The following is a 105,722-nucleotide window of genomic DNA, read 5'->3' on the forward strand; positions in this document are numbered from 1 at the left end:
TTAGGCTCTTTAATAGCTATAAGCCTCCACCCGGGAAATGCACGTACCCTGTCTACGCCCCGGTGAATGTCCATAGAATGACATTCACCGGGTGCATGTCCATAGGGTGCTATACGTTGGCGAAGCGGAAGTGCATCACATCGCCTTCCTGCACGATGTACTCCTTGCCTTCCAGGCGCCACTTGCCGGCCTCCTTGGCGCCCGGCTCACCCTTGAACTGGATGTAGTCGCCGTAGCCGATCACCTCGGCGCGAATGAAGCCCTTCTCGAAATCGGTGTGGATCACGCCGGCCGCCTGCGGGCCGGTGGCGCCCACCTTCACGGTCCAGGCGCGCACTTCCTGCACGCCGGCGGTGAAGTAGGTCTGCAGGCCCAGCAGCGAATAGGCGGCGCGGATTACGCGATCCAGGCCGGCCTCTTCCTGGCCCAGGTCGGCGAGGAAGGCCGCCTTGTCGGCATCGTCCAGCTGCGCGATCTCGGCCTCGATCGCGGCGCAGACCGGCACCACCTCGGAGCCCTCCTTGGCCGCGTATTCCTGCACGCGCTTGAGGTACTCGTTGCCGTTCTGCAGGCCGGCCTCGTCGACGTTGGCGATGTACAGCGCCGGCTTGGCAGTGATGAAGGAGAACTCGCGCAGCTGCACCTTCTCCTCTGGCTCCAGCGCCAGCGAGCGCACCGGGTTGCCGTCGTTGAGGTGGGCCTGCACGCGCTTGAGCAGCTCGTGCTTGGCCACCGCCTCCTTGATGCCGGCCTTGGCGGTCTTGGCGATGCGGTCCACCGCCTTGGTCACGCTGTCCAGGTCCGCCAGCGCCAATTCAGTGTTGATGATCTCGATGTCGCGGATCGGGTCCGGCTTGCCGGCCACGTGGATCACGTCGTCGTTGTCGAAGCAGCGCGTCACGTGCGCAATGGCGTCGGTCTCGCGGATGTGGCCGAGGAACTGGTTGCCCAGGCCTTCACCCTTGCTGGCGCCGGCCACCAGGCCCGCGATATCCACGAACTCCACCGTGGTCGGCACGATGCGCTGCGGCTTGACGATGGCCGACAGCGCCTCGAGGCGCTGGTCCGGCACCGGCACGATGCCCACGTTGGGATCGATCGTGCAGAAGGGATAGTTTTCCGCCGCGATGCCCGCCTTGGTCAGCGCGTTGAACAGGGTCGACTTGCCGACGTTGGGGAGACCGACGATGCCGCACTTGATGCCCATGGTGATCCTTTGCTTCGCTTATTTCGTGGCGGTGTGGAGCTGGGTCAGCGCCCGCTCCCAACCCTTGGTGAACCAGGTCTCGAGCGCATCCGCGGCGAGGCTGATCCCGTTGAGAATGGCGTCCTCGTCCGCCTTGGAAGGGCGGTTGAGCACGTAGTTGTGCACTAGGCTCTTGTCGCCCGGATGACCGATGCCCACGCGCAGGCGCTGGTAGCCCTCGCCGAACACCTTGTGCAGGTCGCGCAGGCCATTGTGGCCGCCGTGACCGCCGCCGGACTTGAGCTTCATCGTGCCCACGGGCAGGTCCAGTTCGTCGTGCGCGGCCAGCAGGTCGGCCGGTGCGATCTTGTAGAACTGCGCCAGCGCCTGAGCCGCCTGTCCGCTGCGGTTCATGTAGGTAGAGGGCTTGAGCAGCAGCATGTCCTGCCCGGCGATCTTCACCCGCGCCAGCTCGCCATGGAACTTCGGCTCCACCCGGAACGTGCCGCCGTAGCGGCGCGCCAACTCGTCGGCGAACCAGAAGCCGGCGTTATGGCGCGTGCGCGCGTAGTCCGGCCCGGGATTGCCGAGACCGATGACAGCGCGTAGGGCGGGGGAGGACATGGCGGTTCAATAAAAAACCCGTCCGGCCAATGCGGACGGACGGGTCTGTTCAGTGCAGACGAACTTACTTCTTCTTCGGAGCAGCCTTCGGAGCGGCGGCAGCGGCCTTGGCGTCCGGAGCCTTCTGGTTCGCAGCCGGGACCTCGGCGGAAGCAGGGGCGGCAGTTTCTTCTTCCTTGGCGGCGCGCGGCAGGTGGATCACGACCACGCTCTGGTCGTTGCCATGCTTCAGTTCGGCCAGCGACACGCCTTCCGGCAGCTTGATCTGCGACAGGTGCACCGCATCGTTCAGTTCCAGGCCCGAGAGGTCGATCTCCAGGTACTCCGGCAGGTCCTTCGGCAGGCACTCGACGTCCACCTGGTTGAGGTGGTGCTCGACGATACCGCCGCCGATCTTCACGCCCGGGGCCACATCGGCGCCCTTGAAGTGCAGCGGCACGGCGCGACGCAGGATCTGGTCGGCCAGGATGCGCTGGAAGTCGATGTGCAGCAGGGTCTCGTCGACCGGGTGACGCTGCAGGTCCTTGAGCACCACCTGCTGCGACTGGCCGTCGAGCGTCAGGGTCAGGATATGCGAGTAGAAGGCTTCGACCTTCAGGGCCTTCCACATCTCGTTGTGCGAGACGGAAACGCTGAGGGCCTTGTCCTTGCCACCGTAGATGACGGCGGGCACCTTGCCCAGGCGACGCAGGCGGCGGCTCGCACCTTTGCCTTCGTCTGCACGGGTTTCGGCGATGACGGTGAAATTCTGTTTCATGGAAATCTCTCGGAAAATCAATGGGCTTCCGCCCGCGACCAGACGGAAGGGGGCAAATTGTACTGGAACCGGCCCCGCGCCGCGAGTTCAGGCCTGCCCGGCGGGCTGCAGGCGGGCCAGCTTCTCCGGATTGCGGGTCACATAAATCGCCACGATGCGCCCGTCCTGGATGTCCAGCGCATAGGTCTGGTTCAGGCGCCCGGACATGTAGAGCAGGATGCCCGGCATGCCGTTGATGCTGGCCAGCCGCAGGTTCAGCGGGCCGGAGATCAGGCGCCGCGCGATCTTGGGCTTGCGCACCAGCCCGGTCAGGAAGCGCGCGATGCGCTCCGGCCCCACCACCGGCTTGAGCGCCGCCGGCACCTTGCCGCCGCCGTCGGAGTAGAACACCGCGTCGTCCGCCAGGATTCGCTTGAGTCCCTCCAGGTCGCCACTGCCCAGGGCCATGACGAAAGCCTGCGTCAGCCGCGCCGATTCTTCCTCGGAAGGTCGGAAGCGCGGCCGCTCGCGCCGTACCTGGCTGCGGGCGCGCGATGCCAACTGCCGGCAGGCGTCCTCGCTGCGGCGCAGGGTGCGCGCCACCTCGGGGTAGTCGAGGTCGAAGACGTCATGCATCAGGAAGGCCGCGCGTTCCAGCGGCGACAGCCGCTCCAGCGTCAGCAGCAGCGCCACCGACAGGTCGTCGGCGTACTCGCCGGCCGCGTCCGGCGCCAGCGTCGCGTCATCCAGCAGCGGCTCCGGCAACCAGGGGCCCACGTATTCCTCGCGCTGCATGCGCGCGGACTTCAGCTGGTCCAGGCACAGCCGCGTCACCGTGCGGCCCAGGAAGGCCCGCGGCTGTTCCACCACGGAGCGGTCCGTGGCATGCCAGCGCAGGTAGGCGTCCTGCACCACGTCCTCCGCTTCCGCGCGCGAGCCCAGCATGCGGTAGGCCAGCCCCAGCAGGGAGCCGCGGTGGGGCTCGAAGCTGGCGGCGGGATCGGGCTGCAGGCTGGCGGACACGGCGGCCTCAGGCGGTCTGCGGCACGGCCTGCGCCTGGCCGCCGATTTCCACGCGCACGCAGGTCTTGCCGTAGCCCAGCGCGTACTTCAGCGTCGGGAACATGCGTGCCGCCACCAGCGAGAAGCCGATGGAAACCAGCGCCTGCCGGCCCCAGCGCTGCAGGACCTGCTCGCGCAGCGAATCGGCCTCCGGGGCATGTGCCAGAGAGGCCTCGGCGAAGCGGTAGACCAGGCGGACGTCGTCCGGCAACTGCTCCGGCCGGCGCCCGACAATGGCGCGCAGCGTCGCCGCCGGTACGCCGGCCTCCTCGGCCATGCGCACCACCAACTGCGTGCAGGGTCCGCAGTCCTCGCTCATGGTGCCCACGAGCTTGGCGGCGAACCAGGCGTCCATGGGCAGGTCGCGGCGATACCGCCCCAGCGGCATGACCTTATTGAAGGCCATCAGGGCCCTCAGGTCGGTTTCGAGCAGATCGCGGGCATAGGACATGTCGTAATCGTACGCGCGCTCGAACTTCGAGATCTGGCGGTTGATGAGGCTCTTGATCATGTCAGCTTCTCCTCAGCCGTGGCGGCCGGCCGTGGCCGCCTGGCGCGGCCAGGACAGGGCCAGCGCCGCCAGGGCCGGGGCCAGCACCAGCAGCGCGTCATTGATCAGGTGATCCACCGCCACGCGGCCCTGCAGGGCGTCGAAGACGTGCACCAGCGCATGCAACAGCAGGAAGCTGCTGCCGGCGATCGCCGCCGGCCAGGCCTGCGCCCAGCGCGCCGTGGCCAGCAGGCCGCCAGCGGCCACGATGTAGGCCGCGCCGATGTCGCGGACGAAGTGGGGGTTGAAGGGGCCGGTGGCGCTGACGCCGGGCACTGCCGGGTACCAGGCGGCCGGCGCCAGCAGCATGTACAGCCCGTTGGCCAACAGGCCCAGGCCGAGGGCGGACAGGATCAGGCTTCGCATTGCTCGTTTGCTCCGATGTGAAGGGGGTTCACGGACAAGACGAGGCAGCCCATGCGGTTGTGACATGCGGCATGACTTATAGGAGCCAGCTTGCTGGCGACTTGAAGCGGCGAGTCGCCAGCAAGCTGGCTCCTGCAAAGGGGGATGATCTTGGCCCGGAAAAAACAAAAGCCCCTCGCGAGGAGGGGCTTTCGGAGGCCTTCGACTCAGGCCTTTAGTCCACGTACAGCGAGCTCACCGACTCTTCCGCGCTGATGCGGCGGATGGTCTCGGCCAGCAGGCCGCCGATCGACAGCTGGCGGATCTTCGGGCAGCCCTTGGCGGCTTCGGAGAGGGGGATGGTGTCGGTCACCACCAGCTCGTCGAGCACCGACTTGCTGATGTTGCTGATCGCCGGGCCCGAGAGCACCGGGTGGGTGATGTAGGCCACCACCTTGATCGCGCCGGCTTCCTTCAGGGCCTCGGCGGCCTTGCACAGAGTGCCCGCGGTATCGGCGAGGTCGTCCACCAGCACGCAGGTGCGGCCGCTGACGTCGCCGATGATGTTCATCACGCGCGACTCGTTCGGCTTGGGGCGGCGCTTGTCGATGATCGCCAGGTCCGCGTCGTCGAGGCGCTTGGCCACGGCGCGCGCGCGGACCACGCCGCCGACGTCCGGGGCCACCACGATCAGGTTCTCGTACTTCTGGCGCCAGATTTCGCCTAGCAGCACGGGGCTGGCGTAGACGTTGTCCACGGCGACGTCGAAGAAGCCCTGGATCTGGTCGGCGTGCAGGTCCACGGTCAGCACGCGGTTGGCACCGCATTCGCCGATCATGTCGGCAATGACCTTGGCGGAGATCGGCACGCGCGTCGAGCGCGGGCGGCGGTCCTGGCGGGCGTAGCCGAAGTAGGGGATCACCGCCGTGATGCGGCCGGCCGAGGCGCGCTTGAGCGCGTCCAGCATCAGCAGCAGTTCCATCACGTTGTCATTGGTCGGAGCGCAGGTCGGCTGGATCACGAAGACGTCCTTGCCGCGGACATTCTCCTGGATCTCGATCTGGATCTCGCCGTCGGAGAACTGCGAGATCACCGCCTGCCCCAGCGGCTGCTTCAGGTAATTGGCAATGTCCTGCGAAAGCTTGGGATTCGCATTACCCGAGAACAGCATCAGCTTGGAGTCGGCCATGTAAACGTTCGCCTCTGCGGTGGCGCTGTCGGAATAGGAGTTCATGCAGCGCCCCGTCGATCCTGGCTATAGGAAGAAAGGAAGAAAGTTGGATGGGGCGGATGGATTCGAACCATCGAATGGCAGGATCAAAACCTGCTGCCTTACCACTTGGCGACGCCCCAGCGTCACAGGCCGCGCATTATACCGGTGAGCGGTGATCGATTCAGCCCACGCGCAACAAAACTCTTCCATTGCGCCGGAACCTGCTTCTGGGCGGCGCTGGCGAGCGCGCGTTCGGTGAAGCTGAGGAAGACCGAGGCGCCGGTCCCGGACATCTGGGCCGGGCCGTGGCCGCGCGCCCAGTCCAGGGCAGCCTTGACCTGCGGGTAGCGGGCGGCGGTGACCGGCTCGCAGACGTTGCCGGTGCGGCCGGCCAGGTAGTCGTCCAGGGTCACGCGGGGGCAATCCCGCTTCAGCTCGGGCGCCTGGAAGATTTCCTGGGTGCTGACCGACACGTCCGGCACCACCACCAGGTACCAGGGTTCGGGCATTTCGACCGGCGCGAGGCGCTCGCCCACGCCCTCGGCCCAGCTGGCCAGGCCGCGCACGAAGACCGGCACGTCGGCGCCCAGCTGCAGGCCGATATCGGCCAGCTCGGCGGTGGTGAAGCCGGTGTTCCACAGGCGGTTCAGCGCCACCAGGGTGGTGGCGGCGTTGCTGGAGCCGCCACCCAGCCCCCCGCCGATCGGCAGGTGCTTCTCGATCCGGATGTCCGCGCCCAGGCCGGCGCCGCTGAGCTTGCCCAGCAACCGGGCGGCGCGCACCGCCAGGTCCTGCTCCGGGTCGATGCCCGGCAGGATGTTCTGGCGGACCACCTTGCCGTCGCCGCGGGGGACGAAGAACAGGCTGTCGCCGTGATCCAGGAACTGGAACAGGGTCTGCAGCTCGTGATAGCCGTCCTTGCGGCGGCCGGTGACATGCAGGAACAGGTTCAGCTTGGCCGGGGCCGGCCAGGGGAATTCGTTGGTGAAGGGGGCAAAAGTCATGGGTCTTGATTATATGTGGGGCGGGAGGTCCGTCTCCGGCCGTCACGCCTATTGTATGGCGGCAGCGGCCGGCGCCGCCTCGGCACCTGGTAGCCCATCCCAGCGGTCGGCCACCAGTTTGATCGTCACCTCTGGGCTGGCCAGCTGGAAGCGGCGCGGCAGCGTCACCGGGCCGGCCGGCTGGTACTCGTCGTATTCCAGGCGCCAGCCATCCTGCTCCAGCACCGCGATCTCACCCTCGCCATCCAGCTCGATCCGGGCCGGCAGGGCGGGGGCGGGCAGTCCCAGCGCCCAGTAGCGCAGACCGGCGATCGGCAAGGTCCAGCCCAGCTTGCGCTTCAGCCAGGCCTCCGGGTCGGCTGTCACCTGGATGCCCTCGCGGCTGCGCACCTCCACCATCGTGGGACTGCCGGCGATGCTCAGTGCGCCCACGCCAAAGGGCCCCGCCACGCGCAGGTCGAAGCTGTCGTCCGGGTTCTGCTGCCAGCGCAGGTCGCCTTTCATGCCCAGGCTGCCGCTGCTGGCCACGCGGGCCTGCAGGTTGAATCGGTCGATCCGCTCGAGCGCCAGCTTGCGTTCCTGCCAGCGCGCCTCGGAGGGTTGCTGCGGCATGTCCGGACCCGTGAACAGGGCGCAGCCTGCCAGCAGGCTGGCGGCGGCCACGCCGCACCATGCGAGCCTCATCGGGTGAGCCGCTGCACCGTCTCTTTCAGCACGCGGTGGGCCGGGTCGTCGGCGAGGGCCTTGTCCCAGATTTCACGGGCGCGCTCCTTCTGACCCAGGACCCACAGCACCTCGCCCAGGTGGGCGGCGACTTCGGGGTCCGGAAACTTATCGTAGGCCTGTTGCAGCCAGGTGAGCGCCTCCTGGTGGCGCCCGCGCTTGTATTCCGCCCAGCCCAGGCTGTCGATGATCGCGGCGTCGTCCGGCTCCAGCTCGTGGGCGCGGCGGATCATCTCGGTGGCCTCGTCCAGGCGCTGGGTGTGGACCAGCAGCATGTAGCCCAGGCCATTGAGCGCGCGCGCGTCGTCCGGGTCCTGCGCCAGTAGGCTGCGCAGGTCCTTTTCCGCCAGCGGCAGCTGGCCCAGGCGCTCATGCACCAGCGAACGGCTGTAGATCAGGTCGCCGTCATCCGGGTAGTCGCTCACCGCTTCGTCGAGCAGCTTCAGGGCTTCTTCGTTGGCATTGGCCTCGAGCAGGATCTCGGCCTCGGCGCGGTAGAAGCGCGGGCCCAGCGGCGGCAGCTGGTCGCGAGCCTGCGCCAGCAGCGAGCGCGCCGCAGGCAGCTGGCCATTCTCGGCCATCACCGAGGCGCGGCGCATCAGCGCCTCCACGGCCGGCATGCCGTTGGTGACCTTGGCGTAGTAGTCCAGCGCCTTGTCCCAGTTCTTGCGCGATTCTTCCATGCGGCCCAGCTGCAGCGCGGCTTCTTGCACGCGCTCGCCCTGCATCAGCGGCTGCAGGTACTTCTCGGCCTCTGCGTACTGCTGGTCGCTGACAGCCAGTACCCCCAGCGCAAAGCGGGCCTCGTCCATCTTCGGGTTGGCGGCCAGCGCCTTCTGCAGCTGGCTGCGCGCCGCATCGCGTTGGTCGGCCTCCAGCAGCAGTCGGGAATAGGCATAGCGGATGGTGGGGCCCTTGGGCCCGCCGGCCAGCTTGTCGATCAGCGCCCCGGACTCGTCCAGCTTCTTCTGGCGCACCAGCACGCCGGCCAGCAGCAGCGTCTCCTCTTCGGCGCCTTTGGACAGCTCCACTGCCTTGCGGGCCGAGGTCTCGGCCAGCGGCAGATCCTCGTAGCGCAGGGCCACCAGGGCCAGCGCATGCTGGGCGCCGGCTCGCTTGGGTTCCTTCTCGGTGAGCTGGCGCATGATCTCCAGCGAGATTGGGCCGTGCTCGTTGCCGGACTGTGCCAGCAGCAGGGCTACATGGCGGTAGCCGTCGTCCCGTCCGCCGGCGTGGCCGTCCACGATGGCCTGGGCCTGGCGCTGCACCTCGGCCTTGTCGCCGGCCTCCAGTGCCAGCCGGGCGATCACCTCGCGGGCCTCCAGGGCACTCGGTTCCACCACCAGCCAGCGCTGGGCAGCCTGCATGGCCAGGCCCATGTCCTTGGCCAGCAGGGCCAGCTGGGTGGCGCGTTGGGCCAGGTCCGGGTCAGGGGTGATGGCCAGGGCCTTGAGGAATTCCTGGGCTGCCACGCCCGGCTGCTGCCGATTGGCCGCCATCTCGCCGGCCATCACGTGGAATTGCACATTGGCCTGCTGGGAGTCGAAGGGCGCGGCTTGCGCCGGCGCCCTGGGGCGTTCCGCCGCCAAAGCCTGTGCGGAGACCAGCAGGAGGGCCGAAAGGCCCAGGAGTTGCATCGGGAAAGTTCTGGAAATCACGGGAAAAACCGGCGCGGGCGATGGATCACAGACATTATCACTCCGCCGGGGTTCAGTCCGTGATCCGTGCCCGTCCGTCCTGCCGGGGGGCGGTGTCCAGGCAGCGGAGTCGCGAAACCGTTAAAATTGCGGAATCGTTTTCGGTAGCCCCATGGCCTTAATCACACTGGGTCTCAGCCACCATCTCGCGCCGGTCGAGGCGCGCGAGCGCCTGGCCTTTGCAGAAGCCGACCTGCCGGCGGCCCTGACGCGCCTGCGCGCCCTGCCGGGCGTGAACGAGGCCGCCATCCTGTCCACCTGCAACCGCACCGAGATCATGGCGGTGGCGGAGCTGAGCGAGGAGTCGCGCCTGCTGGAGTGGTGGCGCCGGGAGCGCCAGGCCCCCGAGGGCTACATCGAGAAGTACCTCTACTCTCACCGCGACCTGGGCAGCGTCACCCACAGCTTGCGGGTAGCCTCGGGCCTGGATTCCATGGTGCTGGGCGAGCCCCAGATCCTGGGACAGATGAAGCAGACCTTCGCCCTGGCCAGCGAGATCAACTCCCTGGGCCCGGTGCTCGGCCGCCTGTTCCAGCACACCTTCGCGGTCGCCAAGCTGGTGCGCAACCAGACCCAGGTCGGCGCCCACCCGGTGTCGGTGGCCTACGCCGCCGTGCAGATGGCGCGCCGCATCTTCGCCGACCTCTCCGGCCAGACCGTGCTGCTGATCGGCGCCGGCGAGATGACCCAGCTGCTGGCGCGGCACCTGCAGCAGCACGGCGTCGGCCGCATCGTGGTGGCCAACCGCAGCCTGGAGCGCGCCGAGAAGCTGGCCCGAGAGGTCCATGGCTACGCCATCAGCCTCAACGATCTGCCGGGCTACCTGGCGGACGCCGACCTGATCGTCTCCTGCACCGCCGCCCGCGGCACCATCCTGCACAAGGAAGTGATGCAGCGCGCGGTCAAGAGCCGCCGCCGCAAGCCGGTGTTCATGATCGACCTGGCCGTTCCGCGCGACATCGACCCGCGCATCGCCGACCTCGAGGACATCTACCTCTACACCGTGGACGACCTACGCGCCGTGGTGACGGAGAACCTCAAGCTGCGCGAAGAGGCCGCCAAGCAGGCCGAGGTGCTGATCCAGTCCCAGGCCCTGGAGTTCGGCCGCTGGCTCGAGACCCGCGACGCCGGCGCCACCATCCAGCAGATTCGCGCCCGCGCCCGCGGCGTGCGCGACGAGGTGCTGGACAAGGCCCGGCGCAAGCTCGCCTCCGGCGAGAAGCCGGAAGACGTGATGGCCTTCCTCGCCGACACCCTGGCCAACAAGCTGCTGCATGCCCCGTCCAGCGCGCTCAAGCGCGCCGACGCCGTCGAACAGGCGCTGCTGCTGAACGCCGCGCGCAAGCTGTTCGATCTCCCCGACGACCAGGCCTAGCGGCCCTGCGGCCGTGCCGGCATCCGCCGGACGGCAGCCCATTCCCGTCACCCTCGAAAATGAAAGCATCCCTACTGACCAAGCTGGAAGGCCTTGCCGAGCGCCGTGAAGAAATTGCCGGTGAGCTGTCGGACCCGGATGTCATCGGCAACGTCGACAAGTTCCGTCGCCTGTCGCAGGAATATGCCCAGCTCGGCCCGCTGGCGGAGGCCTATGCCGGCTACCGCGACACCGGCAAGGAGATCGAGGGCCTGCTCGACATGCGCAACGAGTCCGACCGCGAGCTGCGCGAGATGGCCGAGCTGGAACTGCCGGCCGCGCAGGAGCGCCTGGCCGCCCTGGAGAAGACCCTGCAGGGCTACCTGGTGCCGAAGGACCCCTTGGACAACAACAACGTCTTCCTGGAAATCCGCGCCGGCACCGGCGGCGACGAGGCCGCGATCTTCGCCGGCGACCTGTTCCGCATGTACTCGCGCTGGGCCGAAGGGCGCGGCTGGACCGTGGAGGTGCTGTCGCTGAGCGAAGGCGAGCATGGTGGCTTCAAGGAAATCATCTCGCGCATCGACGGCTTCGGCGCCTACTCGCAGATGAAGTTCGAGTCCGGCGCACACCGCGTGCAGCGCGTGCCCGAGACCGAAGCGCAGGGACGCATCCATACGTCCGCCGCCACCGTCGCGGTGCTGCCGGAGATCGAGGAAAGCCAGATCACCATCAACCCGGCCGACTTGAAGATCGACACCTTCCGCTCCGGCGGCGCCGGCGGCCAGCACGTCAACAAGACCGAGTCGGCCATCCGCATCACCCATATCCCGACCGGCGTGGTGGTGGAGTGCCAGGAAGAGCGTTCGCAGCACAAGAACCGCGCCAAGGCCATGGCGTGGCTGTCGGCACGGCTGATCGACGCCGAGCGCTCCAAGCAGTCCGCCGAGATGGCGGCGGAGCGCAAGAAGCTGGTCGGCAGCGGTGACCGCTCCGAGCGCATCCGCACCTACAACTTCCCGCAGGGCCGCGTCACCGACCACCGCATCAACCTGACGCTCTACCAGCTCGAGCGCGTGATCCAGGGCGACCTGGACCCGGTGATCCAGCCGCTGCTGGCGGAGCACCAGGCCGAGCTGCTGGCCGAGATCGGCGAGTGACCCTGACCGAGGCGCTGGCCTGGGCGACCCAGCGTATCGACGCCGCCAGCGACAGCCCGCGCCAGGACGCCGAGATCCTGCTGGCCCACCAGCTGGGCCTGAGCCGCGGCCAGCTGTTCACGCGCCTGCGCGAGACACTGCGCTTGTCGGATGCCGAAGCCTTCGAGGAACTGGTGGCGCGCCGGGTGAACCAGCAGCCGGTAGCCTATCTCACCGGCGAGAAGGGCTTCTGGACGCTGACCTTGAAGGTCAGCCCGGCCGTGCTGGTGCCGCGCCCGGAGACGGAGCTTCTGGTGGAGTGGGGGCTGGAAATTCTGGGTGAGCAAAAGAGTCGTATTGCCGACTTGGGCACCGGCAGCGGCGCCATCGCCCTGGCCCTGGCCAGCGAGCGGCCCGAAGCGGAGGTGATCGCCACCGACGCCTCGCCTGCAGCCCTGGCCGTGGCTCGCGCCAACGCCGCCGACCTGGGCCTGGAGCGCGTGCAGTTCCGCCAGGGCCACTGGAGCGAGCCCTTGCAGGGCGAAGTCTTCGACCTGATCGTTTCGAATCCTCCTTACATCCGCGCCGGCGACGAGCACCTGCCGGCCTTGCGCCACGAGCCGCTGTCCGCGCTCACCGACGGTGCCGACGGCCTGCAGTGCCTGCGCGAGATCGTGGCCACCGCGCCGGCGTTGCTGCGCCCGGGTGGCTGGCTGCTGCTGGAACACGGCTATGATCAGGGCGAGGCCGTGCGCGGGCTGCTGCGGCAGGCCGGCATGGCCGATATCGCCACCCGCCGCGACCTGGGCGGCCAGGAACGCGCCACTGGAGCCCGCCAGCCTTGAGCAACTTCGCCCGCTATGCGCGGCAGGTGATCCTGCCGGAGGTCGGCGTCAACGGCCAGCAGCTGCTGCGCGACTCCAGCACGCTGGTCGTGGGCCTGGGTGGTCTCGGCTCCATTGCCGCCTCCTATCTGGCCGGCGCCGGCCTTGGCCGCCTGGTGCTGGCGGACCGTGATCGCGTGGAGGCCAGCAACCTGCAGCGCCAGCTGCTCTACCGCCAGGCGGACATCGGCCGCGCCAAGACCGAGGCCGCCCGTGCCCAACTGGCGGCGCTGAACCCCGAGGTGGAGATCGAGCTGGCCGACGCCGAGTCCTGGCCAGCGGCGGTGCCCACCGTGGACGTGGTGCTGGACTGCACCGACAACTTTCCCGCGCGTTTCGCCATCAACCGCGCCTGCGTCGCCGCGCGCAAACCCCTGGTGTCCGGTGCCGCCATCCGCATGGAGGGCCAGCTCGCCGTGTTCGACCTGCGCCGCGGCGGCCCCTGCTACGCCTGCCTCTATCCGGACAGCGGCGAAGCCGCCGAGACCTGCGAGGAGGCCGGCATCCTCGGTCCCGTGGTGGGCTCCATCGGGGCCATGCAGGCCCTGGCGGCGCTGCAACTGCTGCTGGGAATCGGCGAGGCCGGGCGTCTGCAGGTATGGGACGCGCGCCAGATGAGGTGGCGTTCGCATAAGATGACGCGCGATCCCAACTGCCCTGTGTGTGGAGCACAACAAGATGGTCACTGAAGCTGCCCTGATCCTGCCGCGCCGCCTGGCCCTGCGCATCCTCGCCGCCGCCCAGAACGCCGCGCCGAACCGCACCGCCGGCGTGGTCGGCTGCGACAGCGATGGCCCCGTGGCCTTCATGCAGCTGCGCAACGGCGCGCCGCAGCCCGAGACCCAGGTGGTACACGCCAGCGGCGACATCCAGGCCGCGCGCTTCGCGCTGGACGGCCGCGGCCTGGGTCTCTGGGCCTACGTCATCTCGCACCCCGCCCAGGCCGCCGAGCCCAAGGCCGAGGATTTCCGCGCCAGCCCGTATGCGGATGCCGTGCACCTGGTGATCTCCTTGTCCACCAAGGGCGTGCTGGAAATGCGGGCCTGGCAGCGCGTGGGCACCGAGCCGCGCGAGCGCGTGCTGAAGATCCGGGACTGAATAGCCTTTTGCAGGAGCCAGCTTGCTGGCGACACGAAACTGCGTGTCGCCAGCAAGCTGGCTCCTACCGGTACAACCATAAAAATACTGGAGGAGACCCCCGATGTCCGAGCAGAAAATCATCACCGAGAAGCGCGGCCACGTGCTGCTGATCGGCTTCAACCGTCCGCAGAAGTACAACGCCTTTGACCTCGAGATGTTCATGCAACTGGCCGACGCCTACGGCCAGCTCAATGCCGACCCCGAGCTGCGTGTCGGCCTGGTGCATGGCAACGGCAAGCACTTCCACGCCGGTCTGGAACTGCCCACCTGGGGCAACACCTTCTCCGCCGGCAAGTGGCTGGACTTCGCGCCGCACCAGTGCGATCCCTGCGGTCTGACGCCGGATCGTCGCCTCAACAAGCCGATCGTGATGGCCATCCACGGCATCTGCTTCACCTCGGGCATCGAGCTGGCGCTGGCCGCCGACATCCGCGTCGTCGGCGACGACGCGCGCTTCGGCCAGATCGAGATCAAGCGCGGCATCTACCCGGTGTTCGGCGCCACCGTGCGCATGGTGCAGGAGTTCGGTTGGGGCAATGCCCAGCGCTACCTGCTCACCGGCGACGAATTCAACGCCGCCGAGGCCCACCGCATCGGCCTGGCCCAGGAAGTGGTGCCCGCCGGCCAGCAGTTCGACCGCGCCCTGGAGATCGCGCAGCGCGTCGCCAAGCAGGCGCCGCTGGGCGTCTACGCCAGCCTCAAGTCCTCGCGCATCACCATGGAAAAGGGCTTCGCCCAGGCCGTGGCCGCGCTGATGCCGGACCTGCAGCCGATCATGGCCAGCGAGGACGCGAAGGAAGGCGTGCAGTCCTTCGTCGAGCGGCGTGAGGCGAACTTCAAGGGGCGCTGAAGCTCCTTTTGTGCTCTGTATGGCTCCCTCTCCCCGCCAGGCGGGGAGAGGGTCGGGGTGAGGGGCAGCGCTCTGTGATTGGATGACTGCCCCCAAATCAGATCACACGCCTCTCAAGGCCCCACCAACAAATAAACCTGCTGCGTCCGATCCCGCTGCATCCGCTGCGCATTGCGCGTACTCGCAAACACGATCGCGCCACCATCCGTTGCCGGCCAGGTGTTCACACCGCGCGAGTTGACCAGTTTCGCCTCCTGCCATGTGCCCGATACCAGGCGCGCCGTCATCACGCGCCAGCGCCAGTCGGCCGAGCGCGAGTCGTACCAGGCGGCGCGTACGCTGCCGTCGGCGGCGGCCCCCAGTTCCGGGTACTGGCTCATCGCCGGGCCTGCCGCGATGGGCGAGGGCTCACCGAAGGTCTTCAGCTCTTCATCGGAAATCGCCGACAGCACTTCGGTGTTCACGCCCGAGGAGCGCAGCTCCTTGCTGTCCCAGGCCAGCACGATGCGACCCTGGCCGTCGAAGGCGATGGCCGGGTGGCGGTCGGCGCGGTCGTCGGCGCCCACGCTGAGCGATGCGGTCCAGTCGCCGCCCACAGGGCGGGTGGCCACCTGGATCTGCCAGTTGTCCGGGTCCGTACCTTCGCCGCGGCCGGTCTCGCCGGTCCATAGCGGATCGGGGTCGGTGCGGTTGTCCTGCCAGCTCACGGCCAGCAGGCCGTCGCCGCGGGCGGCAACGCGCGGGCGCACCGAGGCGGGGTAGCGTGCCGAGCGGCTATCCACCAGCAATGCGGCGCGCACGGTCTTGCCCTCGCGCGTCAGGTTGCGCGGCTCCTCGTCCAGGCCGACCAGCTGGGCCCAGATATCGAAGGGCTGCTGCGCGCGGATTTCCTGCCAGGCCACCAGCGGCCGGCCCTGGGCATCGAGTGCGAGGTCCGGGCGTTCGGCACGTCCCTCGATGGCACGCAGGGTCTGCGTCGGTTGCCAGGTGGCGCCGCCGTCGCTGGAGTGGCGCAGGCGGATCGCCGGACGGCGCGGCCGCTGGCCGGCCATCTCATCCTGCCAGGCCACCCAGACGTCCCGGCCGCGGGCCGCCACGCGCGGGAAGCGCGCGCTGTTGGAGTCCAGCGCCAGGCTGACCGGCTCGCTCCAGCGATTGCCGCTGCGGCTGCGGTAGACCACGCGCGTGGCGGCACGCTCGTGCAGCTCTGCCACCAGGTGGGTGGTGCCCTCGCTGATCGCCAGGTCCGGGAAACCGCCGAACTGGCCTTGCGCGCCCAGTGCCAGCAGGGCGCCGTCGTCGCTGCCGCTGTCGGCCGGCAGCGGGATCTCGGGCTCCGCCTCCACCGGTGCGGTGGAGATGAAGATGGGGGAGGTGGTGGCACGCAGGGCGTTGGGAATCTCAGCCAGGAACGGGATCAGCCCACCGGGCAGGATCTCGGTGAGGTTGATGCCGGCCGGGATGCCGGCGCCGCGCGCCTCCAGGCGGTACCAGCTCGGTTCCGCACCGACCTCGATCTCCACCAGGTGTTGCTCGTCGAACAGGCCGGGGCGGAAGGTCTGCAGCGGCCCGGCGCTGCGGCCCGGCGAGCGGTACAGCATGACCTGCGTGCCCAGGGCGTTGCGGATGCCGATGCGCAGCGTGCCCTTGCGCCCGGCGGGGGCAATGACCTCATCACCTGAAATGGCCTCGAACACGCCGTCGTCCTGCAGGTCGGCTTCCAGGGTCAGTTCCGGCGACAGCGCCGACTCGGTGATGCGCGTGCGGCCGCCCCACAGGCCCTGCAGCAGGGCGCGCTCGCTGCGGTCGGCGGCGAACACGGAGGTGATCGGCTGGCCGGGGCCGGCCAGCAGCCACAGCTCGCGGAAGTGGTTGTCGCTGCCGCCGTTGATGCCGAAGCGGAAGCCGGCGTTCCAGCGGTTCTCACCGTAGTCGATCTCGATGTCCGGGCTGCTGGCGCGGTTCCAGGCCTCGATCGAATCCACGCCCTGCGCGCTGCCTCGGGCATTGGGCTGGCCGTCCTTGAACACGCCGTCGTCCGGGTGAGCGGTGACCCAGACTGCGCCCTGGCTGTGGGCGTCCCAGATGCTCCACTGCAGCGGCACGAAGTCCGGCTGGCCCTCGGGCTGCGCGCCCTGGACGATGGTGTCGGTGGCGCCGTGCACGGTGGCATGCGGGCTGCCGTTGGCTTCCTCGCCGGGGATCAGCAGCAGGTCGGCGGACTCCCAAGTGGGGTCGTAGTGCTGGTCGTAGGTGCGGTGATCGGTCAGCGGCAGGAATTCCAGGCCCATGCGCACGGCCTGGGCGATCTGGTCGGCGATGGAGACGTTGCCCGGTCCCTTGTCGTCCCCCAGCTGGCGCAGCAGGCTGCCGTCGGAGGAATGGTCGTCGTGCACGTGCATGTCGCCGGCCAGCCACAAGCCTTCCGGCGCCGTGGGCGGCTGTTCCGGCTCGGGCGGATTCGGCGGGTTGGCGGCGCTTTGCGGATCGCTGCGGCTGCAGCCGCCCAGAAGCAGGCCAAGGCCCAGGAACAGGGCCATTGTGGTGCGGTTCATTTTGTTTTCCCCGGTCCGTACTCTTGAGGTTTAGCCCCGATTTGTCGGGCAGCGGTCGGACTTCGCGAGAATTCTAGGTCGCATGGCCGGGGGCGGGCTGTAGGAGAATCGCAGGGTATCCGGCAATTTCCGGAGCCCTCGGCAGAGTGTAGAAGGGCCGGATGACAGCCAGAATGCAGCCTTGTCGCCCGCCAGCGACTACAATTGGCGGCTCAACAGAGAAATCGAACCCAATGCGCCTTTCCAAGTTCCCCCTGCACACCGCCAAGGAAACCCCGGCCGATGCCGAGGTCGTCTCGCACCAGCTGATGCTGCGTGCCGGCTATATCCGCAAGCTCGGTGCCGGCCTCTACAGCTGGATGCCGCTGGGCCTGCGCACCCTGAGCAAGATCAGCCAGATCGTGCGCGAGGAAATGAACGCGGCGGGCGCGCTGGAACTGCTGATGCCGGCGGTGCAGCCGGCCGAGTTGTGGCAGGAGTCCGGCCGCTGGGACGTGATGGGCGCCGAGATGCTGCGCTTCAAGGACCGCCATAAGAATGACTTCTGCTACGGCCCCACGCACGAGGAAGTGATCTGCCACCACGTCAAGCAGGACTTCCGCAGCTACAAGCAGCTGCCGATCAACTTCTACCAGATCCAGACCAAGTTCCGTGACGAGCGCCGCCCGCGCTTCGGCGTGATGCGCGCGCGCGAGTTCCTGATGAAGGACGCCTATTCCTTCCACCTGGATGCGGCGGACCTGGGTCGCGAGTACTACAACATGCGCGAGGCCTACACGCGCATCTTCACGCGCGTCGGTGCCGACTTCCGCGTGGTGAAGGCCGACAGCGGCAACATCGGCGGCGCGCTGTCCGAGGAGTTCCACATCCTGGCCGGCTCCGGCGAGGACCTGCTGGCGGTGGCGGAGGGTGGCACCTACGCCGCCAACGTCGAAGCCGCCGAGACGCGCCCCTCCGGCCAGCCGCGCGCAGCGGCCTCTGCCGCGCTGGAGAAGGTCTCCACGCCGGGCCAGAAAACCTGCGAGCAGGTATCCAAGTTCATGAACGTGCCGCTGACCGGCAAGGTCAAGCTGCTGGTGGTCAAGGCCGCCGATGGTGGCCTGATCGGCATCGCGCTGCGCGGTGACCATGAGCTGAACGAGATCAAGGCCGCCAAGCACCCCAAGATCGCCAGCCCCTTCGAGATGGCCAAGCCGGAAGACGTGCAGAAGGCCTTCGGCTGCGAAGTCGGCTACCTCGGCCCGGTCGGCTGCCCGATCCCGGTGATCGCCGACCACGCCGCCGTGGAGTTCGCCGACTTCGTCTGCGGCGCCAACGACAACGACCACCACTACAAGGGCGCCAACTGGGGCCGCGACTGCGCCGAGCCAGAGACCGCCGACCTGCGCCAGGTCTGCGAGGGTGATCCGAGCCCGGACGGCAAGGGGACGATCAAGTTCTATCGCGGCATCGAGGGCGGCCACATCTTCCAGCTCGGCCAGAAGTACACCAAGGCCATGAGCCTGTCGGTGCTCGACGCCCAGGGCCAGGCGGTGACGCCGGAAATGGGCTGCTACGGCATCGGCGTGTCGCGCATGGCGGCGGCGGTGATCGAGCAGTCGCACGACGCCAACGGCATCATCTGGCCGGACGCCATCGCACCGTTCCGCGTGCTGATCTGCCCGATCGGCATGGACAAGTCGGCGGCGGTGAAGGACGCGGCGGAGTCGCTCTACACCGCGCTGACGCAGGCGGGCATCGAGGTGGCGCTGGATGACCGAGGCCAGCGTCCGGGCGCGATGTTCGCCGATGCCGACCTGATCGGCATCCCGCACCGCGTGGTGATTGGCGACAAGGGCCTGGCGAACGCCCAGTTCGAGTACAAGCAACGCCGTGCCGCCAGTGCCGAGATGATTCCCGCTACCGCCGAGGCGGTGCTGGAGAAGCTGCGCTGAAAGTTCGCCCGGTGATCCCCGGCAGGGGATCACCGGGCGCAGTGGTTTGCTCTACCATGTCGCTGTTCCAGGTTTGCTCTACCCGTCATGCTCAAGCGCCTCCTCATTGGCTTGCTGATGCTGGTCCTGCTGCTGCTGGCCTCCGCCTGGCTGCTGCTCGGCGGAAGCCAGGCAAGGCTGGACGGCGAGGACGTGCTCCCTGGCTTGGTGGCCCCGGTGCATGTCGAGCACGACCTGATGGGTATCCCCACCGTGCAGGCTTCCAATCGCCAGGACCTGGCCCGCGCTACAGGCTACCTGCATGCGCAGGCGCGCTTCTTCCAGATGGACCTGACGCGCCGTGCCGCGGCCGGCGAACTGTCCGCGCTGGTCGGCCCCGCGGCGCTGACGCGCGACCGGGCCTCGCGCATCCACCGCCTGCGTGCCGTGGCGCAGCAGGTGGTAAAGGGCAGCAGCCCGCAGGAGCAGGCGCTGCTGTCTGCCTACGCCGATGGCGTCAATGCCGGCCTTGCGGCGCTGTCCATACGGCCCTTCGAATACCTGCTGCTGGCCGAAGCCCCGCGCCCCTGGCTACCTGAGGACAGCATCCTCTGCGTGTTGGCGATGTGGCTGATGCTGACTGACGAGGCCGCCGAGCGCGACGGCATGCTCCACGCCATGCAGCAGGCCCTGCCGGCACCGCTCTACGCCTTCATCACGCAGCCGGGCACCGCCTGGGATGCACCGCTGCAGGGCGCGGAAGCGGCGCCGGAACTGCCGGTGCCGGGCCCGGAGGTCTATGACCTGCGCGCGCTGAAGAAAACCAAGTTCCGCCGCGACGACTACCTGTGGTCGGCCAGCGAGAGCGAGTCGGCCATCGGCAGCAACGCCTGGGCCGTGGCCGGGGTCCACACCGCTGACGGCGGCGCCCTGGTGGCGGACGACATGCACCTGAACCTGGGTGTGCCCAACACCTGGTACCGCATGCGCCTGCAGTTACAGGGCGAGCAGGACCTGGACGTCACCGGCGTCAGCCTGCCCGGGGTGCCGTTCATCGTCGCCGGCAGCAATCGCCACATCGCTTGGGGCCTGACCAACAGCTACGGCGACTGGAGCGACCTGGTGCAACTGCAGGCGGCACCGCGCGACCGCAGCCGCTACCTGACCGCGGAAGGCTACCGGCCCTTCGACCTGTTCGCCGAGAACATCGTGGTCCGAGGCGACCACGACGTCACCTTCAACATCCGCAACACCATCTGGGGTCCGGTGGTGGGCAAGGATGCCGCCGGGCGCGACCTGGCGGTGCGCTGGCTGGGCGCACAACCCGGTGCCACCAACCTGCGCCTGGCCTGGCTGGAGCAGGCGCAGACGGTGGAAGAGGCCATCGCCGTGGTCAACGGCGCCGGTATCCCGCCGCAGAATTTCGTGGTGGCGGACCGCAGCGGTGCGATCGCCTGGACCATTGCCGGGCGCCTGCCGCAGCGTCTGCCGCTGCCCCCGGAAGCGCCACCGGTGGGGGGGCATGAACAGGGCGGCTGGGACGGCTGGCTGCCCGCCGCTGACTACCCGCAACTGGTCAACCCGCCGGCCGGCCGCCTCTGGACCGCGAACCAGCGCCTGGTGGATGGCGAGGCCCTGCAGCGCATCGGTGACGGCGGCTACGATCTCGGCGCGCGCGCCCTGCAAATCCGCGGCACGCTGCTGGCATTGCCGGAGGCCACGCCGGGCGACATGCTGCAGATCCAGCTGGATGATCGCGCGATGTTCCTGTCGCGTTGGCAGGTCCTGCTGCTGCGCGCACTGGATGGCCTGGAGCAGGCCGGCCAGGGCGATGCCGAAGCCCATGCGCTCGTCCGGGACTGGGGCGGTCGTGCCGCGCCGGGATCGGTGGGCTATCGCATGGTCCGCCAGTTCCACGACACCGTCAGCCAGCGGGCCTTCGATGCGCTGACCGCGGCGGTGCGCAAGGCCGACCCTTCCTTCAAGCGCATCTACCTGCGCCAGTTCGAGCGCCCCTTGCTCCAGATCATCGAAGCCGATGCCACGCACTTGCTCGATCCGCAATACGCCAGCGCCAACGCCTTCCTGCAGGCGGTGGCCGCCGAGGTCATCGCGAGCCGCGCCAGCTGGGGCGAGCGCAACACCAGCAGCATCCGTCACCCGCTGTCTCAGGCATTGCCCTGGCTGTCCTCGCTGCTGGACATGCCGCGCCGGCCGCTGCCGGGTGACGTCGACCTGCCGCGCGTGCAGTCCCCCGGCTTCGGCGCTTCCGAGCGCTTCGCCGTCTCGCCGGGGCGCGAAGAGCAGGGCTATTTCCACATGCCGGGCGGCCAGTCGGGCCATCCGCTGTCGCCGTTCTACCGTGCCGGTCACGAAGCCTGGGAGCGCGGCGAGCCGATGCCGTTCCTTCCGGGCGGTCCGGTGCACAATCTCGTGCTGAGTCCCCGAGCTTCCGAGCCCTGATGAGTGAGATCCTGATCCTGTATTACTCGCGACACGGCTCGGTGGCCAGGATGGCGCGCCAGATCGCCCGGGGTGTCGAGTCGGTGAGCGGCGCCACCGCGCGCCTGCGTACCGTGCCGCCGGTGTCCGCGGACTGCGAGAAGACCGGCCCGGACGTTCCGGACAGCGGCGCGCCCTACGTGGAGGCTCGCGATCTGAAGGAATGCTCCGGCCTGATCCTCGGCAGCCCCACCCGCTTCGGCAACATGGCGGCACCGCTGAAGTACTTCCTCGACGGCACCTCCGGCCTGTGGCTGTCCGGCGCGCTGGCCGGCAAGCCGGCCGCGGTGTTCACCTCTACCGGCAGCCTTCACGGTGGCCAGGAGACCACGCTGCTGTCGATGGCGCTGCCGCTGCTGCATCACGGCATGCTGCTGGTCGGCTTGCCGTACACGGAGCCTGCGCTCAACACCACGCAGTCCGGCGGCACGCCCTACGGCGCCTCCCACCATGCCGGCACCGGCGCACAGCCGCGCGCGCTGTCGCGTGAAGAAGAAACCCTATGCCAGGCACTCGGCCGCCGCGTGGCCGGTGTCGCCCTGAAACTGCAGTGAAGGACCTCATGCGCCCATTCACCCTTTGTGCCGCGCTGCTGGCGGCGCTCCTGCTGAGCGCCTGCGTCAGCAAGGCCTTCGACAAGGAGTACTACGCTCCCGTCGGCGTGCCGCTGTCGCGGCTGGTGTTCCTGTCGCTGGATCGCGGCTCCTACAGCGTCGAGTTCCTCGAAGAGAAGAAGTGGAAGCTGATGAAGCGCCGCGCCAACGAGCGCCGCGCCGGTGCGGGCGCCTTCTTCAATGACATGAGCGAGGCCGACACCGAGATCGCCGGAGGGCAGCCGGTCACGCTGCGCCTGAACTACCAGGGACCTGCCTCGGGCGACCTGCCCGCGCTGAGCTGCATGCCTCAGATCACGATCTGCGCCGTGCCGGGTGCACGCTACGAGCTGCAGCTGGATACCAGCAGCGGCCGCTGCGAGCCGATCCTGAGCAAGCAGTACGTCAGCGGCAGCGGCGCGCTGCGCCGCGAGACCCTGGACCTCGCCGAGGTCGCCCGCTGCCCGGATGCCGCGGAGGCCAAGCCGTGAAGCTCAGCGTCCCGATGCACGCCCTGGCCGCCGCCTGCCATCTCGCCCTGATCGCCGGGGTGCTGCACTTCGGCGATGGCCGCCTGGCCCTGCTGTTCGGCCTGCTGCTGTTCCTGCCGCTGCCCGGCCTGCTGCGCGGCAACGCGCGCACCCACGCCTGGAGCAGCATGATGATCTCGTTCTACTGCGCGGCCTTTGCGTCCAACGCCTACTCGTCGGCGGGAGATGCGCGCACGCTGTGGTTCGCGTTCGCCACGCTGGCGGCACTGGAGTTCACCGCCAACATGCTGTTCGTGCGCTTCCTCGCTCGGGAACGCCGGATAGCAGCTGCCTGATCCGAAGCCCGGCCTCTGCTTTCCTCCCGCTCCCCGCTTGCGGGGAGCGGGAGGGCGAAGGCATGGATGCCCGAGGTAGGGCAACGCAGGAGCAGTTGCCGAGAGGGCTTCTGTAGAAGTGCAATGGAATCACCCAACCGTTCGCCCTGAGGCCGTCGAAGGGTGAACGCGATTTGTTCCCAAGCCCCGAAAGAAAAACGGAACTCCGTTATGAGTTCCCCCCAAGAGCGCGCAGACTATTCCCATCGAGCCAGGCTCCACGTTGGAATCCCAACGATCGAAGCCGCCGCAGTCCGGGAACGATCTCACCCACCCGGCCCCCGCCGCCCGCTCCCCAGCTTCCCCGCAGTGGAACGATTGCCGGGCTAACCCAGTAGCGCTCTCGGACCATCCGCGGACGAGTCCCGGGTCCACCTGCTGTCGATGCTCATCAACAACACGGTATTGCTGCCCACCGGGCCCCTTCACCAGGGGAGCCCGCGTAGCGCAACGGGCGCGTCTGGACGAGGTGCCTGCGGTGACAGCGGCTGGCCGCAAGGCCAGGTCTGGCACGTGGCGCGCCGTCTCTCCGGAGGTGGCTCGGCGGAGCAGGTTTTTCAAAGGGAAAAACGATCAGGAATTCCAAGTCGCGCGATCATCGGATCGCGCGAAAAAATGGATGCTTCAGGCGTCCAGAACCGATTGCACGAACGGCAGCGTCAACCGCCGCTTCGCCGCCAATGCCTCGCGGTCCAGGCGCTCCAGGGCTTCCAGCAGGCTGGGGATGTCACGCGAGCGGTGGTTGAGCAGCCAGCGCGCCACTTCCTCCGGCATCTCCAGGCCGCGTGCCTTCGCGCGCTCGCGCAGCAGTTCGCGGCGGTCGTCGTCGCTCAGCGGCTTGAGGCCGAACCGGCTGCAGGCGCCCAGGCGGGTGCGCAGGTCGGGCAGGGCCAGTTCCAGGCGTTCCGGCGGTGCGTCGGCGGCAAAGACGTAGCCGGCGCCATGGGCACGAAGCTGATCGATCAGCCGCAACAGGGCGATGCACCAGTCGCGCTGCGGGGTGACGCGCTCCAGGTCGTCGATGCAGACCGCGGGTGCGGTCTCCAGGCCTTCCAGCAGGGAAGGGCCGTGCTCTTCCAGTTCCGCCAGCGGCAGGTAGGCGGCGCGGTGCCGACGCGCGGCAGCCTGCAGCAGGTGGCTGCGGCCGCTGCCGGGCGGGCCATAGAGCAGCACGGGTACGGCCAGCGCCTGCAGGGCCTGCACGGCTTCACCGTTGGGGCCGGAGTAATAGCTCTCGAAGCTGGCCGATTCGCGCAATTGCACGGCCAGCGGCAGTTGCGCGCCGATCATGGCAGCGGGCTGGTCGGCTCGTCAGAGGCCGGCGGCAGGTCGGTAAGGATGAGGGTCGGTTGCGATGCTCCAGCACGATACAGCGGGCTCGTCAGCCACTGCTGCTTGGTGTGCCGCATCATCACCGCCAGCACGGCCGCCACCGGCAGTGCCAGCAGCACGCCGACGAAGCCGAACAGCTGGCCGCCAGCCATCACCGCGAAGATCACGGTAACCGGATGCAGGCCGATGCGGTCGCCCACCAGCCAGGGCGTCAGCACGTTGCCCTCCAGGAACTGACCGACGCCGAAGATCACGACGACCCAGATCAGCGAGGACGGATCCTGGGTCTGCACCAGCATCGCGATCACCGCGATCAGCAGGCCGACGATGCTGCCGAGGTAGGGGATGAAGCTGATCAGGCCGATGATGATGCCGACCACCAGGGCGAGCTCCAGGCCGGCCAGCCACAGCGCTACGGCATAGAACACGGCCTGCGCCGCCATCACCGACAGCTGGCCGCGGATGAAGGCGCCCAGGACGTCGTCGGCTTCGCCGGCCATCTGGCCGAGGCGCGGCAGGTAGCGCGGCGGGATCACGCTGCGAATCCAGGCGATCAGGTCGTCCCAGTCGCGCAGCAGGTAGAAGCTCACCACCGGGATCAGCAGCAGGTTGGCGACGGTGATCACCAGCAGCTTGCCGGACTGGGAGACGCGCTCCCAGGCGGCTTGCGCGAAGCCGCCGGCCTCGGTCCAGTGCTCGGTGATGATGGCCTTCAGGCCTTCGGCATCCAGTTGCACGCCGGCGGGCAGGGCCACGCCGAGCCGCGGCAAGGCCTGGTTCTGCAGCCAGACCAGCCAGTCGGGGATGTTGCGCAGCAGGGCCAGGAACTGGTGATAGATCATCGGCGCCAGCAGCAGCAGGGCCAGCAGCCCGATCAGGGTCAGCACCGTGAACACCACGCAGACCGCGGCGGTGCGCGACAGGCGCAGGCGCTGCAGGCGGTCGACGATGGGGTCGCCGATGTAGGCCAGGCCGGCACCCACCACGAAGGGCATCAGGATGGGGCTCAGCATCACCAGCAGCAGCAGCAGGCCGGCGCCGACCAGCAGCCAGGGCCAGTGCTCGCGCAACTGGAAGCGAACGTAGCCCTCCGCTGTCTCGGCCGCCGGTCCGGTGCTCATGGCGCGGCAGTAGGGGCGAGGCGGTAAAGCAGGGCGCCGTCGGCGTCGGCCAGCCGCTGCAGCAGGGGGCTGCCGGCGGCCAGGGACGCGGCTCCCCCCTCGACGCGAGCACGCAGCAATAGGCGGCCGTTGTCGGCGCCCAGCACGGCGATGCCGCGCACTCCCGGCAGGCTGCGCACGGCGGCCAGGGCGCGGTTGTAGTCGCCGATGCTATGCAGGTCGCCGATGCTCAGGGGTACGTCGTCGGTCGCCGCCACGACCTGCCCCCAGACCGGCAGCCCGGCATTGCGCAAAGCGGAATCCACGCCGCGGGGGTCGAAACCGGCCACCAGCATCAGTTGGCCGCTGGCCGGGTCACGCTCGTAGCTGAAGCGCTGCAGCATCCGCGGCGCCCGCGCCAGCGTGGGCTGCAGCCGGGGCTGGCCGGCCAGGGGCTGGCCACTGGCGCGTTCCAGCACCTGGGTCAGGGCCTCGCCCAGCGCCGCCGTGCGGGTAGCCTCGGACTGGTCGGCCACGGCCACGCGGCCGAGGTAGCCTTCGGCGGGCGCCTGGGCCAGGGCCAGCGTGGGCAGCAGCATCAAAACGAGCAGAAACAGGCGCATGGGGCTATAGCAGGAGGCCATAAGGGGAGCCGTGAAGGTAGAATAGCAGTCGTTCCCGCACTCTTCCGAGAATTCCAAGGCTTTATGGCTGCCAAGACCCCGCTGACCTACCGCGACGCCGGTGTGGACATCGACGCCGGCGACGCGCTGGTGGATGACATCAAGAAAATCGTCAAATCCACCCATCGCCCCGAGGTGCTGGGCGGCGTCGGCGGTTTCGGCGCCCTGGTGTCGATCCCCAAGAAGTACAAGAACCCCGTGCTGGTCAGCGGCACCGACGGCGTCGGCACCAAGCTCAAGCTTGGCATCGAGACCGGCCGCGTGCAGGGCCTGGGCCAGGATCTGGTCGGCATGTGCGTCAACGACGTGCTGGTCAACGGCGCCGAGCCGCTGTTCTTCCTGGACTACTACGCCACCGGCAAGCTCGACAACCGTGTCGCGGCGCAGGTCATCAAGGGCATCGCCCAGGGCTGCAAGCTGGCCGGCTGCGCCCTGGTGGGTGGCGAGACCGCCGAGATGCCGGGCCTCTACAACGGCGGCGACTTCGACCTGGCCGGCTTCACCGTGGCCGTGGTCGAGAAGAAGAAGATCATCGACGGCAGCAAGATCAAGCCCGGCGACGTGCTGATCGGGCTGCCGTCCTCTGGCCCGCATTCCAACGGCTACTCGCTGGTGCGCAAGATCCTGTCGGTGAGCAAGGCCAAGCTGGCCCAGCCGCTGGGCAAGGGCACGCTGGAGGACGCGCTGATGGCGCCCACCAGCATCTACGTCAAGCCGGTGCTCAAGCTGCTGGCCTCCGGCATCGACGTGCGCGGAATGTCGCACATCACCGGCGGCGGCATCGTCGGCAACCTGCCGCGCTGCTTCCCCAAGAAGACCGCGGCCGTGGTCGACACCCAGAGCTGGACCCGCCCGGAAGTGTTCGACTGGCTGCAGGTCCAGGGCAAGGTCGAGCAGGAAGAGATGTGGCGCGTGTTCAACTGCGGCGTCGGCTTCGTGCTGGTGGTACCGCGCCTGCAGGCCGACAAGGCGCTGGCGCAGCTGCGCAAGGACCGCCTCAAGCCCTTCCTGATGGGCGAGATCGTCCGCGGCAACCAGGACGTGCGCTTCGCGTGAAGCGCGTCGTCGTCCTGATCTCGGGCGGCGGGCGCAACCTCCAGGCATTGCTGGATGCCGGCACCGACGGGCGCCTCGGCGCCCGGATCGTTGCCGTCATCAGTAACCGGGCCGATGCCTATGGCCTGGAGCGGGCGCGCGCCGCCGGCGTGCCGGCCCAGGTGCTGCCGCACGCGGATTTTCCCAGCCGCGAGGCCTTCGACGCCGCCCTGGCGGAACTCATCGAGAGCCACCACCCGGACATCGTGGTGATGGCCGGCTTCATGCGCGTGGTGGGCGCCGCCTTCGTGCGGCGCTTCCTGGGGCGCATGATCAACATCCATCCCTCGCTGTTGCCGCGTCATCCAGGCCTGAAGACCCACCAGAAGGTGGTGGAGGCCGGCGACCGGGAACACGGTGCCACGGTGCATTTCGTGACCGAGGAGCTGGATGGCGGTCCGGCGATCATTCAGGGCCAATTCAGTGTCACGGCTCAAGATACGCCGGAGACCCTGGCCGAGCGTGTCATGCAGGACATCGAACTGAAGATCTATCCTCAGGCGGTGGCCTGGATGGCTCGCGACACGCTCGAACTGCGCGACGGCCGGGTTTGGTCCGACGGCAGGCCCCTGGCCGCGCCGCGGAGGCTCGACGACCTGGAGACGGAGTTCCGATGAACAAGCTGCTGACGGGGCTGGTATTGCTGGCTGCCGCGCTGTCCGCGCAGGCGGCTCCCACGGCGTTCGCGCCACGCTCGGACCTGTACGACGTCTCCTGGGGCTCCATCGGCCTGGGCGAGGGCACCATCGCGCTGTCGCCGCTGCAGGGCGGCTGCTACCGCTACGAGTCGGTGACCAATCCCATGGCGATCGTGCGCTGGACCTACGGCTCGCCCAAGGAAACCAGCGAGTTCTGCGTGGTGGACGGTCGGATCGTACCCAAGCGCTTCGTCTATGCCAACGACAAGCGCGCCAAGGACGGTTTCACGTTGGACTTCGACTGGGCGGCGCATCAGGTCAAGACCATCAAGGGTGGCGAGGTCAGTATGCGCGAGCTGCCGGACGGCACCTACGACCGCTTCGTGATCCAGTTGGCCGTGCGCCAGTGGGTGATACAGCATGCCGGCCAGGACAAGCCGCCGCCGCTGGAAGTGAAGGTGGTGGACCACCGCCGCATCAAGGCCTACCGCTTCGTGCTGTCCGGCAAGGAAAAGCTGCAGACGCCGGCCGGCACCTTCGACACCCTGCTGGTGGAGCGTGTGGACGAGAAGCCCGGCGACTCCCTGCGCTTCTGGGTCTCCCCGGACCGCGGCTACATCCCGGTGAAGGTCCAGCAGATCGACGACGGCGAGCTCAAGCTGCAGATGCTGCTGAAAAAGTAAGGCTTCCGGCACCCGGCAAGTCCAAAGGTCTAGAATGGGCGGACCAGCCGGACGCAAGAGGGGCACATCATGAAAGCGAGCATCGCCATCCTGGGAGCGGCCCTGCTGCTCGGCGCCTGCAGCAAGCCGGAAGAGCCCGTGGCCGATCGCGAGCCCCAGGGCCGCGAGGAAACCCGCGGCATCCGCAACACCGAGGCGATCGGCTATTCCGGTAATGCCATCGCCGACAAGGTGGGTGGCGCGCTCGACGCCAACGACGCCCGCAAGGCCCAGCTGGACCGGCAGATCGACCAGTAGGCGACGCTGGAGGGGCTAGGCCGCCAGGCGACCTTCCTCGCGCAGCTTGTCCAGGTGCCCTTCGATGTTCATGCGCGCCAGCGGCCATAGCGCCTTGTCGACGCCGGCGTAGACGATCGGCAGCATCTCTTCCGCGCTGCGGCCCTGGCCATGCAGCTCCAGGATCTGCAGCTCGCGCGCTTCGCGGTGCTTCAGCGTTTCCGCCAGGCGGTAGACCGTGCCCAGCGCCGTACCGTGCGAGGGCACGATGACCTTGGGGTCCAGCGCGATGATGCGGCGCAGCGACTCGAAATAGCGGCCCATGTGGCCCTCGGGCTTGGCGATCACCACCGTGCCCAGGCCCTGGATCAGGTCGCCCACCAGGCACCAGGCGCGGTTGTCCGGCATCAGCGCCAACTGGCCCTGGTCGTGGCCCGGCACCTCCAGCACGCGCACCGGCTGGCCCAGCCAGCGGCACAGCACGTCGCCGTCGCGGTACAGGTTGACCGTCGGCAGCCCCTCGAAGAAGCGTCCCTCGGTACGGTCCCAGATGCGGCCGCGGGTATCGTCCGACATGCCGATGGGAATCTGCAGGCGTCGCGCCATCACGTCCGCGCGTTCGCGGTGGTCGTGATGATGATGGGTCAGGAAGATTTCGTGCACGCCATAACGCTGCGTCATCGCCAGCAGCTTTTCCATCTCCTCGTCGTCGGCCGGGGAGGGATCCACCAGTACGCGGTGCGACTGCATGTCACCGAGGATGAAGGCATTGGTGTGCTGCGCCGGCGGGATCGTGTGCGAGCGCACCCAGACATGGCGCACGCCGCAGACCTGCTCCACCATCGGCAGTTCGTCGTCGCCGCGGAACTCGAAATGCAGGCGTGGCACCGTGGTGGCGCCGATGTCGGCCGCCAGGGCTTTGAGGGTTTCCAGCGAGGGCGGGGCGATCAGCATCTCGCCTGCTTCGTAGCGCTTGATGAGGTCCACCGGTGGCGCCCAGTAGGCCTCCGCCACTTCGTTGCTGTCGATGGTGAGCGAGGGCCGCTCGCGCAGCTCCACGCGATAGAAATGGGTGTTGAAGCGCACCGGGAACACCGGCGGCGTCAGCGCCGTGCCCAGCAGGCTGGCGCCAGCGACCTGGCCGGCATTGCAGGCCGCGGTCATGTCCCAGCCGAGCTCCTCGAGCAGCTCGCGCGCCAGCGCCTCGGCCTGGCGCGGCTCGACACCGGCCAGCGAGCGGCAGGTGGGCGGGTGCTCGCCGTCGGTCTTGTCGATCTTGCCGCCAGGGAAGGCATTGAAGCCGGGGAAGGCCGGCAGCCAGGGCTGGCGGCGCATGATCAGCACCTCGCCGTCATGGACCAGCACGCCGGTCACCGCATCGAGGATCCGCGACATCAGGGCTGCACCGCGTCGATGTGCTTGATCACCACCGTATCGCCGCCGTAGCTGACGCTGACGACGTGCTTGCTCCCCTTCCAGGTTTCGGTGGAGACGGAAATCCCGCCAAGACCGCCGCCGGAAACCTCGTCGGGCTTGCCGAGGATGGAGTGGACGTCGGCACGGCTCATGCCGGCTTCGACGCGCTCGTAGTTCTCGGGGGTGACCCGGGAGCAGCCCGCGAGCAGCAGGGCGGCCAGGGCCAGGGTGGCAAGGGGGCGGCGGGACATCGCATCTCCGGCGAAAAAGGCGTTCAGAGACAAGCAGATTACAACAGTTGCCCGAACCGGACGTTTTTCACTTCCACTGCCGCCTGACGGGTGCATAATCGGGAAAAGCCCTGGGAGGGGAATATGTCGCAGCAGCTGGCTTCCAAGCGGGTCCGCGATTACATGGCGCGCAACCTGGTGACCTTCACGCCGGACACCGAGGTGCTCAGTGCGATCCACCAGATCGTCAAGCACCGCATCTCCGGCGCCCCCGTGGTGGATCGCGACGGCAAGCTGGTCGGCATGCTGTCGGAGAAGGACTGCCTCAAGATGGCCCTGGTGGCCGGACACGAGGGCGTCCCCGCCGGCCTGGTGGACGACTTCATGTCCCGCGACCCGTCCACGGTCGACGCCGACGACAGCCTGCTGGATATCGCCAGCCGCTTTGTCGATGCGCCGTTCAAGCGCTTCCCGGTGAAGGAGAACGACCAGCTGGTCGGGCAAATCTCCCGCTCCGACGTACTGCGCGCGATCGACGAGCTTTATTGAGGCGCCGGGGCGGCGAAGCGCGGCGACCATGATCGCCACCCTTCGCGGCCAACGCCCGCTCCTACAAAAGCACTAGGCCGTCGCGGTCGGAGCGTAGAGCTGGTGGCTGTGGTGGGTCTTGGGCTCCCACAGCTCGATGTCGCGCTCGATCTCCGCCGCTTCGATCACCTGGCCGGCAGGGCCGGTGGTGGTATCGACGAAGGCGGCTTCCAGCACGCGCACCAGGCCGCGCACGTTGCCATGCCAGCGGCAGGCGCGGATGCGCTCCCAGGCCGCGCCGCTGATGCCGCTCGGCGCCTTCCAGCTGGTGCACTTGGAGCCCAGCTTGGCCAGCACCGTGCCCATGATCGCGATCATGTCCTCCTCGCGGGCGGACAGTTCCGGCACCTGCAGCACCGCTGCGCCCATGCGCGTGAATTCATCCAGGTTCACGGCGTTCTGCAGGTAGGTCCAGCTGCGGTTGGTGGCGAACAGCACCGCACATTCGATCTGACGCTTGGCGGTGGCGCCGTAGGGCAGGTACTGGCCGTTGTCCAGGGCCTCCATCAGCACCTCCATCACCGGGCCGGAGATGTCGTGGCTCTCGTCGATGAAGGTGACGCCGTCGCGCGCCTGGGTGAAGGCGCCGGTGCGCGCGGATGCGCCGGGGAAGGCGCCGGCCACGTGGCCGCAGAGCAGCGACTTGATGGCGGCCTTGTCGCGGGTATTCTCGGCCAGCAGGTTCACGGACACGAAGCTGCCCTGGCCGCGTACCAGATAGTAGTAGTAGGCCATCGAGGTCTTGCCGGAGCCGGGGCCTCCGAGCAGGCAGGCGCGGCCGACGCCGTTCTGCGCGAAGCCGCGGATGCGGTGCACCAGCTGGTGCGTCTCGGGGCTGATGACGAACAGGTTGCGCATCGGGCTGTTCTCGACCTCGGTGGAGGTCGGCGTGCGAATGACGTTCTCACTCTCGGTATGCTGCAGACGGTGCGGCAGGCGCTGGGCCACGCCGGCCACGTTCTCCTCCAGCATCAGGCGGATGCCGCCCAGGCGGTTCTGGGCGGCGCGCCGGTCCAGCCACTGGCCCAGGGCCACCAGGCGGTCGCCGGTGATGGCGATCACCAGCGTCACGCGGTTGCCGGCATTGCGCTGCGCCAGCACCAGGTCGGCCAGGGGATCCAGGTCCGCCGGGTTGGGGAACAGGCTCAGCAGGAATTCACTCTCCGGAGCGGCGCTGGCCGACGACGAGGCCGGCTGGATCTCGCAGCGCCGGCCCTCCGGCACGCAGGCGTGCAGGCTGTCCAGCTCTTCCGGCCGGTGCAGCAGGTCTTGTGGTGCGAACACGGTCAGGAAAGCCGGGGGAATGCGGTCCAGGGTGGGGATCGCGGAGGGCTTCTTCTTGATGTTGAACATGGCGCGCTCGCAAGGTGGGGCCGGTGGGGTATCACACTACCGCAAGGCTAGGCCGTCAGGGATGTCCCGGTCACCTGCCCGCCGATGAAAAGGGACGGCGCGCGGATCAACGGCGAAAGGAATGCGCGCAGACCGGGGAGGGTGGGATGCCTTCGGCCGCATTCCGCGCGATACTTCCGGCTCACCATCCATGCGAATCCCATGAGCGCGCTCAAGGCAATCAGCCAACACGGCCAGTCGGTCTGGCTCGACTATATCCGCCGCGACCTGCTGCTGTCCGGCGGCCTGCGGAAACTGATCGACGAGGACGGCCTGCTGGGCCTGACCTCCAACCCGGCGATCTTCGAGAAGGCCATTGGCGGTAGCGCCGACTACGATCCGGCCCTCAAGTCCCTGGTGGCCGGCGGCCTGCGCGATCCCGCGGGGCTGTTCGAGCAACTGGCGATCCAGGACATCCAGCAGGCGGCGGACATCTTCCGCCCTGTCTGGGAGGCCAGCAGCGGCGTGGACGGCTACGTCAGCCTGGAAGTGGCCCCGGACCTGGCCTGCGACACCGCCGGCACCCTGGCCGACGCCCGCCGGCTATGGGCCGCGGTCGGCCGCCCCAACCTGATGATCAAGGTGCCGGGCACGCCCGAAGGCGCCGAAGCGATCCGCCAGCTGATCGCCGAGGGCATCAACGTCAACGTCACCCTGCTGTTCTCGCGCCCGGCCTACCGGGCCGTGGCCGAGGCCTACCTGGCTGGCCTGGAGGCGCGCGTGGCCGGCGGTGGCGCCATCGACCGCATCGCCAGCGTCGCCAGCTTCTTCATCAGCCGCATCGACGCGGCCATGGACGCCGAGATCGCCGCGCGCGGCGCTGAGGCGCAGGCCTTGGCCGGCAAGGTCGCCATCGCCAACGCCAAGCTGGCCTACGAGGACTACAAGGCACTCTGCGCCGGCGCACGCTGGCAGAAGCTGGCAGGCCAGGGCGCCCGCCCGCAGCGCCTGCTGTGGGCCAGCACCGGCACCAAGAATCCTGCCTACCGCGACGTGCTCTATGTCGAGGAACTGATCGGGCCCGAGACGGTGGATACCATCCCGCCGGCCACCATGGATGCCTTCCGTGACCACGGCCGGCCGCGCGCCAGCCTGCAGGAGGGCACGGCGGATGCCGTTGCCGTGATTGCGGCGGTGGAGCGCCTGGGCTTGCCGCTGGACGCCATCACCACGCGGTTGGTGACGGAGGGCATCAAGCTGTTCGTGGACGCCCATGACCAACTGCTGGCGGCCGTGGCGCGCAAGCGCGACGCCCTGGCTTCGCAGGCACAGCCGGCCTGAGGGCCGGCGCGGCGGATTCATGATGGATTCAGCGGCTTGCGGGCAGGATGAGAGTCCGTTTTCGTTTCGCGAGGACTCCAACATGCTGGTCAGAAGCCTGCTGCTGGCCACCGCCATCGCCCTGCCCGGGGTGGTTGGCGCCAGCGTCCAGGCCGGGATTCCGGTTACCGATGCCGACTCCGGCCAATACCTGAGCGACGCCGCCGTCACCGCCGACGTCAAGCGGGCCTTGATCGCGCAGCGCAATCTGGATGCGCTGGAGATCAAGGTGAGCACCCGCAAGGGCGTGGTGCAGCTGTCGGGCTTCGCCGGTACCTCCGCGCAGATCAGCCAGGCCATCGAGGTGGCTCGTGCGGTCCGTGGCGTGCGCGAGGTCAAGAACGAGCTGCGCCTGAAGCGGGTCGACAAGCCCTGAGCGAAAAAACCCGCGTGAGCCCTGGCGGACGCAAGTCCCCCGATCTAACCTGAAGGTCCCGCGCAGGAGACCACAAAGCCGTGGCCGAAACCCCCGAGCAGCAAACTCCCGACCTGCCGCCCGAGCGCCGCTTCGAGCGCTTCTTCCAGTACGTCTTCATGCTCGGCCTGGTCGCCGGCTGCCTGACGATCCTGCTGCCGTTCTTCACCGCAATCCTGTTCTCCATGGTGATCGCGATCTCCACCTGGCCCTACTATCGCTGGCTGCAGCGCAAGCTGCGCAGCACCGTGGCGGCGGCCCTGGTGGGTTGCCTGGCGGTGACCCTGCTGATCATCGGCCCGGCGGTGCTTCTGTCGCTGTCCGGCGTGCAGGGCCTGGCCTGGTTGTCCGAGTCGCTGCGTCACGCATTCGCCAACGGTCCGCCACCGCCGCCGGACTGGCTGCTGCGCATTCCCTGGTTCGGCGACGACCTGCAGGACACCTGGCGCCGCATGGCCAACAATACCGGCGAGGCGCAGCAACTGCTGGCGCGCTATTTCGAGCCCCTGCGGCATTTCGCCGTGACCGCAGGCAAGGTGCTCGGCGCCGGCCTGATGCAGATCGGCTTCGCCATCTTCCTACTGTTCTTCATGTATCGCGACGGCGAGCGCCTGGGCCGCTGGCTCAAGACCGCCGCGCGGCGCATCGCCGGCCCGCCGGCCGACGACCTGCTCGAGACAGGCCAGAACACCATTGTCGGCGTGATGATCGGCGTGCTCGGCACCGCGCTGGCTCAGGCCATGGTGGCCGCCCTGGGCTTCCTCATCGCCGGCGTGCCGGGGGCGATCCTGCTGGCGACGCTGACCTTCGTGTTGTCGATGGTGCCGGTGGGCCCGCCGCTGGTCTGGGGCGGCGCCGCGATCTGGTTGTTCAACCAGGGGCAGCCCGGCTGGGCGGTGTTCATGGTGATCTACGGCCTGCTGGCGATCAGCGCCGTGGACAACGTCATCAAGCCCTACCTGATCTCGCGCTCCAGCCATCTGCCGTTCGCCCTGACGCTGATGGGCGTGATCGGCGGCGTACTGGGCTTCGGGTTCATGGGCGTCTTCATCGGGCCGACCCTGCTGGCACTGGCGATCAGCATCGGCGGGCGCTGGCTGTCCTCGCCGCCGAATCCCGCGCCGGCACCCTCCGCGCAGGGGTAAGATGCGCGCCGCATGAACGACGCACTTCCCACGCTTTACGAGCAGCTCGGCGGCGAGACGGTGATCCGCCGCCTGATCGACAGCTTCTATGACCACATGGACAGCGATCCGGCCTTTGCCGGTATCCGCGCCCTGCATCCGCCGCAGCTGACGGGTTCACGCGACAAGACCTTCTGGTTCCTCTGCGGCTGGAGCGGCGGACCCAACTACTACATCGAGCGTTTCGGGCATCCGCGCCTGCGCGCGCGGCATCTGCCGTTTCCCATCGGCGTGTCGGAGCGCGACCAGTGGCTGGGCTGCATGGCGCGTGCCCTGGTGGACAGCGAGATCCCCGAGCCGCTGCAGCGACAGCTGTTGGGCTCGCTGGCCGGCACGGCCGACTGGATGCGCAACAAGAACGACTAGCTGCACCGGATCTGCACCCGCTTCCGCGGAATTTGCACAGACGCTGCGCGGGCCTGCCTTGGCGGCCGCCTAGCCTTGGACACTCCATACCAAGGAGTCGTCCATGCTTCCTGAAGCGCCACTTGCGCCGCCACCGCCATCGCGGCGCACCAGCCTGTTCCAGAGCCCCGGCGGGCGCCTGCTGCTGATCGGCCTGTTGTTGCTGGTGCTGATGATTCCGGCGCAGATGATCCGCGGTGTCGTGCAGGAGCGTGAGGCGCGGCGTGACGAGGCCGCCGCGAGCATCGTCGCGTCCTGGGGTGGCAGCCAGCGCCTGCTGGGGCCGATCTTGCGCGTGCCCTTCGTGACGCGACATGGCAGCACCGATGCCCAGGGCAAGATCACCGAAACCACGCGCGCCGATGCCCTGTACCTGCTGCCGCAGACCCTGCAGGTGGATGCACGGCTGGATACGGAGCTGCGGCACCGCGGCATGTTCGAGATGCCGGTGTACAAGGCCGACCTGGGCCTGCGCGGGCATTTCGTACGGCCCGACCTGTCGCGCTGGGGCGTGCGGCCCGAGGATATCGACTGGAGTGCGGCCGAACTGGTGGTATCGCTGAGCGAGCCGTGCTCGCTGCATGCCGATGCCTGGCTGGACTGGCAGGGGAAGCGGCTGCGCTTCCGTCCCTCGCTCGGCAGCGCGCAACTGGGCAAGCTCGCCGGAATCCACGTGCCGCTGTCGCCGGACGGTGCCGAGCTGTTCGGCCAGGGGCCGGCCGGTTTCGAGATCGCCCTCACCGTCAACGGCGCGGAAGCCCTGTCCTTTGCGCCCACCGCCGAGGAGACGCGGGTGCGCCTCAGCGCCGGTTGGCCGCACCCGAGTTTCCAGGGGGGCTGGCTGCCGGTGCAGCGGCAGATCGACGAGCGCGGCTTCAGCGCGGCCTGGTCGGTGTCCTGGCTGGGGCGCGACTATCCGCAGCTGTGGCGCGAGCACTCGCCGGTGGGTGAGGCACTGACGGCCTCGGTGTTCGGCGTCAGCCTGGCGGTGCCGGTGGACACCTACCTGCTGGCCGAGCGCATCAGCAAGTACGCGCTGCTGACCCTGGTCTGCACCTTCGCGGTGATCTGGCTGGGGGAGACGCTCACCGGCCGGCGCGTGCATCCGATGCAGTACGGCTTCGTGGGTGCGGGCCTGTGCCTGTTCGGCTTGCTGCAGTTGTCGGTGGCCGAGCACTTCGGCTTTGCCATGGCCTATGGCGTGGCGGCAGTCGCGGTGACGCTGATGGTGACGCTGTACAGCCGCAGCCTGGTCGGGAACTGGCGCGCGCTGGCGGTGGGCGGTGTGCTGGCGGGCCTCTACGGCTACCTGTACACGATCCTGCAGGCTGAGGATTATGCGCTGCTCGGCGGCACGGTGGCGTTGTTCCTGGGCTTGGCGCTGGCCATGTACCTGACCCGGAGGATCGACTGGTTCGCCAGCGGCAAGGGTGAAGCCGGCTGAGAAAAAATAGGCCGCCCGGAGGCGGCCTTGGGGAGTTCGCGGGCCTGTGGCTCTGCGGACTCCCTCGCTGCGCCCCCACGCCTGCGTCAGGATTCCGCTGTTCACCGCCAGGCTGCGCCGTCATTCAAACGCTGCGAGTGCCGGAGGCTAGAGGACCCCGGCGAATCCAGACTAGCGGCTGCCGCCCGGCCACGCGTCCCCCCATATGGGTGGTGTGCCTATCCGCGGCGTGAGAGCCAGGTAGCGATGCGGCCGAGGGTGGCGATGGCCTGTTCGATCTCCGCCGTCCAGGGCAGGGCGCAGTTGATGCGCAGGTAGTTCTGATAGCTGCCGTTGGCCGAGAAGATCACGCCGGGGTTGACCGAGATGCGCTCGCGCGCCGCCCGCTGGAACAGCTCCAGGCCGTCGACGTTGCGCGGCAGTTCGATCCACAGCACGAAGCCGCCCTGCGGACGCGATACCGCCGTCAGCGGCGGGAAGTGCCGCAGCACGGCCTCGGAGAAGCGCGCGACGGACCGCGCCAGCGTGGCGCGCAGCGTGCGCAGGTGGCGGTCGTAGGCGCTGGACTCCAGGAACGCCGCGGCGGTCATCTGCGACAGCGAATTGGTCGCGGTGGACAGGGTGAACTTGTGGCGGATCAGTTCGCGGCGCCAGCGGTGGCTGGCCACCCAGCCCACGCGCAGGCCCGGCGACAGCGTCTTGGACAGCGACGAGCAGTGCAGCACCATGTCGCCCTGGTCGTAGGCCTTCAGCGGCGTCGCGCGGCCGCAGGCGTAGCCCAGCTCGCCGTAGATGTCGTCCTCGATCAGGGGAACGCCATGGCCGTTGAGTGTGTGCACGATGTCGCGCTTGGCCTCTTCGGGCAGCAGCGAGCCGGTGGGGTTGTTGAAGTTCTGCACGAACAGCGCCGCTGCCACGCGATGCCGGCGGATGGCGCGGCGGACGTCGTCGGGGTCGATGCCGTGCTGCGGGTGGTTGGGCAGCTCCACCACGCGCAGGCGCATCTCCTCGGCCACCTGCAGCAGCCCGGAGTAGGTCGGCGATTCCATCAGGATCGTGTCGCCGGCGCAGCACAGCAGGCGCAGGCAGAGGTTGATCGCCTCCAGGCTGCCGCTGGTGATGACGATGTCGTCCGGCGAAACCTCGCAGCGCTGGCCCGCCAGCCGCCGCGCGATCTGCTGGCGCAAACCGGCATGTCCTGGGGGCATCATGTAGCCCACGGCTGCGTTGGGCTCCTCGCGCAGCAGGCGGCGCGTCAGGTGATGCAGTTGCGCCACCGGCAGCAGTTCGGGTGCCGGCGAGGCATGGGCCAGCGGCACCAGGCCGGGCCGGCTGATGGTTTCCAGCACGCTGGAGATCACGTCGGCCGAGATCAGGCTGGCGGGGCCTGGCGGGATCTCCAGGGTCTGCGGCAGGGCTTGGGCCTTGGCCGGCTCCAGCCTCACGAAGTAGCCCGAACGCGGCCGCGATTCGATGGCGCCCAGCGCCTCCAGGTGCTCGTAGGCCTTCAGGGCCGTGGTGATGCTGTAGCCGGTCTTGCGGCTGAGTTCGCGTACCGAGGGCACGCGGTCGCCGGGCCGCAGCGCACCCACGTCGATCTGCGCCAGCAGGCGCCGCGCCACGGTTTCGTACAGCGGGTCGCCGCCCTGTGCCTCGGGGGCGGGCGCTGTGGGGGTGTCGTGATCGAGGCTGGTCATGTGTACCCCCGCAAGCCGCCCGGATCGGGTCGGCTAGAGGATTTTCCGCCTCATCTGTGCTCCTGGCAATGCACAGAGTAATGATCTGTGCTGGTTGCCTGTGCTCTAGTTTTCCGGGGGCAGGGCGGTGGGCGGGCGGGTGGTCTCGCGGTACTCGCCCTCGATGACTACGGGGCGGCGCAGGTCCGGCCGGGCGGCCGCCATGCGGCGGTCGATCTGCCGGGCCACACGGCGGCGCAGCACCAGCAGCAGCAGCGCCATCGCGTCCGACAGCAGGCCGGGGAGGATCAGCAGCATGCCGGCGGCAAGGCCCAGCAGGCCTTCCATCATCGCGGCAGCCGGCATCTCTCCGCGCGACATCGCGGAGCGGACCTGTTGCAGCGCGCCCAGCCCGTGGCGGCGCATCACCAGCACGCCGGCCGCGGCGCTGCCCAGCAGGTAGAGCAGCAGCACGCCGCCTCCCAGGCTGCGTCCCAGACGCATCAGCAGCAGGGTTTCCAGGAAGGTCCAGGCGAGCAGCAGGAGCAGGGGCATCGGTGTCCAAGTATCCAGGGGAGCGGCCACTCTAATGCAAGTGGCTGATTCAGTGGGTGTTAAGCAGCTTTGCACGATGATGGCTAGGACCGGACAGGAGTCCGGAAGTTTCCCCTCACAAGGAGAGTGAATCATGAAGCTGAAAGCCGCCATTGTGGCCGCCACCATCGGCCTGACCGGCCTCCCCCTGGCCGCCCTGGCCGACTCGCACCCCTCTGCGACCGCCAAGGAAGCCAAGACCGACACGCAGCGCTATGCCAATGACGCCAGCATCACCGGCAAGGTCAAGGCTGCGTTGATCCGCGAGAAGGACCTGAGCGCCATGGACGTCAATGTCGAGACCCAGAATGGCACTGTCCAGCTGTCGGGCTTCGTCGACACCAAGGACCAGCAGGATCGTGCCGAGAAGGTCGCCAAGTCCGTGACCGGCGTCAAGGAAGTGAAGAACGACCTGCGCCTGAAGACCGGCTCCTAAGAATCCGCCAGCGGATTCCAGGGCCGCCCGCATTCAGCGGGCGGCCTTTTTCGCTTCTGGCGCCGGTCAGTCGTCGTAGCGCTCGCCGAAGGGCAGTTCCAGCCCGAAGCCAATGCCCAGCGAACCTTCCCGGTCCTGCGAGCGCAACTCGCGGGGGAAGGTGTAGCCCAGCACCCACTCCCCCCACAGACGGGCGTGCATGATCGGGTGTCGCAGGATGGTCTGGACGCCGTATTCCTGCAGCGGCACCTCGGCCTCGGTCGAGCCCCGGATGAAGCTTTCGAGCGCGACGGCGCGCCGCTTTTCGAGCGACTTGTAGTGGATCAGGCCGCTGTACCAGTCCACGCCCTCGGATTCCTGGGTGATGGTGGCGACGTTGCTCCAGCGCAGCAGGCGCGTGTCGCTCAGCACCTTGCTCAGGTCGAAGCCGCTGGTGAAGCCGAAGCCGTCGTCGGTATTCCAGAACGGGGTCGCGCGCAGGTACAGCAGGTGGTCGTCGTTGGACCAGGGGATGTAGCCGATGCGGTTCTGCACGAACAGCATCGGCGACGCCAGGCCGCGCACACCCACGCGGAAATCCGAGCGGAAGTTGCGGTTGCCGGGCAGGGAGTAGCCCAGGCCGGCGAGCCAGGCATCATCGCCCTCCAGGCTGGGAAACTGCGAGCGCAGGCCGAAGCGTTCGCTGCGATCGCGCAGGAAGGCGTCGCTGTCGTCGCGCCCCACGAATCCGGAGAGGCCGTTCTTGATGTTGGGGAAGTCGGCACGCACGTTGAAGCGCACGCGCGTCTTGTTGCCGTAGAACTCGGACCAGTCGTGCGAGACCTGCAGGCGGCCATAGGCCTGCCGTGCCGCCCCGACGTGATATTCGTCTCCGAACAGGCCATCGATCCACATGGCCGTGGTGCAGGTCATCTCCTCCAGGCGGCGGCGTGCGTGGTCCACGCGGACCTCGTCCTGCGGAGGCTCCTGGTCGCAGGCGTTCGCGGGCTTGACCTCGCCCTTGGGGACGACTACGTCCGGCGCCGTGCCGCCGGAGCCCGGCAGGACCGGGTCGCTGGTGAACACGCGGTCGGGCGGCACGGGAGCGGTGGCCGGGGCGATCTTGTCGATGGTGGCGGTGGCCGCCGACAACGGGTCGGCTGGGCCCTCCGGCTTCTGTGGATTGCCGGCGCAGGCGGCCAGCCCGCAGATGGCCAGCAGCAGGGCAACAGGGTGCAAACGATTCTGCCCGCAAGGGGCCCGGACAGTGCTCATGAAACCCTTCCCTGGGTTATGCAATGGGTCCACCGCAATGACCGCAGCCCAGGGCCTCCGGTTCCTGCAAGATGCTCGCCTGTCGCCGGGCAATCGCAGACAATCCCGTCATCATCCTTTTTTTCATTGTTTTCTCCTCTGGAGTTCCTTTTATGCGATTTTCAGAAATCCTGCAGGCCATGACCGGCGGCGGGGGCGAGTGGAGCGCCAGCGTGGGCGAGGAATGGCTGCAGGGGCGCACGGTATTCGGCGGACTGCAGGCGGCCATCGCCGTGAGGGCCATGCGAGGTCTGGTGCCGGTGGAACTGCCGCTGCGCACGCTGCAGACCAGCTTTATCGCGCCCCTGGGCGCCGGTAGCTTCCGCGCCGAGGCGCGCGTGTTGCGCAGCGGCCGTTCCGCCACCCAGGTGGAGGCGCGCCTGTATGACGGCGAGCAGGTCGCCTGCAGCGTGCTCGGCATCTTCGGCAGCGCACGCGAGTCGCAGGTCAACGTGAGCCTGCCGTATCCGGCGGTGCCCAAGGATTTTGATAGCGCGCGGGAGATTCCCTTCATCCCCGGGGCGACCCCGGTGTTCACCAAGAACGTGCGCATGCGCTGGGCCAGCGGAACCTTTCCCTTCCAGGGTTCCACCGTGCCCAAGACGCAGATCTACGTCAGCCTGCGCGACGAGCCGTCCTGTGACGAACTGCTGCTGCTGGGCCTGGCCGACATCATCCCGAGCCCGGGACTGTCGCTGCTGAAGAAGCCGGCACCGGCCAGCTCGCTGACCTGGACCCTGGAGCTGTTCAGCCAGGAGTACGACGGCAGCGCCGCCGATCCCTTCCTGGTGGACGCCGAGGTGGTGAATGCCGCCAACGGCTACATCAGCCACAGCACCACGGTCTGGAGCCCGGCGCAGCGCCTGATCGCGCTGAGCCGCCAGAGCGTCGTGGTGTTCGGCTGAGGGTGCGGCCATGAGGGAAGACGGCAATCCCAACGTGATCGGCGTGGCCCTGGGCAGCGGCTCGGCACGCGGCTGGGCGCACATCGGCATCCTGCAGGGGCTGGAGGAGATCGGCGTGCGGCCGCAGGTGGTGGCGGGTACGTCGATCGGCGCCCTGGTGGGCGCGGTCTATGTCTCCGGCCAACTCGACGAGTTCGCGGAGTGGGTGCAGACCCTGAGCGCGCGCGATGTCTTCAGCCTGATGGACTTCACCTTGTCGGGCGGGGTGGTCAAGGGCGAGCGTCTCTTCGGCTTCTTCGAGGAGCGCCACAAGAATCCGGAGATCGAGTCGCTGGAACAACGCTATGTCAGCGTCGCCACCGAGATGAAGAGCGGTCGCGAGGTGTGGATCACCAAGGGATCCATCCTGCCGGCCGCACGCGCCTCCTGCGCACTGCCGGGCGTGTTCCCGCCGGTGAAGTTCGAGGGGCGTTGGATGCTCGATGGGGGCCTGGTCAACCCGGTGCCGGTGTCGGCCTGCCGCGCACTGGGCGCCGACGTGGTGATCGCGGTCAACCTCAACGCGCAGCTGGTAGGCGCGCACTTGGCGCGCCCGCTGATGGAAGAGATCGAGCCGGAGCCGGCCACTAAGGCAGAGCGCACGCTGTGGCAGCGCGCCGTCACCTACCTGTCCAGCGGCGACGGCGAGAACCCGAGCTTCTTCGACTCGGTGGGCGCCAGCATCAACATCATGCAGGACCGCATCACGCGCAGCCGCATGGCCGGTGATCCGGCGGAGATCATCCTGTCGCCGGTGCTGGACAACTATGCGCTGATGGATTTCCACCGCGCGGCGCAGGCCATTGCCGAGGGCCGCCGGCTGGTGGAAGCGAACGCGGCGACGATCCGGGCCTGGGCGGGTTTGCCGCCCCAGCCGGACGAACCGGTGGAAAGCGACTAGTCGCCGAAGTCCGCGATCTGTGCCGCCAGCGCCGCCTGGAATGCGGGGCGGGATTCGGCCCGGGCCTGCAGGGCGGCGAGGTTGGGGAAGCCGGCCAGCAGGTCGGTGTGGCGCAGGTTGCGCAGCACGGTGACCATCATCAGATCGCCGACGGTGAAACGATCCTCCAGCCATTCGCGCTCGCCCAGCCAGGCCGAGACGCGCGACAGCTTCTGCTGCACGAACTCCACGGCGCCGGGGCGGCGCAGCCGGGCCCATTCCTCCTCGCTGTGGAACAGGTCGATGGAGGCCAGGTTCTGCACGGAGGGCTCGACGCTGTTGAGCGCAGAGATCAGCCAGGCGGTGGCGCGGCTGCGCGCGAGCGGATCGCGCGGCAGCAGGCGTTCGTCGCTTTCACCCAGGTGCAGCAGGATCGCGCCGCTCTCGAACAGCTGCAGGGTGCCATCGCGGAAGCTGGGCACCTGCTCGAAGGGCTGTTCCTTCACGTAGCCGGTGGGCTTGGGCAGGCGCGCGTCGAGCAGGCGTACGCGGTAGGGCAGTCCGATCTCCTCGCAGGCCCAGCGCACGCGCAGGTCGCGCACCAGTCCATGCGCAAAGGGCGGCACCCAGTTGAAGGCGGTGATTTCGGCAGTGGCGTTCGGCGAGACGGGCATCATCGGGCTCCGGCGGAGCAGCAGGAAGGGTTGGCGGACGGCGTTGCCTGGCGGCGTCCGTCATCGGGGTATTCGTCGTGGCGGCGCATCCAGTGGCCCATGCCGTCGGCGCCCTCGTTGCGGCCCTTGGGGACGATGTCCAGCCAGGCGTAGACCGGTAGGAACATCTCGCCGCCGCGGGCAAAGCTGGAGTAGCTGTGGAAGATCGCGCCGCTGTCGTCGCGGTGGAACACACTGACGCCCGGGAGTTCGTCGACGCCGGGGTCGGGGATGCGGGTGAAGTTGTAGTCCACTCCCGCGTCACGCGTGCCGGTGGGATAGGACACCTGGTAGTCGAAGTTGAAGTCGCTGCCGGCCGAGGAGACCCAGCGGAAGTTCCAGCCCATGCGGCGCCGGTAGGCCTGCAGCCGTTCCAGCGGGCCGCGCGAAACCGCGACCCAGCTGACGTCGTTGTGCTCGAAGTGCTGGCGTGCGCCGTCCACCTGGTCGCAGAGCAGGGAGCAGCCGGGACAGCCCTCGGTCCAGTCCGGCCCGAACATGAAGTGGTAGACGATCAGCTGCGAGCGGCCGTCGAACAGCTGGGCCAGCGTCACCGGGCCTTGCTCGCCCTGGAAGCTGTATGGCTTGTCGACGCGTACCCAAGGCAGCGCGCGTCGCAGCGCGGCCAGGCGATCACGCTCGCGGGTCCAGGCCTTTTCCTGCTCCAGCAGTGCGCGGCTGGCGGCAAGCCAGTCCTCGCGCGAAGCGACTTCATGATGCATGAGGATCTCCTGGGCGCTCGAATAGGGCCGACAGCCTGGACAATGCCCCGGTCCAGCCTGCTTCATGGCTGGCGCGCGAGGCTTCGGTCTTGAGTTGTGCGTGGGTAAAGGTGAGCTCGGTGCCGCTGTCGATCTCGCGCAGGTCGATCTCGACGCGCGACTCCTCTGCGCGCTCGTCCATCTCCCCGTTGTGGCTCCAGTGCCAGGCCATGACGATGCGGCGGGGGCGCTCCACCTCCAGGTAACGCCCGTTACCCTCATGTTCCTTGCCGTCCATCGTGCGGAAGCGCACGCGGAATTGGCCGCCGACGCGCAGGTCGACCGCCGTCTCCAGCACCGGGCCTTCGTCCGGGCTCCACCATTGGAGGATGGCCTCTGGCGTGACGAAAGCGTCGAAGACGATGCCGGGGCGTGCGGCGATGCGACGCACCAGGGTCAGGCTGGTGGTCATTTGCCTCTCCGGCGGGCCTTGGCCTCCTCGGCCTCGGCATAAGCGGCGAGGCGGTCCAGGCGCGGGGCCCAGAAGCGTTCGTAGCGGCTCAACCAGTCCATGGCTTCCCTCATCGGTTCGGGCGACAGCGTGACGGTGACCGTGCGGCCGGACTTGCTGCGCACGATCAGCCCGGCTTCATCGAGCACGTCCAGGTGCTTCATCACCGCTGGCAGTTTGATCTCGAAAGGCTGTGCCAGTTCGCTCACCGTGAGACCGTCCCCGCGCTCCAGCCGCGCGAGCATCGCGCGCCGCGTGGGGTCCACCAGGGCGGAGAAGGTGCGGTCCAGCCGGTCCTGTCTATAGTTCACCATATGGTGAAGTATTGGGACGCGAGGCGGCTGGTGTCAAGCCGGGTGTGGATCGGCCCCTGGGATCAACCCCTGGGATTGACCTCGACGGTGACGTGCACGAGCTCCTCGTGCACCGCGAGCTGGCGGCGGAAATCCTCGGGCAGTGCACGCCCGGCGGTGGTTACGCCCAGGATGCAGGCGAACTTGTCGCGTCCCACGCGCCAGACGTGCAGGTCGCTGATCTCGGCAGGAATCGGACTGTCGCGCACCACCTCGCGGATTTCCTCGACTACGGGAGCGTCCATTTCGGCGTCGAGCAGGGCGCGGCCCGACTCGCGCAGCAGTCCCACTGCCCACACCAAGACCAGTGCTGCGCCCACCAGGCCCATGACCGGGTCCAGCCAGCCCCAGGCCCAGTACTTGCCGCCGAGCAGCGCCAGGATGGCCAGCACCGAGGTGGCGGCATCGGCCATCACGTGCAGGTAGGCGGCGCGCAGGTTGATGTCGTGGTGATGATGGCTGTGCCCATGATCGAGGCCATGCGCATGGCCGTGATCATGTCCACGGTGGTGGTCGTGGCTGTCGCGCAGCAGCCAGGCGCAGACCAGGTTCACCACCAGGCCGGCGATGGCGATGGGAATCGCTTCGTCGTAGTGGATCGCGGTGGGCTCCACCAGTCGGGCGAGGGACTGCCAGGCCATGGAGGCGGCGACCAGCAGCAGGAGCACGGCGCTGGTATAGGCGGCCAGCACCTCGATCTTCCAGGTGCCGAAGGCGAACCGCGCATCGCGCGCCAGGCGCCGGGCCATGACATAGGCGAACACCGACAGTCCCAGCGCCAGCGCGTGCGAGCTCATGTGCCAGCCGTCGGCCAGCAGTGCCATCGAGTTGTAGCGCCAGCCGGCGACGATCTCCACCACCATCGCCGTCGCGGTCAGCAGGGCGGCCCAGAGCGTGCGGCTCTCCGCGCCGCGCTTGGCGTCGTTGAAGGCGTGGGAATGGGTGGGGGAGGTCATCGGCAGCTCGTTCCTATATACTCCCCCCTAGTATATATGGAGATCGGCTCATGGCACATGTCGCGCGCGACGCCAAGGCTCTGACGGCGCGAATCCGGCGCATCAAGGGGCAGTTGGGCAGCCTCGAGGAGGCCCTGTCCGGGGACGCGGACTGCGTCGCCGTGCTGCAGCAGATCGCCGCAGTGCGGGGCGCGGTGAACGGCCTCATGGCTAAGGTGCTGGAGGATCACCTGCGCGAACACTTCGCGCCGGTGGAGGGCACGGACGCCGACGAGATGGAACAACTCGTCGGCATCATCGGCTCCTATCTCAAGTAGCGGACGGCTCCGGCGGCGTGCCCGCCTGCTGGCGCAGGCGCAGCAACAGGTAGAAGGCGAATCCGGTGGCCACTCCCGGCGCCACACCCAGCACCAGGGCGATCCAGCCATGGCGGACGCCCAGCGTGGTCTTCTCGTGGGCCACCCAGCTGGCCAGCACGCACCAGCACAGGATCGCGTCCAGCGCGTAGCCGGAGGCATAGGGATTGACGAAGCCGGCGGCGAAAGCGCCGGGGATGTCGCCATCGCGCAGCAGGGCGGGCATCACGATCAGGTTGAAGGCCACGGCGAAGCCGAGGCCGAACAGCCACAGCAGGCCCTGATACAGGTTGCGGCTCATGGAGTCCCCCATTTGCATAGTCGGTGCGACCGATCTTAGCCTGAGCCCCGTGCGCAAGATCATCCACGTCGACATGGACGCGTTCTACGCCTCCGTGGAGCAGCGCGACGACCCTTCGTTGCGCGGCCGGCCCGTGGTCGTGGCCTGGCGTGGCAACCGCTCCGTGGTCTGCGCCGCGTCCTACGAGGCACGCCCCTTCGGCGTGCGCTCGGCCATGCCGGCGGTGCGTGCCGAACGCCTGTGTCCGGAAGCCGTGTTCGTACCACCGGACTTCACGCGCTACCGCACGGTGTCGCGGCAGGTGCGCGAGATCATGCACCGCCATACCGACCTGGTGGAGCCGCTGTCGCTGGACGAGGCCTACCTCGACGTCACGGTGAACAAGCTGGGCCTGCCCAGTGCCACCGACGTTGCCAAGGCGATCCGTGAGGCGATCCGGGAGGAACTGCAGCTCACCGCCTCGGCCGGCGTGGCGCCCAACAAGTTCCTGGCCAAGCTGGCTTCCGACATGCGCAAGCCCGACGGCCTGTTCGTGATCCGCCCGGCCGACATCGACACGGTGCTGCCGCCGATGCCGGCGGCGCGCATCCCCGGCATCGGCAAGGTCACCGACAAGCGCCTGGAGCAGATCGGCGTACGAAACATCGCGCAGTTGCGCGAGCTGACGCAGGGGCAGTTGGCGCAGCAGTTCGGGCGCTACGGCCAGCGACTCTACGAACTGGCGCGCGGCATCGACGAGGAGCCGGTGGTGCCTGACCGGCCGCTGCAGCAGGTTTCCGCGGAGGATACCTTCGAACGCGACGTGCCCCTGGCCGAGACCGAAGCGGCGATCCGGCGGCTGGCGGAGAAGGCCTGGGCCGGTACGCGCAAGACCCAGCGCATCGCCCGCACGGTGGTGCTGAAGCTCAAGACCGCCGACTTCCGCATCCTCACGCGCAGCCTGACGCCGCCATCGCCACCGTCATCGGTGGAGGAGGTGACAAGCATCGCGCTGTCGCTGCGCGAGCGCGTGAGCGGCGAGGAGAAGACGCTATACCGGCTGGTGGGCGTGGGATTGTCGAACTTCCGGGAGCAGAACTCGTTCGATCAGCAGGCGGCTTTCGTGCTGGAGTGACGGCACCCTTTCATGTTGTGCCAAGTCCTGGAAAGCGAGTGCCCTCCTGGAGTGGCGATAGTCTCGGTGGCCTGATTGCCGGCCAACCCTCCGTAAGCCCATCGCCTCGCCCGCGCGCCAGAAGCGGCGCCGAGCGAAGGTGAGGACCGCTATTCGCCGAAGATCGATCGGGTCGCCTACCTGGTCGCGGTTACGCTGGCGGCGCGCCCTTTCAGGAGCTTCGGTTTGATCAAGCTGCGCAACCGGCCGGACTCGAGCGGACGAGGTTCTTACCCGATTAGCAATTGCACCGGGAAATGTTGCTCGTATGGCGGCATTGCAGGCGGCCAGATGCAGTCCTGTTGGGGCCTGGCAGTCCGGGATTCATTGGTCCGCGTTATATCAAACTCTGGTGGCGCTATCACTTTGAGGTCGGCATGGCAGTGGGGGCGCCAGTGCGCCCCCACTGCATCTGGTGGATTCAAGCCGTCTGGCCGATCGAAACGACGTTCGAACTGGCTACCGCCTTGAGGTCCGCATTGACCGCGATACGTCGCGGCTTGGCAGCCTCGGGAAGGCGACGCACAAGGTCGACGTGCAGCAAACCGTTCTTCAGGCTGGCGCCCTCTACCTCGATATAGTCATCGAGACGGAACGAAAGCTTGAAGGCGCGCTGCGCGATGCCCTGGTACAGATACTGGGACTCTTCTCCAGGAGACTCGCGACGGGCGCTGCTGATCGTGAGCATATTGCGGACGACCTGGATGTCCAGTTCGCTCTCATCCACGCCGGCCGCAGCCACGACGATACGGTAGTTGTCATCGCCCCGCTTTTCGACGTTGTAGGGCGGGTAGGTAACACTCTGGGCCGCGAGCGCCGATTCGAAGAAATCGTTAAAGCGATCAAAGCCGATCGAGGACCGGAACAGTGGCGTCAAGGAAATCGAGTTCATAACAACCTCCTAGCGGTTAGCGAAGTTTTCGTCGGAACCCGTCGGGCAGCGTTCCGACATCCTGCGTTGTAGGGACGGCCGGGGCGCTTTCAAGGGGGGCGGCTTGCTTGAGAATGTTGCGCTGTGCTCATCTTAAAATGTTAATAAGTTCATGAATTTAAAAAATTATCATGACGTGGCTGCCTGGCGGCACGTGCGATCGTTAGGGAAGCGCAAGAATCCGTTGCCTTGAACTGCAAGAAGCAGGTAGGCGTGCTGGAGCAGGCCGTGCTCGCCACCACCGAGAGGTCGGCCGCGTGCGGACCTGTAAGCTGGGCCCGCGCCGGCAGGAGGAAGAGGCGGCCTGCCTGGAGCGCTGTCGCCAGCTCTGGGAAGCACGCTTCGACACGCCGGAGTTGGTCGTCGAGAAATTGAAACGCAAGGAGAGGAACGATGGACGTAAAAGGAAACGCTGATCCGGCACCGATGAGCCGCACCAGCGCGGAACGCGTTTCCGACCGGGAGATCGTCGTCACGTGTACCATCAATGGGCCAGCGCGCCTTGTGTTCGAGGCCTTCACCACGGCGGATCTCTTCAGGCAGTGGTGGGTGCCGAAATCACTGGGCCTGATGCTGCTGTCCTGCGAGATCGATGCGCGCGTCGGCGGCAAGTACCGCCTGGTGTTCCGCCACGGTGACTCGACGATGGCGTTCTACGGCACCTATACCGAAGTCGTGCCGTACTCGCGGCTTGCCTGGACCAATGAGGAAAGCGGCGAGGATGGAGCCGTGACCACGGCCAGCTTCGAGGAGGAGACGGGCAGGACATTGCTGGTCCTGCGCGATCGCTACGCGACGAAGGAGGCCGCCGATGCCGGCATGGCCTCGGGGGCTTACGACGGGATGTCCGAGACGTTCGGCCAACTCGACGAGTTACTCGCCGGCTGATCGTCGTGCCAGGGCGCGGTGCCCCCGTTCAGGCGGGACTGCTGGAGGCGTAGGCCGGTGCGGTCGCAGGCCGCTCGCGCGTGCTCCACCAGATGCAAGCCAGTAGCGCCACCTGGATGACCAGGCGGGCCCACAGGGCGGCCGGCGGGAAGTCGGGGTACAGCTCCGGGTTGAGGGTCATGTGGACGTTAGCCGGCGTCACGCAGAGCGTCAGCAGGAACAGCCCGTTGCCGGCCTTCTGCCGCACCGCCGGGATCAGAATGCCCACGGCGCCCAGGATCTCGAAGGCGCCGCTGAGGTAGACCAGCAGGCGCGCATCAGCCGGAATCCAGGGCGGCACGATGCTGGCGAAGAAGTCGGTGGCCACGAAGTGGCCGACGCCACCGAAGAAGAACCAGCAGAAGACGATGCTGAGTCCGGCCTTGCGCAGCAGTTCGGGATTCATGGGCGGCTCAGAGCGGACGAGTGGAGCGGCGCAGCTGGTAGAGGTCCTCGACGCCGTCGCGGCAACCGTCGATGAAGGCTTCCGGGTAGGGGCCGTTGCAGGGCGCGGCATCGACCAGGTTGGCGCTTTGCGCCCACTGGTAGCCGTCCTCGTGGTTGCTGCAATTGCCCTGGCAATTCTTGGCGACGGTGGTCTGGCCGGGAGCGACGGCGCAGCCGGCGAGCAGGGCCAGCGACAGGGCGAGCAGGAGCGTCTTCTTCATCGGAGGTCTCTTTTCAGCGGCGACGGATCAGGCCGTCGTCGATCATCTGCTGGAAGTGTTCGACCACGGTCTGGTCGACCGGGCGGTAGTTGAGCCCCAGCTTCTCGCGGCTGCGGCGGTTGTCGATGCGCAGGGGCAGGCCGACGTTCTGCTTGACGAAGCTGCGCTGCATGCGGGCCAACGGGGCGACCAGCCAGACCAGGAAGGTTGGCGTTTCCTTGCGCGGGAAGGGGTGCTGCGGGAACTTGCCGCGCAGCGCGGTGCCCAGTTGCAGCAGGCTGCGTTCGCCGGCACAGACGATGTGGCGGCCCTCGGCGGCTGGGTTGTATCCCGCCAGGATGTGGGCCTGCGCCACGTCGCGCACGTCCACCACGCCCATCACCAGCTTGGGCGCGCCGGCGCGCATGGTGCCGTTACCGAGCTGCTTCATGGTGCTGATGCTGGTGGAGGCGCTGCTGCGCGCCAGCGAGGGGCCCAGCACCAGCGCCGGATTGATGGTGACCAGGTCCCAGCGCGACTGTGCCTTCTGGATCTTCCATGCCTCGCGCTCGGCGGCGACCTTGGAATACGAGTAGGGCTGGTGGCTGACGCTGCTGCTGGTGTTCCAGTGCTCCTCGGTGAACACGCCGCCGGGTACCGCCTTGAGGTCGGCGTTGTCGCCGAAGATGCCGGCGACGCTGCTGGTCAGCACCACGCGCTTGACGCTGGCCACGCGGTTGCAGGCCTCCAGCACGTTGCGCGTGCCCTCCACGGCGGGGCGCACCAGGGCCTGGTTGGCGTCGGTGAAGCCGGTGATGATGAAGGGCGAGGCGGTGTGCATCACCAGTTCGCAGCCCTGCATGGCGGCGTCATAGGCGCCAGGGGTCAGCAGGTCGGCCTTGAACAGCTTGAGCTGGCCGGGGTGGGCGTCGGACAGGGCCTTGAGGTGTTCCAGCCCCTTGGGCTTGGCGGGGTCACGCACCGTGCCGTGCACGGTGTGGCCGGCTTCCAGCAGGAATTTGACGATCCAGCCGGCAATGTAGCCGCTGGCGCCGGTGACCAGCACGGGCGCGGTCTTGGAGATTTCGGTCATGGCAGGGTCTTGTTGTATTGCGTCAGGCGAGCATGGTGCCATGCGTGCCCCGGCCCTGCATTGACCCTCAGGCATCCAGATAGTGCAATCCGGTCATGCGCTCGGACCAGGCCCAAAGCCGGTCCGCCGCCGCCGGGTCGCTGGCCTCGGGCCGGCAACCGACCTTTTTCGGGTAGCCCTTCAGTTCCTTGTACCCGCCCGGGCCCCAGTAGTCGCCGCCGGAGACCCCTGTCGCCGTGGCGGCATGCAGGGCCGGCAACGCACCCATGGCCGGCGACTGCGCGAACAGGCGCGTAGCCAGGCGCATGAAGAAATTGCCGATATCGAGATTGGTGGCGGTGTAGCCCGGGTGGGCGGCCACGGCCGCCACCGGCAGGCCGGCGCGGCGCAGGCGCCGGTCCAGGGCAAAAGTGAACTGCAGCGTCGCCAGCTTGCTGGCACCGTAGGCATCCATCTCCTTGTACGGACGCCGCTCGTAGAAAGGATCGTCCAGGTCCATGCCGGCGGTCAGGGTGTGGGCGATGCTGGCGGTGTTGAGGATGCGCGAGCCGGGCGTTGCCGCCAGACGCTCCAGCAGCAGCCCGGTGAGCAGGAAGGGGCCCAGGTGGTTGGTGCCGATGTGCATCTCGAAGCCGTCGCGGGTGAGGGCCTTGGGCGACATGATCGCGGCGCCGTTATTCACCAGCAGGTCCAGCCGGGCATGCCGGGCCGCGAAGCCGGCGGCGAAGTCGCGTACCGAGGCCAGGTCGGCCAGGTCCAGCGCCATGACCTCGGGCTGGGTGCCGGGCGTGCGCCGCTTGATCTCGGCGATGGCACCCTCGGCGCGTGCAAGGTTGCGGCAGGCCAGAACCACGCGGGCTCCGGCTCCGGCCAGCCCGGCGGCGATCTCCAGGCCCAGGCCGCGGTTGGCGCCTGTGACCAGCGCCAGGCGGCCGGAGAGGTCAGGAATGTCGTTCAGCGTCCATTGCGCAGCCATGTCGAATCTCCCCTGTTGTGCCGGCATTGCAACAGAGCCGGGGCAGGGGCGACTCAGCCGTTTGCATCAGCCGGCCGTGACCTTCACCTCGACCGTCATCCCCTGGTAGTCCTCCGGCGTGCCGGTATAGCTGCCGCTCAGGGGTACGGCCTGCCCGGCGTCGCGAGCCACCGCCACGCGGATCAGGTTGCGGCCGCCGATCAGGGCGTTGGTGGGGTCCAGTTCGATCCAGCCGGCGCCGGGCAGGTAGATTTCCGCCCAGGCATGGGTGGCGCCGCCGCCGACCAGGCCATCACCGGCACCCACCAGCTTCTCGTCGTAGAGGTAGCCGGAGACAAAGCGAGCGGCCAGCCCGAGGCTGCGCCCGGCTTCCATCAGGAACAGGGCAAAATCGCGGCAGCTGCCGCTGCCCAGTTGCAGCGTCTCCACCGGTGCCTGAACGCCCATCTCCTCGCGGCGGGCGTACTGGAATTCCTTCTTGATGGCCTTGGTCATCGCTACCAGCGTGTCGAGCGTGCCCTCCGCGGTCTTGCGGCCGACGAAGCGCTTGGCCCAGGTGTCGATGCGATGTTCCGGATCGGGGTAGTGACGCTCCTTGGTGCGGCCGAGATCGGCCACCTCCTCCGCGGGATAGCTGAAGGGCAGCTTGCGCGCGTACTCCTCGATCAGGATGTCCTGTGGCGCTACCGGGTAGTGCTCCGCCTTGAAGCTGGAGAGGAAGCACAGTTCCGCCGCCGGCTCCTGGAAGCTGGCGATGGCAATGGAGTTGCCGAAGACGTCGTGCAGCCAGCGCACGGCTGCGGCCGGCGTGATCGCCAGGCCGGTTTCCAGCAAGCGCAGGTCGTGGCTGTCGCGCGGACGGCACATCAGCCGGTGGTCATGGAATTCCACCGGACGGGCATAGCGGTACAGCGTCTTGTGTTCGACGCTCAGGATCGCCAAGGGCGGTCTCCCTGTGTGGGTGTGATCAAGGTTTTTCCGGGGTTTCCGGCCAGCGCTGCGGCACCAGCTGCAGCTTCGAAACGTCGTAGCCCATGGCGGCGATGCGCTGCTTGAGCTCGCGCAACTGCGCCTCGGGAATCTGCGGTTGCCGGGCCATCAGCCAGAGATAGTCGCGCTTGCTGCGCGCCACGATCACCACCGAGTAGTCGTCGGCCAGCCAGGCGATCAGGTATTCCGCCTTGATCGGCCAGATGAACTGCACGCCCCATTCCGCGTTGGTCTGGCGGTTGATCACGAAAGCCTTGGACTTCAGCGTCTTGCGCGGGCCGTCGAAGGTCTTCTTGCGGTAGGTGAAGGTGGTGGGGATATTGCCGTCCTGGTCGAGCTCGTAGTGCTCCACCGAATTCACGGCATCCTTCTCGATCCAGGGCGGGATGTTGGCGATGACATACCAGTCGCCCATGAAGCGGGGCAGGTCCACCGTGGCGACGGTGGGCAACGGATCATGACGCGCGCCGGTCATGCTGCAACCTCCCAGCACGAGTGCCAGGAGTAATACGGACAGGGTACGCATCGGCAGGCTCCGGTCATGGCAAAGGGCGGAGTGCCTGAAGACACTCCGCCCCTCCAGCTTACGCCATCAGGCGGGCTGGCTTAGTTGACGCGGTTCTCGCGACGCTCCTCGCGGCGCTCCTGGCGCGCCTCGCGACGATCCGCAGCGGCTTCCTTGCGATCCTCGCGGCGGTCGGCGGCGTTTTCACGGCGGTCCTCGCGACGATCCTTGGCGTTGGCGTTGGCGTCCTGTAGGTTGTCCACCGCATCCTGGCGGCGATCCTGCACTCGGTCCTCCGCCTTGCGTACGGCCTCGCGGCGATTGTCCGCGCGCTCCTGCCGGTTCTCGGCACGCGCGTCACGGCGATCCTGGCGGGCGTCCTGGCGCTCTGCAGCGCGCTCCTGGCGCTGATCGATGCGGTCATTGACGGTGTTGCCACTGTCGCTTCCGCCCAGGACCTGGGCCGAGGCCATGGTGCTCAGGCCCAGCAGGGTTGCCGCCAGGCCGCTTTTCAGTGAGGTCTTCATCCTTGATTCCTCTTTTAAGTCTATGGAGTGGCGGAACATCCCTGTCCCGGAAACGACTCGATATGGTCGATTCGCAAAGTTGGACGCCGCCCCGCGGCCGGGGTTCCCCGGCCGTTCAGCCACTGTCCGGCTTTCGCTTGAACGCCAACTGAACAGCTCAGGCGTGCAGCGCGATGCCCGAGTAGACGTAGGTGAAGGGGCGGGGGCCGGGCAGGTAGCGGGCCTGCAACTCCGCCATGCGGAATCCGCCCGCGGCGACCAGCGCCGGGATGTCGCGGTTCAGGTGACAACCGCCGGCGATGGGCTTCCACAGCGGCGTCAGCCGCTCTTGCCAGCGGCGCGCGCCGGCATCGGGCGCCGTGCCATGCTCGCAGAACAGCAGCTCGCCCCCGGGCTTGAGCACGCGGCGCATCTCCTGCAGCGCGGGGACCGGGTCGGGGATGGTGCAGAGGGTGAAGGTGGTGACCACCGTGTCGAAGCTGGCGTCTTCGGCGCCGATCTGCTCGATCACCAGCGGCAGGGTCTCCACCGGGATCGAGATGGCCTGTGCGCGGCGCTGGGCCATCGGGTGCATCTGTGCCGCTGGATCGACGCCGCAGATGTGCTGCACCCGCGTTGCGTCGTAGAACGACAGGTTGAGACCGGTGCCGATGCCGATCTCCAGGACACGCCCGCGCGCCCGCGGCACGATCTGCGAACGGGCCTTCATCACGTCGCCCATGCCGCAGGCGCATTCGATCAGGTGAGGCAGGATGTGGCGGTCGTAGAAGCCCATGGCGGTCACGCAGTAAGGTAGGCCGGCTAGCCTAGCGGCGCAGGGCCTGCCGCTCAAATGGGGCGTGCCATCGCCGCCGTTCCGGTGCATGCTCAGGTAATAAGAACGATACAGGGGGGAGATCATGCGAATCCGGACCACGATGCTGGCGGCGGCGTTGCTGCTGGCGGCCTGCGACGGTGACAGCGGCGGCGATGGCACCGAGGCGACGGCGCCGCCCGTGCGTCTTGAGGATCTCTGCGTCAATTCGCAGTGCGGCGAACGGACCGTGCTGCTCGACATTCCCGGTGCCGAGAACCTGATCTTCTCGCCGGCGGGACGCCTGTTCGTCAGCAGCGGCTCCGGTGTTTTCGAGATACACAAGAATGCCGACGGCAGTTTCCGCGCCGACAGCATCTCGCCCGAGAGCTGCGGCTACACGGGCCTGGCGATCCGCGGGGAATACCTCTACTCCTCCTGTGGCGACGGCCGCTTCTGGGCCGCGCGGCTCGACGCCGCGCCGCGGCTCCATCTGATCCACACGATGAGCGGCATGTGCATCGCCAACGGCACCGCGCTGGGCGCCGATGGCCGCATCTACGTGGTGGACGAGCCGCTCAACGTCTGCGTGCCCGACCCGAAGATCAAGCGCCTGACGATCGATCCGGCCGATCCGATGAAGGTGGTGAACGAGGAGGTCTTCGTGCAGGGCAGCCCGCTGGGCCTGCTGTCGCTGGGCATCGGCAACGTGCTGCGCTTTCCCAATGGCCTGCAGGCCGACGGCAGCCGCTTCTACGGCACCGATGGCGGCAGCATCTTCTCGGTGGACCTGCTGGCCGACGGCTCGGCCGGCGCGGTGACGCCGATCCTGTTCGAGGTGGACGTGCATGACGATCTCGGTATCGCCGGCGATGGCCTGCTGCTGGCCAACTTCCTCACTGGACGCATCACGCTGATCTCCAAGGCCGGCGAGATCCTGCAGGCCACCGCGCCGGGCACCTTTACCTTCCCGTCTTCGGTGCGCCTGGGCCGTCCGCCGATGTTCGAGTCCACCGACATCCTGGTCACCGAGACTGGCGTGCTGGTGGACCAGAGCCTGCCGCTGGATCACCTGAGCCTGTTCCGCCGCAAGGCGCGCTGAAGGCTCAGTCGAAAATCGTGTAGGCGATGCGTGCCCGCTGCTCGAACAGGAAGGACGGCGTTACGCCGAAATGCTCGCGGAAGGCGCGCGACAGGTGGGCCGAATCGGCGAAGCCGGCGGCATGCGCGGCGGCGGTGAGGCTGTCGCCTTGCATGGCGCGGGCCAGGGCTTCGCGCAGGCGCCGCCACAGCACGTAGCGCCGCAGCGGTACGCCCACCTGTTCGCTGAACAGATGGGCGAAATGGCTCTCCGACAGATGCACGGCGCGCGCCGCATCGGCGATGCGTACTGGAGCGTCGAGATGTTTGCCGATCCAGTGCAAGGCTTCGGCGATGCGGCGGTCCAGCGGCGGTGCTTCCAGGCCCTGGTGCTGACCCAGCAGGGTGGCCAGCGCCGCCTCTGCCTGCTCCGGGCGGCCGCTGGCGGCCAGTTCGCGCAGCTGTGGTCGGCAGGCTGCCGTGTCCAGGCTGGCGATTCCGCCGGGTTGCCGCTGTGCGTAGTGTCGGCACTCGTCACTGTCCGCCTCCAGGTAGAGGAAAGCCGTGGGCCGGGCGCCGGCGTCGATCTGGTGGGGCTGGTCGGCCGCCACGAAGAAGCCCTCGCCCTGCTGCCAGTCCTGGTCCGCATCTACCCGCATGCGCAGCGGCGCCTCCAGCCCGACGCAGAGCTGCGCGGCATGGTGGCGATGGCTGTCGGTGCCGACACCGGGGCCGATCAGCAACAGGCGCTGCGGCCAAGCGAACAGGCGGAAGAGAGGTGTCATGGCGCAAAACTCCCCGGTTCAGCAGGTTTGTTCAAGCCGGGCCGACGGCCGCCGCCGAAAGATGTCGCCATCAAGGAGCCATCTCATGAACCTGTTGCGGACCCTGCTGCGTTGTCTGAGCTTTCCCCTGTTCCTGCTGGGTGCCAACGCCGCGCTGATCACCCTGGTCGGCGCTGGCGCGCCGTTGTGGCAGCCCCTGGCCGTGCTGCTCGGCGCCATCCTGCTGATGCTGGGCATCGAGCATCTGATTCCCTGGCAGCCGGACTGGAACCGGTCTCACGGTGACGGCCTGCGCGACCTGCTGCATGCCGGGATCAATACGGCCTCCTATCACCTGGGTATCCTGCTGCTGCCGCTGTTCGCCGGCCTGGCGCTGTCCCCGGGCCTATGGCCGCTGCAGTGGCCGTTCTGGCTGCAGGTGGTGGCTGCACTGCTGGTGTTGGACGTCGGCATCTCCGCGGCACACCACGCCAGTCACAAGTGGAACCTGCTGTGGCGATTCCATGCGTTGCACCACAGCATCCGGCGTCTCTATGGATTCAACGGCTTGATGAAGCATCCGGTGCACCAGTCGGTGGAGACACTCTGCGGTATCGCGCCCTTGCTGCTTCTGGGCATTCCGCAGCCGGTGGCCGTGGCCGTGTCATTCTGCGTGGCGATCCAGTTGCTGCTATAGCACTCGAACGCCGACTACCGTACGGGTCCGCTCAAGTACGTCTTCGCCAATGCCGAGGTGCACCGCTTCCATCACGTCAACCGGCCGGGCGAGGGCGATGTGAACTTCGGCCTGTTCACCACGCTGTGGGATCACCTGGCGGGCAGTTTCCACTACGTGCCGGGCGGCGCTCCGCGGCACTCGGCGGCGGTCGGCTTGTCGGATCGCGGCGACTACCCCGCGGGCTACCTGGCGCAGTTGATCGAGCCGTTCAGGAGAGAACGTCCCCGCGATCGAGTGGTGCCCTAGTCCTGCCGGTGCATGTAGGCGTAGTCCGCCACGAGCAGTTCGTCGGGCTCCGCCAGCAGGGCGTAGAGCAGGTGCAGCGCGAACTGGCATTGTGCCTCGTGATCGCTGTCGAGCAGGGTCATGTCGTGCCCGGCGCTTGCAGTCCGGTCACGGGCCGTCTGCGCCATTGCGGTCACGCGGGTGGCGCTGCCGGGATCCGGCGGCCTGGCTCGCCACTCCATGGCGCTGGCCTCCGCCAGCAGCGACGCCAGCACATCCAGGCTGTGGCGGAAGTCCTCCCGCTTCGTCAGTTGCTGGGGCGTCATCCGCGGCTCTCCGCTGTAGCCCATGGCGGCACAGTCGTCGATGTGGCCCTCCGCGGCGAGATTGGAGACCAGGCGCTGTGTCGCCACCACATAGCGGCGGATGGATGCCGCCCCAGCGACACCGATGGCTTCACTGCGAGTTACCCGGGTCAGCTGGGCCGCTACCTTTGCGCCATCCATCGAAGGGTCGCGCTCGACGATGCTGCGGTACATGGGGCCCGCATGCTGCTCCTGCAGGGATTCGTGATTCTGCAAGGACTGGTACAGCGCCAGCGAGAAGGCGGTCAGCGGCGAGGGCGACGCCTCCTGTTCGGCTTGCGTGATGGATATCACCTCATGCCATTGGATCGCGGCCACGTCGGCCTCGGCTTGGCCGCGGACGTGGATGCCGGAAACCAGGCCCAGGGCGCGCATGGTTTCGGCGCCCAGGAAGAACATCTCCCGGTTCGGCGTCTTGCGGGTACGTTCGCGCAGGGACTCGGGCGCCCCCAGTTTTTCCAGGCGATCGAAATACTCCTCGCCCATCGGGTCGCTGGCCTGTGCAAGGGCGCCGGCGACTCCCTCGGGCATGCCGGGAGAGTGGAAGCCGAAGTAGGTTCCCAGGCTGGCCCGGCGCGATCGGCCCGAGAGAAAGGGAATCAGGCAGGCACTGCTGCAGTCGTTGACCGCGGCGGTCTCCAGGCCGTGCTCGATGATGAAATCGGCGATGTTGTAGCTCTGGTCGAGCAGGCCGCCCTGCGAGTCGAACTCGATTTCCTGCGTGACGCCCGGGCGGTAGGCCTGCTTCATCGCGTCCGCGGCGCCGGGGCCGAACATGCCGGTGAAGCGGATCTGCCGGCCGGACGAGGACACCGTGTAGGTGAAGCCGGAAGAACTGGCGTCCAGGATGTAGACCTGCCGCAGGATGGCCAGCGTCGGCAATGTGGCGAAGGCGAGGAAGATCAGGCCGGCGGCACCGGCGAAGCGGGCCGGGGCGCCCTGCGAGCCCCGCAGCATCCTGCGTGATGTCAGCCCGGCCAGCAGTAGCGCTGCGACCGCCAGCACCGAGGTGCTGGCGAAATGCAGCATGGGGCGCGTCCAGTCGCCCAGGTGGTTGGAGACCCACCAGCTGCCGCCCAGCATCGCCAGGGCCATGGCTTGCCCGAGAATGAAGGGCCACCATGCCGGCTTCGGTGCCGCCTCCGCGGGCGTGGGAGCGGGGAACACGGTTTGCCAGGCTTGCCATCCGTTCATCCCGGCACTCCAGACCAGGACATTGCCCGACACCTGCCCCGAAGCGATCAGCTCCGCGAGCGCGGCTCGCGTGACGGGGCCGTGGCGGATTCCATCAGGGCCGGCGTAGAACCACATGGGAAGATCAGCGGTTCGCCGCGTTGATCGCGACGACGCCGATGAACAACGGGATCACCACGAGCCAGATCCTGGCGACGATCCAGCCGGATTCGGGGCGATACTGCACCACCGAGCCGATCTCCTGGTCCCAGTTGCTGAAACCCTGCGCGCGGAGGCTGTTGTAGGCGCTGATCTGGGTGAAGAGCTGGATTAGGGGTATCCCCAGTCCGAGGCCTCGCAGGCAGACCTGGAACTCGCGGTTGAGTGCGTCCGCGAACGACAGGCGGAGGCCTCCGGGGCGGGTGACGCGGATGCCCGCCAGCCACTTGCCCGGCGTGGTGCCCGAGGCATGCAGCAGCAGGCCGTTGATCGGGACCATGATCAGGGCCACCATGATGCCGCTGAACAGCGGGTTCTCCAGCAGGGCCATGGTGCGCTGCAGGTTGGTGGCCGTGGCGGCGATCGTGAAGCCCAGTACGAACGATGCCGTGCCGCCGAGCAGCATGGTGTCGATCATGCGTGCCGCCCAGCGGAACCAGGGCTTGGCCGGCGCCTGGCTCCAGCCATCGCCAGGCTCATCCGCGAGCGGACTGTCGGCTGCGGAGGGCGCCGCTGCATCCGGCAACGGGGGAGGCAGCGGAGGGGGCAGCGGCGGCGGGAGTTCGAAGACTTCGCCATAGGAGGCCCAGTCTCCCATCGATTCGTTCCAGATCAGCGTGGACGGATCGATCTCGCCTCGAATGCGCATGTCGTGAAGCGCATCCACGGCATAGGGCCCCAGTGCCTTGCCGTTGCTGCCGACGTAATACTGCGTCACCGCCTGTCCCCCCGGATATCATCTTGGCGTCGCAGGTCCGATCATATCGGCGCCTTTCCGGGGTGACTACCGCTGCTTGCGACAAGGGCGGTTTTTTCTTGCTCCAGGTCCCAGATTGCAGCGCTGCGCCTCAGGCCGGCGAGGATTCGCGGTTGATCGCATCCACCTGGCCGTTGAGCGTCCAGAGATCGTAGAGCAGGCCCGCGCCGAGGAGTCCGACGGTGAAGAGCCAGATCAGGCCGGTGATCCACTTGCCCATGTAGAAGCGGTGGATGCCGAGCACCCCGAGGAAGGTCAGCAGCAGCCAGGATACGGTATAGCTCTTGCTGCCGGCGCGGTAGCGGCGCTCGGCGCTGCGCTCCATCGACGGGATCAGGAACAGGTCGATGATCCAGCCGATGAACAGCAGGCCGAGCGTGAAGAACCAGATGGTTCCGGTAATCTGCCGGCCGTAATAGAAGCGGTGCGCGCCCATGAAGCCGAAAATCCAGGTGAGATACCCGACCAGCAGGCTGTGGGTGTCGTTTCGGCTGTCGTGCATGTGGATTTCCTTGTTTTCAGGCACAGAATCGCGCGTTTAGCGGGCATTCAGCAAGCCCCGGTATCCTGCGAGTCGTTCATTCCACACCGTTGACAAGGAGCGTCTCACATGAACACCCGCACTATCACCCTGCGTGCCCTTCTGGTTGCCAGCGCCCTGGGCCTGGGCTTCGGCGTCACCGCCTGCAAGAAGGAAGAGCCCACCCCGATGGAAAAGGCCACGGATAGCGTCAAGGACGCCTTCGATGCCCGCCCGAACGAAGAGCTGAAGGACGCCGGCGAGGATGCCAAGTCCGCCGTCGAGAACGCGGGCGACGCCGTCGAGAAGAAGGCGGACGAGGTCACGAAGTAAGCCTTCGGCTCATGTGAATCCCCCAGGATCATTACGATCCTGGGGGATTCGTGCTGTGTGAAGCCTGCCCTCCACCAGGACCGCGGGTTGCTACAGGCGGCTGGGCAACGCCGCGCGAATGCGCTCGGGTGTCTCGTTGGCCAGCGACTTCGGGATGGTGCCGACGACCCGCTGTTCCACTTGGTCGTCCATCCGTTGTCGCAGCAGGCCCAGGAAGCCCGGTTCGGCGACGACATAAAGGCGCTCGGCATGGGTGTCGCGTAGCGCGGCCTCCACGCCCTCGCAGACCGAGGCGGCGAATTCTTCGGTGCGATGCTGCTTCATCGAGCCGCCGCCGGAGGCCGAGTGGCCACCTTCGGTTGGACGGTGGTTGCGGCACCCGCCACTGTCGGCCACCAAGTCACCCTCGTGCAGGCGGCCTTCCGGATTGGCGAGGCTGGCATAGTCGCGCAGTGGCGCCTCCGGCGTGAGGGCCGCCAGGATGCGGGCCCGGGCGGCGTCCAAGGCGACCACTAGGGAGGGGCCACTACGCCGGTTTGGTGCGTTCATGCGGCCTCCTAGTGCGTGGGTCGCGAGCGGGTCTTCTCCGGCGGATTGCGCTCGACGCTGTCGGTCTGCCTTCCAGAAACCTCGCCCTTGGCGCTGGCGCTGTGATCGGGGGCCGCGCGGTCCGCATTCAGGGCATCCAGCACGGCGTCATTCGGATTGCGGGACTTGCGCCCGCCGATCTGCTCGTCGTTGAGCATGGCCTGGTCGATAGCGGGATTGACGCGCGGCGTGCTGGCACCGCTTTTGTTTGCCGTCCTTGGCATGGGAGTTCTCCTTTGCAATCTGCAATCGGGGCGCCAGGCCCCGGTAAGAATGGGACCGCGTATCGCGCCGGGAATTCCCCGGGAGCAAGCCCTATACGGGCAGCGTGAAGCGGAACACTGACCCCGGATAGCCCGGCTCCACCCAGATGCGCCCGCCGTGGCGTTCCACGATCTTGCGGCAGATAGCCAGGCCGATGCCGCTGCCGGGGTAGATTTCGCGGGTATGCAGGCGCTGGAACAGCACGAACACGCGCTCGGCGTAGAGCGGGTCGATGCCGATGCCGTTGTCACGCACCGAGAACTGCCAGTAGTCGCCGTCCGGCTGTACATCGATGTCGATCTGCGGTGGCGCCTCGCCGCGAAACTTGATGGCATTGCCGACCAGGTTCTGGAACAGCTGCGTGATCAGCGAGCCCTGCACCGGCAGCGTCGGCAGGGGCTGGCGCCGCACCACGGTGCCGCTCTCGGCGATGGTCGTCTTCAGGTTGGCCAGGGCGGCATCCAGCAGGCGGTCCAGCGAGGTCGGCTCGGGCTGCTGCTTCTCGCGGGTGACGCGCGAGTAGGTCAGCAGGCCCTCGATCAGCTGGCGCATGCGCTGCACCTCGTCGGTGATGTAACCGACGAATTCGTTGGCGTCCGGATCCTTGCCGCTGAAGCGGCGCGCCAGCAACTGCGTGAAGCTGGACACGGTGCGCAACGGCTCCTGCAGGTCGTGCGAGGCGACGTAGGCGAAATGCTCCAGCTCGGTATTGGAGCGGGCCAGCTCCTCGGCGCGCTCGGTCAGCTCGGCGTTGGCGCGCTTGCGCTCGGTGATGTCCTCGGCCGTGCCGGCCACGCCGATCACGGTGCCACCCTTCATCAGCGGGGCGTTACTGAACACGATCGTGGTGATGCTGCCGTCCTTGCGCAGGATGGTGGTCTCGACGTTGCTGGCCGCGCCGCGACCGCTGGCGGCGGCATCGAACAGCGCCTGGACCATCGGGCGCTGCTCCTCGGGGATCACCGGCAGGAAGCTGCGACCCAGCAGCTCCGGCTCGTCGTAGCCGGTGATGACGCAGGTCTGCCGGTTCACCAGCGTGAAGCGGCCCTGCAGGTCCAGCGCGAAGATGGCGTTGGTGGCGCTCTGCATGATCTTGTTGCGGAACTCGGTGGCCTCGCGCAGGCCCTCCTCGGCCAGGCGCCGCCGCACGATCATCTCATTGAAGACTGTGGCGAGCTCGCCCAGCTCGTCGCCGGAGCGCACTTCGATGCGATGCGTCAGGTGTCCCTGCGACACCCGCAGGGCGCCCTCGCGCAAGGCCAGGATGCTGCGCCGCAGGTCCTGCGCGATCACCCAGGCCACCAGCAGGCCGCCGGCCAGCAGCACGGCGGTGAACAGGGCGATCAGCGTCGGCAGGCCATGCTGCATCCAGCGCGCCGCATCACCGATGGTGACCGAGAAACGGCGCTCCAGCGGCGCCACCACGGCGTTGATCGTGGCGATGCGCATCAGCAACTGCTCGCGCCTTTCCGGCGTCAGCGAGCCGGCACCATGCGCGCGCTTCAGTTCCGCGGCGATGACCTCGAGCTCCAGCAGGCGGCGCTCGGCCTCGCGCCAGACCTGGACCGCGGAGTCGAGTGGGTCGATCCAGCGGAAGTGGCGGAACAGGAAGATCATGTCCGGCACGTCCTGCTCGGCGTTGCCGCCGGCGACGAAGCCGCGGCGTACCGTGGCCTCGTTGTAAGAGCGGCGCTCCATCTCCAGGCGCGCCTCGCGGTCACCCAGGGGGATGGCGATGGCATCCTGGTAGTGCTGGTAGTCCTGGTCGCGTCCGTACTGTGCGTAGCGGCTCAGATAGTAGACCGCGTCCTTCTGGCCCTTGGACCAGAGCCCCTCACCGCCGACGTAAGCGCGGGCGCCGCTGGCCAGGCGCAGGCTCAGCGTCACCATCATCAGCAGGGCGAAGACGATGGCGACGAACACCACGACGATCGCCGCCAGCTTGGCGGTGATCGAAAGATGGTGTGCCTTCAGGCCGATGCGCATGCGTGGCTGGCGTCAGCGCAGCAGTTCGTAGGGGCCGCCCCTCTGCAGGGCCCGCTGGTAGGCGGGGCGCGCGTGGATGCGCTGGAGGAAGCCCGCGAGGTTCGGCGGCACGTCGCCGCCGCGCGCCGCCAGGGCCTCGGCCGGGAAGCTCATCTGGATGTCGGCGGCGCTGAACTCCTGGCCGGCGAACCAGCCGGTCTTGCCGAGCTCGCTTTCGATGAAGGCGACGTGGGTCTTGAGGTTGGGACCCAGGAACATCTTCTCCACGCCCCCCACAATGCCGCGGGCTACTGGCCGCACCAGGGCGGGGCTGCCCTTGGGTACCTGGCTGAGCACCAGCTTCATCACCAGCAGGGGCATGATCGAACCCTCGGCATAGTGCAGCCAGTAGCTGTACTGCAGCCGCTCCCGCGTGCCCTCGGCCGGAATCAGCCGGCCCTGGCCATAGCGGCCCACGAGGTATTCCACGATGGCGCCGGACTCCGCCACGGTATTGTCGCCGTCGGTAATCACCGGGGACTTGCCGAGCGGATGCACCGCCTTGAGCTCCGGCGGTGCCAGCATGGTCCTGGCATTGCGCTCGTAGCGCTTCACTTGATACTCGACACCCAGTTCCTCCAGCAGCCACAGCACGCGCTGCGAGCGGGAGTTGTTCAGATGGTGGACGGTGACCATGGATTCCTCGGCGGCAGGGACTATCCGCCATGAAAGCACAGATGGGCGGCAGCGTCATGTAGACGCTGCCGCCCATGTGGGGCACCCGGATTGGCCTCAGATTTCGGTGCGGCGCTGTGCCCAGAGCCGCAGCAGACCCTTGATTGCCAGGTGAACCAGGGCGTAGACGCCGATGGCCACCAGCAGGGGCAGGGCCAGCGTGCCGCCGGTCTCCAGCGCCGGGCTGGCGACGATGCCCTTGAACGGCAGGAACAGCGGCTCGGTGATGCCCTTGACGAAGCGCACGAAGCCGGCACCCTCGCGTGCGCCGATCAGGGCCAGCGTGAAGCGCAGGCCCAGCAAGGCATAAACCACCCAGAACACGTAGTCGACCACCTGGCCGACCCGGGCGGTGGCGCGCATCTGGGTGACCTCGCGCTCGCGCTCGGAGACCTCGTCGATCAGCCGGCGCTGGATATCCGAGGCGACGGAGTCGATGCGCTGCTGCTCGTTGGACAGGCCGTCCTGGGCCTGTGCCGCAATCTGGGAATCCACCCGTGTTTCAAGCCGGGATTTCAGGGCATTGTGCTGGGCCACCCTGCGGGCCTCATCCTGAGCCAGTGTCGTATCCATGACGCGAATCCTTGCGCGATGCCGCGGCCTTCCTGGCCGCCCGCTCATGATGCCCCGCGGCCGTGAACGGCGTCTGAACGCCGCCGGCAGCGGCTGCTCAGGGGCGGTTCAGCTGCTCATGCAGGAAGGCGAGGGTGCGGTCCAGGGCGGCGCGCGTCGGCTCGCCCTCGCGGTCGATCAGGTGCGTGGTCATGACGCTGTGGGCCGGCGGCAGGGCGTCGGGGTTGGCATGGCGCGAGGGCACCACGATGGCCTGGAAGGCCGGGCCGAACTCGGCCTGCAGGCGTTCGAAGCGCTCCGCGCGGCACATGGGGTCGCCGCTGAAGCGCAGGCCCAGGATTCGGGCGCCCTGCTGGTCGATCCGTTCGTGCGCCGCTGCGATCTCCTGCGGCGAGGCATGCAGGCCGGAGCGCTGCGCGTGGGTGATGCCGCCGGGCAGGGAGGGCTGGGCCAGCACCGGCGCGATCACGGGCGCGTCGAGCATCATCGCCAGGCCGAAGTTGCCGGTCAGGCACATGCCCACGGCACCCACGCCGGGACCGCCGCATTCGGCATGGGCATGGCGCGCCAGCGCGCGTAGCCAGTCGACGATGGGGCTGGAGCGGTGGGCCGCCAGCACGCGGAACTCGCGGCTGATGCAGACCCGCGCGAGGGTGCGCATGGCGCTGGCCGGCGTCACCGGCTCCAGCGGCGTGCCGAACAGCTGCGGCATCCACACCGAGAAGCCCGCGTCGGCCACGCGCGTGGCGAAGCGCGCCACCTGCGGCGTGATGCCCGGCACCTCCGACATTACGATCACCGCGCGGCCCTGGCCGCGGCGGTAGACCTCGCGACGCTCGCCGTCGAGTGTCAGGGGGCTGCAGTCGAAGCCGGGGATAGCGATGCTCATGCGCACTCCGAGAGAGGGGTGATCAGTCCTTGCCGGAGGCGTCGCCGTGCCAGCGACGGCCCTGTCGCTCGGCGATGGGCTTGGACAGCCGGTCGGCGTGGCGTGGGGAGGAGTGGGTGGCGACGAAATCCAGCAGTTGGCCGAGATCGGCCTCGTAATCCGCCGTGGGCCGCAGCGGGGTGCCGAAGGTCACCTGCTTGCGGTCGTAGTCGATCGCCGCGGCCACGATCGGCACGCCAGCGCCGAGCGCCACATGGTGGAAGCCGCGCTTCCAGGCGGGCGCGGCGGTGCGCGTGCCCTCGGGCGCCAGCAGCAGCACGAACTGCTCGTTCTTGTGGAAGGCGTCGACCGTCTGCTCGACGATGCCCTTGGGGCTCTTGCGGTTGACCGGCACTGCACCCAGCCAGCGCAGCACCACGCCGCCGAAGCCGCGGAAGGCGCTGTCCTTGATCATGGTGCTGGCGCGCACGCCCAGGCCGATCAGGATCGCGAAGGCGATCACGCCGTCCACGTTGGTGGTGTGCGGCGCGCCCAGCAGCACCATCTTGGGCACGTCCGGCGGGCCGCCGATGACGCGCCAGCCCATCAGGCGCAGGAACAGCCGTCCCATTCCACGGGAAAACGCATTGCCGCGCTGCGGCACCCTCGACCCTAGCGGCGCCATCAGCTCATTTCCCGGTGCGACATGCTGGACATTCCCGAATGTTCTCGTAAGACGACGGGATTATCCCATCATCCGTCCCCGCCCGGGGCCACCCGGCCAGCTTGACCGGCCGCAGGGGTGCGAATAGCGTGCCGGCCATTACAGAGCGAACCCTGCGGGGGAGAAGATTCATGATCGGTTACGTTTGCGTGGGCACCAACGATATGGCGCGTGCCTCGGGCTTCTACGACGCCCTGTTCGGCGAGATGGGCGTCAAGCGCATGATGGAGTTCGACGGCTTCGTCATCTGGGGCAAGCCGGGTGCGGCCGCGCTGGCGGTGGTGAAACCCTTCGACGGCAACGCCGCGACGGTCGGCAACGGCGTGATGGTGGCCCTGTCTGCCGGCAGCAAGGACAACGTCGACAGGCTCTACGCCAAGGCCATGGAGCTGGGCGCTACCGACGAGGGCAAGCCGGGGCCGCGTGGGGATACGTTCTATGCGGCTTATTTTCGCGATCTCGACGGGAACAAGCTCAACCTCTTCGTCATGTCTTGAGAGCGGCGCATAGGGCTGCTGTGCGGCCCGATCCTGCATCCGCAACGCTCGCCATACTTTTGTACGGCTGTGCGTCGCGGCTGCAGCCTCGGGCCTGCTCGCGACGCCCTCTGCACCGCTCTTGGCGTTGCTGGTTGGTCAACCTCGGCGCACTCGCGACGGGTTCTCCGCGACCCTTGGCGCTGCTTGTGGGTTAGTGGGGTGAGGATTCCAGCTCGCGCAGGCCTTCTTCGACGCTGACCACGGGACGGTAGCCGATCTCGCGTCGGGCCTTGTCGTCGCGCACGGTGACTTCGCGGAAGAACAGATTCAGGGCGCTGCGGGTCAGGGGTGGCTCGCCGCGCAGGGGTAGCAGCGTCCACGCCGCTTCGCCAAGAGCGGCGAGGGTGTCGGCCAGCCATAGCGGCGCATCGCGTTCGCCGGGCTCCACACCCTGGCTGCGGATCAGGCGGCCGATGAAGTCGCGGAAGGCCACCGGAGCGCCGTCGGTGAGGAAGTAGATCTCCCCGGCACGGCCGCGCTCCAGTGCCAGCAGCACGCCGTGCGAGACGTTGCGCACGTGGCAGGTAGAGATGCGATGCCGGCCGCCGCCGAACCAGAACCAGCCGGCGCGCGCGGCCTCGGCCAGCTTGGGCGCCAGCGTGGTGTCACCCTTGCCCCAGATGAAGCGCGGCCGCACCACCAGCGTTTCCAGGCCGCGGCCATTGGCGGCCAGCAGCTTCTGCTCGGCCATGCCCTTGGAGCGGGGATAGAAGCCGTTGGGTTGCGCGGGCAGGGGGCGTGTCTCGTCGGCGTCGACGATGGCCTTGCCGTCGGCCAGCACCGCCTCGGTGCTGATGTGCAGCAGGCGTGGCAGCCCGGCGGACTGCGCGGCGGCGATCACATGGCCGGTGCCATCCACCGTGTCGCGCAGGAAATCCTCCCAGCGCCCCCACTGCTCGACCTTGGCCGCGGAGTGGATCGCGGCGAGGCAGCCCGACATGCCCTCGCGCATGGCGTCCACTTCACCGAGATCGCCAGGCACCGGCGTGGCTCCGAGCGCGCGTACCGTGGCGGCGGCGCGCTCGGAGCGGGCCAGTGCGCGCACGCTGTAGCCCGCGGACATCAGGTCGACGATCAACTGGCGCCCGAGAAAACCGGAACCGCCGGTGAGGAAGATACTGCCGCGCAGTGACGTCATGCGGCGGGTTCGATCAGGTCCACGCCCTGCAGCCAGCTCAGTGCTTCGTCGGGGTCCTTGAAGTACTTCGCGGTGATGCCCTGGGCGCGGTAGTCGTCCACCGCGCGTTGCATGGTCCACTGGCCGAGCTCATCCTCCGGCGCCACGATAGCCCAGTACTTCCAGCCGGCGTCGCGGGTGCGCGGGAGCCAGGAATCGCGTGCCCAGTCGTGCAGGGTCTGCGCCAGCACCGGGTTCTTGCGGTCGTCGGAGAGCCACTTGCAGGCACCGTATTGCTTCATCGCCAGCATGCCGGCTTCCAGGAAATCCCGGAACACCGACTCGACGATGAACTTGTGCATCCGGTGATGCACGATCTTGCCGTTCGTGTGAAACCACAGCGTGACATAGGGATTGTCGATCAGCACCTGGGTCGCCATGTCGCGCTTCCTCGAAAGGGTCTGCGGTGGACCCGCGCAGCCTAACCCGATGCGGCCCGCGACGGAATATCCCCGTGGCCGCCTGGGGCGGTCTATCATGCGTTTCGAGCGGCGCTGGCCGCGACCCGGAGCCCGCGGATGAGCTTGTCGACGATCGATCTGTGCACACAGGAAGCCACGCTGCAGCGTACCTGGCAGCCCAAGGCGCCCAGGACACCGATCTACGCCAACTACACGCCCTGGCCGGTGGCGATCACGCTGGCGGCCGGCACCACGGGCTCGCTGGGCGAGGGTGGGCCGGCCCCCGAGGTCCGCTGGATCGCGATCTACGACACGGCAACTGGACGGGAGGTCAGCAACCACGGGGCCGGTGCCAACGTCTTTTCCACCGTGCTGCAGCCGGGGCAGGAACTGAAGGCCGCGGCGGAGCAGGAGATGGTCTATCGCCTACTGGCGATCAAGGCCCTGATCGACGATTCCACCACGCTGCCGCGGCCCGAGAAGATGCACCTGCCCAAGCGCTTGGCGCGCGAACTGATCGCCAAGGGCAAGCAGCAGTTGCGTCGCGGCGAGGAAGCCGAAGGCTAGGAGCCCCTGGGGAACCGCTGAAAAAGTCCATTCGTGCTGGGCCTGTCGAAGCATGAGCGGACTTTCTCCCATGGTCGGTCAATTAGTTGCCGTTCACCCCCTTCGACAAGCTCAGGGCGAATGGCAACTAAATCAGGGCTTCCCTGGGACTCAGTCGCCGAAGTGCAGGTTGGCCTTGAGCAGGCCGTCCGGCGGCATCTGGATGTAGTAGCCCTGCGCCACCAGTTTCTCCAGCACCTGCGCCACGTCCACGCGCGCCAGACGACGCTCCGGCGACAGGCTCAGGCGCATGGCCTCGGTGAGCTTGCCGGTGAGGCGCCGCAGCGCCTCGGGCAGGGTTTCCGGGGCCAGGTCGGCGCGCAGGTAGAGGTACATCTCATCCTGGCGACCGCAGCGGTAGATGACGCATTCGGTACTCATGGCCGGGACTATAGTCACCTGTAAGGTCTAGAGCTTTGGCCGCTCGGCCAGGGCGCGCACCAGGGCCGGATCGCGGTCGTAGATATCGGCCTTGAAGCCGATCCGGCCGCTCTCGGGCACGTCGATGGTCCAGTAGGCCAGCAGGATCGGCAGCGGCTTGGCCAGCTTGACGCTGCGCGTGGTGGGCTCGGACAGGGCCTTGTCCAGGCCGGCCTGGTCCCAGGCCGGGTCATTGAGCAGCAGGCGCACCAGTTCCAGCACGTTCTCCACGCGGATGCAGCCGGAGCTGAAGGCGCGCTGGCTGGCGCCGAAAAGTTCGCGGTGCGGCGTGTCGTGCAGGTACACGGCGTAGGGGTTGGGGAAGCGGATCACCGCACGGCCCAGCGAGTTGCCTTCGCCGGCATCCTGGCGCAGCGTGACGGCGCCGGGCTTGGCCCAGTTGACCTGCTTGGCGTCCAGTTCCTGGCCGGCGGCGTCGAACACGCGGATGCGGTTGCGCGCCAGGTAGCCCGGGTCGCGCCGCACCTTCGGCAGCACGTCCTCGCGCAGGATCGTCGGCGGGACGGTCCAGGTAGGGTTCAGCGTCAGGTAGGTGATCTCGGACTTGAAGATCGGGGTGCTGCGGAAGGGCTTGCCCACCTGCACGCGCGAGGACCACACCGATTCGCCGTTGCGGAACAGGTTGATGTGGAAGCCGGCGATGTCCACCAGCACGAAGTCGTCGTGCAGTTCGTGCAGCAGCCAGCGGCCGCGCTCCAGGTTGGCGCGCACCTGGTCGATGCGCCGCGCCACCGGCACGTTCAATGCCGTGCGCGTGCCCGGGCCGATGGCGCCGTCGGTGTCGAGATACTGCTCCTGCTGGAAGCGCTTGACCGCGGCCTCCAGCGTCGCGTCGTAGAGCGTGGCGCCGTTGTCGTCGGCGGCCGCGATGTCGCCGGTGGCGGCCAGGCGCTTGCGCAGCAGGGCCACGCGCGGATCGTCCATACCGGGCTTGAGCGAGGCGCCGGCGGGGATCGGGGCCCAGCCGCCGGCCGCTTCCACCGCACGCAGGCGCTTGAGGGCGGCGCGCAAGCGCGCGTAGGCGGTGTGCGTGGGCCGGGCGCCGTCAAAGACGGCGGCGATGTTGCCGCTGCGCACCGCCTCCACCATGTAGCCCAGGGCCTCGTCCGGGGTCATGCTGCGCGTGGCGAAGTTCCACTGCGCGTCGAGGCTGGCGGGGTTGACCTTGCCGCGGAACAGGTGCGCCAGCGCCAGCAGGTAGGAGCGGGTGGTGGCGAGGTCATAGGCGGCGATGCTCGAAGGGTCCGCCGAGGCCGGCCCCTTCTCGACCGACTCCAGCGCGTAGTCGCGCGGGTCCAGGCCGTCGTCTGTGACGCCGCGCAGCGCGGCGACCAGCGCTTCCTGGCGGGCCCGATCGTTCCAGGCCGGGGCGAAGTCGCGGCGCTCGTAGAAGCGCGCGATGCCCTCGGTCAGGGAGACGCCCTCCAGCTTGGGGCCGGCGGGGCCGGCGTCACGCAGTTGCTCCACGCGCTCGCGGATGGCCTCGCTCAGGCCCTGAGCCTGGGCGGGCAAAATGCAGGCACCTGCCAGCAGCAGCGCCGCGAAGCCGCGGCGGAAAATGGTCATGCCCATGACGCTCCCTGTCGTTGCGCGGGCTGGGGACGCCCGCTTGTCGGCGCGATTTTGCCCTGTCCGCGGGGCCGGCTACCATGCCGCCATGCCGTATCCCCTTGTCAGGCAGTGTCTCGCCGCCGTTTTCCTGCTCGTGGCCGCCAGGGTGGTCCAGGCTGCGCCGCCGGCCGAGGCCCTGCGCCGCGCCGCGCCGGACATCAACCCGAAGGCGCTGAAGGCCGCGTTGTCGGCGCTGGACTGCGCCGTGGCGGCCGGCATGACGCCTGCGCAGCATCTCGGGGTCATCGACTACTCCCTGCCGTCCACTCAGCGGCGCCTCTGGGTGTTCGACCTGAAGACGCGAAAGCTGCTGTTCCGCGAACTGGTGGCGCACGGCAAGAACTCGGGAGAGAACCTTGCAACCCGGTTCTCGAACAGCCCGGACAGCCTGACCTCCAGCCTCGGTCCGTTCCGCACGCTGGGCGCCTACGAAGGCCGCAACGGCTACTCGCTGCGCATGGCCGGCCTGGAGCCGGGCGTCAACGACCGCGCCTATACGCGGGCCCTGGTGATGCACGGTGCGCAGTACGTGGATGCCAAGATGGCCAGCAAGCAGGGTCGCCTGGGACGCAGCTGGGGCTGTCCGGCGGTACGCCCGGCCGTGGCGCAGAAGCTGATCGACACGCTCAAGGACGGCCAGTTCGTGTTCGCCTGGTATCCGGACCCGGCCTGGGCCGGGGCCAATGGCTACGCGCAGTGTCCGCTGACCTCCGGCCATGAGGCGCCCGACACTGCCGGCGCCGCGCTGGCCTCCAACGAGCCGCAGGTGCCGGCGGGCGTGCTGCCCTAGACGGCACTCATCGCGTCGTCGATGTCCTCGTAGACGTCCCAGCGGAAGCGCGGTGTGCACAGCGCCAGGAACACGAGATCTTCACTGCCGGTGTTGGTGATGCGCTGTGCTTGACCCGGCGCGATGCGCAGCACGTCGCCCGGTAGCAGTTCCTGCGGCGGCAGCCCGCCGATCTCGGCGCGGCCGCGGCCCTCCAGGATGACGTAGCGCTCGGCGATCCCGTCCAGGCGGTGCCAGCGCGTGGTGACGCCAGGCGTCACGCGCGCACGCGCGACCGACAGCCCGGGATCGTCCGGCGTGTTTGACAGCTCGGCGATGCTGCAGCGTTCCTGCGTGGGCGCTTCCGCCGCGCCGCTGCCTGGGCTGGTTCCCGGCCGCATCAGATCTTGCCGGCCTTGGCCTGGCGGGCGGCCCACATGTTGTCGACCAGGTTGGGATAGCGCCGCCCGTTGCGCTCGGCGCGCTCCTTGGCCGCCGCCTTCTGTTCCGGCGTCAACGGCAGGCTCTTGCCCGCCGGCTTGTCGCGCTTCCAGGGTGGCAGCTCCTTCATGCGGCGGGCCGGGCGTAGGCGGCACGCAACTGGCTGACGCTGCCGGCGGCCTCGGTGAACACGAACAGCCACAGCACCGGCGGGCCGCCCGCCACGAGGATCACCCAGGCCAGCACCGCCGCCACATACAGGCGCGCCCAGCCGTCGATCACACCGAGCAGGCCTACCGGGTGCAGCAGCCGCGCCAGGGCCCAGGTGCCGATCAGGGCGCCGCTGAGGCTCACGAACAGCAGGTGCATGGGCTCGGCCAGCGATGGAGCGGCAGCCGTGCCGCCGAGCAGTCCGTTTAGCCAGTAGGTCAGCGCCAGGAATTGCGGCGCCAGCGGCGGGATCGCCATCCAGGCCAGGGCGGCATCGAGGCTGGCCCAGAAGCGGACCTTGGCGGGCGAGAGTTGGGCGTAGCGCATACGAACTCCTGAGGCATGCGACAGCGTAACCCGGCGCCATGGACCTCCGGAAGGAAGAGCCCCGTGGCTGACGGGCACGGCCTTGCCGTCCACACCTCGGGCGCCCCTGCTCGTCTGCCCGGGGCACATGGCGCCGGTCCGGGCCTTCGTGGCCTTCCCGCAGGATGCATTGCGTCGCCAGCAACGAAAAAGGCGCCGGCATGCCGGCGCCCTTGGACACGCGACGTACAGGGAGATCAGTCGTGGTGCTTATGCTTGTGCTTGCGGTGGCCACGATGCTTGCCGTTATCGCCCTTGCGGTGCTCATGCACGATCACGGTCTTGGAGGGCTCCGGCCGGGAGCCGATCGCGGCTCCTGCGCCGCCGCCGATGGCACCGCCAATGATGGCGCCGTTGCGGCCGCCTATGCTGTCGCCGATCGCAGCGCCGGCGCCGCCGCCGATGGCGCCACCCACGATGGCCCCGGTATCGGCGGCCAGGCTCGCCGTGGATGCCAGCCCCAAGCCAGCCAGTAACGCGATCATTCCAAGACGCATGTGAGCCCCTTTTCCGTCGATGGGTGACGGGATGCTGCAGGCATCTTGCCATCCCAAACCGAACGACGGCTGAACGTCAGGCGGTCAGGAGTTCGTCCAGCGCCCTCAGCAAGCGCTCGATGTCCTGCGTCGAGTTGTAGTGCAGGAACGACAGGCGCAGCACGCCCTGCTTCGGGTCCAGCCCCATCGCCTGCAGCAGCCGCACGGCGTAGAAATGGCCCGCGGCGGCGAGTACGCCGCGCTGTGCCAGCGCCGGTACCAGCGCTGCGGGCGATTGCCCGATGACCTGCACGGCCACCGTGGCCGCGCGTTGACTGGCGTCGGTGGGCCCGAGGATGCGCAGCCCCTTGATCTGCCCCAGGCCGTCGAGCAGGCGCGCCAGCAGTGGCTCTTCGGCGTCATGAAGCAGTGCGCGGATGCGTTGCGCGCGCCCGATCAGCGCCGCGCCGGGATGGTGGTGGGCGTCCAGGGCATCGAAGTAGCTGGCGATGCCGCCCGCGGCGGCGATCTGGGCGTGATCGGGCCCGGCCGGCGTCAGGCGCTTGCGCGGCAGCGAGGCGTTGAAGAAATGGCCCTGGTTGGCGAGGCGGTCCAGCAATTCGCGGCCCAGCACCATCAGGCCCTGGTGGGGCCCGAAGGTCTTGTACAGCGAGAACAGGTAGATGTCCGCACCCAGCGCACGCAGGTCCGGCAGGCCATGCGGAGCATAGGAGACGCCGTCCACCAGCGACAGCGCGCCGGCGGCCCGGATCTTTGCCGTGAGCCGCGCCACCGGGTTCAACTGCGCGACGATGTTGGAGCACTGCGGAAACACGACCAGGCGTGTGCGTTCGTTGAGCAGCGCATCCAGCGCGTCGGGGTCCAGCGCGCCGCTGGCAGGGTCCACCTGCCACTCGCGCAGCACGAAGCCTTCCGCCGCCAGGCGGCGCCAGACGCCGCCGTTGGCTTCGTGGTCCTGGGTGGTGACGACGATCTCGTCGCCGGGCTGGAGCAGGCCGCGGAAGGCCTGGGCCAGTACGTAGGTGTTCTGCGAAGTGGACGGGCCGAAATGCAACTCGTCGGCGCCGACGCCCAGGTATTCCGCCAGGCGCTCGTGCGAGGCGTCCATCCAGGCGCCGGCCTCGATGGAAGCGGGGTAGGAGTAGTAGGGCTGTACCTTGAGGCGCCGGTAGTAATCGCCCAGCAGGTCGATCACCTGGCGGCAGGCATAGGAACCCCCGGCGTTCTCGAAGAAGGCCTGGTCGCGCAATGTGGGCTCGGCGAAGGCGGGGAACTGGGTGCGGACGAAGTCGAGATCGAGCGAGGTCATGCGCCGATCTTAACCGCAGCGGTGGCGATGGAGGGACGGAGCGGGGGTGCCGCGCCGTCCCTCCGCGGGCTTACTTGAAGAAGTACTCGTCGCGGGACAGCTTGCCGTCGCGATTGGCGTCGCGCGTGGCCAGGCGCTTGGCCAGCTGCGAGTTCGGTTCCAGCTCCGACATGTCGAGGAAGCCGTCGCCGTTCTTGTCGGGCGAGATGGCGCCGGTGGCGCCCGTGATCTTGACGTCCTTGCCGTAGTCCGGAGTGCCGACGACGTTGCTGCCGGGCGCCATCATGTCGGCTCCGGGCAGGGGACGGTCGGTATTGGCGGCGGCGGTCACGCTGACCAGGATCAGGGCGGCGAACAGGGATTTGCTGCGATACATGATGATTCTCCAAGCGGATGATGAAGTCATGGCAATGCCCGATGGGGGACGCCGTTGTCCGCTGGGGTCAGGCTGGCGACGGAGCTGCGACCACGCCCTTGGGGTCGATCCGTCTTGGCCATAGCCTAGCCGCAGCGGCGGACGCCGACAACGGCTTATGCTTGCGGCCTGCGGCGCCCGAGACGCTGAGGGGAATGTATCGATGCCAAGATGTGCATGGGGCCTGCTGGCCGCTTCGCTGCCCTGCCTGCTGCTGCCTGCCTGGGCGGCGGAGGCGCCGGGCCGTTTTCCGATCCGCCAGGGTGACCGCCATGGCGCGATCGACGCCACCGGCAAGGTCGTGATCGAGCCGCAATACGACGGCGAGCTGCGCTTCTCCGACGGCCTGGCGGTTGCCGCCGTAGGCTCCAAGGTGAGCGTGGTCGACGTGGACGGCAAGGTCGTCATTTCCCCGCTGGCCAAGGTCGGCATCGGCAACGGCGAGTTCGCGCAGGAGGTGAGCCTGGCTTCGCTGATCGCCGGACCATTCTCCGAGGGGTTGGCGCCGTTCCGCATGGGGCGCAAGCTGGGCTACCTGCACCGTAGCGGTGCGGTGGCGGTACCGCCGCAGTTTGACCAGGTGGAGCCCTTCAGCGAGGGGCAGGCGTTGGCGGCCGTGGCGGGGCACTGGGGCAGCATCGACCGCAGCGGCAAGTGGGTGATCGAGCCGCAGTTCAACAAGCCCTTCCGCTTCCAGGAAGGCCTGGCGGTGGTGCTGGTGTCCGGCAAGGGCTACGGCTACATCGACCGCCAGGGCCAGTTCGCGATCCCGGCGCAGTACCACTACGCCTACAACTTCTCCGGAGGCCGCGCGCGGGTGCAGCTGCGCGAGGGCCATGGCTACATCGACCGTCAGGGCAAGATCGTGATCGAGCCCTCGAAGGAGTACCGAGTGGGGGCCGACTACCGCGAGGACCGTGCACCGGCGCGCGCCGAAGGCAAGGGTTGGGGCTATCTCGATCCGCAGGGTGACTTTGCCGTTGCGCCACAGTTCTTCCACGCCAGGGAATTCAGCGAGGGGCGCGCCGCCGTGGCGGTGGGGGATGTGCGCAATCACCAGTGGGGATATGTCGACCCCGTCGGCAACCCGGTCGGTGCCGCCCGCTTCCAGCAAGCCGAGCCCTTCTCGGAGGGCCGTGCCGCGGTGCTGGTGCCCCGCGCGGGATACGGCTACGTGGATGCGGCTGGCGAGCTGGTGATCGGGCCGCTGGAAGGCGTAAGCCAGGTGGAGCCCTTCAGTGGCGGCCTGGCGCGCATCTGGTTCAACCAGGCCGAGGGTCGCTGGGGTTACATCGACCGCAGCGGCAAGCTGGTGTGGAAGTCCTCGCCTTGAATGCGGCGACTCAGAACGGATCTGGCCGGCAGGGCGGGCCGGGCATCGCCGGCAGCCGCAGCGCGGCACGCAGGCGGCGTGTCGCCAGGTCCTTGCGCGCCTCAGGTGCGCGGCAGGCCTGCAGCCAGCGCAGCGGCGCGTCGATGTCGGTGTTGCGCGCCGCCGCCATGGCGCAGGCGGCATCCAGCGCGGAGCGGTCTTCCTCGTCGAGGAAGCGTTCCAGCAGCTCGGTGATGTGGTTCAGGTCCTGATCCATGGCGAGCGATAGTATGCCGACTCCGGCCGCCCTCGTCGCCGCCCTGCGTCGTTACCTGCCGCTGGATGAAGCACAGGCCGGGGAACTGCAGCGGATGTCGCGGCCGGCACGGGTGCTGCGCGGCGAGCACCTGTTCCGCCCGGACGAAGTCTGCCGCCGGCTGTTCTTCATGGCGCGCGGCCTGGTACGCAGCTACTACCTGTTCGACGACAAGGAAGTGAACCTGCGCCTGATCTGCGACGGCAGCGCGGTGCTGCCCCTGACCAGCCTGATCACGCAGCAGCCGGCGCAGGAACATATCCAGTGCCTGGCCGACTGCGAGGGCTGGTGGCTGTCGCTCGAGGGCATGCTGCGCCCGGATACGGCCGCGGCCTGGGAGCCGCTGCGGCGGGTGCTGGCGGAACGCCATTACCTGTCGATGGAGCGGCGCCTGCTGACTATCCAGTACAAGTCCGCGGCGCAACGCTGGCGCTATTTCTGCCAGACCATGGAGCCGCGGATCGTTGCGGAGACGCCAGCCCTGCACGTGGCGTCCTACCTGGGCGTCACGCCGGAGTCGCTGAGCCGCATCAAGCACGGCCTCGCCGCGCCATAGGTGGTTCGTCTACCCCTGCTGGAGCTTCAGCCCGATCAGGTGGCTTTCATGGCTTTTTCGCTGAGTCGCCAGAGCCGCGCGGCGACGTCCATGTCACGGCTGGTGCTGCTGCCGTGCCGGCGGCTGCGGTTGACGTAGTACTTTCCGGTCACGGTCCTGAACTTGTCGTCCGTTGCCATCCAGACGGCGGTGTCCGCGCCCTGCTGGGGTGTCAGCATGAAGGCTTTCATCAGACGCGCCAGTGGGGCCGGAAGCTGGCGGTAGATGTCGGTGGCGACGGCGCCAGGGTGAAAGGCGTTGACGGTGACGCGGGTATTCTTCAGGCGCAGGGCCAACTCGCGGACGAAGAGCAGGTTGGCCAGCTTGGCCTGGCCGTAGGCGTGCATGCTGGTGAGATGCTTGCTCGGCTTGGTGAAGCTGCGGGCGTCGATGCGTCCCAGCTTGTGCATCATGGAGCTGGTCACGATGATGCGCCCCTGCGGTGCCGCCACGACTGCGTCCAGCAGGCGCTGGGCCAGGCGGAAGTGACCAAAATGCATGACGCCGATCATTGCTTCGTAGCCGCTGGGCAGGGTCTGCAGCTTGGTCGTGTACATGCCGGCATTCAGGATCAGCACGTCGATCGTCGGAACACGCTTGAGCAGGTAGTCGGCGAAGCGGTCGATCTGCGCGAAGTCGGCCAGATCGAGCTTCACAGCGGCAATTTGGGCACCTGGGCTCGCCGCCTTGATCTTCTCCACGGCAGCGGCCGACTTGGCTTCGTCTCGCGCGGCGATGATGATGCGATTACCGCCCTTGGCCAGCGCCAGCGCCATTTCGTAGCCGATGCCGCTGTTGCCTCCGGTGATGAGTACGGTTCTGCTCATGGATTGCCTGTTCGAATGAATTCTGGTTTCAGGTAGCCCTCGGCCGTCAGTTCCGCAACGACCTCGGCGTCATGCCCCGGCACTTGCCTGATGGCCGGCTCACGCTGGGCCAGCAGGTGCAGCGCCTTGAGCTGTCCGAACACGGCATGGCGGTCTTCACCGATCAGCCATTCGGTCACGAAGCGGGGGCGCTCCCGCTGCCGCTCGATGTTGCCATGCTTCCATGACACATCGCCGAGAAACAGCAGTTCGTGGCCATCGGCCAGCTTCACGTAGACCATCTGGCTGCCCGGCGTGTGCCCCGGTGCCGCCACGGCGACCACGCCGGGGGCGATGGCGGCGGCGCCTTCATAGCGCAGCGGCTGGTAGTTGGCCAAGGAGCCTTCCGGCACCACCGCCGGCTTCATGTACTGGGGATGGTCCTGCTGCACCTGGGTCAGGCGCAGGGCCGGCAGCAGCGAGGCCAGGCGCGGGTGCTGCAGCACGCCGCCGCTGTGGTCGCTGTGCTCATGGGTGATCAGGATGAACGCTGCCTTCTCCAGCGCGGCGCTGACGCGGCCGTAGGCGGCCTCGTCGTAGTAGGGGACCATGAATTCCGGCTTGGCCAGGTCGCGGGGCATTGCGGAATCGATCATCGCCGTGCGGTCCGGGTAGACCAGTTGGTAGGCGTAGATCGGCATTTCCTGCGTCGCCCAGCCGTCGCCGGCGGCGATCATCGCCCCGGGGAAGCTGAAGGCGGTGACCTTCTCGTAGCGGATCTCGCGCGGCAGGTCGCCGGGGAGGCTGCCGGCCAGCCGGCGCAACTCCGCGATATCCAGCGGGAAATCGGCGTCCGCCGGCATGCGGCTGTCGGCCGCGTACCACCAGTACAGCGCGCCGAACACGGCGATCAGGCCCAGGGTCCAGGCAGCAGCTTTGCGCATCGGTCGTTTCCGTTCAGGCGGGGATTCCGGGAGGGGTGGCGGGCCGTCCCTCGGGTCCGAGCGGCATGCATGCCCTAAATTTCATGAAAGCGCAAGATGCATTCTAAGAAGGCCCGGAAGGGTGTTTCGTAGCATCCTCAGAATCACCCCACTGTTGGCTTTTTCACAAGGCATGACAGGGAAGTCATTCAGGTGCGCCCCGGCGCGTTAGATCTGCAGGAGATAACCGTGAGCAAACCCATCAACCTCAAGATTCTGCTCGAATCCAAGAACCTGGAGCGCGCGCCGTTCCCGATTCCGGTCGGCTGGTTCTTCGTCGACTTTTCCGAAAACCTCAAGCCCGGCGAGCTGCGCAACGTCGAAATGCTCGGCCAGGAGTGGGTGGTGTTCCGCACCGAGAGCGGCGTGGCCGGCATGAGCGACCCCTATTGCCCGCATCTCGGCGCCCACATGGGCCACGGCGGCAAGGTCTGCGGCGAGCACCTGCGCTGCCCGTTCCATCACTGGGAGTACAACACCGAGGGCTGGTGCAAGTCCGTGCCCTACGGCAAGCGCAAGCCGCCCATCACCAACCTGCAGCCGATCCTCCGCACCCTGCCGGTAGTGGAGAAGTACGGCATGATCTGGTGCTGGCACCACCCGGCTTGCGAGGCGCCGAGCTTCGAGCTGCCGTACATCCCGGAGATGGAAGACGCCACCGGCTACGCCGGCAACCGCCGCGGCAGCTGGACCGCCAACACCTGCGTGCAGGAGATCGCCGAGAACGGCGTCGACACCGCGCATCTCAAGTTCCTGCACAACGCGCCGATCATCCCGCCCGTCGAGGCGACCTATGACGGCCCGGTTATGACGCTGAACATCGGCCAGGGCTACATCGTGGGCAAGTCCTACGGCCCGGGCCTGAACGTGCTGCGCTTCAACCAGGAAGGCATCACCGCCACGATGATGTCCTACACGGTGCCGCTGACCAAGGACAAGACGCAGATGAACATGTCCTTCCGCCACGTTGACTACGCGGAAGGCACCCGTGAGCTGCACGCCTCCCGCAAGGTCATCGACCACATGATCGGCGCGGCCGAGGGCGAGGAGAGCGCGGGCTTCGAGAGCGTCGACTTCATCGTCTGGAACAACAAGAAGTACCGCCCGAACCCGCTGCTCTGCGACGGCGACGGCCCGGTGATCCAGTTCCGTCACTGGTTCAAGCAGTTCTACGTCGAAGCGCCGAGCTTCTCGCCCAACACGGCGAACCCGGCCCCGGCCGAAGCCGCCTGATCGCTGCGATCCGGCGCGACAAGAAGCCCGCCTTCAAGGCGGGCTTCTTGTTTGTGGCGGCGGGCTCTATCGGGCCAGCCGCAGCAGCAGGTTGTCCGGCCCCGGCTCGGGCAGGGACGGGTCGTTGTAGCGGCGCACGATGAGGTAGACGTTGTCGCCGCTGCCGTTGTGGAACACGAAGCCGGCGATGCCGCTCTCCGGGACCTCGAAGCTTGCTGTTGGCGCCACGGTGTCCCGGTCATAGAAGTTAAGACGGCTGCTGCACTCGGCGAAGGGTGCCCGGTAGCAGGACTCGTTGTTGGTTTCGGCGATCGCGATCTCGCCAGCCGCCACCGAATCGCTCAGTGACTGGATGCCGCCCGTGGGCCCGAACAGCGCAACGTTGCCCATGTGCGTCAGGTCGTTCCTGCGATACTCCGAGGCACGGAAGACAGCGCTGCAGGCGGTGTAGACGCGGTTGCCGGTCGCGGACAGCCACAGGCGACCGCAGCCCGGATGCGTGCCGCCGTCGCCGGATTCGTACAGCCGGAGGGTGCCGCGCTCGTTCACCTCGAACTTGATGATGTCGCCGGTGGACGGCAGGGGCGGGATGGCATAGATCGACTGGCCGCTGGGGTGCAGGGCACCGGTCAGCTGGAACGGCACATCGAAGCCGCTGGTCTGCACGGCCTTGGTGTCGAGGTGGATCGAGGTGATGAACCCGTAGGGCAGGGTGTCGATGGGGCCCGGAAGCAGATGAGCGATCCGGCTGCCACCCAGCAGCAGGTCGGACGCCGGCAGGAGGGTGGTGGAGGCGGCGGTCACCGCGCCCGGAGCGCCGGAGTCCGGCAGCGCCGCGTATACCAGCTTGGCTCCTGCCGCTTCGGATGCCGCCAGCAGGATGGCCACGGTCCGGCCATCGCTGCTCAGCGCCATGGCGGCGGGCGCCTGATCCAGGTCCAGTTTCGCCTCGGTATTGGTGGCTGTGTCGTAGACGTAGAGCGCGTTGGCCGGCTGTGTGGAGATCATCACGACGGCCTCCAGCGCGTCGCTGTAGGCCGCGTCGACCACGTCATGGTCGCCCATGGCCAGTGTGGTGGCGGCGAGCAGGCCTCCATCCACCGGCGCCGCCGAAACCGGCAGTGCAGGGTCCGGCTCCGGTGCCGCGCTGCCGGTGACGGTGTAGCGGGCTTCCACGATGCGCGGGCTGCCCGCCAGGTGCTCGGCGCAGGCGGTGTCGTAGCACAGCTTCAGCGTCACCTTGTCGGTGTAGGTGTCGGCGCCAAGCCGGTCCGGGTCCTTGAAGAAAATCTGGAGGCGGCCTCCGCCGGAGGCATCGATCGTGACTTCAGTGCGGGCAATGCCGGCCGCCGTCGCTGTTGCCGTAGGGTAGACCTCGCGGCCTGCCGTCCTGCCGAAGCTGAAATAGATCGAACTGGATGGTGCAACGCCGGTGGTCTTGGCCGTGACGACGACGCTGGATGTCGAGAGACGAAGCTCCGCCGGACCTCCTCCCGCGCCGCCGCCGCCGCAGGCCGCCAGCAATGCCGCCAGCAATGCCACGGCGCTTCTGCAAGACATGTTCATGAATGGTGGCTCCCCCCTGGAATGATGATCGTGTGCCTCGATGGGCGGCAACGATATCGGGGTGCCACGGGCTTGAAAACCTGAACCTACTGTCAGGTTGTTTCGCCCCGCAGCCTTGCCATCTCCGCCCCGGCGATGCAGACCGCCAGCCAGGCGCTGCCTAGCATGAAGCCCGCCAGCACGTCGCTGAACCAGTGCACCTGAAGCACGATGCGGCTGTAGCCCACCAGCAGGGCGGTGGCGATGGCGGCCAGGGCCAGTGGCAGGTGCAGCACGCGCGGCGTGAAGCGCATCAGCACCCAGGCGAGCATGCCGTAGGCCACCAGCGAGCCGGACGAATGCCCGCTGGGGAAACTCCAGCCGTTGGCGTGGGCCCAGCCGTGCTCGTGCAGCGGGCGGCTGCGCTGGAACAGCTCCTTCAGTGCCCGGTTCAGCAGGCCGTTGCCGGCCAGCGCCACCACCCAGGCGATCGCCAGCCGATGATGACCCTGCCGCAGCAGCAGCATCGCCACCACCACGCATAGCGCGGTGAGCGTCCAGAAATCACCCAGGTGGGTCAGTGCGCCGAAGATTCGCAGCGTCTGCGCCTGCAGGCGCTGCGACAGTTCCCCGGCGAGGGCCTCATCGAAGCGGCCCAGTTCCTCGTCCACGCCGATCTCGTCGGCCAGCGCCAGGAAGGCCGACAGCGTGGCCAGCACGATGCAGAAGCCCAGGCCCAGGTGCCAGGCCAGTTCGCGGCGGTCGAAGAAGTGCAGGGCGCGCAGGCGCCGGATCAGCGCCCAGGCCAGGCCCATCAGCAGCAGCATGCCGGTGCAGAGAGTCGCGAAGACCAGCAAGGGATGATCGGCGACGAAGGCGGCGGTGTCGTTCATGCGGCGTCCCGCTGCAGCGGCAGCTCCTCGCTGCGGGCCAGTTCGAAGGCGTCCGCGGCATCGCGGTAGTCCCAGCGCTCCACACGGCATTGCAGGGCGGCGGCGTCGTAGTGCAGCAGGTTCACCGAGTTGCCGGCTTCGAAACGGATGCGCCAGGACACCGCGGTGCCGGCCTGCACGCCCCAGGCGCGTCGGGGCAGGCCGGGGTAGCGGTCCGCCAGCAGGCCGACCGAGGGGAAGTGGATGTGGCCCCCCAGCACCAGGTCGGCCCCGGCCTCGGTCCAGGCGCGGACGGCAGCGCCGGCGCCATGCAGCAGGTTGTGCTCGTCGCGTGGCCGCACCACGTGCACCGGCTGGTGCGTCACCACGACGCGGAGCTGCTGAGGTTTGGCATGGCGCAACCGCTGGGCCACGCGTCGCACCTGCTCCGCAGAGACCTCGCCGTCCTTGTGGCGGCGCGGGCGCGTGGTGTTGACGCCGATGGCCAGCAGCTCCGGCAGGTCGAGCACCGGTTCCAGCTCGTCGCCGAAGCGGCGCTGGTAGGCGGCATAGGGCCGCAGCCAGCGTGCCAGCGGATTCAGCAGCGGGATGTCGTGATTGCCCGGCACCGTGAGCATCGCCGGGATGCGCAGGCTGTCGACGAAGCGCCGCGCCGCGTCGAACTGCGTATCACTGCCGCGCTGGCTGATATCACCCGACAACAGCAGCACCTGGGGCCGCTGGGCTTCGGCCAGACGACGCAGGGCCTGCACCACCTGTGGCCGCTCGGTGCCGAAATGCGGATCGGAGACCTGCAGCAGCAGCATCAGGCCGGCTCCACGCGATCTTCCAGCCGCGGCACCATCAGCAGCAGCGGCTGCGGTGCCACGCGGAACCGCAGCGGCGTGTGCAGGTGGAAGACCTCGCCGTCGGTGGCCACCTTGAGGCGGCGCTTGCGCCGTGTGCGCACCGTCAGGTTGCGCAGGCTGAAGCTGGTCACCGTGTCGGCCTCTCCCAGGCGCCCGAGGGCGCCGCGCAGCAGCAAGCCCAGCATGCTCAGACCACGGATCGGCTTGAGCATGACGGCGACCAGCCGGCCGGCTTCCAGGGCCGGCGCCTCGGCGATGCCGATCCGCTCGAACTGCAGGCGGTTGTTGCCGACGAACAGCGTCGGCGTGCGCAGGCACAGCTCCTGGCCGTCCTGCTCGATGCACAGCTCCAGCTGGCGCCGCTCGCGCAGCAGCGTGGCCAGGCCGGCGATCAGCGCGACGATGCGGCTGCGCCCCAGCTGCTGCTTGTAGGCTTCACGGTCTTCCAGCAGGGTGGGGTAGAGGCCCAGGCTGGCGTTCACCAGGAACAGCCGGTCGTTGACCATCCCGGCCTGTACAGGCTGCAGCTCGGCGCGCAGCAGGGCGCGCACTGCCGCCTCGGTCTCCTGCGGGATGCCATGGGTGCGGCCGAAGTAATTGAAGGTGCCCTGTGGCAGCACCGCGAAGGGCAGGCCGGCACCGATGACCGCCTGCGCCACGGCGTTGAGGGTGCCGTCGCCGCCGGCGGCCACCACCACGCCGTGCTCGGCGCGGGCCAGAGCCACCGCCTGCCTGGCCGCGGCGACCACGCCGCCGCCGGTGGCGGGCAGGAAGCGATGGGCGCGGCCGGCCGTATCCAGCAGCGCGGCGATCCGGGCCTGGGTTTCGGTGGCTTGCTGCGCACCGGAGCCGGCGTTGATGACGATGAACAGCGGTCCGTCGCTGCGGGGCAGGGTCATGGCATGTCGGTTCGGGAAATGTCCCGCTCAGACTGCCATAGCCCTGCCGGGGTTCACAGGCTCAGGCCCCGCGGTAGAAATCCGGCGCCCCGGGCGGCTGGCGGCGGAAGCGCTTGTAGCCCCACCAGTACTGCTCCGGGCAGTCGCGCACGCATTGCTCCAGGCCCAGGTTCATCGCCGCGGTGGCCTTCTCCACGTCGGGGTCATGGATGCCGGCGGGTGCTTCGACGTAATGCGCGATGTAGCCCCGTGCCCAGGGCAGGCGCTCGCCGAACATGAAGACCACCGGCGAGCCCGACTCCTGCACCAGGCGCGCGATCAGGGTCGGTGTATGCGCCGGCACGCCCATGAAGGGCACGAACACGCCGCGGCCCGGTGGCGGATCGTGGTCCGGCATGTAGTAGACGCCCAAGCCCTCGGCCAGCAGGGGCAGTGCCGCCTTGCGCACGCCGGCCTCGGCCGCGACCATGCGGCCGCCGAAGCGGCAGCGGCCCTTGAGCGACAGGGCGTTGAGCGCGCCCTTCTGTGGCTTGTACAGGCCATAGAACGGGAAGTTGGCCGACATCGGGATGGCCACGGCCTCGAAGGCGCCCTGGTGCAGCGTCAACAGGATCACGCCCTTGCCCTGGGCGAAGGCACGCTCCAGCACCTCGATGCCGCGCCATTCCTTGACCGCGTTCTTCACCGAACCACCGGGGCCGAGCCAGACGCGCGCAGTCTCGATGTAGGTCTTCATCTCGTGGCCTACCGAGGCTCGCGCGATGCGCCGCTGCTCGGCCTCGGACAGCTCCGGCATGCAGCGGCTGATGTTGCGCAGCGCCACGCGCTTGCGCGAGGACGAGGTGACCCACAGCAGCCAGCCGGCGAAGGCACCCAGCCCTTGCAGCACGGCCAGGGGCAGCCATGCCAGCACATGGAAAAGGAAGGACATCGGGAAGGACACCGCGACGAAGAAGGTCGGGCATTCTACCCGGTCCCTCGCGGTGCTACCCCGCCTGCCGGCCCAGCAGGGCGTCGGTGCCCTGCACCAGGGCTGCGAACAGTTCCCCGGCGTCGTGCTGGCGCAGCAGCGGCGCGGCCTGGCCGGCCCAGAGCGACATGCGGTCCGGGCGGTCCTGCTCGCCGGCGGCCTTGCGGAAGCTTCCGGTGAACCAGTTCTGGATCGGGTAGGGGAAGGGAGCGGCGCGCGAGGCGGCCATTTCCTCCAGGAAGCGATTGCGGATGCCGCGCGCCAGGCGGCCGCTGAAGACGCGAGTCAGCGCGGTGTAGCGGCTGCGCTCGTCGAACAGCATGCGCCGGTGGGGCCTGCTGGCCGAGGACTGCTGGCAAGCCAGGAAGGCGGTGCCGACCTGCACGCCTTGCGCGCCCAGCATCAGCGCCGCCGCGATACCGCGGCTGTCGGCGATGCCGCCGGCGGCGATCACCGGCGTCTTCACGCGGTCCGCCACCGTGGGGATCAGCGCGAAAGTCCCGGTCAGCGAATCCTCCGCCGGCGCCAGGAAGGACACGCGGTGGCCGCCGGCCTCGAAGCCGGTGGCCACGATCAGGTCCACGCCGGCCGCTTCCATCGCCACGGCTTCATCGATGGTGGTGATGGCACCGATGGTGACGATGCCGCGGCGCCGGCATTCCTCGAGGATGCGGGCCGACGGAATGCCAAACACGAAGCTAAAGGCCGGCGGATTGGCTTCCAGCACGGCCTCCACCTGCTCCTCGAAGCTTTGGCCGTAACGCGCCGGCATGGCGGGCGGATCCACGCCGAGCTCCTCGTAGTAGGGGCGGAAGCGCTCGATGCCCGCCGCGAACTGCTCGGCACTTAACGACAGGCCGCCCTCGTCATGGTTGGAGACCCAGAGGTTCAGGGCGTAGGGCTTGGTCGTGCGCGAGCGGATCGTGGTGTCCAGTTCGCGTATTTGTGCCGGCGTCAGGTGATGCACGCCGAAGGAGCCCAGGCCGCCGGCGTTGGACACCGCCGCCAGCAGGTCCACGGAGGACAGGCCGCCGCCGAAGGGCCCCTGCACGATGGGGTAGCGCAACCCCAGCTTCCGGCTTACCGCGGTGTCCTGCCACATGCGAAGGCTCCTGGTCCGAATGTGGCGGCACTATACTGCGCTGGTTACCCTTGGTAACTGGTTCGGGAAAATATTCGGGTTACCTGCAGGTAACCGCATGCTGGAGCTGGCGCATGGTGAAGGTCCGAAGGAACAAGGTCGAGCAGCCGCCGGAGGTCTGCCCCCTGGGCGAATGCATGAGCCTGATCAGCGGCGCCTGGTCGCCGCACGTGATCTGGTACCTGCGTGATGGCCCGCGGCGCTTCAGCGAGCTGCGCGGCGACATCAAGGGCGTGTCGGCCAAGGTGCTCACCGCGCGCCTGCGGCAACTGGAGCGCGATGGCGTATTGATCCGCCGTGAGGTGGACAGCTCGCCGCCAACGGTGGAGTACTCGCTGAGCGAACTGGGTGCGGAACTGCGGCCGGCGATCGCGGCGATCGTCGACGTCGGCCATCGGCTCAAGCAGCGGCGCTGAGTTGGCTCAGCCGGCGCGCTGCTCGGTGATCGCGAGCGTGTGGTTTTCGCCGCCCAGGTCCAGGTAGAGCTGTCGCTCGGTCACGGTGACGGACAGGCTGTTGCGACGCTCCAGCTTGCCGGCGATGCCGCCGATGAGGTTGCGCTCGAAGCTGTAGACCGGGATGTCGGCGGCGCGGTGGATGCGCTGTCCGGCGTACTGTGCCAGCAGTTGGCCCGGATCGCGATGCGTGTAGACCGCGGCGCGGCCGGCCAGCTTGGCTCCGCGGTGCAGGCGCTCCGGATCGGGCGCGCCGACCTCGATCCAAGCGGTCACGCGGCCGGTCAGGTCCTTCACCATCACCGCCGGTTCATCCACCGCGGCGATGCCCTCGGTCAGCACGATGCCGTCCTGGTATTCCAGGCAATAGGCCAGCACGCGGGTGAGCATGAACTCGGCGGTCTCCGAGGGCTGCCGCGCCACGCGCAACTCGAAACTCTCGTAGATGCCGCGATCCATGTCGGCGAGCTGGATCGCGAAGTGATGCAGGGTAGCGGTCTGTGCCATGGCGGCGGAGTGTAGCGAAAGCCCCGCCGCTTCACTGAAAAAAGCGCCCAGCGAGGATCGCTGCGCGCCGTGCCCGTGCCTCCTGTCGCTCAGCGCCGCGGTGGCAGCGGCACCAGGGCCGAGACCTTGCGCATGTGCTCGGCATAAGCCGGCCGGCGCTCGACGCTGCGCTTGTCCATCAGCGGGATGCTGGCGAAGACGAACATCGCCGTCATGGCCAGCGCGCCCGGGATCAGCCAGGCCCAGTACTGCGGGGCGGCGGCGAGGCCGAACAGCATCAGGCCCCACCAGAAGCTCAGCTCGCCGAAGTAATTGGGGTGGCGCGACCAGCCCCAGAGGCCGCTGGTGATGAACTCGCCGGGCTTTTTCTTCTTCGCGATGTAGGCATGCAGCTGCAGGTCCGCCACCGTCTCGATGGTGATGGCACCCAGCGTGACGACGAAGGCCACGGCATCGAGCCAGCCCAGTTCGCCCTGGCCATAGCGGATCACCGCGTAGATCGGCAGGCAGCCGAGGAACACCTGGATCGTGGGAAACAGGTGGATGGCGAAGAAGTCGGCCGGCAGCTCCGCCTTGCCGGCGCGCTGCTTGATCATCGGGTAGCGCCAGTCCTCATGGTGCAGGCCGCCCCAGAAGGTCGCCCAGTTGGCCGTCAGGCGGATACCCCAGATCCAGACCAGGGCCACCACTAGCGCGACGCGCACCGGGTTGGCGCCGGCGTCGGCATTGAGCCAGTACCAGTACACCGCCAGCAGCGGCGGGATCACGCTCCAGTAGGCATCGTAGAAGCTGGAATTCCTGTACTTGCGGCTGAAGGCGAAGATCACGAGCGTGGCGGCGAAGTCTCCGGCCAGCGCATCGTAGGGTTGCGGCAGGCCCAGTCCCAGCATCACGGCCAATGCCACGCCCGTGCAGATGATGTACGACACCACGATCGGCGCGAAATCCGATTTGCTAGCCATCCTGTCTCCCCCTCCGGGATCGGTGCTGCGGTTATTTTGGCCACTATGACGCCGCTATCGGGGGGCAACCTCGTCTTGCCGGAGTAGGGCGGCCCCGGAACCCGGGGCCTGGCTGGCGGTCGGAAGCAGGTGAACCTATGCTCAGGACCATGAATTTCCTTGCGCGCTTCTTCGGTGGCGTCTCCGAGCGGATCGCGGCCGTAGTGCTCGCGGTCGCGGCGGCGCAGTTCCCGGTCTACTACCTGGCTTACGGCAACACCCTGGCCGGCGCGCAGATGGAGGCCGAGGTGCGTTACCGCGAACTGCTGGCCGAGGCGGCGCAACTGCACCTGGACGTGGAAGACTTCGTGGGCCGCCACGAGAACAATGCGGACGCGGTGTTCCAGGCCTCCGGCCGCATCCACCGCAGCACCCTCGAGCGCCACCGGCGCTACACCGCGATGCAGGACGCCCTGCGCAATGCCCCGGCCTGGGAGCGCCCGCTGGCCCTGGCGCGCAACTTCGACCCGGCGATCCACGCCGCCACGCGCTTCGAGCCCGGCCTGCCGCTGACGCTGGAGGCAGGTGCTTACGCGCTGGTCGGCATCCTGCTGGCATGGCTACTGACCTCGCTGCTGGGCCTGGCCTTCCGCGGCCCTGGCGCGCGCCGGGCCGACAGCTTCCGCTAGGGCCAGTCCCTGGGGAAGCTCGGAAAGAGTTACCGTTCGCCCTGGGCCAGTCGAAGGGTGAGCGGTCACCCGTTGGCCGGCCGTGGTGACACCCCGCCCGTGCTTCGTCAGGCTCAGCACGAACGGACTTTTCAAACGTTCCCTAGGGGCCGGCCAGCGCCAGCTCGTGGCTCTCCGCCAGCCATTGGCGCTCGCCCAGCCAGCGGGCGATCGACTCCACCGTCACCACCGAGTAGTTGCCGCTGAGGCGCTCACCCAACGGGTGGTCGGTGAAGGCGAAGTTGGCGCGGAACAGCGTCGCCCCCAGGCGCTCGGTCGGCGCTATCGCGATGCGGTCGGGCCGGTAGCCGGCGCGCCTCAACTGCGCCTGCGCGGCGGCGCGGCCGATCACCGGCACATCCGAGCCCGCCGACACCAGGAACTCCAGCAACCAGCTGTTGGAGTTCTGGTATTCCAGCGTGAAAGGGTAGGCCAGCAGGCTGTAGCGCGGCTGATCCAGTCCCAGGCCGAGATCGCCCGCCGCCGCCGGGGCCAGCCGCGCCTGCAGCGGCCCGGTGGGCAACAGCAGCAGCGCACGGTACTCGTGCGGGTCGTCGAGAAAGAAGTTCATCAGGCCATCCCGGAACAGCGAGGCGCGGTCCTCACCGCAATGATTGAGCTTGTGCAGGATCGTCCAGCCCGCCTCGCCGGGCGCGCGGTAGGCGATGCCGGCATGGGTGTAGCGCAGGCCGTATTTCGACACGTCGGAACCGACGCGGCCGAGGATCGCCACCTGCGCCTGCCGCCGATCCAGTTCCTGCTGCACCTGCTGCGCCAGGCGCATCGCCTTGCCCATCTCCGCCGGGGTCACCGGCTTGTCCGCGCAGGCCTGGCCGGCCTGCAGCGGGGCGCTGGCCAGCAAAGCCAGGGCGAGCAGCGCGCCCTGCGCCCGGCGCAGGGGCATCACGCGCCGGCGCCGAGCGAGCGCGCCGGGCGCGAATGCATCAGGGCCTTGCCGGCCTCGTTCGGCACGAAGGCGATCACCTCGCCGGTGCGCACGATCAGCCAGCCCGCGCCCTCGGCGATTACCGTCACCGTCTGGCCCGCGGCGTAGGACAGCCCGCCGGCCACGGCCACCGGCACCGCGAGCACCACCTTGCCGACCTTGGCACTGCCCTGCAGCGTCACGCGCAGGCCATCGCCGACCGCGACCACCGCTACCACCACCATGTCAGCGCTGCCCTGGACCACGGCGAGACTGCCTTCGGCCACGGTGGCGCTGCCGTTGGCGGACAGCTCCGATCCGCGCGACAGGCCGGAAGGATCGGCGGCGGACACGGGCAGCGGCTGGGCGGCCACCAGCACCAGGGCCAGGGCGGCGGATGCGGCAACGAGCGGACGGGTAGTGGTCATGATGGCTCCTCAATGAACATTGTTCATATAGATTGCGAAGGAAACCGTGGGCGGCAGGCATCCGCCGGACGCGAATCCAGAGAGGCGGGACGATGAGCCTGCGGGGAGCAGGCTAGCCGTAACCGCTTCCTGGCGAACTTAAATGATCAATGTTCATATATCAAGTGCGACTCGGCGCGGCGGGTCCCGCAGCGGGATCAGGCTCGTGGCTTGAGGATGCTCTTGGTGACGGTGGCGCGGGCCATGACCTCGTCGCCGACGCGGGCCTCGGCCTCCATGAAGGCAACCGAGCGGCCGCGGCGGATCACGCGGCCGGTGAAGACCACCCGGTCACCCGCGCGGGCGCCACGCATCAGCGATACGTGGATGTCGTGGGTCACGGCGTTGTGGCCTTCCGGCAGCTCGCTCAGCAGGGCGGCGTAGCAGGCCATGTCGCAGATCGTATAGACGTTGCCGCCCAGGAACATGCCGGCGGCATTGACCATGTCGCCGGCCACATCGATCTCGATGCGCGAGCGGCCATCCGCGGCCTCGATGCGCTCCACGCCCATGGCGCGGTGTTGGGGGTGGCCGACCACGTATGGCAGGAACTGCTCGAGTGCACTCACGGCTTGGGCTCCATCAATGGATAGCTGCCATTCTGCGGCAGGCGGCGTGGCGGCACATCGCCCAGATGGTGCAGGGTAGGGCTGCAGCGGCTATCCTCGGCCACCTGAAATCCCAGAGGGGCAACTCCCATGAGCCAGTACCAGGCCGTCGTCTTCGGCGCCACCAGCTTCGTCGGCCAGATCCTGGCCCGCTACCTGTTCCAGCGCCATGGCGCCGACGGCAGCTTCCGCTGGGCCCTGGCCGGCCGTTCCAAGGCCAAGCTGGAGCAACTGCGCGACAGCCTCGGCGCCGGTGCCGCCAAGCTGCCCCTGATCATTGCTGACGCGGCCGACAAGGCGGCCCTGCGCAAGCTCTGCGAGTCCACCGACGTGGTGATCTCCACGGTAGGGCCCTATGCGCTCTACGGCTCGCCGCTGGTGCAGACCTGCGCCGAGACCGGCACCGACTACTGCGACCTCACCGGCGAGCCGCAGTGGATCGCACGCATGATCGCCGCGCACGAGCAGGCGGCCCAGCGTAGCGGCGCGCGCATCGTCCACTGCTGCGGCTACGACTCCATTCCTTCCGACCTTGGCGTGCATTTCCTGCAGCGGGAGTCGCTGCGCGAGTTCGGCGAGCCCTGCACCCGCGTCAAGATGCGCGTGAAGAAGCTGCGCGGCGGCTTCTCCGGCGGCACCGCGGCCAGCCTTATGAACGCAGTGGCGGAAAGCGCGCGTGACCCGGCGGTGCGCCGCATGATGAGCGACCCCTATGGCATCTGCCCGCCGGACCGCCGCGGCACGGTGAAGCAGCCTAACGTGGTGTTCGCCGAATACGACGAGGACGCCAGGAGCTGGCTGTCGCCTTTCGTAATGGCTGGCATCAACACCCGAGTGGTGCACCGCTCCAACGCCCTGGCCAACCAGGCCTACGGCGCGGACTTCCGCTACGACGAGGCGGTGATGGCCGGGCCCGGATTCAAGGGTCGCCTGGCGGCTGCGGGCACGGCGGTGGGCTTGGGCGCTTTCGTTGCTGCCACCGCGATGGGGCCCACGCGCAAGCTGCTGGAGAGGATCGTGCCGCAGGCGGGCGAGGGGCCGACGCCGGAACAGCAGGAGAAGGGACTGTTCGACCACCGCGTCTTCGGCGAGACCGCCTCGGGCCGCAAGCTGGTGGTAAAGGTCACCGGCGACCGCGATCCGGGCTACGGCTCCACCGGCAAGATGCTGGGGGAGGCCGGTGCCTGCCTGGCGCTGGACAAGCCCAAGGACCAGCTCGCAGGTGGTTTCTGGACGCCGGCGACGGCGCTGGGCGATGCGCTGGTGCAGCGCCTGGTGGCGAATGCGGGGCTGACGTTCGAGCGCGTTGCCTGATGTGTTGCACCCCGCTCCCCTCGTGGGAGAGGGGTGGGGGACGAGGGCATGGACGCCCGAGGTAGGGCAACGCAGGGGCAGTTGCCGAGAGGGGCCTCTTCAATCGGCGCGAGGTGCGTAACCGCCGACGCACCACCCTCACCTTGACCCTCTCCCGCTGGCGGGAGAGGGAATGTGTTCTCGCCCGCGCCTACATCACCGCTTGCGCGATCCACGCACAACCCGCCGCGAACAGGCCGATCAGGAACACCATGTAGCCGGCCTGCACGTATCTGAACTTGTAGCGCTTCAGGTACTGGCCCATCTCGTAGATCTCGCGCAACTGCATCTCGTAGGTCTTGGCCGGCGAGCTCATGACCTCTTCCATCTCGCGCAGGTACTGCTCGTAGCTCAGCGTGGTGAAGTGGGCGAAGAACAGCAGGTTGCGGCTGGGTGTGGCCTTGGCGCCGCTGCCAAGCTTGGGCATGGCGGCGATGATCGCCAGGCATACCGAGGCCAGGCTGAAGATCGTCAGGATCAGGGCGGGCAGGCTCTCGCCGCCGTTGGCCTCGCGCGCCGCCAGGGTCAGCACCACCGAGGCGGCGATCATCAGCATGTTGGCCTTGGTGTCGGCCGTGATGCTGAGCGTCATGTGATGGATGCGCGTCTGCCGCACCATGATGTCGAGGTGCGCGGCGCCTTGCTCGATGCGCAGGGCAGGCGGGTTCGGCGGGGTGATGGTCGTGGGATCGTTCATCGGCCTGCATTCTTCTTCGTCTATCGCGGGATATGCCGCGCCAGGAAGTCCACCACGGCATCGTTGAAGGCGTCGTTGCGGTCGCCGGCCACCATGTGCCCCGCGCCGGCGATGTCCGCGATCTCGGCCTGCGGGATCAGCTCCTGCAGGCGCCGTGCGCCCTGGGCGCTGACCACGTCGCTCTGGCTGCCGCGCACCAGCAGCGTCGGCACCTTCACCTGGCGCGCGGCGCCGCTCATGCGTGCCTCGTAGGCATCCAGGTAGGCCACATGCTCCTCCTTGCTCACCGCGATGATGCGCGGGTCCCAGTGCCAGTAGAGCCGGCCGTCGTCGCCGCGGCGCAGGTTCTTCATCAGGCCCGAGGCATCCTTGGGACGCGGGCGGCTGGGGTTGTAGGCGGCGACCGCATCGGCGGCTTCCTCCAGGTTGGCGAAGCCGCCCGGATTGGCCGTCATGAAGCGGCGGATCGCTTCCACACCCTTGCGCTCGATGGTGGGGGCCACGTCCACCAGCACCAGCGCGCTGGCGGTGGGTGAGTTGCTCTCGCCGATGGCGGTGAGCGAGGTGATGCCGCCCATGGAAGCTCCGACCAGGGCCGGCGGCGCCCGCAGCGTGGCGATCACTGCCTTGAGGTCTGCCACCATGGCGTCGGTGGAGTAGTCGCCGTCCTCGGCCCAGCCGCTGCCGCCATGGCCGCGGGCGTCGTAGGAGATGGCGCGGTAGCCCTCCGCCACGAGCCGCTTGAATGCCTTGGACCAGGCGTGGCGGGTCTGCCCGCCGCCGTGTAGCAGCACGACGGCAGGCTGGTCCGGGTTGCCGCCGACATCGGCGGCCAGGGGCAGGCCGTTACGGCCAGCGAGGGTGGTCGTGGTCATGTCCGCAGTTTAGCGCCGCCAAAGCGGAGAATGCGGGTTTCCCCGGCGGGTGCTCCTGTAGGAGCCAGCTTGCTGGCGACTCCCAGGCACGAAGTCGCCAGCGAGCTGGCTTCTACAGCAAAAAACTTGAAACTCAGGCTGCCGGATAACCCAGCCCCTTCAGCGCCACGCCCACCTCGTCGAGGATCTTCGGATCGTCGATGGTGGCCGGCGCGGTGTAGGGCTTGCCGTCGGCGATCGAGCGCATCGTGGCGCGCAGCACCTTGCCGGAGCGGGTCTTGGGCAGGCGCGCCACCACCGCCGCCTGCTTGAAGCAGGCCACGGCGCCGATCTGCGAGCGGACGCGCTCCACCAGTTCGCGCAGCAGTTCGTCCTGCGGGCGGTCCACGCCGGTCTTCAGCACCACCAGTCCCACCGGCAACTGGCCCTTGAGCGTGTCGGCGGCGCCGATCACGGCGCACTCGGCCACGTCCGGATGCCCGGCCAGCACTTCCTCCATCGCGCCCGTGGACAGGCGGTGGCCGGCCACGTTGATGATGTCGTCGATGCGGGACATGATCCAGCCGTAGCCGTCGCCGTCGATGTAGCCGGCGTCGCCGGTGAGGTACCAGCCCGGGTAACGGGTGAGGTAATTGTCGCGGTAGCCCTGCTCGTTGTTCCACATGGTGGACAGCGTGCCCGGCGGCAGCGGCAGCTTCAGCACCAGGTTGCCGATCTCGTCCGCGCCCAGGCGCTTGCCGTCGGCGTCCAGCGCGCAGAGCTCGAAGCCCGGCACCGGCACGGTGGAGGAGCCCGGCTTCACCGGCATCGGCTCCAGGCCCTGGCAGTTGGCGATGGCCGGCCAGCCCAGCTCGGTCTGCCACCAGTGATCCACCACCGGCACCTGCAGCATCTGCTGCGCCCACTGGATTGTGTCCGGGTCGGAGCGTTCGCCGGCCAGGAACAGGGTACGCAGGCAGGAGAGGTCGTATTTCTGCAGCAGCGTGCCCTTGGGGTCTTCCTTCTTGATCGCGCGGAAGGCGGTAGGGGCGGTGAAGAAGGTGCTGACGCGGTGCTGCGCGATCACGCGCCAGAAGGCACCGGCGTCGGGCGTGCCCACCGGCTTGCCCTCGTAGAGGATCGTGGTGCAGCCCTGCAGCAGCGGTGCGTAGACGATGTAGGAATGCCCCACCACCCAGCCCACGTCCGAGGCCGCCCAGAACACTTCGCCGGGCTTGACGTCGTAGACAGCCTCCATGGAATAGCGCATCGCCACGGCGTGGCCGCCATGGTCGCGTACCACCCCCTTGGGCTTGCCGGTGGTGCCCGAGGTATAGAGCACGTACAGCGGATCGGTGGCCGCCACCGGCACGCAGTCGGCTGGATGGGCCGCCGCGACGGCCTCGTTCCAGTCCAGGTCGCGCGGTGCCTGCAGCTTGGCCACGGCCTGTGGGCGTTGCAGTATCAGGCAATGGGCGGGCTTGTGCGTGGCCAGGTCCAGTGCCTGGTCCAGCAACGGCTTGTACTCGATGATGCGTCCGGCCTCGACACCGCAGCTGGCGGACACCACCAGGACGGGCTTGGCATCGTCGATGCGCTTGGCCAGTTCCGGCGCGGCAAAGCCGCCGAAAACCACGGAGTGGATCGCCCCGATGCGTGCGCAGGCCAGCATGGCCACGGCGGCCTCAGGCACCATCGGCATGTAGATCACCACGCGGTCGCCCTGCTTGACGCCCTGCGCAAGCAGCGCGCCGGCAAAGCGGGCCACGGTGTCGCGCAATTCGCGATAACTGAAGCTACGTACCACGCCGGTCACCGGGCTGTCGTAGATCAGCGCGGCCTGGTCGGCGCGGCCGTTCTCCACGTGGCGGTCCAGCGCGTTGTAGCAGGTGTTGAACAAGCCGCCGGCAAACCAGCGGTAGAGCGGCGCCTTGCTGTCGTCCAGTACCTGCTCCCAGGGCTGGTGCCAGTGCAGCTTCTCCGCTTGCTCGGCCCAGAAGGCTTCGGGCTCGGACAGCGAACGGCGGTATTCGGTCTGGTAGCGGCTCATGTCGTTCTCCTCCTTCAACAAGAACCCCTCTCCCGCGAGCGGGAGAGGAAACAGATGGATCAGTGGCCGGCGAGCTTCGCCTGGATGTACGCGACCATCTCCTGGCGCACGATCCGCACCTCCGGGAACAGCGATGCGAACAGCGGGAAGGCGTGCGGCAGCTTCGGCCAGATCTCGCACTTCACGTCGACCCCCGCGGCCTTGGCGCGGCGCGCCATCAGCACGGTGTCGTCGGTCAGCACCTCATTGTTGGTGGCCAGCATCAGCATCGGCGGGAAGCCGGTGCAGTCGGCATACAGCGGCGACAGCTCGGGGTCGGACGCGTCCCAGTCGCCGGCGAACATCTCGTCCACGCGCTGCAGCGCGGCGATCGGCAGGATCGGGTCGGCATGGCGCTTCCAGGTGCGCGACGGCGGCGAGTGGATGCGGCCCAGTTCCGTGGCGGGCGACACCGGGATGACGCAGAGCGGCATCGGCCAGCCGTGCTTGCGGATGCGCTGCAGCAGGCCCAGCAGCAGGTGCCCGCCGGCGGAATCGCCGCCCACGATGATGCGGGACGGCGCATGCCCTAGGTCCAGCAGCGCGCGATAGGCGCGCTCGCAGTCGTCCAGCGCGGCGGGGAAGCGGTTGCGCGGAGCCAGGCGGTAGTCGGGCAGGTAGCCCGCGCCGCCGATCTTCGATGCCAGGTGCGCCACCATCTCCAGGTGCGCCGAGGGCGCCGCCGGCAGGATGAAGGCGCCGCCGTGCAGCCACAGGATCACCGGCTTGCCGGTGTCCGCCAGGTCGCCGAACACATGCCCCGGAACCTGGCCGACGATGCTGTATTCCAGCGTCAGGCCATGGTTGTTGGGGCACTTCATGTGCGACGTCAGCAACTGCATCTTCGCGATCTTCTCGTCCGAGCCGCGGATCAGGCGGCCCAGCCAGGGGCGCAGGAAGCGCTTGAGCATCCAGACGATGACGCGGCTGCGCAGGCTGATCGGTATGGGCCGATAGACCACGCAGCTCTCGACGGAGGCCGGCAGCAGGGGCTGGCGGGAGGCAGGGACGGCGGCGTTCGGGGCGTTCATGGATTGGGTCTGTCGACGCGAGGAGCAGTCCCCAAGCTTACATGCGGAACACGCCGTAGCGGGGATCGCCGATCGGGGTGTTCAGCGCCGCCGACAGCGAGATGCCCAGGGCATTGCGCGTGTCCGCCGGGTCGATGATGCCGTCGTCCCAGATTTCCGAGGTGGACCAGTAGGCGCTCTGCTTGCGCTTGAACTCGCCCAGCACCGGATCGCGGATGGCGTCGATTTCCTCCTGGGACAACTTCTTGCCGGTGCGGGCAAGCTGGCGGATCTTCACGTCGGCCAGGGTGTTGGCGGCCTGCTCGGCACCCATCACCGAGATCTGCGACTGCGGCCAGCTGAAGGTGAAGCGGCTGTCGAAGGCGCGGCCGCTCATGCCGTAGTTGCCAGCACCGAAGGAGCCATGGCACATAACGGTGAACTTGGGCACCTCGCAGTTGGATACCGCCATGATCATCTTGGCGCCGTCCTTGGTGATGCCGCGGCGCTCGTATTCCTTGCCCACCATGAAGCCGGTGATGTTCTGCAGGAAGACGATCGGCGTGCGGGCCTGGTTGCACAACTCGATGAAGTGCGCGCCCTTGAGCGAGCTGTCGTTGAACAGCACGCCGTTGTTGGCCAGGATGCCGACCTTATAGCCCCAGATATGGGCGTAGCCGCAGATCAGGGTCTTGCCGTAGTTGGGCTGGTATTCATGGAAGCGCGAGCCGTCGACGATGCGCGCGATGATCTCGTGCATGTCGAAGCCCTGCTTGATGTCCTGCGGCAACACGCCGTAGAGCTCGCTCGGGTCGTAATACGGCTCTTCGGGGGGCTGCCACTCGGTGTGCGCCTTCTGCGGCCGCTTGAACTGCGCCACGATGTCACGTGCGATGGCGATGGCCTCCTCTTCCGAGGAAGCCGGGTAGTCGGCAGTGCCGGAGACGCTGGTGTGCATGTCGCAACCGCCGAGATCGTCGACGCTGACCTCTTCGCCTGTCGCGGCCTTCACCAGCGGCGGGCCGGCGAGGAAGATCGCGCCGGTGCCGCGCACGATCACGTTGTAGTCCGACAGGCCGGGCACGTAGGCGCCGCCGGCGGTGCAGTGGCCCAGCACCACCGACACCTGCTGGATGCCCATCTTGGAGAGCATGCACTGATTGCGGAAGATGCGGCCCGCCATGTACTTGTCGGCGAACAGGTCGGCCTGCAGAGGCAGGAAGCCGCCTGCGGAATCGCAGAGATGCACCACCGGCAGGCGGTTCTCGATGGCGATGTCCAGCGCGCGGACGGTCTTCTTGACCGTCAACGGATACCAGGCGCCGCCCTTGACCGAGGCGTCGCCCGCGTTGATGACGACCTCGCGGCCCGACACGATGCCGATGCCGGTGACGCAGGCCGCGCCCGGTACTTCGCCGTCATAGGCCTCGTTGGCTGCCAGCGAGGAGAACTCCAGGAACGGCGTGCCCGGATCGAGCAGCAGCTTGATGCGCTCGCGCACCAGCAGCTTGTTCTGCTGGCGCAGGCGGTCGATGTCGCGCTGCGGACGGTCATGGCGCACCGCGCGCTGCTTTTCCTTGAACTCCTCAGCCAGCTTGCGGTTGTGCGCGGCGTTGGCCTGGAAGCCCGCGGAGGCCGTGTTCAGCTTCGATTCGATTCTTTTCACTTGTTCGGCTCCAGGCTCAGCAGCAGGGCATCGCGATCGAAGGTCTGGCCCTTCTCGTAGGTGACCGCGGCCACCGTGCCGTCGCGCGGCGCGGCGATCGTGGTCTCCATCTTCATGCTCTCCATCACCAGCAGGGTCTGGCCCTTGGTCACGGTATCGCCGGCCTTGACCTGCACGGCGACGATGCTGCCCGGCATCGGTGCGCGGATGTTGTCCTCGGCGCTGCCACCAGCCTGCGCGGCCAGGCGGTCCAGCGGGTGCTGGTAGCGCAACTGGTAAGCCTCGCCGTCCAGGTGCACGAAGACGTCGTCGCCGCGGGTGGCGATCACCACCTCGAGGTGGCGCCCGCCCAGCGTCAGCCAGGCGCGGCCGTCGGCGCCGGTCCTGAGGTCCACGTCCACCACCTGCTCGCCCAGGTGCAGGCGGTAGGCGCTGGCCGAGCGCGAGAGTTCCAGGTTGTGCTCGTTGTCGCCGAGCTTGAATGCGTGGTGCATTAGTTTCTCCAGCCGCCCATGGCAGCGTGCATGTCGGGCACGGCGTCGGCGACGTCGCGCATCGGCCGCGTGCTCAGCGCCGCGGCGCCCAGCAGGGCCTGCAGCGTCTCCGCCGGCATCTCCGGCTCCGCCGCGATCTGCGGGTTGGCATCCAGGAAGCCGGTGTGCACGTCGCCGGCAATGAAGGCCGGGTGCTGCAGCAGGCGACGCAGGAAGGCGGTGTTGGTCTTGCAGCCCAGCAGCACAGTCTCGCGCAGCGCCTTGTCGGCGCGGGCGATGGCGTCGTTGCGGTCGTTGCCGCGGATGATCAGCTTGGCGATCATCGGATCGAAGGCGGAGGTGACCTCACCGCCCTGCAGCACGCCGCTGTCCCAGCGCACGCCTTCGCCCTGCGGCGGGTGCAGCACCAGGATCGGGCCGGTGGTCGGCGTGTAGCCTCGGGCGGCATCCTCGGCGTAGATGCGGAATTCGATGGAGTGACCGGAGGACTTCACGTCGGCCTGGCCGTAGCCCAGCTTCTCGCCGGCGGCCACGCGCAGCTGCTGCAGCACCAGGTCGATCCCGGTGATCTCCTCGGTGACCGGATGCTCCACCTGCAGGCGGGTGTTCATCTCCAGGAAGTAGAACTCGCCACCCTGGCCGAAGATGAACTCCACGGTGCCGGCATTGCGGTAGTTCAGCGAGCGGGCGATGCCGGCCGCGGTCTCGCAAATCTTCTCGCGCAGCGCGGGATCCAGGGCCGGGGAGGGGGTTTCTTCCACGATCTTCTGGAAGCGGCGCTGCACCGAGCATTCGCGCTCGAATACGTGCACCACGCTGCCCTGGCCGTCACCCAGCACCTGCACCTCGATGTGGCGCGGGTTCTCGATGTAGCGCTCGCAGTACAGGCGGCCGTCGCCGAAGTAGCGCTGGCCTTCCGAGCGGCCGCGCTCGATCTCCTGCTCCAGGATCGCCAGGTCACGCACGATGCGCATGCCCTTGCCGCCGCCGCCGGCGCTGGGCTTGATCAGCAGCGGCGCGCCGACCTTGCGCGAGCGCTCGACGAAGGTCTTGGGGTCGTCATCCTCGATGGCGCTCGGGGCAACCGGGAAGCCGGCCTTCTCGACGAAGTTGCGCGCACGCACCTTGTCACCCATCAGGTCGATCTGCTCCGGCGTGGGGCCGATGAAGCGGATGCCTGCGGCTTCCACGGCGGCGCAGAAGCCCTTGTTCTCGGACAGGAAGCCATAGCCCGGATGGATCGCACCGGCACCGCTGGCCTTGGCCGCCGCGATGATCTGCGCGCCGTCGAGGTAGCTGGCCACCGGCGTCGAGCCAGTGATCTCGATGGCCTGGTCCGCCATCTTCACCGCCGCGGTGCCGCGGTCGGCGGCGTGGTAGACGACGATGCCCTTGAGGCCGAGCTTCTGCACGGTGCGCAGCACGCGCACGGCGATCTCGCCGCGGTTGGCGACGAGCACGGACTGGAAGGGCCACTTCGAGGTGTCGGGTAGCGTTTGGGTCATGGGTTCACTTCTTCGGTAATGCTTCTTCGATGCGGCTGGCGATCTGCGACAGCCTTTCCATTTCCTGCTTGAGTCCGCCGCCCTGCGCCGGGGCGCTGATGCCCTCGCAGAGCACGGCGGTGAGCTGCTCGGCCAGGGCGTCGATATCCAGCCCGCCGCGGCCACAGATGTAGTTCCAGGTGCCGTGTTCGATGCCGCCGTAGACCAGGTCGCGCAGCAGCGTGGCCGGCAGGTCGCCGCGGAACTCGCCGCTGCGCATGCCGCCCTCGACCACGTCCAGCAGCAGCTGCGTGTAGCGCCGGTTCAGGTCGTGCAGCTCGGAGCCGTGGTAGTCCTGCTCCGAGCGCACCTCGCGGAACATCAGGCGGCAGAGCAGGGGGTAGTCGCGGATCGAGCGCAGGTGGCGCCAGACCAGCAGGCGCAGGCGGCCGCGTGCGTCGCTGACGCCGGCGAGGTCGCGGGCGTAGTCGCCGAACATCTCCTCGTACCAGTGCTCCAGCACCTTGAGCAGCAGCTCGCGCTTGCTGGCGAAGTACTTGTAGATGGTGCCTTCGACCACGCCCATGCGGGCCGCGATCTCGGCCACCGCCGCCGCCTCGTAGCCCTTCCCGCAGAAGACGTCGCGCGCCGCCTGCAGGATCTCGTCCACGCGCTGTTCGCGCGCGAGGCGTACCACGGGCTTCCTGGCAGCGGCGCGAGTCATGCTAGGCCTTGGTGCCAGCCCATTCACCCTTCGACAGGCTCAGGGCGAACGGACTGAGAGGGCCGTCCGTTCGGGCTGAGCTTGTCGAAGCCCCGCGCGTAGCGCGTACGAGGTTCATCATGTTCATCAGACGGCGAGGTCCGCCGGCACGTCGATCTCGATGTCCATCAGCACCTGCGCCAGCATCTTGCCCTGCGGGTCATAACGCAGGCTGGCCATGCCGCCGCCGCCGAGGGCGCTGTGCATCAGGAAGTTGAAGCCGTTGAGGCCCGGTATGTCGAAGCGCTCGACCTTGCCCTGGACGAAGTGGGCGAAGTACTGCTTCACCGCGTCGGCGGTGAGCTGCTTCGCCAGCCAGGGCAGGTACTCGGGTTTGCGCGCCAGGATGCCGATGTTGGCGGCGTCGCCCTTGTCGCCGGAGCGGCCCCAGGCCAGCTTGATCAGCGGTACCTTCTTGGTCGGCCCGGAGGGCGCGGCGCCCGGATTCGGGCTGGCTGGCTGGCCGGTGGCTTCGCCGTAGCTCACCGCCGGGGCGATGAAGGGCTTGCCGTCCACCTCGATCGGCAACTGCTCCTTGGGCACCAGGCAGGAGAACAGGCGCACCAGCGGCGTCGGCGAGGGGCGCCCGCCGGAGAAGCCGGTGATGCCCTGCACCATGGACGTGGCCGGGGGGATGAACTCGCGGCCGAAGACGTCCAGCGCCTTGCTGTCGGCATGCTGCACGGCGAGCTTCATGATCACTTCGCGCGCATCGCGGCGGCGGCTGTTGGCGCCCCAGTTGGCCTCGGCGCCCAGGATCTCCACGTCGGTGCGGGTGTAGTCGGCCATGCCGCGCTTGGCCATCAGGGCGCGCGTGCGCTTGAGGATCGCCGCGGCCACGGCCTCTGCCTTGCGCACCGCATCCACGCCGCCGATCATCATCGTGCCGGTCGTGCGGAATCCGTCCTGGTAGGTGGCGGAGACCTTGTAGCTGGCGGTGGGCGCTCTGCCCTTGGCGCCGCTCACTTCCACGCGGTTCTCGCCGACCTGGGTCAGCTTGATGTGGCGCCAGTCGCAGTTCACGTCCGGCAGCAGGTAGGCGGAAGGATCGCCGATCTCGTAGACGATCTGCTCGCCGACGGTCTCCGGCACCACGCGGCCGCCGGTGTTGGCCGGCTTGGTGGCGATGAAGGAGCCGTCCGGCTTGCAGATGGCGATGGGGAAGCCCATGCGATCCCAGTCCTCGGAGACCTTCTCCCAATCAGTGCTGACGCCGCCGGTAGCCTGCGCGCCGCACTCCACCACGTGGCCGGCGAGGCTGCCGCCGGAGAGCTTGTCGAATTCATCCGCCTTCCACTGGAACTCGTGGATCAGCGCGCCCAGCACCTCGGCGCTGTCGACGCAGCGGCCGGTCAGCACGATATCGGCGCCGCCATCCAGCGCCGCCGCGATGGGGAAGGCCCCCAGATAGGCGTTCATGCTCCACAGCTTCGGCGGCATGTCCGAGCCGTTGAACATCTCCTTGACCCCGGCGAACTCCGCCGCGCGCGGCAGCAGGTCGTCGCCGGTGACGATGGACACCTTCAGCTCGATGCCCTTTTCCTTGAGCTTCTCCTCGATCGCCGCCTTGCAGGCCTGCGGGTTGACGCCGCCGGCATTGGTGACGACGCGGATGCCCTTTTCCTTGAGCTTGGGCGCCAGCGAAGCGACCACGCCGGGGAAGTCCGTGGCATAGCCGGTGTTGGGATCCTTGGCGCGGGCGCGAGCCAGCAGGCTCATGGTGATCTCGGCCAGGTAGTCGAGCACCAGGTAGTCGATCTCGCCGGACTCGACCAGCTGCTTGGGGCCTTCCGCGGAATCACCCCAGAAACCGGCGCCGCAACCGATGCGTACTTCGCTTTTCATTCTTCTGCTCCACCACCAACCCGTTCACCCCGAGTGCCGCGTAGCGGTGTATCGAGGGGCGTACCACGCGCGAATCAGTTACCCGTGAAGTTCGCCGGCCGCTTCTCCTGGAAGGCCGCCATGCCTTCCTTGGCGTCCTCGGTGCTGGACATCACCGGCACCATCGCCTGGGCGAATTCCAGGGACTCGCGCAGGCTCATGTCGCGCATCGCGTTGTAGGCCTGCTTGCCCAGGCGGATGGCCGTGGGCGATTTGTCGGTGACGCGGGCCAGCAGCCAGTCCAGCTTGGCGTCGAGTTCGGCGCGGGGCACCACGTAGTTCACCACGCCCCAGTCCAGCGCATCCTGCGCCGTGAACTGCTCGCCGGTGATGCACATCTCCTGCAGCTTGCGTGGCGGCAGCACGCGCAGCATGTAGGGCAGGATCATCATCGGCGTGACGCCGATCTTGGACTCCGTGGTGCCGATGCGGATGTCGTCGGCGGCAATCGCCATGTCGCAGGCGCAGAGGATGCCGAAGCCGCCGGCCATCACATGGCCGTTGACGCGGGCGATCACCGGCAGGGTGCATTCCTGCAGGCGCTTGAACAGGTCCACGATATAGTGCCTGGGCCGCGCGAAATCCACCGCGAAGGCAAAGCCCTTGGCGTTCTTGGCCAGGTCCGCGCCGGCGCAGAAGGCCTTGTCGCCCGCGCCGGTCAGCACGATCGCCTTCACCTCGCCGCCGGCCTGGGCCTCGGCGATGGCCTTGTCGATGCTGCGCACGACCTGCTCGTTGAGCGCGTTGCGGCGTTCCTCGCGGTTGATGGTGATCCACAGCACCGCGCCGCGGCGTTCGACAAGGACGGGTTCCGACATGCAATTCTCCTGGGGCTACGGTTCGGGATGAGTCCGCCTCAATCACCGGCAACCAAACTGCCGGCGAGGCCCACCCCGGGGCACATTCGCCAAGGTTAGGCAGGGCTTGGTGAGTCAGCCTCACCCATTTGTGCGAGGGGGCGGCATTGGCGGGGTTTTCCGCGTCCGGCATAGTCCCGGGACGCCGCTGCGGGGAGCTCATGCGCCTGATCATTGTTCTGCTGGTCGCCAGCCTGGCCTGCGGGACGGCCGCCGCCCACGGCGGTGGGCTGGATGCCAAGGGATGCCATACCGACCCCAAGACGGGGCGCTACCACTGCCATCGCTCCCAGCGCTCCGCCCTCTCGGCCAAGGAGCCGAAAGTCGAGGGCG

121 protein-coding genes, 1 tRNA gene and 1 pseudogene (1 of these 123 running past the window's edge) are annotated in these 105,722 nt (G+C 68.1%); 42 read left to right on the top strand and 81 right to left on the bottom strand.

Annotation, left to right across the window (positions count from 1 at the left end; translation table 11 throughout):
* Positions 1 to 109: 109 nt before the first annotated feature.
* The 11 genes from ychF to QT386_RS13340 all read right to left on the bottom strand — a co-directional run bounded on the left by ychF (position 110) and on the right by QT386_RS13340 (position 9,080).
* Positions 110 to 1,207 (bottom strand): redox-regulated ATPase YchF, encoded by a 1,098-nt coding sequence (gene ychF, locus QT386_RS13290; protein ID WP_289274259.1) that lies wholly within the window; start codon positions 1,205 to 1,207, stop codon positions 110 to 112.
* 18 nt (positions 1,208 to 1,225) lie between these two features.
* Complete coding sequence (gene pth, locus QT386_RS13295; protein ID WP_289274260.1) at positions 1,226 to 1,810, bottom strand: aminoacyl-tRNA hydrolase; 585 nt, start codon at positions 1,808 to 1,810, stop codon at positions 1,226 to 1,228.
* A 64-nt stretch (positions 1,811 to 1,874) separates the two neighbouring features.
* Positions 1,875 to 2,567 carry a 50S ribosomal protein L25/general stress protein Ctc gene (locus tag QT386_RS13300; RefSeq protein WP_289274261.1) on the bottom strand — a complete coding sequence of 231 codons (693 nt, stop codon included), beginning with the start codon at positions 2,565 to 2,567 and terminating at the stop codon, positions 1,875 to 1,877.
* Between the two features lie 87 nt (positions 2,568 to 2,654).
* Complete coding sequence (locus tag QT386_RS13305; RefSeq protein WP_289274262.1) at positions 2,655 to 3,569, bottom strand: sigma-70 family RNA polymerase sigma factor; 915 nt, start codon at positions 3,567 to 3,569, stop codon at positions 2,655 to 2,657.
* Between the two features lie 7 nt (positions 3,570 to 3,576).
* Positions 3,577 to 4,119: a hypothetical protein gene (locus QT386_RS13310; protein ID WP_289274263.1), complete on the bottom strand. Its 543-nt coding sequence runs from the start codon at positions 4,117 to 4,119 to the stop codon at positions 3,577 to 3,579.
* A 12-nt stretch (positions 4,120 to 4,131) separates the two neighbouring features.
* A complete protein-coding gene (locus QT386_RS13315) occupies positions 4,132 to 4,524 on the bottom strand; it encodes a hypothetical protein (RefSeq protein WP_289274264.1) in 393 nt (130 codons plus the stop codon).
* 214 nt (positions 4,525 to 4,738) lie between these two features.
* Positions 4,739 to 5,692, bottom strand: a complete 954-nt coding sequence (locus QT386_RS13320) for a ribose-phosphate diphosphokinase (RefSeq protein ID WP_367401440.1) — start codon at positions 5,690 to 5,692, stop codon at positions 4,739 to 4,741.
* 89 nt (positions 5,693 to 5,781) lie between these two features.
* Positions 5,782 to 5,856, bottom strand: a tRNA-Gln gene (locus tag QT386_RS13325).
* A gap of 3 nt (positions 5,857 to 5,859) precedes the next feature.
* Complete coding sequence (ispE, locus tag QT386_RS13330; RefSeq protein WP_289274266.1) at positions 5,860 to 6,720, bottom strand: 4-(cytidine 5'-diphospho)-2-C-methyl-D-erythritol kinase; 861 nt, start codon at positions 6,718 to 6,720, stop codon at positions 5,860 to 5,862.
* Positions 6,721 to 6,768: 48 nt separating this feature from the next.
* Positions 6,769 to 7,404, bottom strand: coding sequence for a lipoprotein insertase outer membrane protein LolB (lolB, locus tag QT386_RS13335; RefSeq protein WP_289274267.1), 636 nt, complete (start codon positions 7,402 to 7,404; stop codon positions 6,769 to 6,771).
* A complete protein-coding gene (locus QT386_RS13340; protein WP_289274268.1) occupies positions 7,401 to 9,080 on the bottom strand; it encodes a tetratricopeptide repeat protein in 1,680 nt (559 codons plus the stop codon). The genes lolB and QT386_RS13340 overlap by 4 nt, the downstream gene beginning before the upstream one ends.
* Before the next feature lie 172 nt (positions 9,081 to 9,252).
* Between QT386_RS13340 and hemA the strand changes: the two genes are divergently transcribed.
* The 6 genes from hemA (at position 9,253) to QT386_RS13370 (ending at position 14,507) form a co-directional block, all read left to right on the top strand.
* A complete protein-coding gene (hemA, locus tag QT386_RS13345) occupies positions 9,253 to 10,515 on the top strand; it encodes a glutamyl-tRNA reductase (protein WP_289274269.1) in 1,263 nt (420 codons plus the stop codon).
* Between the two features lie 59 nt (positions 10,516 to 10,574).
* Complete coding sequence (prfA, locus tag QT386_RS13350) at positions 10,575 to 11,654, top strand: peptide chain release factor 1 (RefSeq protein WP_289274270.1); 1,080 nt, start codon at positions 10,575 to 10,577, stop codon at positions 11,652 to 11,654.
* Between the two features lie 2 nt (positions 11,655 to 11,656).
* Positions 11,657 to 12,478 (top strand): peptide chain release factor N(5)-glutamine methyltransferase, encoded by an 822-nt coding sequence (prmC, locus tag QT386_RS13355; protein ID WP_301334314.1) that lies wholly within the window; start codon positions 11,657 to 11,659, stop codon positions 12,476 to 12,478.
* Positions 12,475 to 13,206 (top strand): molybdopterin-synthase adenylyltransferase MoeB, encoded by a 732-nt coding sequence (locus tag QT386_RS13360; RefSeq protein WP_289274272.1) that lies wholly within the window; start codon positions 12,475 to 12,477, stop codon positions 13,204 to 13,206. Before prmC ends, QT386_RS13360 begins: the two co-directional genes overlap by 4 nt.
* Positions 13,196 to 13,615 (top strand): Mov34/MPN/PAD-1 family protein, encoded by a 420-nt coding sequence (locus tag QT386_RS13365; protein ID WP_289274273.1) that lies wholly within the window; start codon positions 13,196 to 13,198, stop codon positions 13,613 to 13,615. Before QT386_RS13360 ends, QT386_RS13365 begins: the two co-directional genes overlap by 11 nt.
* Positions 13,616 to 13,718: 103 nt before the next feature.
* The gene (locus tag QT386_RS13370; protein WP_289274274.1) at positions 13,719 to 14,507 is read left to right on the top strand and encodes a crotonase/enoyl-CoA hydratase family protein; all 789 of its coding nucleotides are present in this window, start codon (positions 13,719 to 13,721) and stop codon (positions 14,505 to 14,507) included.
* 113 nt (positions 14,508 to 14,620) lie between these two features.
* Here QT386_RS13370 and QT386_RS13375 read toward each other — a convergent pair whose 3' ends face one another.
* Positions 14,621 to 17,062 (bottom strand): CehA/McbA family metallohydrolase, encoded by a 2,442-nt coding sequence (locus tag QT386_RS13375; protein WP_289274275.1) that lies wholly within the window; start codon positions 17,060 to 17,062, stop codon positions 14,621 to 14,623.
* A gap of 233 nt (positions 17,063 to 17,295) precedes the next feature.
* On the opposite strand from QT386_RS13375, the gene QT386_RS13380 reads away from it, so the two are divergent.
* The 5 genes from QT386_RS13380 (at position 17,296) to QT386_RS13400 (ending at position 22,896) form a co-directional block, all read left to right on the top strand.
* The gene (locus QT386_RS13380) at positions 17,296 to 18,996 is read left to right on the top strand and encodes a proline--tRNA ligase (RefSeq protein WP_289274276.1); all 1,701 of its coding nucleotides are present in this window, start codon (positions 17,296 to 17,298) and stop codon (positions 18,994 to 18,996) included.
* An 87-nt stretch (positions 18,997 to 19,083) separates the two neighbouring features.
* Positions 19,084 to 21,438 (top strand): penicillin acylase family protein, encoded by a 2,355-nt coding sequence (locus QT386_RS13385; protein WP_289274277.1) that lies wholly within the window; start codon positions 19,084 to 19,086, stop codon positions 21,436 to 21,438.
* Complete coding sequence (wrbA, locus tag QT386_RS13390) at positions 21,438 to 22,031, top strand: NAD(P)H:quinone oxidoreductase (protein WP_289274278.1); 594 nt, start codon at positions 21,438 to 21,440, stop codon at positions 22,029 to 22,031. Before QT386_RS13385 ends, wrbA begins: the two co-directional genes overlap by 1 nt.
* 8 nt (positions 22,032 to 22,039) lie before the next feature.
* Positions 22,040 to 22,561, top strand: coding sequence for a hypothetical protein (locus QT386_RS13395; RefSeq protein WP_289274279.1), 522 nt, complete (start codon positions 22,040 to 22,042; stop codon positions 22,559 to 22,561).
* Positions 22,558 to 22,896, top strand: a complete 339-nt coding sequence (locus tag QT386_RS13400; protein ID WP_289274280.1) for a DUF2069 domain-containing protein — start codon at positions 22,558 to 22,560, stop codon at positions 22,894 to 22,896. The genes QT386_RS13395 and QT386_RS13400 overlap by 4 nt, the downstream gene beginning before the upstream one ends.
* Positions 22,897 to 23,559: 663 nt before the next feature.
* On the opposite strand, the gene hda is transcribed toward QT386_RS13400, so the two are convergent.
* Genes hda through QT386_RS13415 form a run of 3 tightly spaced genes read right to left on the bottom strand, consistent with a single transcriptional unit; the run spans position 23,560 to position 25,990 of the window.
* Positions 23,560 to 24,225, bottom strand: coding sequence for a DnaA regulatory inactivator Hda (gene hda, locus QT386_RS13405; RefSeq protein WP_289274281.1), 666 nt, complete (start codon positions 24,223 to 24,225; stop codon positions 23,560 to 23,562).
* The gene (locus tag QT386_RS13410; protein ID WP_289274282.1) at positions 24,222 to 25,388 is read right to left on the bottom strand and encodes an AI-2E family transporter; all 1,167 of its coding nucleotides are present in this window, start codon (positions 25,386 to 25,388) and stop codon (positions 24,222 to 24,224) included. Before QT386_RS13410 ends, hda begins: the two co-directional genes overlap by 4 nt.
* Positions 25,385 to 25,990, bottom strand: coding sequence for a DUF2066 domain-containing protein (locus QT386_RS13415; protein WP_289274283.1), 606 nt, complete (start codon positions 25,988 to 25,990; stop codon positions 25,385 to 25,387). The genes QT386_RS13410 and QT386_RS13415 overlap by 4 nt, the downstream gene beginning before the upstream one ends.
* An 84-nt stretch (positions 25,991 to 26,074) precedes the next feature.
* Here QT386_RS13415 and purM point away from each other — a divergent pair, with 84 nt between their 5' ends.
* The 4 genes from purM (at position 26,075) to QT386_RS13435 (ending at position 28,763) form a co-directional block, all read left to right on the top strand.
* Positions 26,075 to 27,106 (top strand): phosphoribosylformylglycinamidine cyclo-ligase, encoded by a 1,032-nt coding sequence (purM, locus tag QT386_RS13420; RefSeq protein WP_289274284.1) that lies wholly within the window; start codon positions 26,075 to 26,077, stop codon positions 27,104 to 27,106.
* Positions 27,103 to 27,762 (top strand): phosphoribosylglycinamide formyltransferase, encoded by a 660-nt coding sequence (purN, locus tag QT386_RS13425; protein WP_289274285.1) that lies wholly within the window; start codon positions 27,103 to 27,105, stop codon positions 27,760 to 27,762. Before purM ends, purN begins: the two co-directional genes overlap by 4 nt.
* Positions 27,759 to 28,466, top strand: a complete 708-nt coding sequence (locus tag QT386_RS13430; protein WP_289274286.1) for a DUF3108 domain-containing protein — start codon at positions 27,759 to 27,761, stop codon at positions 28,464 to 28,466. The genes purN and QT386_RS13430 overlap by 4 nt, the downstream gene beginning before the upstream one ends.
* A 69-nt stretch (positions 28,467 to 28,535) precedes the next feature.
* Positions 28,536 to 28,763 carry a hypothetical protein gene (locus QT386_RS13435; RefSeq protein ID WP_289274287.1) on the top strand — a complete coding sequence of 76 codons (228 nt, stop codon included), beginning with the start codon at positions 28,536 to 28,538 and terminating at the stop codon, positions 28,761 to 28,763.
* 15 nt (positions 28,764 to 28,778) lie between these two features.
* Here QT386_RS13435 and QT386_RS13440 read toward each other — a convergent pair whose 3' ends face one another.
* Together QT386_RS13440 and QT386_RS13445 are read right to left on the bottom strand one after the other, a co-directional pair.
* Positions 28,779 to 30,137 (bottom strand): MBL fold metallo-hydrolase, encoded by a 1,359-nt coding sequence (locus tag QT386_RS13440; protein WP_289274288.1) that lies wholly within the window; start codon positions 30,135 to 30,137, stop codon positions 28,779 to 28,781.
* Positions 30,137 to 30,409, bottom strand: a complete 273-nt coding sequence (locus tag QT386_RS13445; RefSeq protein ID WP_289274289.1) for a hypothetical protein — start codon at positions 30,407 to 30,409, stop codon at positions 30,137 to 30,139. The genes QT386_RS13440 and QT386_RS13445 overlap by 1 nt, the downstream gene beginning before the upstream one ends.
* Before the next feature lie 123 nt (positions 30,410 to 30,532).
* On the opposite strand from QT386_RS13445, the gene QT386_RS13450 reads away from it, so the two are divergent.
* The gene (locus QT386_RS13450; protein WP_289274290.1) at positions 30,533 to 30,937 is read left to right on the top strand and encodes a CBS domain-containing protein; all 405 of its coding nucleotides are present in this window, start codon (positions 30,533 to 30,535) and stop codon (positions 30,935 to 30,937) included.
* A gap of 72 nt (positions 30,938 to 31,009) precedes the next feature.
* On the opposite strand, the gene QT386_RS13455 is transcribed toward QT386_RS13450, so the two are convergent.
* Entirely contained in the window at positions 31,010 to 32,329 is a 1,320-nt protein-coding gene (locus tag QT386_RS13455; protein ID WP_289274291.1) for a sigma 54-interacting transcriptional regulator, read from the bottom strand.
* A 201-nt stretch (positions 32,330 to 32,530) separates the two neighbouring features.
* On the opposite strand from QT386_RS13455, the gene tal reads away from it, so the two are divergent.
* The 5 genes from tal (at position 32,531) to creD (ending at position 37,136) form a co-directional block, all read left to right on the top strand.
* Positions 32,531 to 33,649 (top strand): transaldolase, encoded by a 1,119-nt coding sequence (gene tal / locus QT386_RS13460; RefSeq protein ID WP_289274292.1) that lies wholly within the window; start codon positions 32,531 to 32,533, stop codon positions 33,647 to 33,649.
* Between the two features lie 82 nt (positions 33,650 to 33,731).
* Positions 33,732 to 34,064 (top strand): BON domain-containing protein, encoded by a 333-nt coding sequence (locus QT386_RS13465; protein WP_289274293.1) that lies wholly within the window; start codon positions 33,732 to 33,734, stop codon positions 34,062 to 34,064.
* An 80-nt stretch (positions 34,065 to 34,144) separates the two neighbouring features.
* Entirely contained in the window at positions 34,145 to 35,248 is a 1,104-nt protein-coding gene (locus QT386_RS13470; protein ID WP_289274294.1) for an AI-2E family transporter, read from the top strand.
* Positions 35,249 to 35,260: 12 nt separating this feature from the next.
* Positions 35,261 to 35,653, top strand: a complete 393-nt coding sequence (locus tag QT386_RS13475; RefSeq protein ID WP_289274295.1) for a group II truncated hemoglobin — start codon at positions 35,261 to 35,263, stop codon at positions 35,651 to 35,653.
* 103 nt (positions 35,654 to 35,756) lie between these two features.
* Complete coding sequence (gene creD, locus QT386_RS13480; protein WP_289274296.1) at positions 35,757 to 37,136, top strand: cell envelope integrity protein CreD; 1,380 nt, start codon at positions 35,757 to 35,759, stop codon at positions 37,134 to 37,136.
* Between the two features lie 218 nt (positions 37,137 to 37,354).
* Here the strand turns inward: creD and QT386_RS13485 are convergent, their stop codons facing one another.
* Entirely contained in the window at positions 37,355 to 38,833 is a 1,479-nt protein-coding gene (locus tag QT386_RS13485) for a PLP-dependent aminotransferase family protein (RefSeq protein WP_289274297.1), read from the bottom strand.
* Positions 38,834 to 38,938: 105 nt separating this feature from the next.
* Positions 38,939 to 39,367 carry an FxsA family protein gene (locus QT386_RS13490; protein WP_289274298.1) on the bottom strand — a complete coding sequence of 143 codons (429 nt, stop codon included), beginning with the start codon at positions 39,365 to 39,367 and terminating at the stop codon, positions 38,939 to 38,941.
* 133 nt (positions 39,368 to 39,500) lie between these two features.
* On the opposite strand from QT386_RS13490, the gene QT386_RS13495 reads away from it, so the two are divergent.
* A complete protein-coding gene (locus tag QT386_RS13495) occupies positions 39,501 to 39,842 on the top strand; it encodes a BON domain-containing protein (RefSeq protein WP_289274299.1) in 342 nt (113 codons plus the stop codon).
* A gap of 66 nt (positions 39,843 to 39,908) precedes the next feature.
* Here the strand turns inward: QT386_RS13495 and QT386_RS13500 are convergent, their stop codons facing one another.
* Entirely contained in the window at positions 39,909 to 41,096 is a 1,188-nt protein-coding gene (locus QT386_RS13500) for a hypothetical protein (protein ID WP_289274300.1), read from the bottom strand.
* A gap of 152 nt (positions 41,097 to 41,248) precedes the next feature.
* Here QT386_RS13500 and QT386_RS13505 point away from each other — a divergent pair, with 152 nt between their 5' ends.
* Together QT386_RS13505 and QT386_RS13510 are read left to right on the top strand one after the other, a co-directional pair.
* Positions 41,249 to 42,040, top strand: coding sequence for an acyl-CoA thioesterase II (locus tag QT386_RS13505; protein WP_289274301.1), 792 nt, complete (start codon positions 41,249 to 41,251; stop codon positions 42,038 to 42,040).
* 10 nt (positions 42,041 to 42,050) lie between these two features.
* On the top strand, positions 42,051 to 42,980 hold the full coding sequence (locus QT386_RS13510; protein WP_289274302.1) for a patatin-like phospholipase family protein: 930 nt from the start codon (positions 42,051 to 42,053) through the stop codon (positions 42,978 to 42,980).
* On the opposite strand, the gene QT386_RS13515 is transcribed toward QT386_RS13510, so the two are convergent.
* From QT386_RS13515 to dmeF, 5 genes are all read right to left on the bottom strand, one after another.
* Positions 42,977 to 43,633 (bottom strand): glutathione S-transferase family protein, encoded by a 657-nt coding sequence (locus QT386_RS13515; RefSeq protein WP_367401441.1) that lies wholly within the window; start codon positions 43,631 to 43,633, stop codon positions 42,977 to 42,979. The genes QT386_RS13510 and QT386_RS13515 overlap by 4 nt on opposite strands.
* The gene (locus tag QT386_RS13520) at positions 43,633 to 44,394 is read right to left on the bottom strand and encodes a thioredoxin family protein (protein ID WP_289274304.1); all 762 of its coding nucleotides are present in this window, start codon (positions 44,392 to 44,394) and stop codon (positions 43,633 to 43,635) included. The genes QT386_RS13515 and QT386_RS13520 overlap by 1 nt, the downstream gene beginning before the upstream one ends.
* Positions 44,384 to 44,845 carry an SRPBCC domain-containing protein gene (locus QT386_RS13525; protein ID WP_289274305.1) on the bottom strand — a complete coding sequence of 154 codons (462 nt, stop codon included), beginning with the start codon at positions 44,843 to 44,845 and terminating at the stop codon, positions 44,384 to 44,386. Before QT386_RS13525 ends, QT386_RS13520 begins: the two co-directional genes overlap by 11 nt.
* Positions 44,842 to 45,198, bottom strand: a complete 357-nt coding sequence (locus QT386_RS13530) for a helix-turn-helix transcriptional regulator (protein WP_289274306.1) — start codon at positions 45,196 to 45,198, stop codon at positions 44,842 to 44,844. Before QT386_RS13530 ends, QT386_RS13525 begins: the two co-directional genes overlap by 4 nt.
* Before the next feature lie 62 nt (positions 45,199 to 45,260).
* Positions 45,261 to 46,193 carry a CDF family Co(II)/Ni(II) efflux transporter DmeF gene (gene dmeF, locus QT386_RS13535; RefSeq protein WP_289274307.1) on the bottom strand — a complete coding sequence of 311 codons (933 nt, stop codon included), beginning with the start codon at positions 46,191 to 46,193 and terminating at the stop codon, positions 45,261 to 45,263.
* A 50-nt stretch (positions 46,194 to 46,243) separates the two neighbouring features.
* On the opposite strand from dmeF, the gene QT386_RS13540 reads away from it, so the two are divergent.
* Positions 46,244 to 46,510, top strand: a complete 267-nt coding sequence (locus tag QT386_RS13540) for a metal/formaldehyde-sensitive transcriptional repressor (RefSeq protein WP_289274308.1) — start codon at positions 46,244 to 46,246, stop codon at positions 46,508 to 46,510.
* Here QT386_RS13540 and QT386_RS13545 read toward each other — a convergent pair.
* Positions 46,503 to 46,850, bottom strand: coding sequence for a DUF2834 domain-containing protein (locus tag QT386_RS13545; protein ID WP_289274309.1), 348 nt, complete (start codon positions 46,848 to 46,850; stop codon positions 46,503 to 46,505). The two genes, QT386_RS13540 and QT386_RS13545, sit on opposite strands and share 8 nt — an antisense overlap.
* On the opposite strand from QT386_RS13545, the gene dinB reads away from it, so the two are divergent.
* Complete coding sequence (dinB, locus tag QT386_RS13550; RefSeq protein WP_301334312.1) at positions 46,849 to 47,964, top strand: DNA polymerase IV; 1,116 nt, start codon at positions 46,849 to 46,851, stop codon at positions 47,962 to 47,964. The genes QT386_RS13545 and dinB overlap by 2 nt on opposite strands.
* Positions 47,965 to 48,424: 460 nt before the next feature.
* Here the strand turns inward: dinB and QT386_RS13555 are convergent, their stop codons facing one another.
* On the bottom strand, positions 48,425 to 48,895 hold the full coding sequence (locus tag QT386_RS13555) for an Hsp20 family protein (RefSeq protein ID WP_289274311.1): 471 nt from the start codon (positions 48,893 to 48,895) through the stop codon (positions 48,425 to 48,427).
* Positions 48,896 to 49,132: 237 nt separating this feature from the next.
* On the opposite strand from QT386_RS13555, the pseudogene QT386_RS23445 reads away from it, so the two are divergent.
* Together QT386_RS23445 and QT386_RS13560 are read left to right on the top strand one after the other, a co-directional pair.
* A pseudogene (locus QT386_RS23445) lies at positions 49,133 to 49,350 on the top strand (ArsR family transcriptional regulator); the annotation flags it as partial.
* Positions 49,328 to 49,822 carry an SRPBCC family protein gene (locus QT386_RS13560; RefSeq protein WP_289274312.1) on the top strand — a complete coding sequence of 165 codons (495 nt, stop codon included), beginning with the start codon at positions 49,328 to 49,330 and terminating at the stop codon, positions 49,820 to 49,822. The pseudogene QT386_RS23445 and the gene QT386_RS13560, both read left to right, overlap by 23 nt.
* 28 nt (positions 49,823 to 49,850) lie before the next feature.
* On the opposite strand, the gene QT386_RS13565 is transcribed toward QT386_RS13560, so the two are convergent.
* From QT386_RS13565 to QT386_RS13600, 8 genes are all read right to left on the bottom strand, one after another.
* Positions 49,851 to 50,267, bottom strand: a complete 417-nt coding sequence (locus QT386_RS13565; protein WP_289274313.1) for a hypothetical protein — start codon at positions 50,265 to 50,267, stop codon at positions 49,851 to 49,853.
* 7 nt (positions 50,268 to 50,274) lie between these two features.
* Positions 50,275 to 50,529: a lipoprotein gene (locus tag QT386_RS13570; RefSeq protein WP_289274314.1), complete on the bottom strand. Its 255-nt coding sequence runs from the start codon at positions 50,527 to 50,529 to the stop codon at positions 50,275 to 50,277.
* 13 nt (positions 50,530 to 50,542) lie between these two features.
* Positions 50,543 to 51,601, bottom strand: a complete 1,059-nt coding sequence (locus QT386_RS13575; RefSeq protein WP_289274315.1) for an aldehyde reductase — start codon at positions 51,599 to 51,601, stop codon at positions 50,543 to 50,545.
* A 67-nt stretch (positions 51,602 to 51,668) separates the two neighbouring features.
* Positions 51,669 to 52,577, bottom strand: coding sequence for an oxidoreductase (locus QT386_RS13580; RefSeq protein WP_289274316.1), 909 nt, complete (start codon positions 52,575 to 52,577; stop codon positions 51,669 to 51,671).
* A gap of 66 nt (positions 52,578 to 52,643) precedes the next feature.
* A complete protein-coding gene (locus QT386_RS13585) occupies positions 52,644 to 53,519 on the bottom strand; it encodes a transglutaminase family protein (RefSeq protein WP_289274317.1) in 876 nt (291 codons plus the stop codon).
* Positions 53,520 to 53,544: 25 nt separating this feature from the next.
* Complete coding sequence (locus QT386_RS13590; protein ID WP_289274318.1) at positions 53,545 to 54,093, bottom strand: lipocalin family protein; 549 nt, start codon at positions 54,091 to 54,093, stop codon at positions 53,545 to 53,547.
* An 80-nt stretch (positions 54,094 to 54,173) separates the two neighbouring features.
* Positions 54,174 to 54,599: a hypothetical protein gene (locus tag QT386_RS13595; protein WP_289274319.1), complete on the bottom strand. Its 426-nt coding sequence runs from the start codon at positions 54,597 to 54,599 to the stop codon at positions 54,174 to 54,176.
* Positions 54,600 to 54,756: 157 nt separating this feature from the next.
* Positions 54,757 to 55,374, bottom strand: a complete 618-nt coding sequence (locus QT386_RS13600; protein WP_289274320.1) for a class I SAM-dependent methyltransferase — start codon at positions 55,372 to 55,374, stop codon at positions 54,757 to 54,759.
* Positions 55,375 to 55,498: 124 nt separating this feature from the next.
* Here QT386_RS13600 and QT386_RS13605 point away from each other — a divergent pair, with 124 nt between their 5' ends.
* Entirely contained in the window at positions 55,499 to 56,494 is a 996-nt protein-coding gene (locus tag QT386_RS13605; RefSeq protein WP_289274321.1) for a hypothetical protein, read from the top strand.
* 4 nt (positions 56,495 to 56,498) lie between these two features.
* Here the strand turns inward: QT386_RS13605 and QT386_RS13610 are convergent, their stop codons facing one another.
* Positions 56,499 to 57,257: an AraC family transcriptional regulator gene (locus tag QT386_RS13610; protein ID WP_289274322.1), complete on the bottom strand. Its 759-nt coding sequence runs from the start codon at positions 57,255 to 57,257 to the stop codon at positions 56,499 to 56,501.
* An 85-nt stretch (positions 57,258 to 57,342) separates the two neighbouring features.
* Between QT386_RS13610 and QT386_RS13615 the strand changes: the two genes are divergently transcribed.
* Together QT386_RS13615 and QT386_RS13620 are read left to right on the top strand one after the other, a co-directional pair.
* Entirely contained in the window at positions 57,343 to 57,933 is a 591-nt protein-coding gene (locus QT386_RS13615; protein ID WP_289274323.1) for a sterol desaturase family protein, read from the top strand.
* Positions 57,934 to 57,990: 57 nt separating this feature from the next.
* Complete coding sequence (locus QT386_RS13620) at positions 57,991 to 58,221, top strand: sterol desaturase family protein (RefSeq protein WP_289274324.1); 231 nt, start codon at positions 57,991 to 57,993, stop codon at positions 58,219 to 58,221.
* Here the strand turns inward: QT386_RS13620 and QT386_RS13625 are convergent.
* The 3 genes from QT386_RS13625 to QT386_RS13635 form a co-directional block, all read right to left on the bottom strand.
* Positions 58,218 to 59,876, bottom strand: coding sequence for a GYF domain-containing protein (locus QT386_RS13625; protein ID WP_289274325.1), 1,659 nt, complete (start codon positions 59,874 to 59,876; stop codon positions 58,218 to 58,220). The genes QT386_RS13620 and QT386_RS13625 overlap by 4 nt on opposite strands.
* Positions 59,877 to 59,883: 7 nt before the next feature.
* Positions 59,884 to 60,675 carry an RDD family protein gene (locus tag QT386_RS13630; protein ID WP_289274326.1) on the bottom strand — a complete coding sequence of 264 codons (792 nt, stop codon included), beginning with the start codon at positions 60,673 to 60,675 and terminating at the stop codon, positions 59,884 to 59,886.
* 130 nt (positions 60,676 to 60,805) lie between these two features.
* Positions 60,806 to 61,216, bottom strand: coding sequence for a TM2 domain-containing protein (locus QT386_RS13635; protein WP_289274327.1), 411 nt, complete (start codon positions 61,214 to 61,216; stop codon positions 60,806 to 60,808).
* Positions 61,217 to 61,324: 108 nt separating this feature from the next.
* On the opposite strand from QT386_RS13635, the gene QT386_RS13640 reads away from it, so the two are divergent.
* Positions 61,325 to 61,567 carry a hypothetical protein gene (locus tag QT386_RS13640; protein WP_289274328.1) on the top strand — a complete coding sequence of 81 codons (243 nt, stop codon included), beginning with the start codon at positions 61,325 to 61,327 and terminating at the stop codon, positions 61,565 to 61,567.
* Positions 61,568 to 61,657: 90 nt separating this feature from the next.
* Here QT386_RS13640 and QT386_RS13645 read toward each other — a convergent pair whose 3' ends face one another.
* From QT386_RS13645 to QT386_RS13675, 7 genes are all read right to left on the bottom strand, one after another.
* Positions 61,658 to 62,116, bottom strand: coding sequence for a host attachment protein (locus tag QT386_RS13645; RefSeq protein WP_289274329.1), 459 nt, complete (start codon positions 62,114 to 62,116; stop codon positions 61,658 to 61,660).
* Positions 62,117 to 62,124: 8 nt separating this feature from the next.
* Complete coding sequence (locus QT386_RS13650; RefSeq protein ID WP_289274330.1) at positions 62,125 to 62,379, bottom strand: hypothetical protein; 255 nt, start codon at positions 62,377 to 62,379, stop codon at positions 62,125 to 62,127.
* A gap of 91 nt (positions 62,380 to 62,470) precedes the next feature.
* Positions 62,471 to 64,405, bottom strand: a complete 1,935-nt coding sequence (locus QT386_RS13655; protein ID WP_289274331.1) for an ATP-binding protein — start codon at positions 64,403 to 64,405, stop codon at positions 62,471 to 62,473.
* A gap of 12 nt (positions 64,406 to 64,417) precedes the next feature.
* Positions 64,418 to 65,080, bottom strand: a complete 663-nt coding sequence (locus tag QT386_RS13660) for a glutathione S-transferase family protein (protein WP_289274332.1) — start codon at positions 65,078 to 65,080, stop codon at positions 64,418 to 64,420.
* 96 nt (positions 65,081 to 65,176) lie between these two features.
* A complete protein-coding gene (locus QT386_RS13665) occupies positions 65,177 to 65,692 on the bottom strand; it encodes a YggT family protein (protein ID WP_289274333.1) in 516 nt (171 codons plus the stop codon).
* 97 nt (positions 65,693 to 65,789) lie between these two features.
* Positions 65,790 to 66,581 carry a dienelactone hydrolase family protein gene (locus QT386_RS13670; RefSeq protein ID WP_289274334.1) on the bottom strand — a complete coding sequence of 264 codons (792 nt, stop codon included), beginning with the start codon at positions 66,579 to 66,581 and terminating at the stop codon, positions 65,790 to 65,792.
* Positions 66,582 to 66,603: 22 nt separating this feature from the next.
* On the bottom strand, positions 66,604 to 67,245 hold the full coding sequence (locus QT386_RS13675; RefSeq protein WP_289274335.1) for a 1-acyl-sn-glycerol-3-phosphate acyltransferase: 642 nt from the start codon (positions 67,243 to 67,245) through the stop codon (positions 66,604 to 66,606).
* A 170-nt stretch (positions 67,246 to 67,415) separates the two neighbouring features.
* On the opposite strand from QT386_RS13675, the gene QT386_RS13680 reads away from it, so the two are divergent.
* A complete protein-coding gene (locus tag QT386_RS13680; protein WP_289274336.1) occupies positions 67,416 to 67,781 on the top strand; it encodes a VOC family protein in 366 nt (121 codons plus the stop codon).
* Between the two features lie 193 nt (positions 67,782 to 67,974).
* On the opposite strand, the gene QT386_RS13685 is transcribed toward QT386_RS13680, so the two are convergent.
* Positions 67,975 to 68,961 (bottom strand): NAD-dependent epimerase/dehydratase family protein, encoded by a 987-nt coding sequence (locus QT386_RS13685; RefSeq protein ID WP_289274337.1) that lies wholly within the window; start codon positions 68,959 to 68,961, stop codon positions 67,975 to 67,977.
* Positions 68,958 to 69,380 (bottom strand): hypothetical protein, encoded by a 423-nt coding sequence (locus QT386_RS13690; protein ID WP_289274338.1) that lies wholly within the window; start codon positions 69,378 to 69,380, stop codon positions 68,958 to 68,960. Before QT386_RS13690 ends, QT386_RS13685 begins: the two co-directional genes overlap by 4 nt.
* A 138-nt stretch (positions 69,381 to 69,518) precedes the next feature.
* Between QT386_RS13690 and QT386_RS13695 the strand changes: the two genes are divergently transcribed.
* Positions 69,519 to 69,968 carry a hypothetical protein gene (locus QT386_RS13695; RefSeq protein ID WP_289274339.1) on the top strand — a complete coding sequence of 150 codons (450 nt, stop codon included), beginning with the start codon at positions 69,519 to 69,521 and terminating at the stop codon, positions 69,966 to 69,968.
* 150 nt (positions 69,969 to 70,118) lie between these two features.
* On the opposite strand, the gene QT386_RS13700 is transcribed toward QT386_RS13695, so the two are convergent.
* Both QT386_RS13700 and QT386_RS13705 read right to left on the bottom strand, forming a co-directional pair.
* Entirely contained in the window at positions 70,119 to 70,388 is a 270-nt protein-coding gene (locus tag QT386_RS13700) for a YcgL domain-containing protein (RefSeq protein WP_289274340.1), read from the bottom strand.
* A 27-nt stretch (positions 70,389 to 70,415) separates the two neighbouring features.
* A complete protein-coding gene (locus tag QT386_RS13705) occupies positions 70,416 to 72,014 on the bottom strand; it encodes a murein L,D-transpeptidase (protein WP_289274341.1) in 1,599 nt (532 codons plus the stop codon).
* Between the two features lie 91 nt (positions 72,015 to 72,105).
* On the opposite strand from QT386_RS13705, the gene QT386_RS13710 reads away from it, so the two are divergent.
* On the top strand, positions 72,106 to 72,849 hold the full coding sequence (locus QT386_RS13710) for a murein L,D-transpeptidase catalytic domain family protein (RefSeq protein WP_289274342.1): 744 nt from the start codon (positions 72,106 to 72,108) through the stop codon (positions 72,847 to 72,849).
* On the opposite strand, the gene QT386_RS13715 is transcribed toward QT386_RS13710, so the two are convergent.
* From QT386_RS13715 to QT386_RS13740, 6 genes are all read right to left on the bottom strand, one after another.
* Entirely contained in the window at positions 72,846 to 73,229 is a 384-nt protein-coding gene (locus tag QT386_RS13715; protein WP_289274343.1) for a cupin domain-containing protein, read from the bottom strand. The two genes, QT386_RS13710 and QT386_RS13715, sit on opposite strands and share 4 nt — an antisense overlap.
* On the bottom strand, positions 73,229 to 73,399 hold the full coding sequence (locus tag QT386_RS13720; protein WP_289274344.1) for a hypothetical protein: 171 nt from the start codon (positions 73,397 to 73,399) through the stop codon (positions 73,229 to 73,231). Before QT386_RS13720 ends, QT386_RS13715 begins: the two co-directional genes overlap by 1 nt.
* A complete protein-coding gene (locus QT386_RS13725; RefSeq protein WP_289274345.1) occupies positions 73,396 to 73,806 on the bottom strand; it encodes a hypothetical protein in 411 nt (136 codons plus the stop codon). The genes QT386_RS13720 and QT386_RS13725 overlap by 4 nt, the downstream gene beginning before the upstream one ends.
* Positions 73,807 to 74,042: 236 nt before the next feature.
* Positions 74,043 to 74,330 (bottom strand): hypothetical protein, encoded by a 288-nt coding sequence (locus tag QT386_RS13730; protein ID WP_289274346.1) that lies wholly within the window; start codon positions 74,328 to 74,330, stop codon positions 74,043 to 74,045.
* Positions 74,331 to 74,418: 88 nt separating this feature from the next.
* Entirely contained in the window at positions 74,419 to 75,651 is a 1,233-nt protein-coding gene (locus QT386_RS13735; RefSeq protein WP_289274347.1) for an aminotransferase class V-fold PLP-dependent enzyme, read from the bottom strand.
* Between the two features lie 70 nt (positions 75,652 to 75,721).
* A complete protein-coding gene (locus QT386_RS13740; protein WP_289274348.1) occupies positions 75,722 to 76,027 on the bottom strand; it encodes a hypothetical protein in 306 nt (101 codons plus the stop codon).
* Between the two features lie 202 nt (positions 76,028 to 76,229).
* Between QT386_RS13740 and QT386_RS13745 the strand changes: the two genes are divergently transcribed.
* Entirely contained in the window at positions 76,230 to 77,399 is a 1,170-nt protein-coding gene (locus tag QT386_RS13745; RefSeq protein WP_289274349.1) for a WG repeat-containing protein, read from the top strand.
* 10 nt (positions 77,400 to 77,409) lie between these two features.
* Here the strand turns inward: QT386_RS13745 and QT386_RS13750 are convergent, their stop codons facing one another.
* Complete coding sequence (locus QT386_RS13750) at positions 77,410 to 77,655, bottom strand: hypothetical protein (RefSeq protein WP_289274350.1); 246 nt, start codon at positions 77,653 to 77,655, stop codon at positions 77,410 to 77,412.
* A 13-nt stretch (positions 77,656 to 77,668) separates the two neighbouring features.
* Here QT386_RS13750 and QT386_RS13755 point away from each other — a divergent pair, with 13 nt between their 5' ends.
* Positions 77,669 to 78,250 carry a Crp/Fnr family transcriptional regulator gene (locus tag QT386_RS13755; protein WP_289274351.1) on the top strand — a complete coding sequence of 194 codons (582 nt, stop codon included), beginning with the start codon at positions 77,669 to 77,671 and terminating at the stop codon, positions 78,248 to 78,250.
* Between the two features lie 35 nt (positions 78,251 to 78,285).
* Here the strand turns inward: QT386_RS13755 and QT386_RS13760 are convergent, their stop codons facing one another.
* Both QT386_RS13760 and QT386_RS13765 read right to left on the bottom strand, forming a co-directional pair.
* Positions 78,286 to 79,116 (bottom strand): SDR family oxidoreductase, encoded by an 831-nt coding sequence (locus tag QT386_RS13760; RefSeq protein WP_289274352.1) that lies wholly within the window; start codon positions 79,114 to 79,116, stop codon positions 78,286 to 78,288.
* On the bottom strand, positions 79,113 to 80,039 hold the full coding sequence (locus tag QT386_RS13765; RefSeq protein WP_289274353.1) for an MBL fold metallo-hydrolase: 927 nt from the start codon (positions 80,037 to 80,039) through the stop codon (positions 79,113 to 79,115). Before QT386_RS13765 ends, QT386_RS13760 begins: the two co-directional genes overlap by 4 nt.
* Before the next feature lie 228 nt (positions 80,040 to 80,267).
* On the opposite strand from QT386_RS13765, the gene QT386_RS13770 reads away from it, so the two are divergent.
* Positions 80,268 to 81,311 (top strand): Rieske 2Fe-2S domain-containing protein, encoded by a 1,044-nt coding sequence (locus tag QT386_RS13770; protein WP_289274354.1) that lies wholly within the window; start codon positions 80,268 to 80,270, stop codon positions 81,309 to 81,311.
* Positions 81,312 to 81,377: 66 nt separating this feature from the next.
* On the opposite strand, the gene QT386_RS13775 is transcribed toward QT386_RS13770, so the two are convergent.
* From QT386_RS13775 to QT386_RS13800, 6 genes are all read right to left on the bottom strand, one after another.
* Positions 81,378 to 82,877 (bottom strand): hypothetical protein, encoded by a 1,500-nt coding sequence (locus QT386_RS13775; RefSeq protein ID WP_289274355.1) that lies wholly within the window; start codon positions 82,875 to 82,877, stop codon positions 81,378 to 81,380.
* Between the two features lie 92 nt (positions 82,878 to 82,969).
* Complete coding sequence (locus tag QT386_RS13780; RefSeq protein ID WP_289274356.1) at positions 82,970 to 83,749, bottom strand: phosphatase PAP2 family protein; 780 nt, start codon at positions 83,747 to 83,749, stop codon at positions 82,970 to 82,972.
* The gene (locus tag QT386_RS13785; protein WP_367401442.1) at positions 83,746 to 84,558 is read right to left on the bottom strand and encodes a metallophosphoesterase; all 813 of its coding nucleotides are present in this window, start codon (positions 84,556 to 84,558) and stop codon (positions 83,746 to 83,748) included. Before QT386_RS13785 ends, QT386_RS13780 begins: the two co-directional genes overlap by 4 nt.
* Positions 84,555 to 85,496, bottom strand: a complete 942-nt coding sequence (locus QT386_RS13790) for a diacylglycerol kinase family protein (RefSeq protein WP_289274358.1) — start codon at positions 85,494 to 85,496, stop codon at positions 84,555 to 84,557. The genes QT386_RS13785 and QT386_RS13790 overlap by 4 nt, the downstream gene beginning before the upstream one ends.
* Positions 85,497 to 85,557: 61 nt before the next feature.
* Positions 85,558 to 86,427, bottom strand: coding sequence for a lysophospholipid acyltransferase family protein (locus QT386_RS13795; protein WP_289274359.1), 870 nt, complete (start codon positions 86,425 to 86,427; stop codon positions 85,558 to 85,560).
* A 55-nt stretch (positions 86,428 to 86,482) separates the two neighbouring features.
* Positions 86,483 to 87,568: a nitronate monooxygenase family protein gene (locus QT386_RS13800; protein WP_289274360.1), complete on the bottom strand. Its 1,086-nt coding sequence runs from the start codon at positions 87,566 to 87,568 to the stop codon at positions 86,483 to 86,485.
* Between the two features lie 113 nt (positions 87,569 to 87,681).
* Between QT386_RS13800 and QT386_RS13805 the strand changes: the two genes are divergently transcribed.
* Entirely contained in the window at positions 87,682 to 88,023 is a 342-nt protein-coding gene (locus tag QT386_RS13805) for a helix-turn-helix domain-containing protein (RefSeq protein WP_289274361.1), read from the top strand.
* 6 nt (positions 88,024 to 88,029) lie between these two features.
* Here QT386_RS13805 and QT386_RS13810 read toward each other — a convergent pair whose 3' ends face one another.
* Positions 88,030 to 88,569 carry a YaeQ family protein gene (locus QT386_RS13810; RefSeq protein WP_289274362.1) on the bottom strand — a complete coding sequence of 180 codons (540 nt, stop codon included), beginning with the start codon at positions 88,567 to 88,569 and terminating at the stop codon, positions 88,030 to 88,032.
* An 89-nt stretch (positions 88,570 to 88,658) separates the two neighbouring features.
* Entirely contained in the window at positions 88,659 to 89,531 is an 873-nt protein-coding gene (locus QT386_RS13815) for a DUF1295 domain-containing protein (RefSeq protein ID WP_289274363.1), read from the bottom strand.
* A gap of 149 nt (positions 89,532 to 89,680) precedes the next feature.
* Here QT386_RS13815 and QT386_RS13820 point away from each other — a divergent pair, with 149 nt between their 5' ends.
* Complete coding sequence (locus QT386_RS13820; RefSeq protein ID WP_289274364.1) at positions 89,681 to 90,199, top strand: DUF2937 family protein; 519 nt, start codon at positions 89,681 to 89,683, stop codon at positions 90,197 to 90,199.
* 142 nt (positions 90,200 to 90,341) lie between these two features.
* On the opposite strand, the gene QT386_RS13825 is transcribed toward QT386_RS13820, so the two are convergent.
* The 3 genes from QT386_RS13825 to QT386_RS13835 form a co-directional block, all read right to left on the bottom strand.
* Positions 90,342 to 91,142, bottom strand: a complete 801-nt coding sequence (locus QT386_RS13825; RefSeq protein ID WP_289274447.1) for a DUF2145 domain-containing protein — start codon at positions 91,140 to 91,142, stop codon at positions 90,342 to 90,344.
* The gene (locus QT386_RS13830; protein ID WP_289274365.1) at positions 91,142 to 91,591 is read right to left on the bottom strand and encodes a hypothetical protein; all 450 of its coding nucleotides are present in this window, start codon (positions 91,589 to 91,591) and stop codon (positions 91,142 to 91,144) included. The genes QT386_RS13825 and QT386_RS13830 overlap by 1 nt, the downstream gene beginning before the upstream one ends.
* A 197-nt stretch (positions 91,592 to 91,788) precedes the next feature.
* A complete protein-coding gene (locus tag QT386_RS13835) occupies positions 91,789 to 92,199 on the bottom strand; it encodes a PaaI family thioesterase (protein ID WP_289274366.1) in 411 nt (136 codons plus the stop codon).
* Between the two features lie 129 nt (positions 92,200 to 92,328).
* Here QT386_RS13835 and QT386_RS13840 point away from each other — a divergent pair, with 129 nt between their 5' ends.
* Positions 92,329 to 93,552 carry a trans-acting enoyl reductase family protein gene (locus tag QT386_RS13840; protein ID WP_289274367.1) on the top strand — a complete coding sequence of 408 codons (1,224 nt, stop codon included), beginning with the start codon at positions 92,329 to 92,331 and terminating at the stop codon, positions 93,550 to 93,552.
* A gap of 190 nt (positions 93,553 to 93,742) precedes the next feature.
* Here QT386_RS13840 and QT386_RS13845 read toward each other — a convergent pair whose 3' ends face one another.
* The 10 genes from QT386_RS13845 to QT386_RS13890 form a co-directional block, all read right to left on the bottom strand.
* Positions 93,743 to 94,288 (bottom strand): Pycsar system effector family protein, encoded by a 546-nt coding sequence (locus QT386_RS13845; protein ID WP_289274368.1) that lies wholly within the window; start codon positions 94,286 to 94,288, stop codon positions 93,743 to 93,745.
* Positions 94,289 to 94,308: 20 nt separating this feature from the next.
* Entirely contained in the window at positions 94,309 to 95,163 is an 855-nt protein-coding gene (locus QT386_RS13850) for an alpha/beta fold hydrolase (protein ID WP_289274369.1), read from the bottom strand.
* Between the two features lie 133 nt (positions 95,164 to 95,296).
* Positions 95,297 to 97,192 carry a propionyl-CoA synthetase gene (locus tag QT386_RS13855; protein WP_289274370.1) on the bottom strand — a complete coding sequence of 632 codons (1,896 nt, stop codon included), beginning with the start codon at positions 97,190 to 97,192 and terminating at the stop codon, positions 95,297 to 95,299.
* Positions 97,193 to 97,251: 59 nt separating this feature from the next.
* Complete coding sequence (locus QT386_RS13860; protein ID WP_289274371.1) at positions 97,252 to 98,262, bottom strand: alpha/beta hydrolase; 1,011 nt, start codon at positions 98,260 to 98,262, stop codon at positions 97,252 to 97,254.
* Positions 98,263 to 98,299: 37 nt separating this feature from the next.
* Entirely contained in the window at positions 98,300 to 99,907 is a 1,608-nt protein-coding gene (locus QT386_RS13865) for a carboxyl transferase domain-containing protein (RefSeq protein WP_289274372.1), read from the bottom strand.
* A complete protein-coding gene (locus tag QT386_RS13870) occupies positions 99,904 to 100,401 on the bottom strand; it encodes an acetyl-CoA carboxylase biotin carboxyl carrier protein subunit (protein WP_289274373.1) in 498 nt (165 codons plus the stop codon). Before QT386_RS13870 ends, QT386_RS13865 begins: the two co-directional genes overlap by 4 nt.
* Positions 100,401 to 101,906, bottom strand: coding sequence for an acetyl/propionyl/methylcrotonyl-CoA carboxylase subunit alpha (locus QT386_RS13875; RefSeq protein WP_289274374.1), 1,506 nt, complete (start codon positions 101,904 to 101,906; stop codon positions 100,401 to 100,403). The genes QT386_RS13870 and QT386_RS13875 overlap by 1 nt, the downstream gene beginning before the upstream one ends.
* 4 nt (positions 101,907 to 101,910) lie before the next feature.
* Positions 101,911 to 102,609 carry a TetR/AcrR family transcriptional regulator gene (locus tag QT386_RS13880; protein ID WP_289274375.1) on the bottom strand — a complete coding sequence of 233 codons (699 nt, stop codon included), beginning with the start codon at positions 102,607 to 102,609 and terminating at the stop codon, positions 101,911 to 101,913.
* A gap of 126 nt (positions 102,610 to 102,735) precedes the next feature.
* Positions 102,736 to 104,493 (bottom strand): acyclic terpene utilization AtuA family protein, encoded by a 1,758-nt coding sequence (locus QT386_RS13885; RefSeq protein ID WP_289274376.1) that lies wholly within the window; start codon positions 104,491 to 104,493, stop codon positions 102,736 to 102,738.
* A 74-nt stretch (positions 104,494 to 104,567) separates the two neighbouring features.
* Entirely contained in the window at positions 104,568 to 105,350 is a 783-nt protein-coding gene (locus QT386_RS13890; RefSeq protein ID WP_289274377.1) for an enoyl-CoA hydratase-related protein, read from the bottom strand.
* A 200-nt stretch (positions 105,351 to 105,550) separates the two neighbouring features.
* On the opposite strand from QT386_RS13890, the gene QT386_RS13895 reads away from it, so the two are divergent.
* Positions 105,551 to 105,722, top strand: the 5' portion of a protein-coding gene (locus tag QT386_RS13895) for an excalibur calcium-binding domain-containing protein (protein ID WP_289274378.1). 149 nt of this gene lie beyond the right edge of the window; the window shows 172 of its 321 coding nt (coding positions 1-172); its start codon is at positions 105,551 to 105,553; its stop codon lies beyond the right edge, outside the window.

The organism is Solimonas sp. SE-A11, from assembly GCF_030345715.1.
Classification (GTDB): domain Bacteria; phylum Pseudomonadota; class Gammaproteobacteria; order Nevskiales; family Nevskiaceae; genus Solimonas_A.

What these genes read in the sequence shown, in the direction of transcription:
- QT386_RS13515 (WP_367401441.1), bottom strand. Translation starts at nt 43,633, where the DNA reads ATGCCCGTCTCGCCGAACGCCACTGCCGAAATCACCGCCTTCAACTGG.
- QT386_RS13705 (WP_289274341.1), bottom strand. Translation starts at nt 72,014, where the DNA reads ATGACCATTTTCCGCCGCGGCTTCGCGGCGCTGCTGCTGGCAGGTGCC.
- QT386_RS13440 (WP_289274288.1), bottom strand. Translation starts at nt 30,137, where the DNA reads ATGTCGCGGATCCTCGATGCGGTGACCGGCGTGCTGGTCCATGACGGC.
- QT386_RS13870 (WP_289274373.1), bottom strand. Translation starts at nt 100,401, where the DNA reads ATGCACCACGCATTCAAGCTCGGCGACAACGAGCACAACCTGGAACTC.
- QT386_RS13845 (WP_289274368.1), bottom strand. Translation starts at nt 94,288, where the DNA reads ATGAACGATCCCACGACCATCACCCCGCCGAACCCGCCTGCCCTGCGC.
- QT386_RS13605 (WP_289274321.1), top strand. Translation starts at nt 55,499, where the DNA reads ATGCGAATCCGGACCACGATGCTGGCGGCGGCGTTGCTGCTGGCGGCC.
- QT386_RS13580 (WP_289274316.1), bottom strand. Translation starts at nt 52,577, where the DNA reads ATGGCTGCGCAATGGACGCTGAACGACATTCCTGACCTCTCCGGCCGC.
- QT386_RS13680 (WP_289274336.1), top strand. Translation starts at nt 67,416, where the DNA reads ATGATCGGTTACGTTTGCGTGGGCACCAACGATATGGCGCGTGCCTCG.
- QT386_RS13450 (WP_289274290.1), top strand. Translation starts at nt 30,533, where the DNA reads ATGTCGCAGCAGCTGGCTTCCAAGCGGGTCCGCGATTACATGGCGCGC.
- QT386_RS13790 (WP_289274358.1), bottom strand. Translation starts at nt 85,496, where the DNA reads ATGACCCTGCCCCGCAGCGACGGACCGCTGTTCATCGTCATCAACGCC.
- QT386_RS13825 (WP_289274447.1), bottom strand. Translation starts at nt 91,142, where the DNA reads ATGCCCCTGCGCCGGGCGCAGGGCGCGCTGCTCGCCCTGGCTTTGCTG.
- QT386_RS13385 (WP_289274277.1), top strand. Translation starts at nt 19,084, where the DNA reads ATGCTCAAGCGCCTCCTCATTGGCTTGCTGATGCTGGTCCTGCTGCTG.
- QT386_RS13505 (WP_289274301.1), top strand. Translation starts at nt 41,249, where the DNA reads ATGCGATTTTCAGAAATCCTGCAGGCCATGACCGGCGGCGGGGGCGAG.
- QT386_RS13315 (WP_289274264.1), bottom strand. Translation starts at nt 4,524, where the DNA reads ATGCGAAGCCTGATCCTGTCCGCCCTCGGCCTGGGCCTGTTGGCCAAC.
- QT386_RS13340 (WP_289274268.1), bottom strand. Translation starts at nt 9,080, where the DNA reads ATGCAACTCCTGGGCCTTTCGGCCCTCCTGCTGGTCTCCGCACAGGCT.
- QT386_RS13710 (WP_289274342.1), top strand. Translation starts at nt 72,106, where the DNA reads ATGCCGTATCCCCTTGTCAGGCAGTGTCTCGCCGCCGTTTTCCTGCTC.
- QT386_RS13600 (WP_289274320.1), bottom strand. Translation starts at nt 55,374, where the DNA reads ATGGGCTTCTACGACCGCCACATCCTGCCTCACCTGATCGAATGCGCC.
- wrbA (WP_289274278.1), top strand. Translation starts at nt 21,438, where the DNA reads ATGAGTGAGATCCTGATCCTGTATTACTCGCGACACGGCTCGGTGGCC.
- QT386_RS13760 (WP_289274352.1), bottom strand. Translation starts at nt 79,116, where the DNA reads ATGAGCAGAACCGTACTCATCACCGGAGGCAACAGCGGCATCGGCTAC.
- QT386_RS13540 (WP_289274308.1), top strand. Translation starts at nt 46,244, where the DNA reads ATGGCACATGTCGCGCGCGACGCCAAGGCTCTGACGGCGCGAATCCGG.
- QT386_RS13575 (WP_289274315.1), bottom strand. Translation starts at nt 51,601, where the DNA reads ATGACCGAAATCTCCAAGACCGCGCCCGTGCTGGTCACCGGCGCCAGC.
- QT386_RS13850 (WP_289274369.1), bottom strand. Translation starts at nt 95,163, where the DNA reads ATGACCACGACCACCCTCGCTGGCCGTAACGGCCTGCCCCTGGCCGCC.
- QT386_RS13625 (WP_289274325.1), bottom strand. Translation starts at nt 59,876, where the DNA reads ATGTGGTTCTACGCCGGCCCTGATGGAATCCGCCACGGCCCCGTCACG.
- dinB (WP_301334312.1), top strand. Translation starts at nt 46,849, where the DNA reads ATGGAGTCCCCCATTTGCATAGTCGGTGCGACCGATCTTAGCCTGAGC.
- QT386_RS13715 (WP_289274343.1), bottom strand. Translation starts at nt 73,229, where the DNA reads ATGCGGCCGGGAACCAGCCCAGGCAGCGGCGCGGCGGAAGCGCCCACG.
- QT386_RS13395 (WP_289274279.1), top strand. Translation starts at nt 22,040, where the DNA reads ATGCGCCCATTCACCCTTTGTGCCGCGCTGCTGGCGGCGCTCCTGCTG.
- QT386_RS13875 (WP_289274374.1), bottom strand. Translation starts at nt 101,906, where the DNA reads ATGACCCAAACGCTACCCGACACCTCGAAGTGGCCCTTCCAGTCCGTG.
- QT386_RS13665 (WP_289274333.1), bottom strand. Translation starts at nt 65,692, where the DNA reads ATGGATACGACACTGGCTCAGGATGAGGCCCGCAGGGTGGCCCAGCAC.
- QT386_RS13370 (WP_289274274.1), top strand. Translation starts at nt 13,719, where the DNA reads ATGTCCGAGCAGAAAATCATCACCGAGAAGCGCGGCCACGTGCTGCTG.
- QT386_RS13430 (WP_289274286.1), top strand. Translation starts at nt 27,759, where the DNA reads ATGAACAAGCTGCTGACGGGGCTGGTATTGCTGGCTGCCGCGCTGTCC.
- QT386_RS13740 (WP_289274348.1), bottom strand. Translation starts at nt 76,027, where the DNA reads ATGTATCGCAGCAAATCCCTGTTCGCCGCCCTGATCCTGGTCAGCGTG.
- QT386_RS13810 (WP_289274362.1), bottom strand. Translation starts at nt 88,569, where the DNA reads ATGGCACAGACCGCTACCCTGCATCACTTCGCGATCCAGCTCGCCGAC.
- QT386_RS13860 (WP_289274371.1), bottom strand. Translation starts at nt 98,262, where the DNA reads ATGAACGCCCCGAACGCCGCCGTCCCTGCCTCCCGCCAGCCCCTGCTG.
- QT386_RS13650 (WP_289274330.1), bottom strand. Translation starts at nt 62,379, where the DNA reads ATGCCAAGGACGGCAAACAAAAGCGGTGCCAGCACGCCGCGCGTCAAT.
- QT386_RS13520 (WP_289274304.1), bottom strand. Translation starts at nt 44,394, where the DNA reads ATGCATCATGAAGTCGCTTCGCGCGAGGACTGGCTTGCCGCCAGCCGC.
- QT386_RS13510 (WP_289274302.1), top strand. Translation starts at nt 42,051, where the DNA reads ATGAGGGAAGACGGCAATCCCAACGTGATCGGCGTGGCCCTGGGCAGC.
- QT386_RS13490 (WP_289274298.1), bottom strand. Translation starts at nt 39,367, where the DNA reads ATGCCCCTGCTCCTGCTGCTCGCCTGGACCTTCCTGGAAACCCTGCTG.
- QT386_RS13655 (WP_289274331.1), bottom strand. Translation starts at nt 64,405, where the DNA reads ATGCGCATCGGCCTGAAGGCACACCATCTTTCGATCACCGCCAAGCTG.
- dmeF (WP_289274307.1), bottom strand. Translation starts at nt 46,193, where the DNA reads ATGACCTCCCCCACCCATTCCCACGCCTTCAACGACGCCAAGCGCGGC.
- QT386_RS13415 (WP_289274283.1), bottom strand. Translation starts at nt 25,990, where the DNA reads ATGCGCCTGTTTCTGCTCGTTTTGATGCTGCTGCCCACGCTGGCCCTG.
- QT386_RS13775 (WP_289274355.1), bottom strand. Translation starts at nt 82,877, where the DNA reads ATGAACATGTCTTGCAGAAGCGCCGTGGCATTGCTGGCGGCATTGCTG.
- QT386_RS13445 (WP_289274289.1), bottom strand. Translation starts at nt 30,409, where the DNA reads ATGTCCCGCCGCCCCCTTGCCACCCTGGCCCTGGCCGCCCTGCTGCTC.
- QT386_RS13695 (WP_289274339.1), top strand. Translation starts at nt 69,519, where the DNA reads ATGAGCTTGTCGACGATCGATCTGTGCACACAGGAAGCCACGCTGCAG.
- QT386_RS13885 (WP_289274376.1), bottom strand. Translation starts at nt 104,493, where the DNA reads ATGAAAAGCGAAGTACGCATCGGTTGCGGCGCCGGTTTCTGGGGTGAT.
- QT386_RS13435 (WP_289274287.1), top strand. Translation starts at nt 28,536, where the DNA reads ATGAAAGCGAGCATCGCCATCCTGGGAGCGGCCCTGCTGCTCGGCGCC.
- QT386_RS13745 (WP_289274349.1), top strand. Translation starts at nt 76,230, where the DNA reads ATGCCAAGATGTGCATGGGGCCTGCTGGCCGCTTCGCTGCCCTGCCTG.
- QT386_RS13475 (WP_289274295.1), top strand. Translation starts at nt 35,261, where the DNA reads ATGAACGACGCACTTCCCACGCTTTACGAGCAGCTCGGCGGCGAGACG.
- QT386_RS13545 (WP_289274309.1), bottom strand. Translation starts at nt 46,850, where the DNA reads ATGAGCCGCAACCTGTATCAGGGCCTGCTGTGGCTGTTCGGCCTCGGC.
- QT386_RS13800 (WP_289274360.1), bottom strand. Translation starts at nt 87,568, where the DNA reads ATGTGGCAGGACACCGCGGTAAGCCGGAAGCTGGGGTTGCGCTACCCC.
- pth (WP_289274260.1), bottom strand. Translation starts at nt 1,810, where the DNA reads ATGTCCTCCCCCGCCCTACGCGCTGTCATCGGTCTCGGCAATCCCGGG.
- QT386_RS13880 (WP_289274375.1), bottom strand. Translation starts at nt 102,609, where the DNA reads ATGACTCGCGCCGCTGCCAGGAAGCCCGTGGTACGCCTCGCGCGCGAA.
- QT386_RS13485 (WP_289274297.1), bottom strand. Translation starts at nt 38,833, where the DNA reads ATGACCAGCCTCGATCACGACACCCCCACAGCGCCCGCCCCCGAGGCA.
- QT386_RS13615 (WP_289274323.1), top strand. Translation starts at nt 57,343, where the DNA reads ATGAACCTGTTGCGGACCCTGCTGCGTTGTCTGAGCTTTCCCCTGTTC.
- QT386_RS13320 (WP_367401440.1), bottom strand. Translation starts at nt 5,692, where the DNA reads ATGGCCGACTCCAAGCTGATGCTGTTCTCGGGTAATGCGAATCCCAAG.
- QT386_RS13530 (WP_289274306.1), bottom strand. Translation starts at nt 45,198, where the DNA reads ATGGTGAACTATAGACAGGACCGGCTGGACCGCACCTTCTCCGCCCTG.
- QT386_RS13660 (WP_289274332.1), bottom strand. Translation starts at nt 65,080, where the DNA reads ATGGTCACCGTCCACCATCTGAACAACTCCCGCTCGCAGCGCGTGCTG.
- QT386_RS13670 (WP_289274334.1), bottom strand. Translation starts at nt 66,581, where the DNA reads ATGAGCATCGCTATCCCCGGCTTCGACTGCAGCCCCCTGACACTCGAC.
- QT386_RS13610 (WP_289274322.1), bottom strand. Translation starts at nt 57,257, where the DNA reads ATGACACCTCTCTTCCGCCTGTTCGCTTGGCCGCAGCGCCTGTTGCTG.
- QT386_RS13750 (WP_289274350.1), bottom strand. Translation starts at nt 77,655, where the DNA reads ATGGATCAGGACCTGAACCACATCACCGAGCTGCTGGAACGCTTCCTC.
- QT386_RS13690 (WP_289274338.1), bottom strand. Translation starts at nt 69,380, where the DNA reads ATGGCGACCCAGGTGCTGATCGACAATCCCTATGTCACGCTGTGGTTT.
- QT386_RS13700 (WP_289274340.1), bottom strand. Translation starts at nt 70,388, where the DNA reads ATGAGTACCGAATGCGTCATCTACCGCTGCGGTCGCCAGGATGAGATG.
- QT386_RS13555 (WP_289274311.1), bottom strand. Translation starts at nt 48,895, where the DNA reads ATGAACTCGATTTCCTTGACGCCACTGTTCCGGTCCTCGATCGGCTTT.
- QT386_RS13310 (WP_289274263.1), bottom strand. Translation starts at nt 4,119, where the DNA reads ATGATCAAGAGCCTCATCAACCGCCAGATCTCGAAGTTCGAGCGCGCG.
- QT386_RS13465 (WP_289274293.1), top strand. Translation starts at nt 33,732, where the DNA reads ATGCTGGTCAGAAGCCTGCTGCTGGCCACCGCCATCGCCCTGCCCGGG.
- QT386_RS13735 (WP_289274347.1), bottom strand. Translation starts at nt 75,651, where the DNA reads ATGACCTCGCTCGATCTCGACTTCGTCCGCACCCAGTTCCCCGCCTTC.
- QT386_RS13755 (WP_289274351.1), top strand. Translation starts at nt 77,669, where the DNA reads ATGCCGACTCCGGCCGCCCTCGTCGCCGCCCTGCGTCGTTACCTGCCG.
- QT386_RS13570 (WP_289274314.1), bottom strand. Translation starts at nt 50,529, where the DNA reads ATGAAGAAGACGCTCCTGCTCGCCCTGTCGCTGGCCCTGCTCGCCGGC.
- lolB (WP_289274267.1), bottom strand. Translation starts at nt 7,404, where the DNA reads ATGAGGCTCGCATGGTGCGGCGTGGCCGCCGCCAGCCTGCTGGCAGGC.
- QT386_RS13635 (WP_289274327.1), bottom strand. Translation starts at nt 61,216, where the DNA reads ATGCACGACAGCCGAAACGACACCCACAGCCTGCTGGTCGGGTATCTC.
- QT386_RS13300 (WP_289274261.1), bottom strand. Translation starts at nt 2,567, where the DNA reads ATGAAACAGAATTTCACCGTCATCGCCGAAACCCGTGCAGACGAAGGC.
- QT386_RS13815 (WP_289274363.1), bottom strand. Translation starts at nt 89,531, where the DNA reads ATGGCTAGCAAATCGGATTTCGCGCCGATCGTGGTGTCGTACATCATC.
- QT386_RS13840 (WP_289274367.1), top strand. Translation starts at nt 92,329, where the DNA reads ATGAGCCAGTACCAGGCCGTCGTCTTCGGCGCCACCAGCTTCGTCGGC.
- QT386_RS13560 (WP_289274312.1), top strand. Translation starts at nt 49,328, where the DNA reads ATGGACGTAAAAGGAAACGCTGATCCGGCACCGATGAGCCGCACCAGC.
- QT386_RS13495 (WP_289274299.1), top strand. Translation starts at nt 39,501, where the DNA reads ATGAAGCTGAAAGCCGCCATTGTGGCCGCCACCATCGGCCTGACCGGC.
- QT386_RS13890 (WP_289274377.1), bottom strand. Translation starts at nt 105,350, where the DNA reads ATGTCGGAACCCGTCCTTGTCGAACGCCGCGGCGCGGTGCTGTGGATC.
- QT386_RS13820 (WP_289274364.1), top strand. Translation starts at nt 89,681, where the DNA reads ATGAATTTCCTTGCGCGCTTCTTCGGTGGCGTCTCCGAGCGGATCGCG.
- QT386_RS13795 (WP_289274359.1), bottom strand. Translation starts at nt 86,427, where the DNA reads ATGTCCTTCCTTTTCCATGTGCTGGCATGGCTGCCCCTGGCCGTGCTG.
- QT386_RS13725 (WP_289274345.1), bottom strand. Translation starts at nt 73,806, where the DNA reads ATGCGCTACGCCCAACTCTCGCCCGCCAAGGTCCGCTTCTGGGCCAGC.
- QT386_RS13805 (WP_289274361.1), top strand. Translation starts at nt 87,682, where the DNA reads ATGGTGAAGGTCCGAAGGAACAAGGTCGAGCAGCCGCCGGAGGTCTGC.
- hda (WP_289274281.1), bottom strand. Translation starts at nt 24,225, where the DNA reads ATGATCGGCGCGCAACTGCCGCTGGCCGTGCAATTGCGCGAATCGGCC.
- QT386_RS13855 (WP_289274370.1), bottom strand. Translation starts at nt 97,192, where the DNA reads ATGAGCCGCTACCAGACCGAATACCGCCGTTCGCTGTCCGAGCCCGAA.
- QT386_RS13500 (WP_289274300.1), bottom strand. Translation starts at nt 41,096, where the DNA reads ATGAGCACTGTCCGGGCCCCTTGCGGGCAGAATCGTTTGCACCCTGTT.
- QT386_RS13765 (WP_289274353.1), bottom strand. Translation starts at nt 80,039, where the DNA reads ATGCGCAAAGCTGCTGCCTGGACCCTGGGCCTGATCGCCGTGTTCGGC.
- ispE (WP_289274266.1), bottom strand. Translation starts at nt 6,720, where the DNA reads ATGACTTTTGCCCCCTTCACCAACGAATTCCCCTGGCCGGCCCCGGCC.
- QT386_RS13375 (WP_289274275.1), bottom strand. Translation starts at nt 17,062, where the DNA reads ATGAACCGCACCACAATGGCCCTGTTCCTGGGCCTTGGCCTGCTTCTG.
- creD (WP_289274296.1), top strand. Translation starts at nt 35,757, where the DNA reads ATGCTTCCTGAAGCGCCACTTGCGCCGCCACCGCCATCGCGGCGCACC.
- QT386_RS13720 (WP_289274344.1), bottom strand. Translation starts at nt 73,399, where the DNA reads ATGAAGGAGCTGCCACCCTGGAAGCGCGACAAGCCGGCGGGCAAGAGC.
- purM (WP_289274284.1), top strand. Translation starts at nt 26,075, where the DNA reads ATGGCTGCCAAGACCCCGCTGACCTACCGCGACGCCGGTGTGGACATC.
- QT386_RS13525 (WP_289274305.1), bottom strand. Translation starts at nt 44,845, where the DNA reads ATGACCACCAGCCTGACCCTGGTGCGTCGCATCGCCGCACGCCCCGGC.
- QT386_RS13380 (WP_289274276.1), top strand. Translation starts at nt 17,296, where the DNA reads ATGCGCCTTTCCAAGTTCCCCCTGCACACCGCCAAGGAAACCCCGGCC.
- QT386_RS13595 (WP_289274319.1), bottom strand. Translation starts at nt 54,599, where the DNA reads ATGAAGACCTCACTGAAAAGCGGCCTGGCGGCAACCCTGCTGGGCCTG.
- QT386_RS13640 (WP_289274328.1), top strand. Translation starts at nt 61,325, where the DNA reads ATGAACACCCGCACTATCACCCTGCGTGCCCTTCTGGTTGCCAGCGCC.
- QT386_RS13780 (WP_289274356.1), bottom strand. Translation starts at nt 83,749, where the DNA reads ATGAACGACACCGCCGCCTTCGTCGCCGATCATCCCTTGCTGGTCTTC.
- QT386_RS13590 (WP_289274318.1), bottom strand. Translation starts at nt 54,093, where the DNA reads ATGCGTACCCTGTCCGTATTACTCCTGGCACTCGTGCTGGGAGGTTGC.
- ychF (WP_289274259.1), bottom strand. Translation starts at nt 1,207, where the DNA reads ATGGGCATCAAGTGCGGCATCGTCGGTCTCCCCAACGTCGGCAAGTCG.
- QT386_RS13685 (WP_289274337.1), bottom strand. Translation starts at nt 68,961, where the DNA reads ATGACGTCACTGCGCGGCAGTATCTTCCTCACCGGCGGTTCCGGTTTT.
- tal (WP_289274292.1), top strand. Translation starts at nt 32,531, where the DNA reads ATGAGCGCGCTCAAGGCAATCAGCCAACACGGCCAGTCGGTCTGGCTC.
- QT386_RS13455 (WP_289274291.1), bottom strand. Translation starts at nt 32,329, where the DNA reads ATGTTCAACATCAAGAAGAAGCCCTCCGCGATCCCCACCCTGGACCGC.
- prfA (WP_289274270.1), top strand. Translation starts at nt 10,575, where the DNA reads ATGAAAGCATCCCTACTGACCAAGCTGGAAGGCCTTGCCGAGCGCCGT.
- QT386_RS13410 (WP_289274282.1), bottom strand. Translation starts at nt 25,388, where the DNA reads ATGAGCACCGGACCGGCGGCCGAGACAGCGGAGGGCTACGTTCGCTTC.
- QT386_RS13645 (WP_289274329.1), bottom strand. Translation starts at nt 62,116, where the DNA reads ATGAACGCACCAAACCGGCGTAGTGGCCCCTCCCTAGTGGTCGCCTTG.
- QT386_RS13565 (WP_289274313.1), bottom strand. Translation starts at nt 50,267, where the DNA reads ATGAATCCCGAACTGCTGCGCAAGGCCGGACTCAGCATCGTCTTCTGC.
- QT386_RS13675 (WP_289274335.1), bottom strand. Translation starts at nt 67,245, where the DNA reads ATGGCGCCGCTAGGGTCGAGGGTGCCGCAGCGCGGCAATGCGTTTTCC.
- hemA (WP_289274269.1), top strand. Translation starts at nt 9,253, where the DNA reads ATGGCCTTAATCACACTGGGTCTCAGCCACCATCTCGCGCCGGTCGAG.
- QT386_RS13730 (WP_289274346.1), bottom strand. Translation starts at nt 74,330, where the DNA reads ATGATCGCGTTACTGGCTGGCTTGGGGCTGGCATCCACGGCGAGCCTG.
- QT386_RS13830 (WP_289274365.1), bottom strand. Translation starts at nt 91,591, where the DNA reads ATGACCACTACCCGTCCGCTCGTTGCCGCATCCGCCGCCCTGGCCCTG.
- QT386_RS13365 (WP_289274273.1), top strand. Translation starts at nt 13,196, where the DNA reads ATGGTCACTGAAGCTGCCCTGATCCTGCCGCGCCGCCTGGCCCTGCGC.